We start from the raw sequence: 110,450 nt of genomic DNA on the forward strand, positions 1-110,450 counted from the left end.
GCCGTGATCTGGTCTCGGTGATCGCCTGTGACGCGGCGGCCGACGTCGCCGCCCCGCTCTGCCGCGCCGAGGACATCGCACTGATCGGCGGCGGGGGGACGGATCTGCGCTCCGGTTTCGCCCGTGCCCTCCGCTCACGGCCCCGCCCGGACGTGATCGTCGCCCTGACGGACGGCCAGACACCATGGCCCTCCGCACAGCCGCCCTGCCGTACCGTCGTCGGCCTCTTCTCCCGTCCCGCCCGGGTGAACGAGCGGAACCCGGACTACGTCCCCGACACACCGCCGGCCTGGGCACGTGTCGTCACCATCGGCTGACCCGGCCGGTGGGCGGGCCGACGCGACGGTCTACTCGACGCGCAGGACCGCCACCCCCAGCGGATCGAGGGACAAGGGCTCGCCCCGCTCGACCCGCTTGCCGGTGAGCAGGTCGGTGGCGGTGGTGTGCGCGGTCAGGTGGACCGGGGCGGCCGCGTGGTTGAGGAGGAACAGCAGACGGGTGCCGTCGGGGGCGACGCGGTTCGCGGTCTCGACGGCGGTGTGGTCGGCGTACGGGCCGATCAGGTCGTGCCGGGCGAGGACACGCCGTACGACGTGGTCGACGCCGGGCTGGTCGAGGGCGGTGGCCACGTACCAGCCCTCCCCCGCGCCGAAGGCGTTCCGGGTGACGGCGGGGGTGCCCGCGTAGAAGTCGGCGCCGTACGTGCCGACCGGCTCGGCGCCGCGCGGCTGCACGATCTCGAAGACGAGCCGTGCTTCGGTTGTGAACTCCCCCAGTTGTACGGGCTGTACGACGTCCTCCGGCCGGGCGTCCCACTCGTCGACGCGGATGCCCAGCAGCGGGGCCAGCGGTCCGGGCACGTCGGCCAGGAAGGCGCGGTCGTGTTCGTCGGAGCGGGCGGTGAGGAAGGTGGCCAGGACGCTGCCGCCGCGCCGGGCCACCGCCTCCAGACGCTCGGCGAGGTCACCCTTGACCAGATGCAGCACGGGGGCGAGGACCACGTCGTACGGGGTGAGGTCGACGGTGACCGGGACGACGTCCACGTCCGCGCCGGCCTCGCGGGCGGCCCGGTAGTAGGCGTGCACCACGTCCTGGTAGCGGACCAGCCGGGAGGGCCCGTCGGAGATCTCCAGCGCCCACCAGCTGTCCCAGTCGAAGAGCAGCGCGGTACGGGACGGGGTGCGGGCGCCGAGCGAGGCGTCGCCGAAGTCGGACAGCTCCCGTCCCAGGGCGGCGACTTCGCGGAAGACGCGGGTGTCGTCGCGGTCGGCGTGACCGATGACCGCGCCGTGGTACTTCTCGCAGGCGCCGCGTGAGGCCCGCATCTGGAAGTAGAGGGCGGCGTCGGCTCCATGGGCGACGGCCTGCCAGGTGGCGAGGCGGAGTTCGCCGGGGCGCCTGAGGGGGTTCACGTCGCGGCAGGCGGTGGTGGACGGGGTCTGCTCCATGAGCCAGAAGGGGGCGCCGTCCTTCAGGCCGCGCATCAGGTCGTGGCCGAGGGCCGGACGGGTGGGCGGGGCGTCGAGTGGCGGGTAGCTGTCCCAGGAGGCGAAGTCGAGGTGGGGCGCCCAGCGGTGGTAGTCGAGCGGGCGGTAGGCGCCCATGAAGTTGGTGGTGACGGGGGTGCCCTGGTCGTGGGCGCGGATGGCCTCCTTCTCGGCGGTGAAGCAGCCGAGCAGGGCGTCGGTCATGAAGCGCTGGTAGTCGAGGGTGATGCCCTGGAAGGCGGTGTGGTCGGGGCCGCGCCAGTGCTCGGTGAGCGCGCTCGGCGGTTCGATCTGGTCGAAGTCGGTGTAGCGGTGCGACCAGAAGGTGGTCCACCAGGCGTCGTTGAGGGCGTCCAGGGTGCCGTGCCGTTCGCGCAGCCAGCCGCGGAAGGCCTCGGCGCACAGGTCGCAGTAACAGGCGCCGCCGTACTCGTTGTTGATGTGCCAGGCGAGCAACGCCGGGTGTTCGGCGTACCGTTCGGCGAGGCGTCCGGCCAGCTCGGTGGCGAGGCGGCGGTAGGCGGGTGAGCTGGGGCAGAAGTTGTGCCGCTGGCCGTAGCGGTGGCGGCGGCCCTCGAAGTCGGTGCGGTTGACCTCGGGGTACTTCTTGGCGAGCCAGGGCGGGAGCGCGGCGGTGCCGGTGGCGAGGCAGACGCCCCGGCCCTCGGCGGCCGCGCGCTCCAGGATGCGATCCAGGACGGTGAAGTCGTAGGTGTCCTCGTCGGGTTGGGTGAGCGACCAGGAGAAGACACCGACGGTGAGGGTGTCGATGCCGGCGTCGGTGAACAGGCGGTGGTCCTCGTCCCACACCTCCTCGGGCCACTGCTCGGGGTTGTAGTCGCCGCCGTAAGAGATCTTGGGGGTCATACGGTGAAGTCCTTCTGGGTCTCGGCGATCACCGGGCGGCCGGCGTGCAGCAGGGAGAGCAGCAGCGGGGCCGCGAGCAGGGCGGGCAGGGCCTCGGTCAGCAGCGCGGTCAGGCCGCCGGTCAGGACGAGCAGGGAGGCCGCGGCGAGGGTGGCGCGGCCGTGCCGGATCAGGAAGTACCCGGCCAGGCGGGCGGTGTCACGAGTACGGAAGGCGAACAGGGAGGTGAGGACGAGCGCGTGCGCGCCCCAGAGGAGGGCGGCGAAGCCGATGGCCGCGAGGAGCACCGCCCACCAGCCCGGCAGGCCGGTGGCGGCGAAGTGGGTGAGGGTGAACGCGATGACGGTCAGCCACGCGAGGAGTGGCGTCCACAGCTTCAGGGCGGGCACGGCGTTGAGCCGCCAGCCGCGCAGGTAGACACGGGCCGGGTGGAGTTCGGTGAGGTCGCGGCTGCGGTGGTGGAGGGCGTAGACCGCGGCGGAAAGGGCCGGGCCCAGCGGCAGCAGGCAGGCCGCGGCGAGCGGCAGGTTGGCCGGGTCCGTGCCGAGGAAGAGCAGGCCGGCCAGGCCGGGGGCGGCGGTTGCCAGGAGCAGGAGCTCGGTGACGAGGAGGGTGTGCAGGAGGGCGGCGGCGCGGGAGAGGGTTCCGGTGCCGAAGTCGGTCGTACGGACGGTGCTGCTCATGACGCTGCCTCCTCCGGCCCCGGCTCGGCGCCCAGCAACCGGCGTTCGTCCCACCAGGGCGGGGTCTCGTCCTCGACCGGGGACAGCTCCACGAGGGTGATCTCGTGGCGGGCCAGGGTGAGGTGCAGGTCGGCGCGGCCGTCCTCCAGGGGGAGCCGCCGGTGGGTGCGGGCGGGCTCGGACGCCTCGTGCAGGACGGTGAGCTGGCCGGGCTTGGGTGAGCGTGGGCTGCCCATGCGGCGCCAGGCGGTGTACGCGTTGCCGTGCTCCTCGTCCACGGTGGACCGGCGCACGAAGGCCTCGCCGCGCGGCCGGGTGCCGACCGGGACGGAGAGGCGCAGGGTGTGGCGGTCCGTGGGGTCGGCGGGGTCGGCGGGCGCCCAGGCGAGGACGGTCACCCGGCCGTCGCCGTGCCGGGTGACCAGGTGGTCGCCGCCGCGGGCGAGCAGTTCGGAGCCCATCCGGGCCATGAACGCGTACAGGTGGTACGTCGGCTTGCGCACCTGCCGGTGGGTGAGCAGGCCGAAGCCGCCGTGGAAGAGGGCGGTGGGAATGCCGACCTCCTCGAACATGTCGCTGAACGTCCAGTACGAGAAGGAGTCGGCGTGCTCGGCGCCGCCCGCGACGACCGGGGCGAGGTAGGCCGCGTGGAAGGCCGTGTCGTGAACCGGGTTGTCGGGGCGGTAGGAGGAGTTGAACTCGGTGATGTGGACGGGTAGTTCGGCGAATTTCGTGCCCTTGAGCTGCCGTCTCGGCGTGGCGAACTGGTCTAGGAGGCTCTCGGCCGGTGCGAGGGTCTGGTGGACGCCGAAGGGGACGTGCTGGGCGGGCCCTGAGCTGTAGGCGTGGCGGGAGACGAAGTCGACGGGGACGTCGCGGAGTTCGGCGAACTCGGCGAAGCGGACCAGCCACTCGTCGGCGCCGGGTGAAATCGCCGGGCCGCCCACCTGGAGGCCCGCGTCCACCTCCTTCACGGCGTGCGCGGTCACCTCGTACAGCCGGTGGTACGCCGCCTCGTCCGCGCCCTGCCAGAAGTCGGGCAGGTTGGGTTCGTTCCACACCTCGATGGGCCAGGTGCGAACCTCGTCGAGGCCGTAGCGGTCGACGAGGTGGACGAGGGTGGCGCGGACGAGGGCGGCCCACTCCTTGTGGGAGCGGGGCGGGGTGACGTTGCCCCGCCACCAGAAGATCGTCTGGTCGCCGGAGGCCAACCCGTCGGGCATGAAGCCGAGTTCGAGGAAGGGGCGGATGCCGAGGCCGAGGTAGGCGTCGACGACCTGGTCGACGTAGGTGAAGGCGTGGTGGACGTGCCGGGCGCCCTCCCACTCGTAGGGGCGGTGCACGCCCATGCCGTCGCTGAGCAGGCCGTGGCCGCGGATGTGCCGGAAGCCGATCTCGCGCTGGAGCAGGGCGAGGGAGTCCTGGTAGTCGCGGCGCAGGGCGAGTTCGATGCGGCCGGTGCCGACGCAGTGGCGCCAGGCGTCGGAGAGCCGGCCGGTCGCGGCGGCGGGGACGCGGATCACCCGTTCTCCTTCTTGAACCGCTCGTACGCCTTGTTGTGCAGGTCGACGAGCTGCTGCATGTTCTTCGACTTCAACTCGGTGACGTAGGCGTCCCATTCGGAGACCGGGCGCTTGCCGAGGACGAACTTGAGCGTGTTCTGGATGGCGTAGTCCTTCAGCGGGGTGTCCCAGAGCGTCGCCTGCTCCTGCTCGAAGGACTGGAGCGGGTGGGCCGGGTCGACGGGCAGTTCCTTACGCTGGGACATGACGTCCTGGAACTTCTTCTCGTCCGGGCCGAAGGAGGAGGAGACCAGCTTCCAGCTGCCGCCGTAGGTGAAGACACCGTTGAAGAAGCCGAAGTCCTTCTGGAGGTCCTTCGGGGCGTCCGGATCGGAGCCCATCAGGCTGATGCCGGGCTTCAGTTGGTAGGTGTCACCGGACTCGGTGTACGTGACGCCCTTGACGCCCCACTTGCAGAGCTCCTGGCCCTCGTCCGAGTACCAGAGCCAGTCCACGAACTGCATCATCGCGACGAAGGTGTCGCTCTTGAGGGCCTTGCTGGAGATCATGACGCCGTTCTCCAGCCGGATTCCGCTCAGCAGGATCGGGCCGGCCGGCCCGAGGGGCACCGGGATCATCTCGATCGTGGCGCCCTTGACCTGCTTGTTCAGGTTGTAGCGGTAGTTCTGCACCAGCTCCTGCGGATTGGCACTGATCACATAGGACTTCTCGCCCAGCAGCTTCTGCACGGCCTGGTCGTCCTGCTGCGTGAAGCTCTCCGGGTCCAGCAGCTTCTCGGCGACGAGTTTCCTCATGAACTCGACCATCTGGCGGTAGCTGTCGGTCGCGGCGGTGAAGACGAACTTCTGGGCCTTGGTGTCGAAGCTGATGTTGTCGTAATTCCAGCCCGCCTTCACGCCGTACGCCTGGCCGAGGTAGCCGAACAACGCGCCGCACGGGAAGGGGGTGTTGGTGCTCCAGCGGTCGGTCCAGGGGTACTTGTCGGGGTACTCCGCCTTGAGCGCCTTGAGGACGTCGTACACCTCGTCCCAGGTGGTCGGCAGGGTAAGGCCGTGCTTGCCGAGGATGTCGGTGCGGAAGGACAGCGAGTAGCCGGACTTGGGCCTCTCGTGCAGGCCGGGCAGCAGGTAGTACTTGCCGTCGGACTGGCGGATGGAGTCGAGCTCGGGCTCCAGTCTCCATTTCTTGACCTTGGCCTGGAAGTTGGGCATCAGGTGCACGTACTCACTGACCGGGAGGATCGCGCCGGACGACACGAACGCGACCTCGGCGGGGTGGTACGTCTTGGGGATCAGGAAGGGGGCGTCACCCGCGCCGATGAGGACGCTGCGCTTCTTCTCGTAGTCCGCCAGCGGGACGTCGAGCGGCTTCAGGGTGATCCCGGTGCGCTGGGTGACCTCCTTCCAGAACAGCCAGCTGCTCTTGAGGGGGTAGACCGGGTTGTCGTTGTGGAGCATCGAGAAGGACAGCGGCTTCGCGGCCTTGAACCGCTGCCCGGCCCGGTACTCCTTCATCGCGCCGTTCTGCTTCTTCGACAGGTCCTTGCCGTCCCCGCCGTCGTCACCACTGCCGCACCCGGTGAGAGTGGCCAGGCCTATGAAGCCGGCGGCGGCCAGGATCTGACGCCGCGACAGCTCTCCCGCGTTCTTCACGGAGACTCCTTTGTTCCGTAGGTGAGATGAGGGCCGTCAGCCCTTGACCGCGCCGAGCATCACGCCCGAGACGAAGTAGCGCTGGACGAACGGGTACACGCAGAGGATCGGCAGGGCGGTGAGGACGATGGTGACCGCCTGGATGCTCGCGCCCACCTGGCTGAGCTGCTCGGTGGTGGCTCCGGCGTTGCCGCCGCCGGTGGCGCCCGCGATGAGGTTGCGCAGATAGACAGTGACCGGCATCAGGTCCGTGCTGTCCATGTAGAGGAAGGCGCTGAACCAGGAGTTCCAGAAGGACACCGAGTAGAAGAGCACCATCGTCGCGACGACCGCCTTGGACAGCGGCAGCACGATCCTGAGGAGGACGCCGTAGGTGCTCAGTCCGTCGATCTGCGCGGCCTCCTCCAGTTCGGTCGGCAGGCTTTCGAAGAAGGCCTTCATCACCAGCAGGTTGAAGACACTGATCGCGTTGGGCAGCGCGATCGCCCAGACGCTGTTCTTCAGGCCGAGGCTGGTGATCAGCACGTAGTTGGGGATCAGACCGCCGGTGAAGAACATGGTGAAGACCGCGATGCCGATGAGCGTGGTGCGGCCCCTGAGGTGCCTCTTCGACAGGACGTAGGCGTAACAGGTCGTCAGAACCATGGCCACGGCCGTCGACACGACCGTGTACAGCACGGTGTTGCCGTAGTTCCGCCAGAACATGGAGTCCTGGAACACGATCTTGTACGTGGTGAGGTTGAACCCCTTGGGCCACAGCGTCACTTCACCGGCCCGGATCTGGCGCTCACCGCTGAAGGACCGCGCGACGATGTTGAGAAAGGGGTACAGGGTCACGATGACGACGAGAGAGAGGACCACCCCGTTGACGCCCTGGAAGACCCGGTACGAACGGCTCGGCTTCACCACAGGCTGGTCCCCACTGTGCGGCGCGAGAGCTGGTTGGCGGAGGTGATCAGCACCAGCCCGATGACCGCCTCGAACAGGCCGATGGCGGCGGCGTAGCTGAAGCTGTTCGACTCCACACCGGCCCGGTAGACGTACGTCGAGATCACATCGGCGGTCGGATAGGTCAGCGGGTTGTACAGCAGCAGCACCTTCTCGAAGCCGACCGCCATGAACGTGCCGATGTTGAGGATCAGCAGCGTGATCATGGTGGGGCGGATGCCGGGCAGGGTGACGTGCCAGATCTGCTGCCAGCGGTTGGCGCCGTCGATGCGCGCGGCCTCGTACAGGTCCTCGTCGATCGTGGTGAGCGCGGCGAGGTAGAGGATCGTGCCCCAGCCGGCGGTCTGCCAGACCTCGGAACCGACGTAGATCGTGCGGAACCACTCCGGTTCCTGGATGAAGCGGATCGGATCGTGGCCGAACCAGCCGAGGGCGTGGTTGACCGGGCCGTCCGTGGCGAGTATCTGCATCGTGATGCCGGCGACGATCACGATCGACAGGAAGTGCGGCAGGTACGACACCGACTGCACGAACCGTTTCAGGGAGTGCCGGCGCACCTCGTTCAGCAGCAGCGCGAGCACGATCGGGATCGGGAAGCAGAAGACGAGCGTGAGCCCGCCGAGCCACAGGGTGTTGCGGAACACCTGCCAGAAGGTCGGGTCGCTGAGGAACATGCGCACATAGCGCAGGCCCACCCACTGCTCGCCGAACATCGAGCCGCCCGGCTCGAAGCGCCGGAAGGCGATCACGTTGCCGATCATCGGCAGATAGCGGAAGACCAGGAAGAACAGCAGCGGCAGGACGGCCAGTGAGTACAGCTGCCAGTCCCGGCGCAGAGGGCGCCGTCGGCCGCGGTGGACCGCGGGGCGGGGTTCCGGCTTCGTCCGGGGTGGACCCTGGGTGCCGGGGGGTGGAGCTGATGTGGTGGTGCTCATGCTCGGGCCTCCCGGAGGACGGATGAACCGAAACTTTCGAGCTCTTACCGGTAACTTCGCGGCAACTTAAGGGCACCCAGAAACCGCTGTCAATGGGTGTTGCGGGGATCTCTTGAGGCGCCGGTGGGGCGTTGGGATACGCAAGCGACTGGGTATGACACCCGGTGAGTTCCTTTTTCCGTCGCAAGTTTCCGCATTCCGACCGACTCCTGCGAGGTACCGTGCCCGCGTTCGACCTGCCGTTGAGGGAGCTGGAAGACCACCGGCCCGACCTCCAGGAGCCCCCGGACTTCGAGGAGTTCTGGCACGCCACCCTGAAGGAGGCCGCCCAGCCGGAGCCGTTGGTGTCGGTGCGGCCGGTGGAGAACGGCCTGCGCCTGACGGACAGTTGGGACGTCACGTTCCGCGGCTTCGCCGGTGACCCGGTGCGCGCCTGGTTCAGCCGGCCGGCCGGAGTGCGCGAGCCGCTCCCGGCGGTCGTCGAGTACGCCGGCTACGGGCGCGGCCGCGGCCTCCCGCACGAGCGGCTGACCTGGGTGAACGCCGGGTACGCGCATCTGCTGATGGACAACCGCGGTCAGGGTGACCAGTACGGCAACGGCGGCGACACCCCCGACCCGCACGCCTGCGCGCCCGGCGGACCCGGCCCGGCCGCACGGGGCCTGCTCTCCCCGCACGACCACCACTACCGGCGGCTCATCACGGACGCGGTGCGCGCGGTCGCCGCGGCCCGTGTCCTGCCCGCCGTCGACGCCTCACGCACCGCCGCCGTCGGCAACAGCCAGGGCGGCGGACTCGCCCTGGCCGTCGCCGGACTGGTCCCCGACCTGGCCGCCGCCGTCGTCACCGCCCCGCTGCTGTGCGGCATCCGGCGTGCCCTGGACCTCACCGACGCGGGCCCCTACGGCGAGATCGCCGCGTACCTCTCCGTCCACCGCGGCGCCGAACAGGCCGCCCACCGCACCCTGTCCTACCTGGAGGGCATCTCCTTCGCCCGCCGCGCCCACGCCCCGGCCCACTTCGGCGTCGGTCTGCGCGACACGGTCTGCCCGCCGAGCGGGGCGTACGCGGCCTTCAACCGCTACGGCGAACTGACCGCCACGACCCCGGGCAAGGAGATCCACGCCTACCCCTACAACGGCCACGAGGGCGGTGACGCGTTCCAGGTCCGGCGCCAACTGAGCTGGCTGCGTGAGGTGTTCGAGAGCTGAAGGCGACGCGAGAACGGAAAACGATCACGGGCCCGGTGGGCATACGACTCCTGCCCACCGGACCCGCTCCGAACGGCCGAACGGTCGAACGCGCTAACCGACCCGACAGGGCAGGCTCGTGGCCGGATCACCGCCGGAGCCGGTGACCACGTAACCGAAGGTCGTACTCTTCCCTGGATCCAACGACCCGTTCCAGCCGGCGTTGTGAACCATCACGTCCTGACCTGTGTACGTCGCGCTGCCGCTCCACAGGCTGTCGACCTTCTGGCCGCTGGGCAGCGTCCAGTTGACCATCCAGCCGAGCATCGGGACGGTGCCCGAGTTGGTGACGGTCACCTCGGACTGGTAGCCGCCGTTCCAGCTGCCGGTCGTCTTGCGGGTGGCGGTGCAGGCGCCGGGCGGAGGCTCGGTCGGGGGGTTGCCCGGGTCGTGGATCCCGGTCACCTCGCCGTTGCCGCCGTCGAAGACGATGTCGGAGCAGGAGTAGAACGTCTCCTGGCTGTCGGAGCGCTGCCACACCATGTAGATGATGTGCCGCCCCGACTTGTTCGCGGGCAGCTTGCCCGTCCAGGCGTAGTTGGCCTCGACCGTGCCCGGGCTGCCGTTGAGCGGCGGGTGGTCGACGCTCAGGAAGGGCTGGGCCTCCATGTCGTTCCAGGTGAGCGTCTTCTTGGGGTCGAAGCCGTCCTTGGTGACGTACACGTAGAACCAACCCGGGTGCGCGGCCCAGGCGTTGTACGAGAAGTCGACCGTCGCACCCGAGGTGAGGTGGGTGAGCGGCCAGTCGTCGCGGGCCGCGTTGAAGCCCGTGAAGTTGGTGTTGCCGCCACTGCACAGCTCGCCGTCCGGCACGAAGCCGCGGGTGCGGCCCCCGCCGTCCGAGCGCAGCACGGAGAACCAGTTGTAGAACGGCGTGGTCCCGCTGACCTGTTGCGCCGCTTTGCAGGCCTGGTTGACCGGCTTGATCTCGCCGGTGTCGGTGAGGGCGTCCTGCCAGCACAGGAAGGTGCGGCTGCCGGGCTTCATCGGGGTGCCGTGGGCCTCCGCCTTGCCGCCCGCCGTGACGATCAGCCCGAGGGCCGGGATCGTGGTGAGCAGGGCCAGCAGGACGAGGAGCAGGGCACCGCGGGAGCTGCGATGCGGTAATCGCGGGATTCCGGGGGGAGTTGCGGTTGTTCTTGCCATAGGCATGACAGAGATACGTCCCTTCGCTCGGCGGTCGGGAGGAACGTGCGGATGGGGGTGACGGGGAGGTGGGGGCGGTTCCCCGGCGGGTTCCGGTCCACCGTTGTGGGAGCGCTCCCACCTCACCTTCTGCGGAAGGTAGCGCTGAGCGCCGCAGTTGTAAACGGCCGGCGCACAAGGGCGTGGTCGAAGGGGCTTGAGTCGTTGTCGGTGGCGGGTCGTAGGGTGCGGGCATGACGGTGGTGTTCGACATGCACGACGGGCTGGCCAGGGCGTTGCGGGGACGGGCCGAGGCCTGGGATTTCCTGCGTGCCTTCGCCGCGCACTGGACGCGGCCGCTGGAACCGGGGGACGGCTGGAGCGCGGAGGCCGTGGCCGGGGCCGAGCGGCGGCTGGGGGTCGCTCTGCCGGCCGCGCTGCGGGAGGCGTACGTGCTGTTCGGCCGCCGTACCGACCTGACGAGCAACCACGACACCCTGCTCGGCCCGGACGAGCTGTACGTGTCCGACGGTGCGCTGGTGTACCGGGTGGAGAACCAGGGGTGCGCCTTCTGGGGCGTCGCGCTGGAGGACCTGGAGCGCGCGGACCCCGGCACACTGATACGCCCCGACCTCGCGGACAAGTCGCAGGAGCGCTGGGAGCCGTGGGAGCCCAGTCTGTCGGCCGCCTGCGTCTCGATGGTCATGTCGGAGACGGTGCTGCGGGACGACGGGCTCACCGATCACGGCGAGGTGGCGGAGGGCGAGCTCGACCTGGTGGGGATATTGCGCCGCCTGCCCGACATCGGGCCGGAGTTGCGCTGGTTCAGCGGTCCGGACGTCCTGGTGCGTGAGGTGGAGGGCGGCTTCCTCGACGTGCGGGCCCGCACCGAGGAGGCGCTGGACGCGGTGCGGGAGGCGATACCGGCGGACTGGCTGAACGGCTGAGCGGCTGAGGGGGGTTCAGTCCCGCGGCTTACCGCAGGGAGACCCTGGGGCTCCACGTCAGGGTGTCCGGGGCCTCCTCCCCCATCGTCGGCAGCTCGACCGTGAACTCCGTGCGGCCCGGCTCGCTTCGTACGTCGATGCGGCCGCCGTGCGCCGCCGTGATCGCCGCGGCGATGGCGAGGCCCAGGCCGGAGCCGTCCGGGGTGTCGTGAGAGCGGGCGCGGGAGGTGTCGGCGCGGGTGAAGCGTTCGAAGACCGTGGGGAGGAGGTCGGGCGGGATACCCGGGCCGTCGTCCCGGACGCGGATGACGCACAGGCCTCCCCCGGACTCCACGCCGACGATCACCGTCGTGCCCGGCGGTGTGTGCGTCCGCGCGTTGGCCAGCAGGTTGGCCACCACCTGGTGCAGCCGTGCCTCGTCGCCGACGACCAGCGGGGGCGTGTCGAGGGGCAGTTCGAGGCGCCAGTCGTGGTCGCCGCCCGCGACCCGCGCGTCCCACACCGCCTCGGCGACCAGCGCCGCGAGGTCCACCTCAGCCGCCGCCAAGGCCCGCCCCTCGTCGAGCCGGGCGAGCAGCAGGAGGCCCTCGACCAGGACCGTCATGCGTGCCGACTCCGCGGAGACCCGGCGCCAGGCGAGGACGGGTTCGATCAGGCCGGGGCCGCGGTTCATGAGTTCGGCGTATCCGGCGATGGAGGCGAGCGGGGTGCGCAGTTCGTGGCTGGCGTCGGCGAGGAAGCGGCGCATGCGCTCCTCGCTGCGGCGCACCCGCTCCTCGCCGCGCTGCCGTTCGGCGAGCGAGGACTCCATGTGGTCGATCATGCGGTTGAGGGCAGCTCCGACCTGACCGGCCTCGGTGCCGGGGTCGGTGTCGCGTTCGGGCACGCGGGTCAGCCCGCCGGCGGCGCCGGACAGCGGCGCGCGCGAGACCTCGACGGCGGTGGCGACGACCCGGCCGAGGGGGCGCAGTTGTCGTCGTACGACCACGGCGCACACACAGCCCGCGACGGCCAGCCCGACTCCCGCGACGGCCGCCTCGACGACCACCAGCCCCCTGACCATGTCCTGCACGTCGCCCATCGGCAGCCCGGCCAGGACGCGCACGCCGTCGTCGTCGAGCGCGGTGACCCGGTAGGTACCCAGGCCGGGCACCGTCCGGGTGTGCGGCGCGCCGTCGGTCCCGGTGCCGTCGAGCGCCGCACGCTGGGCGGTGGTCAGGTCGCGCGGCGGCGCGTCCTGGCGGACGAGGGCCGCGGCCAGGACGGCGCCGTGGCCGTCGAGGCGTGCGGCGAGCAGACCGGCCGGGTGCCCGTTGCCGTCGAGGAAGCCGAGGGCCGTCTCGTCGCCGGGGTGCAGCGCGGCCTCGCCCAGGCCGCGTCGGGCGGCCTCGGTGACCCGGCCGTCGAGGTCGCCGAGAAGATGGGCGCGCTGAACGAACACGGTGATGAGCGCCATCGCCGCGCACACGGCGACGAGGGCGGCGCCGATGAGGACGAGGAGGCGGGTGCGCAGGGTGCGGCCGCGCGGGCGAGGGGTCATCTCCCGTCCTCCACGGGCCGGGTGACGTTCCTCCAGCCACACGCGGTGTGGTTCAAGGTCATCTCCCGTCCTCCACAGGCCGGGTGACGTTCCTCCGGCCACACGCGGTGTGGTTCAAGGTCATCTCCCGTCCTCCACAGGCCGGGTGACGTTCCTCCGGCCACGCGCGGTGTGGTTCACCGGCGCCCGGCTTGTGCGGGTCCTCCGGCGCGTCCGGGCCTTGCGCAGCACCTGACGGGGGGTCGGTGAGCACGGGCTCGTCGTCGACGATCGGCACGCGGACGCCGCCGGTTCGGGACGCGGAGGTGGCGGTCATGTCTCGATACTGTCCCGGCGGGCTGGGGGAATCCTGTGTTCAACCTGAGCCGCAGCCGTGCGTTCGGCCGCCCGACCTGCGGGATCGGTCAACTTAACGGGTTGAAGCCGATATTGGCGCTGCCGGTTCGTCCGCCGCGCTGATAGCCTCCCGCAGCATGCTGGTGCGACTGCGGTGAGGGGGAGCCGTGGCTCTGAACGATGCCTTGCTGGCCATCGGCAGTGCCGGTGGGGTCGTGGCGCTGGCCTCGGCAGCCGGGGCGTACATCCGTCATCGCCGGGAAAGACGGCGGGGGGAGCAGTGGGGCCCTCCGACCAGCGGCTGGACTGCCGAAGCGGCCCCGCCTGACGATCCGCCGTCCAGCAGCACGCCTCCCGGCCCTCCGCTGGACGACGACGACTGGGACGACGGTCCCGAAGGCGACAGCAATGGAGTGGGAGCCTGACGGGAAGGCCGGTGTCTCACTGTGGGTGATATCGCCAAGGGGGTCCTCGGCGGGGCCTGGGCCTTGCTGGTCGGGTGGATCGTCCCGACCGCGCTCAACCTCTCCGTGTTCCTGTTGGTGGTCGCCCAGGGTCGGGAGAGCCTCGGCCCGATCGAACGGATCTGGCCGGGGACACGGCCGAGCATGTCGTTGGTACTGCTCGTGGGCTCCGTCCTCGCCGGTCTGGTGCTCCACGCCCTGCAGAACACCCTGTACCGGCTTCTGGAGGGCTACGTGCTGTGGCCGGCCCGGCTCGCCGCCCTCGGACGCGGGCGGCGACTGCGGGCCAAGCACGATCTGCGCGATCGCGCGGCCCTGCTGCGTCTGGAGCGACGGGAACAGGAGGGCCGCCTGCGTCCGGAAGCCGCGGCCGAGCTGGCGCGTCTGCGCGAGGATCCGCGCACGGCACGGCTCGCCCACCCGGACCGGGGGCGCACGGCGGCGCAGCGGGCCATGCTGCAGGAGAGGCTGGCCCGGTATCCCGTGAGCGACGAGCAGATCGCCCCGACCCGGCTGGGCAACGCGATCCGGAGGTTCGAGGAGTACGGATACGACCGGTTCCGGCTCGACACGCAGGTGATGTGGCACGAGTTGACGGGTGCCGCACCGGATGCGGTCGGACGCCAGGTGGAACTCGCCCGGACCCGGGTCGACTTCTTCGTCGCCCTGTTCTACGGACACGGTGTCGTCGCTCTTTCGGCCCTCGTCGGGCTCCTGGCTCCCCGTCCGCAACCGGGTCTTCAGGTGGCCTCGGCCGCCGTCCTGGTCGCCCTGATGCCGGTGTGGTACTGGTCGGCGGTGACGGCCACCGACGAATGGGCGGCGGCCGTCCGGGCTCTGGTCAACCTGGGCCGCAAGCCGCTGGCCGAGTCGCTCGGTTACAGCCTGCCTCCGGCTCTGGAGGACGAGCGCACCATGTGGACCATGGTCTGCCGACTGTCCCGGCTTCCCTACCACGAACGCGCCTCCGCGCTGGACCCGTACCGCGCCCGCCCGCCGGACGAGGCCACCCGCCCTCAGTGAACGCGCCGGGCCACCGGGCCGCTCACGGCGAAGGGCCGCACCCCCGTCACCGGGATGCGGCCCTCGACTGCCCTGCCCTACCGCTTACTTGCGGAGCAGGCTGCGCAGCACGTACTGCATGATGCCGCCGTTGCGGTAGTAGTCCGCCTCGCCGGGGGTGTCGATGCGGACGACCGCGTCGAACTCGACGCCCGTGTCGGTGGTGACCTTCACCGTGCGCGGGGTGGTGCCGTTGTTCAGTTCCTCGACGCCGGTGAAGGAGAAGGTCTCCTCGCCGGTCAGGCCGAGGGTCGCGGCGGACTGGCCCTCCGGGAACTGGAGCGGCAGGACGCCCATGCCGATGAGGTTGGAGCGGTGGATGCGCTCGTACGACTCGGCGATGACGGCCTTGACGCCGAGGAGCGCGGTGCCCTTGGCGGCCCAGTCGCGGGACGAGCCGGAGCCGTACTCCTTGCCGGCCAGGATGGCCAGCGGGATGCCCTGCTCGATGTAGTTGCGGGAGGCGTCGTAGATGAACGACACCGGACCGCCGTCCTGGGTGAAGTCGCGGGTGTAGCCGCCTTCCGTGCCCGACGCGATCTGGTTGCGCAGGCGGATGTTGGCGAACGTACCGCGGATCATGACCTCGTGGTTGCCACGGCGGGAGCCGTAGGAGTTGAAGTCACGACGCTCCACACCGTGCTCGGTGAGGTACTTGCCCGCCGGGGTGTCGGCCTTGATGGCACCGGCCGGGGAGATGTGGTCGGTGGTGACCGAGTCGCCCAGCTTGGCGAGCACGCGGGCACCGGTGATGTCGCTGACCGGGGACGGCTCGTGGGCCATGCCCTCGAAGTACGGGGGCTTGCGGACGTACGTCGACTCCGCGTCCCACTCGAAGGTGTTGCCGGTCGGGATCGGCAGCGCCTGCCACTGGGCGTCGCCCGCGAAGACGTCGGCGTAGGACTTGTTGAACATGTCCTCGCCGATGGCGTTCGCCACGACGTCGTTGACCTCGGCCTCGGAGGGCCAGATGTCGGCCAGGAAGACCGGCTTGCCGTCCTGGTCGACACCCAGGGCGTCCTTGGTGATGTCCACCTTCATGGAGCCGGCGAGGGCGTACGCGACGACCAGCGGCGGGGACGCCAGGTAGTTCATCTTGACGTCGGGGTTGATACGGCCCTCGAAGTTCCGGTTGCCGGAGAGGACCGAGGTGACCGCGAGGTCGTGGTCGTTGACGGCCTGGGAGACCTCCTCCGGCAGCGGGCCGGAGTTGCCGATGCAGGTGGTGCAGCCGTAGCCGACGAGGTTGAAGCCGACCTTGTCGAGGTACGGGGTCAGGCCCGCCTTGTCGAAGTAGTCGGTGACGACCTTCGAGCCCGGGGCGAGGGTGGTCTTGACCCACGGCTTGCGGGTCAGGCCCTTCTCCACGGCCTTCTTCGCGACGAGCGCGGCGGCGACCATGACGTACGGGTTCGAGGTGTTGGTGCAGGAGGTGATGGCCGCGACCGTCACCGCACCGTGGTCGATCTCGTACGTCGAGCCGTCGGGGGCGGTCACGGTGACCGGGTTGGACGGGGCGCCGTTCGGGATCGACGAGGGCGCGTCGGAGCTCGGGAAGGACTCCTTGCTCGCCTCGTACTCGTCGCTGACGTAGGCGCGGACGTCCTGCTTGAACTGCTCGGCGGCGTTCGCGAGGACGATGCGGTCCTGCGGGCGCTTCGGGCCGGCGATGGAGGGGACGACCGTGGACAGGTCGAGCTCGAGCTTCTCGGAGAAGTCCGGCTCCGCCGTCGGGTCCAGCCAGAGGCCCTGCTGCTTGGCGTACGCCTCGACGAGCGCGAGCTGCTGCTCGGAGCGGCCGGTCAGCTTGAGGTAGTTGATCGTTTCCGCATCGATCGGGAAGATCGCGGCGGTGGAGCCGAACTCCGGCGACATGTTGCCGATGGTGGCGCGGTTGGCGAGGGAGGTGGCGGCGACGCCCTCGCCGTAGAACTCGACGAACTTGCCGACGACGCCGTGCTTGCGGAGCATCTCGGTGATGGTCAGCACGAGGTCGGTGGCGGTGGTGCCCGGCTTCAGCTCACCGGTCAGCTTGAAGCCGACGACGCGCGGGATGAGCATGGAGACCGGCTGGCCGAGCATCGCGGCCTCGGCCTCGATGCCGCCGACGCCCCAGCCCAGCACACCGAGGCCGTTGACCATGGTGGTGTGCGAGTCGGTGCCGACGAGGGTGTCGGGGTAGGCCTGCCCATTGCGGACCATGACCGTACGCGCCAGGTGCTCGATGTTCACCTGGTGGACGATGCCGGTGCCGGGGGGTACGACCTTGAACTCGTCGAAGGCGGTCTGGCCCCAGCGCAGGAACTGGTAGCGCTCCTTGTTGCGGCCGTACTCCAGCTCGACGTTCTGCGCGAAGGCGTCGTTCGTGCCGAACTTGTCGGCGATGACGGAGTGGTCGATGACCAGCTCGGCCGGGGCCAGCGGGTTGATCTTCGCGGGGTCGCCGCCGAGCTCCTTGACGGCCTCGCGCATGGTGGCGAGGTCGACGACACAGGGAACGCCGGTGAAGTCCTGCATGATCACACGGGCCGGCGTGAACTGGATCTCCTGGCTGGGCTGGGCCTGCGAGTCCCAGCTGCCGAGGGCGCGGATGTGGTCGGCGGTGATGTTCGCGCCGTCCTCCGTGCGGAGCAGGTTCTCCAGCAGGACCTTGAGGCTGTAAGGGAGTCGGGCCGAGCCCTCCACCTTGTCCAGGCGGAAGATCTCGTACGACTCGTCGCCCACCTGCAGCGTGCTACGGGCGTCGAAGCTGTTCGCCGACACGACGGTCTCCTTCATTGATGTGCGCGTACCACCGCATCCTGCCGCCACGCAGGCTTGGCCGATCCGCTAAGGTAAGGCTAAGTTAGGTAACCCTTACCGTTCTGGCGGCTGCGGTGCGCCTCGGCAGATATCTCGATGTCGAGATAACTCTAGTACATGGGGGCGGACTGGTCATGCCCGGGCCTCGCCGAACCGTGCCCGATGCCGGAAGATCTCCCCATGAATCTCGACCCCGCACTGATCGGCCACTGGAGCAGCACCCCCTTCGACATCGGCGTGATGGAGACGTCCGGGATCGAGCTCCGCGCGGACGGAAGCGGCAGCGGGACGGTGGCCAACGCGGCCGGCGACGACACCGGGGAGTTCCACTGGGGGTGTCCGGAGGCGGGGGTCCTGGAGTTGCGCGACGGTGGTGACGTGACGCGGCACCGCTACTCCGTCGGACCCGTCGTGCCGCCGTACGCGACCGAGGTCGTGACGACGGTCACTTTCGAGGAAGTCGTGCTGTACGCCCATCAGTTCGTGAAGTGGGGGTAGCCGACCAGGGAGGGCACGTACGCCGAGCTCTTCGAAAGGAGGCACGATGCCCCTCACGTTCCGCAAGAGCTTCCGCATCCTCCCCGGGGTGCGCCTGAACATCAACAAGCGCTCCTGGTCCATCACCACCGGCGGAAAGAACGGACCGCGCCACACCCGCAGCAGCACGGGACGTCGTACGACATCGATGGATTTGCCCGGACCTTTCGGGTGGCGCCGTACGCGGACCACCAGGGGTCATTGACGTCCCGTCACCCGAATGGACCCCCCAAGAGGCGCCATCTCATATCTGAGATAACCTCAACCCCATGGCAGACGACTACCTCGTACGCATCGGCAAGCTCATCCGTGACGCCCGCCAGCATCGTGGCTGGACACAGTCCCAGTTGGCGGAGGCGCTCGGAACCAGTCAGAGCGCAGTCAACCGCATCGAGCGCGGCAACCAGAACATCAGCCTTGAGATGATCGCTCGCATCGGTGAGGCTCTGGACAGCGAGATCGTCTCTCTGGGCTACGCCGGTCCGATGCATCTGCGGGTGGTCGGCGGCCGCCGCCTCTCCGGTGCCATCGACGTCAAGACGAGCAAGAACGCCTGCGTGGCCCTGCTGTGCGCCTCGCTGCTCAACAAGGGGCGCACGGTGCTGCGCAGGGTCGCCCGCATCGAGGAGGTCTACCGCCTGCTGGAGGTCCTCGGCTCGATCGGCGTACGCGCCCGCTGGATCAACGACGGCGTCGACCTGGAGATCGTGCCGCCGGCCGAGCTGGACATGGCGGCCATCGACGCCGAGGCGGCCGTGCGCACGCGGTCCATCATCATGTTCCTCGGCCCGCTGCTGCACCGCGTGGACCGCTTCAAGCTGCCCTACGCCGGCGGCTGTGACCTCGGCACCCGCACCATCGAGCCGCACATGATCGCACTGCGCCGGTTCGGCCTGGAGGTGGCCGCCACCGAGGGCCAGTACCACGCCACGGTGAACCGTTCCGTGCGCCCGGACCGCCCGATCGTGCTGACCGAGCGCGGCGACACCGTGACCGAGAACGCGCTGCTCGCCGCCGCCCGGCACGACGGCGTCACGATCATCCGCAACGCCTCCTCCAACTACATGGTCCAGGACCTGTGCTTCTTCCTGGAGGCGCTCGGCGTCCGGGTCGAGGGCATCGGCACCACCACCCTCACCGTGCACGGCGTGCCGGACATCGACGCCGACGTGGACTACTCCCCCTCCGAGGACCCGGTCGAGGCGATGAGCCTGCTGGCCGCGGCCGTCGTCACCGAGTCGGAGCTGACGGTACGTCGGGTGCCGATCGAGTTCCTGGAGATCGAGCTCGCCGTCCTCGAGGAGATGGGGCTCGACCACGACCGCACGCCCGAGTACTTCGCCGACAACGGCCGCACCCGACTGGTGGACCTCACCGTGCGCCCCTCCAAGCTGGAGGCGCCGATCGACAAGATCCACCCCATGCCGTTCCCCGGCCTGAACATCGACAACGTCCCCTTCTTCGCGGCGATCGCCGCCTCCGCGCAGGGCAAGACCCTCATCCACGACTGGGTCTACGACAACCGCGCGATCTACCTGACCGACCTCAACCGCCTCGGCGGACGCCTGCAACTCCTCGACCCTCACCGCGTCCTCGTCGAGGGCCCCACCCGCTGGCGCGCCGCCGAGATGATGTGCCCGCCCGCCCTGCGCCCCGCCGTCGTCGTCCTCCTCGCGATGATGGCCGCCGAGGGCACGTCCGTCCTGCGCAACGTCTACGTCATCAACCGCGGCTACGAGGACCTCGCGGAACGCCTCAACACGATCGGGGCGCAGATCGAGATCTTCCGGGACATCTGAGGGTCCTCAGAAAAGGCGCCGTCACACCCCTGCTGACCTGCATAAATGCGATGCGGGAGGGGAGGTGGCGGCGCCTCTGGGACTATTCGTCGCGGTGAGACCGTTCAGGGCGGTGGGGGGGGGGGGGGGGGGGGGGGGGGGGGGGGGGGGGGGGGGGGGGGGCGGGGCGGGGGCGGGGGCGGGGGGCGGGGCCGGGGGGGGGGGGGGGGGCCGGCCCCCCCCCCCCCCCCCCCCCCCCCCCCCCCCCCCCCCCCCCCCCTTCCCTGCGGAACTGCACATGACCGGACCGCGAACGCCCCAGCGCCGAAGGCGCCGCCGCCCCCGTGTCCGCACGGGCGCGGATCGACGCGTCTGCGTACGGGCCCTGGAGCGATACGAGCAGTCCGGCGCCGAAGCGCGGCCGAGCCAGTCATGAGTGCCATCTCCGGCCGTCCGTCGTCGCCATGGCCCACCCTGAAACCCGATGGCAGGCCACTCTCTGACCGGTGCCCGAGCCCGGACTTCCGGGCCGTTCACGAGGCGGAGGCTGTCGGGCCGGACCCCTTTTCCTCAGGGCTCCGGCCCGACACGACGACCCCGTCGACGGTGACGTCGCGGTTCGTGCAGGGGGGGTCTGTGGCGGCTGGACGTCGCCGCCCGCACAGCCGACGTCGTCCCGAGGCCCGAGCCGTCAGGCGCCGGCGTCCGCGCGTGAGACGAGGTCCGCGATACGGGCCCACATCTGCGGCGGGTTGGAGTACATCGGGAAATGGGCGCAGTGCTCGATCTCGGCGAGCTCGACGCCGCCTTCGGCCAGGACGGGGAGATAGGACAGGGTGTTGTTCTGCTCCCCGTACATGAACATCTTCGGCGCGGGAAGCCCGAGGAACCGGTCGAGCAGCTTGCCGTGGTCGGAGAGGTGGACCATGGATTCGAAGACGGCCCTGACCGCTGCGGCCCGGACCTTGTGGGGAAGGCTCGACGCATACAGGGCGCCACCGTAGAAGCGGGAGCCGCCGACGCGTTCGGCGAACCGGGCCAGGAACTCGTCCGGGTCGTCGGCGGCGTGGGTGACGATCTGCCGGCTGAGGAAGCAGTCCTCGGGTGCGACGTTGCCCTCGATGTTGGTGAAGCTCGCGACCCTGCCGGGGTCGCCGTCGGCGAGCACGAGTGCGGTCAGGCCGCCCATCGAGTGCCCGACGACGTGGAACCGGTCGATCTGCCGAGCCCCCAGGACCCGTTCGGCGACGGAGACGAGGAAGGGGATGGAGACGGCGCCGAGGTCCGCGCAGGTGCTGGCGCCGCAGCCGGGCGCGTCGTAGGCCAGGACGGGCCGGTCGGCCAGCGCGGTCTGCTGGACGACATCCGCGTAGTCCTCCTTCGTCGAGCCGAAGCCGTGCAGGAAGACCAGGGGCGTGCCGGTCCCACCACGGTGAAGGCCGGACACCTCGACGCGGGTCGCGCCGACGGTAAGGGGGAGCGTGAAGCGTTCGAGCTTCCTCACCGGGCTCATCGGACCTCCTCCAGCTGTTGCGCGGCCGTCTCATGCACCGTGAATCCGAAGGCGGTCCGCACTCGCTCGATCGCGGTGACCAGCGTGTCGTCGTCGACAGCGAAGCACACGCGGATGCGTCCAGGCGCGTTGAACGCCTCGCCGGGTACGACCGCGAGATGGACCGTGTCGAGGAGCCACGCGGCGAGGTCGGCGCTGCTGGTCCAGCCGCGGTCGCGGAGCAGTCCGCTGGCGTCGGGGAAAGCGAACATGCCGCCGTCGGGCAGCGGGCAGTCGATGCCGTCGATCCCGTTCAGCGCCTCCACCAGCAGCGCGCGTCGGCGCCGGTAGTCGCGGGCGGCCTCGACAGGGGTACCGGCGTCGCCCAGGGCGGCGAGGGCGGCCCGCTGGTTGACCGTCGGGACGTGGGTGATGGTGCGGGACACGTGCCGTCGCGCCGAGGCGATGACCTCCGGCGGCGCCGCGAGCCAGCCGACGCGCCAGCCGGTCATGGCGTGTTCCTTGGACACTCCGCCGACGACGACGGTACGGCCACGCAGCCGCGGAGCCACCCGCAGGATCGACTGGTAGGCCCCCGTGTAGTCGAACGCCCGGTAGATGTCGTCACTGATGACCCAGATGCCGTGCTGCTGCGCCCAGTCGGCGATCTCCCACAGCCGGGCCTCGGGGTGGACGGCGCCGGTGGGGTTGCCCGGGCTGGAAAGAATCACCGCCCGGGTGCGCGGGCCACGGCAGCTGTCGAGTGCCTCGGCCGAGAGCCGGAACGCCTCGTCGGTGGCGACCGGGACGGCGACACCGCCGGCGGCGGTGACGACTTCGGCGTGCCCGGGCCAGCCGGGCGCGGCGACCAGGACCTCGTCACCGGCGTCGATCAGGGCCTGGGTGGCGAGGAAGAGGGCGTGCTTCGCTCCGAGGGCGATCTGCACATCGTCCGCGCTCCAGGGGAGCCCGGTGTCACCGGCGACGGTGGTGGCGACGAGCGCCCGCAGGGCGGGGTCGCCCTGGGCCGTCCCGTAGTGGTGGGTGGCGGGGTCGCGGACCGCGGCCACGGCGGCCTCCACCACCGCGGCGCTGCTGGCCGCCTGGGGCTCACCGGCGGCGAGCGTGATGACGTCCGCGCCCTGAGCCCGTAGCGCTTCCGCCTGGGCGGCCACAGCGAAGATCGGGTTGTCCGTCATCGGCGTCGTCACCGCCCGGCAGTTTCGAAGCTGTTGTACAGGTCAAGGGTGCTGCGGCCTTCCCGAAGCTGCTTCATCAGCTCGTTCTCGTGGGCCACGCGCGCGTCGGCGCGGTCGAGGATCCGCTCGGTGTCGGACGCCAAGAGCGCCACGACTCCGTCGACGTCGCCGACGACGAGGTCGCCGGTGTGGACCGTGACGCCACCGACCTTGACGGGTCGCCCGAGAACGCCGCGGAAGTCCTTGCGGGTGCCGAGGATGGAGTTGTTGCGGGAGAAGACCGGGAAGCCGAGCGCCTCTGTCTCCGCCGCGTCGCGGACGCCGCCGTCGATGAGCAGGCCCGCGATCCCGCGGTGCTGGGCGGCCACCGTGAGGATCTCACCCCAGTGGCCGAAGCGGGCGCCGCCGAGGTCGGCTACCAGGACCGACCCGGACGGGGCCTGCAGTACGGCGTGGTGCAGGGCGAGGTTGTCGCCGCCGGCGCCCTGCACGGTGAACGCCGGGCCGCACAGCCGGGCACCGGCCCACAGCGACCGGATCTCCGGGGACAGGGCCACGAGCAGTCCGGACGCCTCGGACAGGGTCGCACTGGAGTGGCCGCGGGCGAGGTCGTGCGTGCTCACGAGGGGTCCTTCCGGGTCTGGAGCGAGTGGTAGCCGTGCCGCGCACGCGCCTCGGCGAGTGTGGCGCCGTCGCGGACGGCCTCGATGATGGCCTCTTCCACGCGGTCGATACGGCGTGCGATGTCCGCGACCTCGTCCCAGCGGGCGACCGGGACGGCCACGGCGCCGTCGTCGTCGGCCACGAGGATGTCGCCGGGATGGATGAGGACGCCGTCGACGGTGACGGCCGTCTGCACCGCGGCCACCCGGACGCGGTCCTTGCCGGTGCGCATGAACCGGGAGACCGACCAGATCGGGTGGCCGGCGTCGGTCGCGATGGCGACGTCTCGGCAGGTGCCGTGGATGACGGTGCCCGCGATGCCGCGCGCGTGGGCGGTCCGGCTCATGATGCCGCCCCACACCGTGCAGTCGGTGCGTCCGGCGTTGTCGATCAGGATCACCGCGCCGGCGGGAACGTCGTCCAGGAAGTCGCCCACCGTGCCGCCGGCCTCGTCGACCGGTTCGTAGGTGACGGTGAAGACCGGTCCGACCGTCCGCTGGCCCCGGCGCAGCGCGCCGATGCCGTGGAGGGATCCGGGGAGCCCGAGTGAGTCGAGGGCGTCGGAGACCGACGCGGTGGACAGGTCGGTGACGAGGTTCGAGGTGACGGTGGGGTCGCTCATCGGACCGACTCCTTCTCTCCGGCGAGGCGGGCGTCGTGCATGGCCTGGGAGAGGGGCGCGCCCGCGCGCACCTCGTCCGCGATGGCGCGCTCCCGGGCGACGGTCGCGGTGGCGATCTCGGCCACTTCCTCGGCCCGGTCCCGCGGGACGACGACGAGACCGGTCTCGTCGGCGAGGACGACGTCGCCCGGCTCGACCGTGAGCCCGGCGACGCCGACCGGCTCACCGGTGGAGCGCTGCTGCAGCCTGCCACGCGCCGTGGCCGGGACCGCCCCCCGCGAGAACACCGGGAAGTCCAGCTCACGGGCCTCCGCCACGTCGCGGCACACACCGTCGGCGACGACGCCGCGCACACCACGAAGGGAAGCCCCCAGGCTCAGGATGCCGCCCCAGCACGACACGTCGGTGCGGCCCTGGTTGTCGACGACGATCACGCTCCGGTCGTCCGCGCTCTCGACGGCCGTGGTGGCGATGTGGGCTCCGGCCGGGCCTTCGGCGCGCGGTTCGAGCCCCACGGTGACGGCGAATCCCACCACTGCCGCGGGGCCCCACACCGGACGGATGCCACCGACTCCGGGAGGAAGCCCGAGCTGGTCGAGCGCGTCGCTGACCGCGGCGGAGTCGAGCGCCGCGAAGCGGTCCAGGAGAGGTGAGTTGCTCATGGCTTCCACTTCAACAGCCACCAGCTATATTTGGAAGGTCTGATTTCCTCTATCAGTAAGAGGCTGTGCGAATCATGGTCGAGGTCCGGCAGGCCCGCTATTTCGTCGCGGTCGCCGAAGAACTCCACTTCGGCCGCGCGGCGCAGCGGTTGCAGATGTCCCAGCCACCGCTGTCCCAGGCGATCAAGCAGCTTGAACAGCAGCTCGGCTGTCAACTGCTGCACCGTACCCAGCGGTCGGCCGCCCTCAGCCCCGCCGGAGCCGTGTTCCTGGACCACTGCCGCACCCTGATCCGGCAGGCCGAGGAAGCCGAAACCGCCGCCCGGCAGGCCGCCACCGGGCGCGGCGGACGGCTGCGCCTGGGCGCCGTCGCCTCGGCCTTCTCCTGGCCTTTGCCGCTCGTACTGGAGCGGTTCCACGAGGCCCTGCCGGACGTCGAGATCCGCACTCAGGAGATCGACACCCACGAGGCCGCGGCAGGGCTCCTCGACCGCTCGCTGGACTGGGCGATCGTGCGCCAGACCGCCCCCGTACGCGGCACTACGGCGACCTCGCTCTACGCCGACCGGTTCGTCGCCGCCCTGCCGGTCTCCCATCCAGCCGCCGAAGCCTCCGGCTCCCTGGACCTGGCGGACCTGGCGGGCGCTCCGTGGGTGTGGCTGCACCGCCATATCTCACCCGACTACCACGACGCCATGGCGGCCCTGTGCCGAGCAGCCGGCTTCAGCCCCGTCCCCAACCACTGGGCACGGTCGGTGACCTCACAGATCGCCATGGTCGAATGCGGCCTCGGCGTCACCGTCGTGCCCGCCACCGCGTCCGCGTCACACCCCGCCGTCCGGTTCAGACCACTCCGCCACGCGACGGCGACCATCGAACTCACCGCCATGACGAGATCCCACCCCGGCGCGTTGGCCGAACGCCTCACCGCCCTGGCGACACAACTGACCACAGCACAGGCACCGCCACCGCACAACTGACTGCGGACGGACCCTCGGGAGCACCCCTCCCGACAGCTCTGACGTCAACCTCAGCACCGGACTCCGCCCTCCGAGAATCGAGTCGAGGACAAGGATTCCAGCGGGCGTGAACAACGAGTCAATGCGCTGACACCCCGTCAGGATCAGCGTCAGATGAGCGTCGAAATGACTTCTCACCGTCCCCGGGAAGATCAGGCCGCGGATCCCTCATCCAACATGCCCATGCGCGGAACCGCAGGTCGAAGGCATTCGTCAGTCACCTGACAGGCTCCAGGTCATGCGCACCCGGAAACGGGTCGGTACGTACCGTCAAGGGCCGGGCACGCCAGAGAAGACGCAGGTCAGAGGCCCTTTGCCGCAGGCTCCAGGATCGCCACACACTCCACGTGATGCGTCATCGGAAAGATGTCCCGGCAGGATGAATCTCGTATAACACCAGGTCAGGGGCGTTTTCAGCTCCGCTGAAGGGCCCTTCGTGCGCACGGAGCGTCAAACGGGCGTCACGCCTTAGGGCTACGTCCTGGGGTCGGTCATTGCTGGGGATTTCAGGACCCCTGCCCGTACAGCCAGCCGCTTGGCCTCCACGGCCCAGTGGCCAGACCGCCCGATGAGCGAAGTGGTCAGCTGTCGGGTTTCTTCGAGCGCCACGGGGCGGCGGCCTGGGTGGGGCGAGCGCCGGCCTCGATCTGCAGGGCGTACACGGCGTTCGTCACGAGCTCGCGCGCGTATGCGGCGTCCAGTCGGCCAGGGCGGAAGAGGATGCGGTACATGATCGGCGCCACGACACGGTCGATCAGCAGTTCCGTCTCGGGCACCGGCTCCCCCCGCTGGACCGCACGGGCCAACACGGCGTCGATCTGATCTGCGGCATACGCCGAACACTGACCGGCATTGGTGCCGTCGGGGTCGCCGAGCAGGGCGTCCCGGATGTAGGCACGCCCGGGCGGCGAGGCCATCTCGTCGAGGAACTGTTCCGCCCACGCGTCGAGATCGGCCCGCAGGCTTCCGAGATCGGCCGGATTCGTTTCCGGGCGCAGTCGTTCGACGGCCACGTCGGACAGGAGTTCCTGCAGGTCGCCCCAACGACGGTAGATCGTGGAGGGGGTCACGCCCGCCCGAGTGGCCACCATCGGGACCGTGAGCGCGTCGCGGCCCACCTCCCCTACGAGTTCACGTACCGCCGCATGGACGGACTCCTGTACGCGTGCGCTGCGCCCGCCGGGGCGGACCATGGGCTTGGGACTCATGCGATCCACCTTAATGCGAATTTGTTGCTTCTAGGCGGTGGCCGGCGTCGGCGACCCACAGGGCTACGTATCCAAGCGCCCGAGCACGGCGGACCCCCCTGCGGCGACGCAACCGCATGCCGGCTGGATCGTCCCGCCTTCCCTCAGACAGCGAGGGGAGCAAGCCGCCCCGCGCCGGCCACCGACTCCTCGTAGACCCGGCCCACACGGAGCACCGTCGCGTCGCGGAAGGGGCGCGCCATCAGCTGCATACCGATCGGCAGTCCGGCGCGGTCGTGACCGACCGGCAGGGTGAGGGCCGGGACGCCGGTGATGTTGGCGGGGGCACAAAGGCGGACGTAGCTGTCCGACACGGCCTCGGTCGTGCCATCGGCCCACTCGACGGCTTCCTGCCCAGCCTCGGCGGCGGTCATCGGCACCGTCGGCGCGGCGAGGACGTCGATTCCGTCGAACATGCGAGCCCAGGCGTCTCGCATCATGGTGCGGGCCCGCTGGGCGCGGAGGTAGTCGCCCGCAGAGGTGAGTTCGCCGGCCTCCAGCAGGATGCGAACGTCCGCCGCGTACAGGTCGGGGGTGGCCCGCAGCGACCGCTCGTGGTACGCGGTGGCCTCGGGAACCATCAGCCCCCACTGAACGGCCTGGATGTAACGCGCCATCGGGATCTCGATGTCGACGAGCTCCGCCCCCAGCTCCGCCAGCCGCTCGATCGCGCCGCGTACGGACTCCTCGACGTCGGGCGTGACTCGGTCGAAGTAGTGGTTCCGCGGTACGCCGACCTTCAGTCCTCGCAGGTCACCTCCCGGGAAGCGGTCTGGCATGGGGCCGGACACGCTCGCCGGGTCGCGCGGGTCGTGGCCGGCGGTCGCCGACAGCACCAGCGCGACGTCCTGGACGGTGCGGGTGAGAGGGCCTACATGGTCCAGGGACCAGGACAGCGAGGTCACGCCTGTGCGTGGGACCAGGCCGTAGGTCGGCTTGAGGCCCACCACGCCGTTCAGGGCCGCGGGGACCCGGATGGAACCGCCCGTGTCCGTGCCCATGGCAAACGTCGCCCCGCCGGCGGCGACAGCTACCGCCGAGCCGCCGCTCGACCCACCCGCAACCCGGCTGTGGTCCCAGACGTTGTTCGTCTGCGGAGTGGTCAGGCCGTAGGCGAACTCGTGCGTGTGCGTCTTGCCCAGGAGGACGGCCCCGGCAGCGCCGAGCCGTTCGGCCACCCGGCTGTCGCGTTCCGCCACGTGCCCTGTCCGGACGTGCGAGCTCGCCGTGGTGGGTATCCCCTCTGCGTCGATCAGATCCTTGAGCGCCATGGGGATCCCGTGCAGCGGCCCGCGCGGTCCGCTTCCGGAGATCTCCCGTTCGGCGCGGACCGCTGCGGCCAGGGCCGCGTCGGCGGCGACGGTGACGTAGGCGCCCAGCCGTCCTTCGACGGCGGCAATTCGGGCGAGCACCGATTCGGTGAGTTCGACGGGGGACAGCTCCCGTGCGCGCACCGCACGGGAGGCTTCGATCAGCGACAGCTCAAACGGTTGCATCGGCGTTCCCCTGTCCGGCTCGGTAGGAGGACGCGGGAGGGGTCTCGCCGAAATCGAGCTCACGCAACGTGCTGATCACGGAGTGGATGTAGTTGGCCGTCATGGCCACTTCTTCATGTCGGCCGTCCCCGAGGGGGAGCCCCGCCCGCAGCGCCCCTCGGGCTGCCTCTTGGGGGGTGAGTTCGCTGGTCATGGCTTCCTTCCGAATCTGTGCGGCGCGACGGGCCGGGGCTGGTACAGGACCTCCGACCACCGTAAAAGCGAATCATTTGCTTTAGTCGATCGTAGGACCTACGGTGCCTTAAAGCAAACCAATCGCTTTTAGTACGGGAAGGACCCTCATGCAGAGCGTCCCCGCGGGCCTCGCGCCTCCCCGCACCTCCCCATCCGGACGCCTGCCGTTCGCATTGCACACCTCGATCCTGGTCGCGCTGCTCGCTGCATCCAGCGTGCCGACCCCGCTGTACCCCCACTACCAGGCTCAGTGGCAGTTGTCGGCCCTCGACATCACCGTGGTCTTCAGCACCTACGCTCTGGCGCTCCTGATCGCACTGCTGACGACCGGAACCCTTTCCGACCATGTCGGACGCCGCCCCGTGCTCCTGGGCGCGCTCACGGTCCAGGTCGCCTCCATGGCACTGTTCGCGACGGTCGGCGGCCTGACCACCCTGATCGGCGCCCGCGTGCTGCAGGGCATCGCGACTGGCGCGGCGACCAGCGCAGCAGGTGCGGCTCTCCTCGACCTGGAAGACCCCGCCCGGCCGGGTCGCCCCGCTCTGGCCAACAGCATCGCGCCGGTGACGGGCATGGCGGCCGGCGTCCTGGCAGCCACCCTCATGGTGCGCTTCGCCCCCGTTCCGACGATCACGGTGTACGCGGCCCTGATCGCCGTGTTCGCCGCGCAGGCCATCGCCCTTGTCTCGACGTCCGAGACCGTCCGCCGCCGTCCCGGAGCACTGCGCTCGACGCGGCCCCACCCGGCGCTGCCGTCGGCGGCCGCCCACGCTCTCCTGCTCAACGGCGCCGGCGTGGTCGCCGTCTGGGCACTCGGCGGCTTCTACTCGTCCCTGGGACCGGGCTTCACACGGCTCATTTCCCCCGACGGACCCGAGTACGCCGGCGGCATGGTCTTCTTCACGCTGACGGCCGTCGCCGCCCCGACGGTGTACTTCACGCGCAGGATGCGTGCCGACGTCTCCGCTCTTCTTGGGAGCTGCGCGGTGATTCCGGCGGCCGTCCTGACCCTGGGTGCCCTTTATCTCGCCGGCCCCGTACTTATCTTCGCTGGGGCGGCGCTGGCCGGGTTCGGCTTCGGAGCCGTCTCCCAGGGTGCGCTGCGCGCGGTCGTCGACTCGGTCCCGGCCCGGGAGAAGGGCGGCACGCTCGCCTCCTATTACGTACTCAGCTACCTGGCGATGAGTCTGCCCGCCATCGGCGCCGGCGCCCTCACCGCCTGCTTCGGACTGTGTGCGGCAGCACTGGCCTATGCCGGCTGCGTGGCCGTACTGGGGACCGTCGCAGTCGCGACGCTGACCGCGCCGCTGCGCAGTCGGCGCCGGACACCGTCCGCGGACGCCCACTCCCGCCCGGCAACGAGCAACTACACATCCGCCTCACCCGACACACCCGCTCCAGACATCTCCGTCCTCGCGCCCCATAACAGGTAAAGAAGGTCTTCGTGTTCACCTCATCGCAAACGACCAAGTCCACTACTCCCCCCGCCTCTTCCTGGACGGTGGGCAACCACACCGTACGACGCATCGACGAAGTGGTCCTGCCCTCCCAGACCGGTCCGTGGCTGCTGCCCGGGGCAACCACGGACCTCGTGAGCCGGACTCCCTGGCTGAGCCCCGAATTCGCCGACGAACAAGGCGTCCTGCGCCTGGCGAGTCACAGCTTCGCCGTCGAGGTGGACGGCATGCGGGTGCTGGTGGACACCGGCATCGGAAACGGGAAGCGGCGCTCCAACCCCGCCTGGCACAACCTGAACAGCGACTACGAAGCACGGCTACGGGCGGCGGGCTTCGCGCCGGAGAGCGTTGACGTCGTGGTCCTGACCCACCTCCACGCCGACCACGTGGGGTGGAACACGCGTGCCGAGGGCGACGCCTGGGTGCCCACCTTCCCGAACGCGCGCTATCTCACCTCACGCACCGAGTGGGACTACTGGGCGGGTGTCGACATGGAGGAGGCGCGTCGGCAGATGTTCCGGGACTCGGTCCATCCCGTCCGGGAAGCAGGTCTGTTCGACCTCATCGATGTCGCGGACGAGGGCACGGACGTCGCGCCGGGCATCCGTCTGCTGCCCACCCCCGGCCACACACCGGGGCAGGTAGCGGTGGAACTGAGCAGCCGTGGCGAGACCGCACTGGTCACAGGCGACAGCATCCACCACCCGGTCCAGATGGCGCATCCGGAGCTCTGCAGCTGTGTGGACGTCGCTCCCGAACTCGCGGCCAGGACCCGGAACCAGGTGCTCGGCTCACTGGCCGGTACGTCAACTCTCCTGCTGGGGAGCCACTTCCCGCCGCCGACCGCCGGACACGTGCGACGCGAGGACGGCAGGTACCGACTGGCCCCGGCTCCCGGGGTCACGCCCATCGGCGGCTGAAGCGGATCGGAGCACCCGTAACGGGCCGCGCACCGAGTCCGTGCGGGTGATGTCCTGGGCGCCCGTGACCGGACGGCCCGGGAGCGGCTATGAGACTTCTCCGGCATGCGCTCCGTCGCCACCGATGGCGGCCGGAGGAAGTTATGACCGATCACCGGCTTGCGCCCTTTGCGTAAGCCGGTGATCGGCTGTCCCTCGTGGGCGACAGTCACGCCGACGCGTCGCGAACGAGGGCAACCTGCCGGCCCCACTCGCCCCTCGCCGACCGAGCAACGCGACCCTGCTTCAGTCTCACGAATCGAGCGTCATTCGAGCGTCAAGAATGATGAATGCACATCGCCGACCTCATTCGTACGAACCCCGCCACACCCTGTAACCGCAGCTCAGGCGAGTTTGAACAAGCAGTGCGTCGGCCCGACCCGCTACACGGAGGGAAACAGGTCGAGCGACCCACCCGGAGCACAAAACCGCAGGTCAGACACCCTTGTCCGCAGGCTCCAAAATAGCCACGCACTCCACATGCGAGGTCATCGGAAAGGTGCCGGCCTGAGCGAGTGAGGGAAAAGACCAGGTCAGAGCCGCCTTCTCGGCTCATCGCGAGGCGTGCGGACGCCCAGAGCGTCAAACGAGCGTCACGACCGATTGCCCGTCCTGCCCACTCGGGCAGACCGAGCTGCTACAGGCAGCTCCCCAGCAGGCTCCGCCTCTCTCACGTCAGACACCGGCTCGCTCATCATGACCCGCGCCACTCCTCCGGCCGCCATAATGGACTCATGCCCTCCAGCTCACAGCACCCCGCACCCGCGCCGAGGGACCTCCGGGGCGCAGACGCCGAGGACCTCGCGCTCTACCGGGAGAAGTTCCGGCGTCGTCTGCCGGAGTCGCTGGATGAGTTGTCCGGCCCGGCCCAGGGGATCGTGGAGCTGCCGCTGCACATGGCCTGGTCGGGGATGACCTCGTACGACCTGACCAGGCCTCGCCAGCGCATGGGCCTGTACCGCACCGTCCTGCACGAGGGCCTGCGTGATGACCTGCCGCGGTACCTCAACCGGGACCTGCTCCTCCAGCTGTGGCCTGTGCTGCGCACCCTCGTCGGTCGCACCGTGCGCGCTGTATGGGAAGACGCCTTCCCCCAGCTCGCCTCCCGCATCCGGGCAGCCGCGTGACGGACATGTCGGAGCTGCACACGCGACTCATGACGGATGTGGTTGACGGCCGACCTGACCGGACCGAGCGCGGTCGACACTGCTCTGACAGACCATCAGAGCGAGCGTCATCCGAGCGTCAAGACGACCTGCCGCCGTGCTGGCCTGCACCGAACGAGGCGCAGCCGCCGTCCCCGTAGTGCTCGCAAAACAGCAGGTCAGTGACGCTCAGGCGCATCGGACGTGGTTCACGTCATGCATTCCGGGAAACAGATCGAGCGCACAGGTCACGCCTGAGGAATCTACAAGAACCCGCAGGTCAGAGCCCCTTCGCCGCTGGCTCCAGAATCGCCACGCACTCCACATGATGCGTCATCGGCATCATGTCAGGACGAGGTGAGGGACATGGCTCCCGGTCACCCGGAGCGGGCCCGCCCTCTCACCCTCGCCCGTCGACGACCCCGGATTCCCAGGCCCGAGCGGCGATCTCCACACGGTTGCGGGCGGAGAGCTTGATCTGGACGTTGGAGAGATGAGTCTTCACCGTGCCGACCGAGATGGTCAGTTCGGTGGCGATCTCGGCGTTGGTCAGCCCTCTGGCCACCAGGCGCACCAGGTCGTTCTCCCGCGTGGAGAGTGCGGTGTGCGGTTCCCGGGGGGCGGGCACGGCGCTGTTGAGGCGCCGCAACAGCCGGACGGTGATGGCCGGGCTCACCAGCGCCTCGCCGGAGGCGGCCGCCCTGATGGCCTCGACGAGGAGGGCGGGGCCCGAGTCCTTGATCAGGAATCCGGAGGCGCCTTCGCCCAGAGCGCGCTGGACGTACTCGTCGTCGTCGAACGTCGTCACCACGACGACCTTCGGCGGATTCACGGTGCCGGGGGGGTCAGTCTGCGCAGTGCCTCCAACCCGTCCATGCGAGGCATGCGGATGTCCATCAGCACCACGTTGGGCCGGTGGCGCTCGGCGAGTTCCACCGCGTGCACCCCGTCCGTGGCCTCCCCGACAACCTCGATGTCGTCCTCCGCGGCGAGGATCATCGCGAACCCGGCACGGACCATGGCCTGGTCGTCGGCGATCAGCACACGGATCGTCATGACGCCGCCACCTTCGCCGGGGAGGCGGCCGGGGACACGGGGAGCGTCGCCTCGACGCCCCAGCCGCCGGCCGTCACCGGGCCCGCCTGGACGTCTCCGCCGATCAGGCCCACCCGCTCGGCCAGGCCCTTCAGCCCGAAGCCGCTCTGGGAAACGTGGCGCGGCCGTCCGTCGTCGCTGACCCGCACGGTGAGCCGGTCTCCCGAGCGGTCCACACGCACCCGCACCTCGGTGCACCCGTGGGCGTGTTTGCGTACGTTGGTGAGGGCCTCCATCACCACCCGGTGCGCGGTGGTGGACACCTCGACCGGCAGGTCGTCGAAGGTCCCTTCCAGTTCGAGCCGGGCCCGGGCGCCACCGACGGCCGAGAACTCCTCGACGAGCGTACGCACTTCACCGATGCCCGCCAGCGGCGTCAGTGTCACTTCGCCGTCGGCGTCACGCAGCATCCCCACCATGTGCCGCATCGAGGTCAGTGCCTCCGAGCCCGCCTGTTCGATCCGCTGCAGCGCGGGCGGTACGAGTTCGGCCGCTGACTGCGGCAGGCGAGGCGCGGAAGCGGCACTTCCATAGGTGATGGGGATGATGCCGAGGGGCTCGGTGGTGGGCTGTTGCGAGCCGCCGGCGGGTTCGACCGTGATTCCCACGCCGACGGCCTCGGCAGGGGACCCTGTCATGACACGGGATTGGCTTTCCGCGGTGCCCGACAGAAGGCCCGCAGGCCGGAAGTCACCTGCTTCGGCGGCGTACCAGAGCTCATAGACCTTGCCCCCGGCCAGAGCGGGAAGGCCGTGGGCGGCGAATACCGCGCGTGCCTGGGCACTGGAGACGACAACTGCGGCGGTGCTTCCACCGGTCAGCTTCCCGGTGTGGACGGTGGCGTCGGGCGCGGTGAGGACATCGGTGATCGCGGCGTTTGCGGTGCGGGCCCGCTGCTCGGCCTGGGCAGTCCGGTTACGCGCGTCGTCGGCCTGACCGTGCTGCCAGACGGCGATTCCGCCGAGTGCGGCAGCCGCTGCCACGCTCGCGGCGAGTGCCAGGCGCAGCACCCGATGTCCGGATGTCCGCGGATGCCGACGTACTCCGTCCTGACGGGTGTGGGCGACGAACCGGAGGGTACGTGCGCGTGCTTGCGGCGTCACGGGGACGCTCTCCACCGCGGCGCCCAGACGTGCGGCGGTCTCCTGGAGTTCGGCGACCTCCCGGCGGCACTGGTCGCAGTCGGCGAGATGGTTCTCGAACACGGCTTCCTCAGCGGGCGGCAGGGCGTGCAGAACGTACGCGCCGACAGCCTGGTGGGGGTCCTCCTCGGTTGTCATGACCCGGCCTCCAAACAGTCCCGCAGTCGCCGTAGCCCCGCGCGCATCCGAGACTTCACCGTTCCTTCGGGGGCGGACAGCGCGTCGGCGACCTCGAGGTAGGTCAGGCCCTGGTAGTAGGCGAGCATCAGCGGCACTCGCTGCCGGCGGTCCAGCGAGGCGAGACAGCGGTAGAGGCGCCGCTGCTCGTCACGGTCCTGAACGGTCTCCGCCACCTCGTCGAAGGCCCGCTCCGGATCGAGGACGCCCGAACGCTGTTCGCGTTCCGCGCCGGCCTGGGCGGCACGCACCCGGTCCACCGCCCGTCGATGGGCGAGGGTGAGTACCCAGGCTTTCGCCGTTCCCCGCTCGCGGTCGTAGCGGCCCGCGGTGCGCCAGACCTCGATCATCACGTCCTGGGTCACCTCCTCCGCCTGCGCGGGGTCCCGCAGGACCCGACAGGCCAGTCCCATGACGGTGCCGGACAACGCGTCATAGATGCCGGTGAACGCGTCCTGGTCGCCGTCGGCCACGCGGACCAGAAGTTCCTCCACCCGGACGTTCGGCTCCAAGCCGTGCGGCACAGCCCTGCTCCCCTCGTGCCTGGTGCGGTGGCGGTACGGGCGTGCGCAGGGAAGAGACGGACATCAGGAAGCCCTTCATGTGTCCCCGGACGTGTCGTGCTCGGATCCCAGCTCAAGCAGGACGTGTACGGTCTTGCCGCCGAGAGCGGGGACCAGCCTGATCTGTCCGCCCAGCCCTTGGATGACCCCCATGCCGAAGCCTCCATGCTCGTCGCCGCCCGCGTGGCGGGAGAGATCGGGAAGCTCCTCGCTGTGGTCGGCGACCGCGATGTCCAGTTGGCCGTCGCGAACCGTGAGCGTCAGCGTGCAGGGATCGGACGTGTAGCGGACCGCGTTGGTCACCAGTTCGGATACGACGAGGACCGCCTCCGTCACGCGGTCGACCGGGTCGGTCGCCTTCAGCCATCGCTCACTGACGTGACGGGCGATGGAGGGGGCGCGCCGGTTGTGCGGCAGGGCGACGGCGTACTGCGCTGTCGTCGGCGGCGACGTGGTTATGGACATGAGCGCTCCTTGAACAGCTCGTCCGGGACGGTTTCCCTTCGCAGGGAATTCGTAGCCGCGGGGCATGCGGATGCCACAGCGCCGCCCACGAAAAGCCGCAGGTTCTCACCCGACCGGGCGAAGAGGGTATCCGTGCGCTCCATATGGATGGACTTCGGAGCTCCGCGGAATTTTCTGGCCTTCTCGTCATCTGTCCGGCCGCCGGCTTCGAATCCCTCGCGTCCGGCACAGTGAGACGAGGGCAGCAGTCACCTCGTCGAAGGTGCTCATCGCTGAACTTTCGAGGGAGATGTATCAATGATCGCATCCCTGCGAGTCCGCCGCCTGGCCGCTGGAGCCGCCGCGACGGGCCTGATGGCCGGAGGGGCCGCACTCGGCATGACCGGCGTGGCAACCGCGGCTCCCGCACCCGCGTCTGCCGCGACCGTGGTGACCAGTGACCATCACGGCAAGTGCCACTGGGAGAAGGGCCACTGGGAAAAGAAGTGGGTCAAGGGGCACTGGGAGAAGAAGCCGGTCCATCACAAGACCTGGCACAACGGCCACTGGGAGCACCACCACTCCTTCAAGTGGGTCCACGTTCCCGGCCACTGGGAGCACCACTGGGTCAAGGGGCACTGGGAGTGCCACCATCGCTGACCGCGAGCTCCTGTGAATGAGGGCCGGAATTCCGCACGGTCCGGCCCTCATCTTCGGAAATCACGCGTGGTTCTTCACACGCTCCAAGAATGCGGGAATTCCCTGCGCTCGGGTTCTCGGCTCTCCTGCCGAAAGGGTCAGGGGAGCCGAGGCGCGAGGAGGGAATTTCGAACAGCATGGAGAGGGGACCATGGCCCTCTCCAATGCTTCGAATGCGATGGCCCAACGGCGCCCCACTCCTGAGGCACCGTTCCGCCCGGGTCGCAAGCTGGGCGGCATCGCCCTGCCTTGACACGTACGACGTGCAGCGGTCGCACCAGGGCTGCAGGAGCGTGCGGTCGTGGCCGAGTCGATCTTCTGGTTTTCCGTCCGGCGGAGACGGGGAGTTATTGCAGTCAAGATTTTATTGCGAGCTTCATGCAATAAGACTGGTCTGCTGACAGTGCAGAAGGGGTGGGGATGGGGTATCGCATCGCGCTCGGCGTCGAGTCGGCCTGCGACGAGGCCGGTGCGGGAGTCGTCCGGGACGGGCGGCGGTTCGGCCATGGCTTGGCGTCGAGACCGGACGCCGTGGCCGACACACTGGCCCGCAAGGCGGTGGCGGCGGCCTGATGAGCATTCGAATCTTCAAGGGCGCCGAGCTGCTCGCTCACTCCCCCGCCCTGCGCTCCGTCTACGGCGACGCCTTCTGCGCCCCGCCCTGGAACGAGGACGAGGAGAAGGCGGTCGAGTTCGCCGGGCGGCTCCCGCTGAACGTGCGGCGTCCGGGCTTCACCGCCGCACTCGCCTTCACCGGCCCGGAGGTCATCGGCTTCGCCACCGCCTGGACCACCCTCGCCCCCTTCCCCACCGACCGCTGCTACCCCCAGGCCGCCGCCGGCCTCGGCGCCGATCGCACCGCGGACTGGTTGTGCGGAGCCCGCGAGATCGACGAGCTCGCCGTCCGCTCCTCCGCCCGCGGGACCGGCCTCGCCGCCGAACTCCTCGAAGCGGTCACCGAAGACGCCCCCGAGGGCCGTTCCTGGCTGCTGACCTCGCTTCGGGCACCCCGGGCCATGGCCTTCTACCGCCGTCAGGGCTGGACCCAGGCCACCCGCCCCTCCCTCGACGGCAAGGGCATCGTCGTCTTCCTGAGTCCCCGCCATCCGGCCCGGTCCCTGGCCGCCCTCGCCCTGTGACGGGATCGAGCTGCCGAGCTTCCTCCCGGGCACCGTGCCGTCTGCCGGGCGGCTCCCGCGTCGACTACACCTGGGAGGCGGCGAGCAACTGCAACGCCCTTTCCTTCAGTTGCGGACTGGCGTCCGCGGCGTTGCCGGAGTCGAAGGGAGGTTGGGGGTCGTATTCGACGGCGAGCTGGATCGCCTTGGCCGTGTCGTCGTCCGCGATCAGGGACGCGAGGTACAGGGCCATGTCCAGTCCTGCCGACACGCCGGCCGCGGTGATGATCTTTCCGGAGCGGACGTAGCGCTGCGGCAGGTAGGTCACGTCGAACGTGGACCGGAGGTACTCGGCAGAGGCCCAGTAGGTCGTCGCCTGCCGTCCGTCCAGCAGCCCGGCCGCGGCGAGGACGATGCTGCCGGTGCATACGGAGGTCGTCCATTGGGTGTGCCGGTGGATCTGCCGGATCCAGCGCAGGAGCGCCTCGTTGTTCATCGCCCCGACCGTGCCCCGGTCGCCGGCGCCCGGCACCACCAGGACGTCGAGACGGTCGACCTCGGCGATGGACCGCTCGGCGACCACGGCCACGTCGCCCGTGTCCGTGCGGACCGCACCGCGCTTCTCGGCGATCATCGTGACGGTCGCGTCCGGCAGCCGTGAGAGGACCTCGGCCGGGCCGGTGGGGTCCAGCAGGCTGTAGCCGTCGTAGAGCAGGATGCCGATGTTCGGCCCGGCGCCCTGCGGGACGGCGTGCGCCGCTCCGGTCGTGGCCGCGGCCGTGACCGCGAGCGCGGCGGTGGCCGCAGTCCCACGAAGTACGTTTCTGCGCGTCGTCGAATGCCTCATGCCCCGGGAGTCTTCTGTTTCGGCGCGACGCGCGCGCGTGGCATGTCCGGCATCCTGCGAATCCTGTCCCCCGTGACCCCGTAGTGGTCCAGGAACGCCTGCCGCAGCGTCTCCGCCGACCCGAACCCGCAGCGACGGGCGATCGCCGCCATGGACAGTCCACTGGACCGCACCAGATGCGCCGCCGCTTCGGCGCGGACCACTCGCACGGCCCGGGCCGGCGTCGTACCGAGGTGCGCGGTGAACAGGCGGGCCAGGTGCCTCGGGCTGACCCCCGCCCGGACCGCCAGGGCCGCAGGCGTGAGGTCCTCGGCCAGATGACCGGCGATATGCCCCATCAGGCCCCGCACCAGCCGGTCCTCGGGCGGAGGAGCGGCCAGGAACATCGAGATCTGGGCCTGGTCGGCCGGCCGGTGCAGATGGGTGACGAGTTCCCGGGCGACGGCACGGGCCAGCGTCGGCCCGTGGTCGTCCTCGATCAGGGCGAGCGTCAGGTCGAGCGCGCTGGTGACCCCGGCCGAGGTGTAGACGTCGCCGTCGCGTATGTAGAGGGGGCCCGCGTCCACGGCCACGGCGGGATGGCGCTCGGCGAGCCGTTCCCCCCACCCCCAGTGGGTCGTCACCCGTCTGTGGTCCAGCAGTCCGGCGGCGGCGAGTACGTAGGCACCGGTGCAGACGGAGGCCACGCGTCGGCTGAGTCCGGCGAGCCGACGGACCTGGCCGAGTAATCGCTCGTCCGCCGCCGCGTCCTCGCAGCCGATGCCGCCCACGACGATCAGCGTGTCCAGGCGGCCTGCCACCGCCTCCAGCCCCTGCCCCGCTCCCATCAGGATCCCCGCCGAGCTGCGGGCTGCCCGACGGCCCAGGGTCCCGAGTTCAATGGAGTAGGGCGGCTGCGCACCGTATCGGTTGGCGATGTCCAACGCGCCGCTGGGACAGGCGATGTCGAGGATCTGCGCGTCGTCGTAGGCAACGATGAGAACGCGCCGCTTGGTGTCCATGCCCCTGATACCAGCACATCCCGCACCATCGCCTGTTCACGGATCCCGGCCATGGCGGCCGAGGGGCGACACGTTGGTGCGTTGCCGTCCCCTGCGCGATCCGAATCCCGTATCCATCCGGGTCGGTCACGCCGTGGAGGGCACGGGTGACCGCCACGGAAGTGGGAGGGCGTCAGCGGACAGGGAGCGGCAGGACGCGCCGGTAGGCGGTGACGGCGACGGCCGCGACCACCACGTGCATCGCCATCAGCGCGACGACGGCCAGCGGACCACTGCCGGGCGTGTCGCCGCCGAGCAGGGCCAGGTTGGTTTCGTAGGTCGGGCACGAACGACACGACCGTGAGCGCGGGCACCAGCCACCGCAGCAGCCCCGCGGGGTTCTTGGCTACGCGACGGACGACCGCCCAGCCGGCGGCGCCGAGGACGACGCCGAACACGGTCAGCGGCGCGTACGCGGATTGGTGCAGCGGATCGAAGTCGTCCGACGCGCCCGCCGCGTGGCCGAGCAACGCGACGAGCGCGTTGCCGAGGACGGCCACGACAGCCGCCGCGACAAGCCCCGCAACCACGGTCAGGGCGCGGGAGCGCGGCGCGGACGGGGCGGACGACACGGCGTCGGGGACGGAACCGCGACGCCGGGAGGACCCGGCCGACGGACGCGGACAGCTGGCCGCGCTCACCGACGAGGGACTGGAGTTGCTGGCCGGCGCCGCCCCGGGCCATGTGGCCGCCGTCCGCCGCGTGGTGTTCGACGCACTCAGCCCCGAACAGGTGGAGCAGCTCGCCGGCATCACCGCCGCGATGGTCTCCGCCCTCAAGCAGGCCGACGAGGAGGACGCCTACCCGTCGGCCCTGCCGTGGCACCGGCGCTGACGCCACAGCCCCGGCGTCCGAGGGGGCTCCTCCTCGCGCGCACCAGGTGGAAGCAGGCGCCGCCGCGCCCCTTCGAAAGGGGCGCGGCGGCGGGCGTGGCGGAGCGGCTCAGAGCTCTGTCAGTGTGACGGCCTGCTCGTGGACCGCGTGGAACAGGGGCAGCGTGAGGCCGCCCACGGGGCGGAGTTCCACCGCCGAGGCCTCGACCTGGGCCTTGCCGGGCTTCACGGTGCCAGGTGCGGGGCGGCTCGAATTCTGCCAGCGGTGCGTGGCCCCGTCGCACACGGCGTGGCTGCCGCCGATGCCGTATCTGACGTTCGAGGAGTTCTGTGACACTGAGGAGCTGATGAGCACGGGGCCGATGCTGCCGAGGCAGCGGTAGGTGCCGGAGAGGGTGACGGTGCCGTCCGCGGCGATGGTGCCGGTCCGGTCGACGGTCACGGTCTCGGAGGGGGCCGCGGTCGCGGCAGGAGCGGGGACGGCGAGCAGGAGCACTGCGGCACCGGCGGCCGCGGCGAGAGCGGGGCGCAGGGCGAGGGCGGGGCGCAGGGACATGGGAGACCTCCTGGAATGGGGGCTTCCACTGGTACCGGGTGCAGGCGCCGATAAGTGTGATCGTCACTCTTTCGGTGGCGAGTCCGCCACGGGCGTCGTGGAACCGTCCTGGAGTTGTCCAGGTGTTGTCACGCTTGGCGCCCGGCCGTTCCGGGGGCTTCGCGACGGGAGGATGGTCTGTTCACAGGGATGGGCCACAGGGATACGGACTCCTACGGCCGTCCCCTCGACGTGGAGGTGCGCCATGTTTTCCCACCAGCCCTCGTGCCCCTCGGCCGACGCCCACGCCCCGCACGTCGTCGCCGGCCACCCCGAGCAGGGGTGGAGCCTGCTGTGCGACGGCACCATCACCTTCGACGACACCGGTGAGCTGCTGCCCGACGGCCGCGTCGTCGCACCGCACCGGACGCCGGTCGAGCAGCTGGCCGCCGCGGCCTGAGCCGAGGTCCGCTCAGTCCCCCAGCACCGCGAATCCGTCGAGTTCGACGAGGGCCTGCTCGTCCCACAGGCGTACGATCCCGACGACCGCCATCGCCGGGTAGTCCCGGCCCGCCAATCTCCGCCAGACGCCGCCGAGTTGCGGGGCGTGCGCGCGGTATGCGGCGACGTCCGTGGTGTAGACGGTGACCCGGGCGAGGTCGGACGCGGTGCCGCCGGCCGCCGTCAGCGCGGTCAGCAGGTTGGCCAGCGCCCGCTCGAACTGCTCCGGCAGGGTCTCCCCCACCACCTTGCCGTCCGCGTCGAGCGCGGTCTGGCCCGCCAGGAAGACCAGGCGGGAGCCGCTCGCCACCACCGCGTGCGAGAAGCCGGTGGGCGGCGACAACTCCGGCGGGTTGACCCGCTCGGCGGTCACAGCCCGGCCTCCAGGCTCGCGTACAGCTCCTTCGCGATGATGCCGCGCTGCACCTCGCTCGCCCCCTCGTAGATGCGTGGTGCCCGCACCTCCCGGTAGAGGTGTTCCAGGACGTGGCCTCGTTGCAGGGCCCGGGCGCCGTGGAGTTGGACGGCGGTGTCGACGACGTACTGGGCGGTCTCGGTGGCGAGGAGTTTCGCCATCGCGGAGCGTCGGGGGACGTCCGGGTCGCCCGTGTCGTACGCCGTCGCCGCCGCGTACACCATCAGCCGCGCCGCCTCCGTCCGCACCGCCATCTCGGCGACCTGGTGGGCGACCGTCTGGAGGTCCCGCAACTTGCCCTCGAAGGCGTCGCGTCGGGCGGTGTGGGCGAGGGTCGCGTCCAGTGCCGCCTGTGCCATGCCGACGGCGAAGGCGCCGACGCTGGGCCGGAAGCGGTTGAGGGTGCTCATGGCGACCCGGAAACCGCGGTCGACCTCGCCCAGCACGTCGTCCGCCGTGACCGGGACGGCGTCGAAGTCGAGGGCGCCGATCGGGTGCGGGGAGAGCATGTCGAGGCCGGTTCCGGTGAGGCCGGGGCGGCCGGCGGGGACCAGGAAGGCGGTGACGCCCCGGGCGCCTGCGCCGGGGGAGGTGCGCGCGAAGACGGTGTAGAAGTCGGCCTCGGGGGCGTTGGAGATCCAGCACTTCTCACCGCTCAGCCGCCAGCGGCGGGACCCGTCGGGTTCGGCGACGGGGGCGGTGGGCCCTGCCCCCTCGCTGTCCGCTGCCCACGACTTCGCGCTGCCCACCGCCCGCGCCGCCCCCGCGCTGTCCACCACCCCGGAGCCCTCCGCACGGCCGTCCGCCGGGTGGGCCCGCAGGCGCAGTGCTGCCGCGTCCGATCCGGCCCCCGGCTCGCTCAGTGCGAACGCGGCCACGGCCGTGCCGTCGTGGACGTGGGGCAGCCAGCGGTCCCGCTGGGCCGGGGTGCCGTGGGCGTGGACGGGGTGGGCGCCGAGGCCCTGGAGGGCGAGGGCGGTCTCCGCCTCGGTGCAGGCGTAGGCGAGGGACTCCCGCATCAGGCAGAGGTCGACGGCGCCGGAGGTGAACAGGCGGGACAGCAGGCCGAGTCGGCCCAGTTCGGCGACGAGCGGGCGGTTGACGCGGCCGGGTTCACCCTTCTCCGCGAGCGGACGCAGCCGTTCGGCCGCCAGCGTGCGCAGCTGTGCGCCCCAGGCGATCCGTTCCGGTTCGAGCGAGAATGCGGGCATCGCCGGTCCTCTCTCCCGCGGCCCAACGGCCACTCCCCGTGACGACGGTTCGTTCACCTACGGGGCACTCCGTGCCGGTGTCGAGACCGGCGCGCCCCTTCGGCTCACTCCCGGACGATATCGCGCCCCGTTGACTGCCGTCACCAACGCGATACGCTCCTTGCGCGAGCCCACCACCACACAGGGGGCGAACCGCCATGAACGTCTCGGCCCACGTCGACACCTTCGCGCGCGACCACCTCCCGCCACCCGAGCAGTGGCCCGAGCTGCGCTTCGACCTGCCGGAGTTGCGCTACCCCGAACGGCTCAACTGCGCCGCCGAACTCCTCGACCACCACACCGACCCGGACCGTGTGGCCTTCCGCACCGCCGCCACGACCTGGACGTACGGCGAGCTCCGCGCCCACGTCGACCGGCTCGCGCACCTCCTCACCGGGGACCTGGGCATCGTCCCCGGCAACCGGGTGCTGCTGCGCGGCCCCACCTCCCCCTGGCTGGCCGCCTGCTGGCTGGCGGTGCTGAAGGCGGGCGCGGTCGCCGTCACCGTACTGGCCCAGCAGCGGCCGCAGGAGCTGACGACGATGTGCGAGATCGCGCACGTGCGGCACGCGCTGTGCGACATCCGGGCCGTCGACGACCTCGCCAAGGCGGAGATCCCGGGCCTGCGGATCACGACGTACGGCGGTGACGCCCCGGACGACCTGCTGAGCCGTCCGGCGCCCGAGACGCCGTACCGGGCCGTGGACACCGCCGCCGACGACGTGGCGCTGATCGCGTTCACCTCGGGGACCACCGGGCGTCCGAAGGGGTGCATGCACTTCCACCGGGACGTGCTGGCGATCGCCGACACCTTCTCGCGGCACGTCCTGCGACCGCGCCCCGACGACGTGTTCGCGGGCAGTCCCCCGCTCGGCTTCACCTTCGGCCTCGGCGGTCTTGTCGTCTTCCCGCTGCGGGTCGGCGCCAGTGCGCTGCTGCTCGAAGAGGCGGGCCCGCGGCAGCTGTTGCCCGCGATCGCCGCGCACCGCGTCTCCGTCCTGTTCACGGCCCCGACCGCCTACCGGGCCATGCTCGACGGGCTCGACTCGCACGACCTGTCGTCGCTGCGCCGCTGTGTCTCCGCGGGCGAGAACCTGCCCGCCGCCACCTGGCGGGCCTGGCAGGAGCGCACCGGGCTGCGGATCATCAACGGCATCGGGGCCACCGAACTGCTGCACATCTTCATCTCCGCCGCCGACGAGCACATCAGACCCGGCACGACCGGGGTGCCCGTGCCGGGGTGGCACGCGCGCGTGGTCGACGAGGAGGGGCGGGAGATGCCGGACGGCGAGCCGGGGCTGCTCGCCGTCCGCGGGCCGGTCGGCTGCCGCTATCTCGCCGACCCCCGGCAGGGGGAGTACGTGCGCGGCGGCTGGAACATCACCGGTGACACCTACGTCCGTGAGGGCGACGGTTACTTCCGCCACGTCGCCCGCGCCGACGACATGATCATCTCCGCCGGGTACAACATCGCCGGACCCGAGGTCGAGGAGGCGCTGCTGCGCCATCCGGACGTGGTCGAGGCGGCGGTGGTCGGGCGGCCCGACGAGGCGCGCGGTCACGTGGTGGTGGCGTTCGCCGTCCTGAGGGAGGGCGCGGCCCGGGACGCGGAAGCGCTGCGGGCCTTCGTCAAGGGCGAGCTGGCGCCGTACAAGTGTCCGCGCGAGGTCGTCTTCCTGGACGCGCTGCCGCGCACGGCGACCGGGAAGCTCCAGCGGTTCCGTCTGCGGACCGGAGGTGACCAGCAGTGATGTCGAAGACCTAAGATGATCAACGTGTCCGACCAGCATGCTCCACGGTCTCTGATCGTCACGCTCTACGGCGCGTACGGCCGCTTCATGCCCGGCCCGGTGCCCGTCGCCGAGCTGATCCGGCTGCTCGCGGCGGTCGGCGTGGACGCGCCCTCCGTACGTTCGTCGGTGTCCCGGCTGAAGCGGCGCGGCCTGCTGCTGCCGGCCCGTACCGCGCAGGGCGCGGCCGGGTACGAACTGTCTCAGGAGGCCCGGCAGATGCTCGACGACGGGGACCGGCGCATCTACGCCACGGCCCCGTCGGAGGACGAGGGCTGGGTCCTCGCGGTGTTCTCGGTGCCGGAGTCGGAGCGGCAGAAGCGGCACGTGCTGCGCTCCCGCCTGGCCGGACTCGGCTTCGGCACGGCGGCGCCCGGCGTGTGGATCGCCCCGGCCCGCCTGCACGAGGAGACCCGGCACACCCTCCAGCGGCTGCGCCTGGACCCGTACGTCGACCTGTTCCGCGGCGAGCACCTCGGCTTCGCGCCGACCGTCGAGTCCGTCGCCCGCTGGTGGGACCTGGCCGCGATCGCCAAGGAGCACGAGGCGTTCCTCGACCGCCACGCGCGCGTGCTGCACGCCTGGGAGCGGCGGCCGGACACCCCGCCGGAGGAGGCGTACCACGACTACCTCCTCGCCCTGGACTCCTGGCGCCACCTGCCCTACGCCGACCCCGGCCTGCCCGCCCGGCTGCTCCCCGCGAACTGGCCGGGCGTGCGTTCGGCGGCGGTGTTCCTGGGGCTGCACGAGCGGCTCAGGGACGCGGGCGCGGTGTTCGTGGAAGGGTGATCGGACGGGCTCGGTGGGGCCATCAACTCCTCAGTTCCAACCGGGGCTTGGGAGCGTCCGTCCGCCCCGCCTGCGGTCGCCTGCTGCCCGCCCGGTACGGCGCCGGCCAGCCCACGCCCGGGCCCTCGTAGCCCTGCTCGGCGGCCGCGTGCAGGGTCCAGTGCGGGTCGTAGAGGTGGGGTCGGGCCAGCGCGCACAGGTCCGTACGCCCGGCGAGGATCAGCGAGTTGACGTCGTCCCAGGAGGAGATCGCGCCGACCGCGATCACCGGGATGCCCACCTCGTGCCGGATGCGGTCGGCGAACGGCGTCTGGTACGACCGCCCGAACCCCGGTCGTTCCTCGGCCACCACCTGCCCGGTCGACACGTCGATCGCGTCGGCGCCGTGCGCGGCGAAGGCGCGGGCGATCTCGACGGCCTCGTCGGCCGTGGTGCCGCCCTCGGCCCAGTCGGTGGCGGAGACGCGCACCGTCAGCGGCCGCTCCTCGGGCCACACCGTACGCACGGAGTCGAAGACCTCCAGCGGGAACCGCAGCCGCTTCTCCAGCGAGCCACCGTAGGCGTCGGTGCGCAGGTTGGTCAGTGGGGAGAGGAAGCCGGACAGTAAGTAGCCGTGGGCGCAGTGCAGTTCGAGCAGGTCGAAGCCGGCCCGTGCGGCCCGCCACGCGGCGGATGTGAACTGCTCGCGGATGTCGGTGAGTTGGGCCCGGGAGAGTTGGCGCGGCGTCTGACTGCCCGGCTTGTACGGCAGCGGGGAGGCGGCCACCAACGGCCAGTTGCCCTCGGGAAGCGGCTCGTCGATGCCCTCCCACATCAGCCTCGTCGAGCCCTTGCGGCCGGAGTGACCGAGCTGCACGCCGATCGCGGTGCCCGGCGCCTGGGCGTGCACGAAGCGGATGATGCGCCGCCACGCCTCGGCCTGACGGCCGGTGTAGAGGCCGGTGCAGCCGGGGGTGATGCGGCCCTGCTCGCTCACGCACACCATCTCGGTCATCACCAGACCGGCGCCGCCGAGCGCCCGGGCACCCAGGTGGACGAGGTGGAAGTCGCCGGGGACGCCGTCGGTGGCGGAGTACATGTCCATCGGCGAGACGACGACCCGGTTGCGCAGGGTCAGGCCGCGCAGCCGGAACGGGGTGAACATCGGGGGCGTGCCGGGCGGACAGCCGAACGCGCGCTCCACGGCGGTGGTGAAGTGGGCGTCGCGCAGCCGGAGGTTGTCGTGGGTGACGCGGCGGCTGCGGGTGAGCAGGTTGAAGGCGAACTGGCGGGGCGGCTGGCGCAGGTACAGGCCCACGTTCTCGAACCACTCCAGGCTGGCGCGAGCCGCGCGCTGGGTGGAGGCGACGACCGGCCTGCGCTCCTCCTCGTACGCCGTCAACGCCTCGGCCAGGGTGGGCTGTTCCTCCAGGCAGGCCGCCAGCGCGAGGGCGTCCTCGACGGCGAGCTTGGTGCCGGAGCCGATGGAGAAGTGGGCGGTGTGGGCGGCGTCGCCGAGGAGGACGACGTTGTCGTGCGACCAGTGCTCGTTGACGACCGTGCGGAAGGTGGTCCAGGCGGAGTTGTTGGACTTCAGGGGGCGGCCGCCGAGGGCGTCGGTGAAGATCTTGGCGCAGCGCTCGACCGACTCGCGCTCGTCCATGCCGTCGAAGCCGGCCGCCCGCCACACCTCCTCGCGCATCTCGACGATCACGGTGGAGGCGTCGGCCGCGTACGGGTAGCCGTGCAGTTGCATCACGCCGTGCTCGGTCTCGGCGATCTCGAAGCGGAAGGCGTCGAAGGCGAAGTCGGCGGCGAGCCAGATGTAGCGGCAACGGTGGGTGGTCACGTGGGGCCGGAAGGCGCCGGCAAACGCCTCGCGGGTGGCGCTGTGCACCCCGTCGGCGGCGATGACCAGGTCGTACGTCTCCGCCAGCCACGCCGGGTAGGGCGCTTCCGTGGAGAAGCGCAGCTCGACGCCGAGGGAGCGGCAGCGGGCGTGGAGGATCTCCAGGAGGCGTTGCCTGCCGAGGGCGGCGAAGCGGTGTCCTCCGGAGGTGTGGCGGGTGTTTCGGTGGGTGATGTGGATGTCGTCCCAGCGGATGAAGTCGGCCTTCAGTGCCTCGTAGACGACGGGGTCGGCGTGTTCGATGCCGCCCAGGGTCTCGTCGGAGAGGACGACTCCGAAGCCGAAGGTTGTGTCGGGGGCGTTGCGTTCCCAGACGGTTATCTCGCGGGTGGGGTCGAGGCGTTTGAGGAGGGCGGCGGTGTAGAGGCCTCCGGGGCCACCGCCGATGATTGCTGTGCGGTGGGGGTGGGTGATCTTGCCTTGCGGCTGCGGGTTGTTTGTGGTTGATCGCGCCCCGCGGCGGAGCCGCATATCGACACTGCCCCGCGCCCCTGAGGTTGGCATCCTCAACGCCCCTTCCACTTCGGGGGACGCTTTTCCTTGAACGCCGCGTGGAACTCCGCGTAGTCCTCGCCGTTCATCAGGAGTGCCTGCGTGGCGGCGTCCATTTCGACCGCTGCCGCCAGGGGCATGTCCAGCTCGGCCGTGAGCAGGGCCTTCGTCTGGGCGTAGGCGAGGGCGGGGCCCTCGGCCAGGCGGTGGGCCAGGGCCTGGGCGGCGTCGTCCGCCGCGCCCTCCTCCGTCAGTTCGCTGATCAGGCCGATGCGCTCCGCCTCGGGTGCCCGCACCGGCTCGCCCAGCATGAGCAGGCGGGTGGCGTGGCCGAGGCCGACGACCCGGGGCAGCAGATAGGCGGCGCCCATGTCGCCGCCGGAGAGGCCGACGCGGGTGAAGAGGAAGGCGAAGCGGGCGGTGGGGTCGGCGACGCGGAAGTCGGCGGCCAGGGCGAGGACGGCTCCCGCCCCGGCCGCGACCCCGTGCACGGCCGCGATCACCGGGAACGGGCATTCCCGTACGGCCCGCACGACCTGCCCGGTCATCCGGTTGAAGTCGAGGAGCTGGGCGGTGTCCAGGGACAGGGTGGCGCCGATGATCTCGTCGACGTCGCCGCCGGAGCAGAAGCCGCGCCCCTCGCCGGCCAGCACCAGGGCCCGTACCGACCGCTCGCGGGACAGCTCGGCGAGCAGGTCACGCAGGTCGGCGTAGGCGCCGAAGGTGAGCGCGTTGAGCTTGTCGGGGCGGGCCAGGGTGACGGTGGCGACGCCGTCGGCGCGCTCGACGCGCAGATGGTGCCAGTCGGAGGTGTGGGGGGCGGAGCCGACGAAGGGACTCATGATGTGCGGCCTCCTCGGACGGTGGCGCGGGCACTGCCTCACGGAGCTCTACCCCACGAAGCTATCACTCCTCTGTGACTGTCGTCACGACTGCGCGATAGCGCCGTCACGATGTGGCCGAACCCCGCCAGATCGGCGACAGGGCGGTAACAGCGGGAGCAGTCGTGCTCGGCGGATCGTTGCCGTGGGTAAGCCGCCGGTACCGGGGTCGAGTGATCCCGGGACGGCGCCGACCGAGTCACTGGGCCGGTTGCGCCGTACCATTCATAAAGTTGAAAGCAGGACAGCCTGCTCCATGAACGGACCCGCCTTGCAAGAACGCCCCTCCGCCCCCGCCTCCTGGCGCATCGCGCTGCCCCACTCCGCCGCGGCGGTGCCGGTGGCGCGCGCCCTGGTCCGTACGGCGCTGGCGGAGCTGGAGCACGGGGCCGACAGCGACACCGCGGAACTGCTCACCGCGGAACTGGTGGCGAACGCCGTGGAACACACGCCCGGCCGGTCCCCGATCGAGCTCGTGGTGGAGCTGCTGCCGACCGGCTGCCAGGTCGAGGTGCACGACCCGGACCCGGCGCCGCCCGGCGATCTCACCCGCCCGCACGGCGGACCGCCCGACCCCTGGCAGGAGCACGGGCGCGGCCTGCTGCTGATCCGCGCCCTCAGCTCGTCCTGCGGCCACCGGCCCACCGAGACGGGCAAGGCGGTGTGGTTCAGGCTGCCGGTGGTGCCGCACCAGCGGCGCCCGATGTGATCCCTCTCAGGACCCCTCAGGCGAGCGTCGCGACCAGGACCGCCTTGATGGTGTGCAGGCGGTTCTCCGCCTCGTCGAAGACGACCGAGTGCACCGACTCGAAGACCTCGTCGGTCACCTCCAGGGAGTCCAGGCCGTAGGTCTCGTGGATCTCCCGCCCGACCTTGGTGCCGAGGTCGTGGAAGGCCGGCAGGCAGTGCAGGAACCGCACGTCCGGGTTGCCGGTGGCGCGCAGGACGTCCATGGTCACGGCGTACGGCGTCAGGGCGCCGATGCGTTCGGCCCAGACCTCCTTGGGCTCACCCATGGAGACCCACACGTCGGTGGCGACGAAGTCGGCACCCAGGACACCCTCGCTCACGTCCTCGGTGAGGGTGACGCGGGCGCCGCTGCCCTCGGCGAGCTTGCGGGCGCCGGCGACGACGTCCTCGGCGGGCCAGTACTCCCGGGGGGCGACGATCCGGACGTCCATGCCGAGCAGGGCTCCGGTGACCAGGTAGGAGTTGCCCATGTTGAAGCGGGCGTCGCCGAGGTAGGCGAAGGCGATCTCCGTGAGGGGCTTGGCGCAGTGCTCGGTCATGGTGAGCACGTCGGCGAGCATCTGGGTGGGGTGCCAGTCGTCGGTGAGGCCGTTGTAGACGGGCACGCCCGCGAAGGCGGCGAGCTCCTCGACCTTGGCCTGACTGTCCCCGCGGTACTCGATCCCGTCGTACATCCGGCCGAGCACGCGCGCGGTGTCCTTCACGGACTCCTTGTGCCCGATCTGCGAGCCGGACGGGTCGAGGTAGGTCGTCGAGGCACCCTGGTCGGCGGCGGCGACCTCGAAGGCGCAGCGGGTGCGCGTCGAGGTCTTCTCGAAGATCAGCGCGATGTTCTTCCCCCGCAGGTACCGCGTCTCCGTCCCGGCCTTCTTGGCGGCCTTCAGCTCGGCGGCCAGCTCGACCAGACCGCGGAACTCCTCCCCGGAGAAGTCGAGCTCCTTGAGGAAGTGGCGGCCGGCGAGGGCGGTCGGGACTGTCGCCATGGGGGCGCTCCAGGGGTACGGGGGACAGCGTGATTTTTGGAAGTCTATACGATGGTTGGCATTTCTATTCAAGAGCCGTTTCGAGGGTGCCGCTCACACCGCGTCCCGCACCACCGGACAGCTCATACAGCGCGGCCCGCCCCTCCCCCGGCCCAGCTCGCTGCCCGGGATCTCGATCACCTCGATGCCCTGTTTGCGCAGATGCGTGTTGGTCGTGGAGTTGCGTTCATAGGCGACGACGACGCCGGGCTCGACGGCGAGGACGTTGCAGCCGTCGTCCCACTGCTCGCGCTCGGCCGCGTGCACGTCCTGGGTCGCGGTCAGCACCCGGATCTCGCTCAGCCCGAGGGCGGCGGCGATCGCGCGGTGCATGTGCTCCGGCGGATGGTCGGTGACCTTCAGCTCCTTGTCGCCGGCGCCCGGCTCGATGGTGTACGAGCGGAGCATGCCGAGCCCGGCGTACTGGGTGAAGGTGTCGCCGTCGACCATCGTCATCACGGTGTCGAGGTGCATGAAGGCGCGCGCCTTCGGCATGTCCAGCGCCACGATCGTCTGCGCGGAGCCCGCCGCGAACAGCTTGTGGGCGATCATCTCGACGGCCTGGGGCGTGGTGCGCTCGCTCATGCCGATCAGGACCGCCCCGTTGCCGATCACCAGGACGTCTCCGCCCTCGATGGTGGAGGGGTAGTCGGCCTGCCCCCGCGACCAGACGCGGAACGTTTCCTCACGGAACAGCGGATGGTGCCGGTAGATCGCCTCGAAGTGCACGGTCTCACGCTGCCGGGCCGGCCAGCGCATGGCGTTGATGGAGACACCGTCGTAGATCCAGGCGGAGGTGTCCCGGGTGAAGAGGTGGTTGGGCAGGGGAGCGAGCAGGAAGTCGTCGAGCTCCATCACATGGAACCGCACGGAGGTCGGCTCCTCGTGCGCGTCCAGGAACTCCCGCTTGGTCATCCCGCCGACGAGACCCTCGGCCAGCTCACGCGCGGGCAGGCTCTCGAAGGCGGTTCTGAGGTGGTCGGTGGCGAGCGGCCCGTACTCCTTCTCGTCGAAGATCCGGTCCAGGACGAGCGATCTCGCCTGCGGGATCTCCAGGGTCTCGGTGAGCAGGTCGCCGAAGAGGTGGACGTCCACACCGCGGTCGCGCAGCACGTCGGCGAACCCGTCGTGCTCGGCGCGCGCCCGGCGCACCCACAGCACGTCGTCGAAGAGCAGGGAGTTCTTGTTGCTGGGGGTGAGCCTCTTGAGCTCGAGATCCGGCCGGTGCAGTATGACGCGGCGCAGCCGCCCGGCCTCGGAGTCGACATGGAATCCCATGCCTCCATCCTGACCAACGGGGCGCCTCTTCACCCCCTGTCCGACGGTTTCCGGGGCAGCCCGTTTTCGTCCCATTGACGAGAATGGTCCGGGCCCGGCTGCCGGGGGCAGGCGGTGCGGATGGGGATGTGCCGGGAGCGGCTGCGGTGGGGGGCGTGACGGCGGCGGGCAGAGTGCCGAAAAGACGCTGACCGAATCCGGCGGAGCACCGTCAAGTCGTCTGTACGCTGGGGGAATTGGATCGGTTGAACGGTTCGGCGGCCGGAGAGCGGGAGACGACGTGAGCCCTGACGCGATGATCCTGCATCTCGTGGGCGCCTCGGCCCTGATCCTCGTCTTCGCCCACCTGGGCGGCTACACGGCCCGGCGGCTCGGGCAGCCCTCCATCGTCGGCCAGTTGACGGCGGGCATCGCCCTCGGCCCCTCGCTCCTCGGCAGCGTGTCGCCGACCGCCTACGAATCGCTGTTCCCCCGGGCGGTCGACCCGGCGCTCATCGGACTCGCGCAGTTCGCCCTGATGGTGTTCATGTTCGCGGCCGGGTACGAGCTGGACCTGCGCATCCTGAGCAGCCGGGCCCGTGCCTCGGTGGCCGTGGCGGCCGCGACCTTCGTCGTCCCGATGGCCGTGGGCTGCGGCTGTGCGCTGCTGTTCCGGGAGCAACTGCACTCCCTGGGCATGCCGCGGCAGCTCTCCCCCGCGATGGTGGTGTTCGCGGGTGTCGCGCTGTCGATCACCGCGGTGCCGGTGCTGACGGCGATCGTGCGGGAGAACCGGCTCGTCCACACGACGCCCGGCGTGGTGGCGGTCACCGCCGCCGGACTGCTCGACGTGGTCGGCTGGACGGTGCTGGCCGGGGCCCTGCTTCAGGCCGGCGCCGGGGAGGGGGCCCCGAGCTGGCCCTGGCGGACGGCGCTCGCCGTGGGCTTCGTCGCCCTGATGCTCCTGGTGGCCCGGCCCCTCCTGCGCAGGCTGCTCTGGAAGATCCGGATGGATCCCTCGCTCCGGCTGGCGCTGCTCATCGGATTCGCTCTCGGGTCGGCCTGGGTGACGCACTCACTCGGGCTCCACGTGGTCTTCGGAGCGCTGCTCGCGGGTGTCGTGGTGCCTCGCGAGCCGGGCGGCGAGCTCGACCCGGACCTGCTACGGCCGCTGCGCGACGTCGGCTCGCTGCTCCTGCCGTTCTTCTTCGTCGTCTCGGGGCAGTCGGTCACCCTGGGCGGCATGAACGCCGTGGGCTGGGGCGCCCTGCTCGTGGTGACCGTGCTGGCCGTCACGGTGAAGGTCGGCAGCGGCACGCCGGCGGCCCGGCTGAGCGGCCTGGACCGGGATGACGCGCGCACCGTCGGGGTCCTGATGAGCACCCGGGGTCTCACCGAGCTGATCGCGCTCGACGCAGGCCTGCAGGCGGGGCTGTTGAGCCCGCAGTTGTACACGGTGCTGGTCTTCATGGCGCTGGCCACCACGCTGTTCACACAGCCGTTGCTGGAACTGGTCCGCCGCCTGGGTCGAGGGAACCGCGGCGGTCGCATCCCGGCATCCGCCGCCCCCGCACCCGCCCGGGTGGACGTCGGCTGACATCCACCCAAGGCGGCGGCCTCACCGGCTCACAGCCGCGGGTCCACCGGCTCCGACTCCAGCGCCAGCACCCCGAACACCGCCTCGTGCACCCGCCACAGCGGCTCACCCTCGGCCAGCCGGTCCAGGGCCTCCAGACCGAGGGCGTACTCGCGGATCGCGAGGGAGCGCTTGTGGTTCAGGAAGCGCTGGCGCAGGCGGGCCAGGTTGTCGGGGCGCGTGTACTCCGGACCGTAGATGATCCGCAGGTACTCGCGGCCCCGGCACTTGATGCCGGGCTGGACCAGACGGCCCTGCTCGCTGCTGCGGACCAGCGCGCCGAGCGGCTTGACGACCATGCCCTCGCCGCCCCGGCCGGTCATCTCCAGCCACCAGTCGACACCGGCCTGGACCGACTCCGGGTCACCGGTGTCGACGTACAGGCGCCGGGTGGTCTGCAGCAGGCCGCTCGCGTCGTGCTCCACCAGCCGGTCGAGCAGGGCGAGCTGCTCGTCGTGGGGCAGCGCGGCGAGGCTGCGGCCCTGGACGGCGAGCATCTGGAACGGGGCCAGGCGGACACCGTCCAGGCCGTTGGTGGTCCAGCAGTAGCGCCGGTACGCCTCCGTGAACGCGGCCGCGTCGGAAGCCCGTTCGCGCTGGCGTGCCAGCAGGTCGGTCACCTCGACACCGCGGGCCGCCGCGCCCTCCAGCGCGGCCAGCGCACCCGGGAACACCGCTCCGGACGCGGCGCCCACCGCCGCGTACTGCGACCGCAGCAGCCCGGACGCCTTCAGCGACCACGGCATCAGCTCGGCATCGAGCAGCAGCCAGTCCGTGTCGAGGTCGTCCCAGAGGCCGGCCTCGCCGATCGCCGTCCGCAGGCGGCCGAGGATCAGCTCCGTCACCGCCTCGTCGTCGAGGAAGGGGCGGCCGGTGCGGGTGTAGAGGGAGCCCGTCGGGCCGTTCTCCACGCCGAAGCGCTTGCGCGCCGCCTCCGCGTCACGGCAGACCAGGGCGACCGCCCGCGAGCCCATGTGCTTCTCCTCGCACACGACCCGCTCGACGCCGTCCGCCTTGTACTGCGCGAACGCCTCCTCCGGGTGCTCCAGGTAGCCGTCGACACGCGAGGTGGCGGTCGGCGCCATGGTCGGCGGGAGGTACGGCAGCAGCCGGGGGTCCACCGCGAAACGGCTCATGACCTCCAGGGCCGCGGCCGCGTTCTCCTCCCGGACCGACACCCCGCCCGCGTGCCGGGTCTCGACGACACGTCGGCCGTGCACGTCCGCCAGGTCCAGTGGCCGCCCGTCCTGCCCGCCGGGTGCCTCCGCCTTCAGCGGCTTCGTCGGCTCGTACCACACCTGCTCGGCCGGTACGTCGACCAGTTCCCGCTCCGGCCAGCGCAGCGCGGTGAGCTTGCCGCCGAAGACGGCGCCGGTGTCCAGGCAGATGGTGTTGTTGAGCCAGGTGGCCTCCGGGACCGGGGTGTGGCCGTAGACGACGGCCGCCCGGCCCCGGTAGTCCTCCGCCCACGGGTAGCGCACCGGCAGGCCGAACTCGTCGGTCTCGCCGGTGGTGTCGCCGTACAGCGCGTGCGAGCGGACCCGGCCCGAGGTGCGGCCGTGGTACTTCTCCGGCAGACCGGCGTGGCAGACGACCAGGCGTCCGCCGTCGAGGACGTAGTGGCTGACGAGACCGTCGATGAACTCCCGTACCTGCTTCTTGAACTCCTCGCTCTCGCCCTCCATCTGCTCGATGGTCTCGGCGAGGCCGTGGGTGTGCTGGACCTTGCGGCCGCGCAGGTGACGCCCGTACTTGTTCTCGTGGTTGCCGGGCACGCACAGCGCGTTGCCCGACCCGACCATCGCCATCACGCGGCGCAGTACGGCGGGGCTGTCCGGGCCGCGGTCGACGAGGTCACCGACGAAGACCGCCGTACGGCCGTCCGGGTGGACACCGTCGACGTAGCCCAACTTGCCGAGCAGCGACTCCAGTTCGGCAGAGCAGCCGTGGATGTCGCCGATGATGTCGAAGGGGCCGGTGAGGTGGGTCAGGTCGTTGAAGCGCTTCTCGGTGACGACGGTGGCGTTCTCGACGTCCTCCACACCGCGCAGCACGTGCACCTTGCGGAAGCCCTCGCGTTCCAGGTGTCTGAGGGAGCGGCGGAGTTCGCGTGTGTGACGCTGGATGACCCGGCGCGGCATGTCGGCCCGGTCGCTGCGGGCCGCGTTGCGCTCGGCACACACGTCCTCCGGGACGTCGAGCACGATGGCGATGGGCAGCACGTCGTACTGCCTGGCCAGGTCGATCAGCTGACGGCGGGCGTCCTGCTGCACGCTGGTAGCGTCGACGACCGTGCGCCGGCCGGCCGCGAGGCGCTTGCCCGCGATGTAGTGCAGGACGTCGAAGGCGTCCTTGGTCGCGCTCTGGTCGTTCTCGTCGTCGGAGACGAGGCCCCGGCAGAAGTCGGAGGAGATGATCTCGGTCGGCTTGAAGTGCCGTCGGGCGAAGGTGGACTTGCCCGAGCCGGAGGCGCCGACGAGGACCACGAGGGAGAGGTCGGTGACGGGGAGGACCCGTCCCTTGGTCTGGGTCTGAGCCTGGGTCTCGGTCATGCTGCCTTCGCCTCCTTCTCGTTCACGTTCTTTATGCTGAACACGGCCATCTGGGTGGGCGGGCCCACCTCCGGGTCGTCCGGTCCGACGGGCACGAACTCCACGTCGTAGCCGTGCCGTTCGGCGACCGCACCGGCCCAGGTGCGGAACTCCTCGCGCGTCCACTCGAAACGGTGGTCGCCGTGCCGGACGTGTCCGGCCGGGAGGCTCTCCCAGCGGACGTTGTACTCGACGTTCGGCGTGGTCACGAGGACCGTGCGCGGACGGGCCGAGCCGAACACGGCGTACTCCAGGGCGGGCAGCCGCGGCAGGTCGAGGTGCTCGACGACCTCGCTGAGCACGGCCGCGTCGTAGCCCTTGAGCCGGTTGTCGGTGTAGGCGAGCGAGCCCTGCATGAGCTTCACCCGTGAGGCCTGCCGCTCACCCATCCGGTCCAGCTTCAGGCGCCGGGAGGCGATGGTGAGCGCCCGCATCGACACGTCCACGCCGACGATCTCGGTGAACCGGACGTCCTTCAGCAGCGCCTGCACCAACTGGCCCTGTCCGCAGCCCAGGTCGAGCACACGGGCGGCGCCGGACGCGTGCAGCGCGGCGACGATCGCGTCCCGGCGCTGCACGGCGAGCGGGGCCGGCTTCTCCTCGGTCTCCGCCTCGGCCTCGACCGCGTTGTCGATCTCCTCGACCTCGCTGTCGTCCGCCTCCGCGAGCCGTACCAGTTCCAGGCGCTCCATGGCCTGCCGGGTCAGCGACCAGCGGCGGGACAGATAGCGGCTGGTGATCAGCTTGTGCTCCGGGTGGTCGGGCAGCCAGCCCTCACCGACGCGCAGCAGCTTGTCGACCTCGTCGGGGGCGACCCAGTAGTGCTTGGCGTCGTCCAGGACGGGGAGCAGGACGTAGAGGTGGCGCAGGGCCTCGGCGAGGGTTCGCTCCGAGGACTCCAGGACGAGGCGTACGTAACGGGACTCGCCCCACTCCGGGAACCGGACGTCCAGCGCCACGGGCTCGACGGTGACCGCCCAGCCGAGCGGCTCGAAGAGCTTTCGTACCAGGTCGGGGCCGCCCCGGGCGGGCAGCGCGGGCACCTCGACGCGCAGCGGCAGCGGCTGCTCGGCGCGCTCGGGGCGGGCGTTGCACACGCCGCGCATCGCGCTGGAGAACACGCTGCTCAGCGCGACGGCGAGCAGCGAGGAGGCGGCGTACGGGCGGTCGTTGACGTACTGCGCGAGTGCCGCGTCGGGGGCGCCGCCCCGGCCCTTGCCCTTGCCTCGCCGGACCAGTGCCACCGCGTCCACCTCCAGCAGCAGCGCCACCGTGCAGCGCTCGGCGTCCGCCTCGGGGTAGAGGACGTGCGCCTTGCCGTAGGACGTGGAGAACGCCTGCGCGTTGTCGGGATGCTTGTGCAGCAGGAAGCCGAGGTCGGTCGCGGGGCGTTCGGGGGTGCCGGTGGTACTGATCGTCAGGAACATGCGGAGGGCCTCTCCGGCGGGTCGATGTCGTGGATGTTCTCTGGTGGCCGTGCACGCGAAAGCCCCCAGGACGGTGATCCTGGGGGCTCGGCAGGACGACTCATCCTACGATCGCACACCCCGGCCGACCGGCGCGTTCGTTTATTCGAGCCCGCTGTCGGGCCTACTCCTCCGCCTTCCAGGGCCTCACACCCAGCTGCCCCGTGGTGCCGAGGTCGAGGTGCGGGGTCACGGTCACGGGCGCAGCGCCGGGCTTCGCCACGACACGGACGTAGGGGACGTTGACCGGGGTGCCGAACTGGGTGGTGTTGCGCCACACCAGTCCGGACCGAGCGCGCTCACCGGGCTTGAGGGTCACGGGCCGGGGCGGTTCGTCCGGCCCGGCGCCGCTGGTGATCTCACCGCTGCCGTGGAGGATCTTCACGCCGTCGACCCGCTTGTGCTCCTCGTCGAGGAGGGTCAGCTCGGGATAGCCGTTGATCTTGTACGCGCCGGTCCCGCAGTTCTCCAGCCACAGCCCCACGACCCGCAGCCCCATGGCCGCGTCGCCCTCGTCGGCCGTGACGCGGATCCCGGAGGACGGGCACGCGCCCGGGTCGGCGGGAGCCTCGCCGGCGGGGACGCTGGTGACCTCGGAGACCTTCACCCGGGTCACGGCGGGTGCCGACCCCGGCAACTCCCCCATCTTGAGGTTTCCGGTCACTGTTTTGCCCGGACCGACGTCACGCACGGTCTCCCGCTGGTTCGTCACCGCCCCGCCGCCGGCCGAGAGGAAGTCGAACAGGATCGTGTACGTCAGCGCCTCGGTGCCGTCGTTGGTGACCTCGTAGGTGGCGGAGGCTCCGGAGGCAGCGCCGGGGGACGGGATGGTCATGGCGGTGATCCGGACGCCGTCCTTGCCCGGGTCGGAGACGGGGGTCTGGCCGTCGGCCCGGCCGGCACCGCCGCTCGTGCCGTTTCCGGTGTCCTGCGAACCGGCGCGTTCCGCTCCGCACCCCGCGACCAGCAGGACGGCCGCGAGGACGGGAAGTAAGGGGGTGGCTCTTCGCATCCGGCCACCTCATCAGCGCGGAACCGCTCCCACTGTGACGGAGGCCATAGTTCCGGTCACAAGCCTGTCACAGTGGGGGCGGTCCTACGACAGCCGGGTCACTACGACAGCTGCGACTGGACCTGCGCGGAGATCAGCTCCAGGTGGTCGAGGTCGTCCAGGTCGAGGATCTGGAGGTAGAAGCGCCGGGAGCCGAGCTCCGCGTACCGGCCGATCTTCTCGACGACCTCGGCGGGGGTGCCGGCCAGGCCGTTGGCCTTCAGCTCGTCGACCTCGCGGCCGATGGCGGCGGCGCGGCGGGCGACCTCCTGGTCGTCCTTGCCCACGCAGGCCACGAGCGCGTTGGAGTAGACGAGTTCGTCGCCATTGCGGCCGATCTCCTCGGCGGCCGCCCGCACCCGGCCGAACTGGCGCTCGCAGTCCTCGAGGGAACCGAAGGGCAGGTTGAACTCGTCGGCGTAGCGGGCTGCGAGCCGCGGGGTGCGGGTCGCACCGTGGCCGCCGATCAGGACCGGGATCTTCTCCTGCGCGGGCTTGGGCAGCGCGGGCGAGTCGGTGAGGTCGTAGTACGTACCGTGGAAGTCGAAGGTCTTGTCGGCCTCGGTCTTCCACAGCCCCGTGACGATCGCCAGCTGCTCTTCGAGGCGGGCGAACTTCTCCTTGGGGAACGGTATGCCGTACGCGGTGTGCTCCTCCTCGAACCAGCCCGCACCCAGGCCGAGTTCGACTCGGCCGCCGGACATCTGGTCGACCCCCGCGACCTGGATGGCGAGCACGCCGGGCAGCCGGAAGGTGGCGGCGGTCATCAGCGTGCCGAGCCGGATGCGCTTGGTCTCGCGGGCGAGGCCGGCCAGGGTGATCCAGGCGTCGGTGGAGCCGGGGAGGCCGTCCACGGAGCCCATCTTCAGGTAGTGGTCCGACCGGAAGAAGGCGTCGAAGCCGAGGTCCTCGGTGGCCTTGGCCACGGCGAGCAAGGTGTCGTAGGTGGCCCCCTGCTGGGGCTCGGTGAAGATGCGGAGATCCATGCCTTCCATCCTGCATGCCGTGTCTTCCGTCAACCTCACCGGTCCCCCTCGCCCCCGCGCTCCCCGGTCGGGTGAAAAGCGTCGACCGGCATCAGGGCGGGGTCCTGGGCCAGTGACCGGGTCCGGTGGTGATCGTTGGTCGGGCGGTGCCGGACCGCCCGGCGCTCGCGCCCGGCAGGACAGCGCCGGGGCGTGACCCGCACCGGCCTCCGCGGGGGCCAGGCCGAGGAGGCCGTTCATGTCCGAAGAGACCGTGCCACAGCAGGGCGGGGGGCCGGCGGGGCAGCCGAAGGGACTGCTCCAGCAGATGGAGGAGCTGATGGCGGCGCTGAACGCGGACCTGTCGGCGTTGGACGCGGATCTGCAGTCGGCCGGGGGACCCGGGCGGGCGCTTGCTGAAGAGGGCGAGTGAGGATCAGCCCCTCCGGCGTTTGAGGAGCGGGGGGTCCGGGGGGGCGGAGCCCCCCGTGACGGTCGGGCAACCAGCCCCAGCCTCACCGCTCCGGCAGTACCTGGTCCCGGTCCGCCAGTTTCCGCAGCATCTCCAGGACACGGTCCCTCGATTCGTCCGCCGCGTCGATCGCCTCCATGCACTGCCAGTACGTGCCCTCGTCGTCCGCCGCGCTGGCGACGCCGACGAGGGCGATGCCGACCTCGCCGAGGAGACCGCCCAGGTCGAGGAGGGCCTGGCGGGCGTCGTCGAGGGCGGTGAGCTGGGCGGCGCGTAAGTCCCCGGGATCGAGGGCCGGTGCGTCCAGCACACCGCAGCCTCTGCCCGCCAGTTCGGTCAACCCCAGCGCCTCGCCGCGCAGTTCGGGCGGGCCGGAGACCGCGAGCCGACTGCCTATCGCCTGTGCCAGGGCCTGCGCCTGCCACACCTCCGTCAAGATCTCCGGCACGGCGCCGCTGCCCGCGAGGGCGCGCCTGCTCGTGAGGATGAGCCGCACAGCTTCCATGCGCTGCCCCCGTCTGTCCCGACGCGCTTCTCGCACGTCCGCCCGAACTCCCTTGTCCACTACCCAGAGTGAAGGCGTGTGGGACGAAAAGCCAGAGGAAGACGGAAATCTGCGGACAACAAATCGGTTTCGGACCGCTTGTTGAATACGGAGCGTAATAGCGGACCGTGTGACTCCCCCGCACGGTGCCGGGGACTACGGCGCCGGGAACCTCCGCTCGTTGCGGTCGATCTTCGCGTCCAGTGCCGCCAGCGGATCGATGCCGAGCACCTCGCACAGTTGCAGCAGATAGGCGAGCACGTCCGCGACCTCGTCGGTGACGCGGTGCGCGGTGTCGGGGTCGTCCATGACGCGGGCCGACTCCTCGGGCGTCAGCCACTGGAAGATCTCGACGAGTTCGGACGCCTCCACGCTGAGCGCGGCGACGAGGTTCTTGGGGGTGTGGTACGGCTGCCAGTCGCGCGCGGCCGCGAACTCGGCCAGCCTGCGCTGCAGCTTCGCCACGTCGAGGTGTTCTGTCACGGGTCCAGGTGTACCACCGTGACGCCGTCCGCCCCGGCGGCCCAGGAGGCGTCGCTCACCGCGCCGACGAGGCGGAGGTGGCCGCGGTCGCACATCCGTGCCGCGAGCCGCAGCAGTTCGCCGCGCTGGCGTACGTCCAGGCACCGGTCGAAGCCGTCGGCAAGCACGGTGAGCGTCTGGAGGGCGGCGGGTACCTCGCCGGCCGGGTCGACCTCCAGTACGCCCGGCCCGGTCAGCAACGTCAGCGCGAGGGCGACGTAGCGCAGTTCGCCGTCGCCGAGCCGTCCGAGGGCCGTCCGCGTGCCGTCGCCCCGGTCGAGCAGCGCGTGGATCCTCCCGTCGCCCAGGGGTTCGGCGCGTACGTCGACGACCGGTCCCGTGCATCCGGCCCGTACGGCGGCGACCAGCTGGGCGTGCCGTCGGCCGCACTCGTCCCGGGTGCGCCCCAGAACGTCGGCGAGGTTGTCGCAGCCGCCGAGCAGTCGTCCGGAGCCGGTGGGGACGGGGACGCGCATGCGGCCGGGGCGTGGGTCGCAGGCGAAGACGGAGCGCAGGGCGACCACCATCTGTTCGGCGGCGGCGAGCACCCGGCGCTGTCCGCCCGTGCGGCCGGCCACGCGCAACGGCAGGAGCGCGGTGCCGAGCCGGTCGTCGGGCAGGGCCGCCCGGGTGACCGGCGACGATCCGCCCGTGTGCCAGGCGGCCTGGACGGCACGTCGGCTCGGGTCGCGCAGGGCGGTCTCCAGCAGCACCAGCCCGTCGGCCGTCAACCGCTCGCCCGCGACGCGCAGGTGGGGCTCGGCCTGCACGGCCACGTCCAGCCGGACCGGCCCCTCGGGACCGTCGGCCGTACACCCGATCCGGAACCCGCGCCGACGCTGCCCGTCGGGCCGGGCCCGGTCCGGCACACACGCGCCGGGATCCGGGAACGCCTCCCCGACCGCGGCCCCACCACCGAGCCGGGCCAGCGCCGCGAAAGCCCGCAGCGCACTCGTCTTGCCGCTGCCGCTCGGCCCGGCGAAGAGCGTGAGCGGCCCGAGCGGAAACCCGGCCCGCCGGTGCCCTGCGAAGGCGGAGAGTCTCAGCTCGGTGAGGTGGGGGCGGTCGGGGCGCCTCTCGGGCGCGGCGGGGAGCGCCGAGGGCGCCAGGGAACGGGGTGAGGGAATGGACGGCGGAGCCATGTCCGGACCGTAGGGGCTCCGCCACGGAGCGAACCGTTCCGCCCGCGCGCCGTTCCTACGAACGGGCTAACACACCGGTTGCCGCGGTGGCCCGGTAACCGGCGTGTTTGCCCGGCGGCGGAGGTCGCGCGCGTGGAGGGGCGGCGTGGGGATGCCCGGTGACCGGGCAGCCCCGCACGCGCGCCCCCGCCGCCGGGCGACCGCGCCGAAGGCCGGGACGGACCTCTCCGTTCTGCCCGCTCGCGCCCCGCGGCAGAGCGACCCGGCGCGGCCCTCGAATCCGCGGCACGCGTCGACGGGCCGGCTCACACCCCCGGCATCCCCGCCCCCTCCATCAGCCCGCTGACCTCGGTCCCCGGTGGTGTCAGCAGGAACACGTTGCGGTCGACGCGATGCATGCCGCTGGCCAGGCCGAAGACCACGCCTGTGCTGAAGTCGAGGACGCGTTTGGCGACCTCGGTTTCCGCGCTGGTGAGGTCGAGGAGGACCGGGATGCCGGCCATGAGGGTCTCGGCGACCTCGCGGGCGTCGGCGAAGACGTTGACACGGAGGACGACGAAGCGGCGGCGGGTCTCCGTCACCGCGTCCGGGAGGGCGCGATGGCCGACGGCGGACGGCCAGGCGTCCCGGCCCCGCAACGGCACGACCTGGGCGAGCCCTTCCCACTGCTCATCGGTGACGTCGTAGCGGTTCACCGGCTCCCCCCGAACTGACTCGCCTTCAATACCTGCACCAGCCAATTCTTACGCCAAGTCACCCGTTCGGCCCAACAGCGACACGGTGCGCGACCGTCACAGGGGTCGCATCATGCCACGCCTTACCGCCCTCACACCGGACTCTTCACCTCCGGTGGCAGGCCGCTCACCAGCCGCGATTACCGTCCGGTGGCGTGCAGTTGGCAGAGAAACGGGCGCGGACGCAGCCGGTGACGCCCGCCCGACGGATCCGGCCGATGCCGTCCGTCGTCCTGGAGGAACCGGCCCCCGCGCAGTGGCACCGCGTCCTGACCCTGCTCGCCGACGTCAGTCTGTTCGTCGGGACGCGTTCGGTGTGGACGCAGGCGGCCACCCACCGCCTCCCCGTGGCCGCGGTCATCTCCGTCTGCTACGCCTCGATCCTGGTGTGCGGGGTGCTCACGCTGGTGGTCCGCGGCTCCCGTTCCCTGGCGCGCCTGGACCTGTGCGTGCTGATGACGGCCATGACGCTCACACTGTGCGCGTGGATCATGCTCCACAGCGGCGGTGACGAGGCGGACCTCACCACCCAGGCGGCCAGGGAACTGGTCGCGGGCCACGCCGTCTACGGGCAGCCGTGGCCCTGGCTGTTCGACCACGGCGTCGCGCTCACCCCGACGGTGTCCGGCGGCTACGACTTCACGTACGGCTATCCCCCGCTGGCCCTCCTGCTGACCGCGCCGCTGTTGTGGCTGGGGCACGGCGGCGCCCCGGCGACCGCGCTGAGCACCGGCGCGCTCCTCACCGGCACGGTGGTGCTGTGGCGGATGCTGCCGGTGCCGTGGCGGTCGGCGGCGACCATGGCGTGCCTGGGCTTCGCCTTCCTGCCCTCGTACGGCCGTCTCGGCTATCCGGCGATCCTGGCGATGGCGCTGCTGGTGCCGGTCGTGGTGCGGTGGCCGCGGATCGGGCGGGGCGGGCGGCTCGGCGCGGCGGGCGTCGCGCGGGCGGCGTGTCTGGGGGCGGCGTGCGCGGCGCAGCAACTCCCCTGGTTCCTGGCGCCGTTCCTGCTGGCCGGGATCTACGCGGTGCGGCGCGGTGAGCTGGGACGGCGGGCGGGCGGGCTGGTGGTGCTGCGGGTCGTCGGGGTCGCCGTCACCGTATGGCTGCTGATCAACGCGTACTTCTTCGTGCACGAGCCGCGGACCTGGCTGGAGGGGATCGCGCTGCCGCTGACGCAGGGCGCGGTGCTGCACGGCCAGGGCCTGGTCGGGGTGTCCCTCTACCTGACGAACGGAGGGGACCGGCTCGACTGGTACTCCCACGCGAGCATGCTGCTGGCGGCGGGGCTGCTGGCGCTGTTCGTACTGTTCCTCCGGCGGCTCGGGCCCGCGGCGACCGTGCTGCCCTGGTGCGCGTTCTATCTGGCGACGCGGTCGCAGGACGGCTACTACCTGATGATGACGCCGCTGTGGCTGGCGGCCGCGGTCACCGCGCCGCCGGAGGAGTTCGCCGGCGCGTGGCAGCCGCGCCCGCGGCTCCTGTCGGGTCCGCGCCGCCGCCCGGCCCGGCTGGCAGCGGCGCTGCTCGTCCTGTGCCCGGCGCTGGTGAGCGCGGGGATCGCGGTGACGGGGTCGCCGCCGCTGCGGATGCAGGTCGTGGCGGTGCGCCGGGCCGGGCCGGGCGTCTCCCGGCTGGCGCTCCAGGTCACCAACACGTCAGGGCGTGCGCTCGCACCGCACTTCACCCTCACCACCGGGCAGGGCATGGACCCGTACTGGTCGATCACCAGGGGCCCGGCCACGCTTCCCGCCCACACGACGGCACGCTATGAACTGCGGCCGCCCTCGGGGAGGTTCGGCCTGCCCCGCTCGGGCGTGCGGATCCGGTTGCGCGCCTTCACGGCCGACCCGCAGACGTTGTCGAGCACGGACGCGCGCGCCGCCCTGGAACCGTCGGGGTGACGGCGCGTCAGGCCGGGACACGGGTGAAGCGGAGCCTGGTGGTGACCGCGGTCAGGCCCTTGATCATGCCGAGCTGGTTCCAGCCGAGGCCGAACTGCGCGCGGTCGACGGTGAGTTCCGCCTCCAGCGTGAGCGCGTCGGCGTCCGCCTGCGCCAGGCGGGCGACGAGGGTCTGCGGCCGGCTGATGCCGCGCACGGTCAGCTGACCGACGACCTGCACGGTGGAGTCCTGGCGGAGTTCGGCGCTGCGGACCGCGAAGGTGATCTCGGGGTGGTGGTCGGTGTCGAAGAAGTCCGCGGAGCGCAGGTGCGTGTCGCGCTTGGCGTTCTTGGTGTCGAGGGAGGAGGCGTCCAGGGTCAGGGTGCCGACGGCGGACCCGTCGGACCGGACCTCGCCCTGGCCGGCGACGCCGGTGAAGGTGCCCTTCACGGTGACCAGGCCCCACATCGTCTTGTGCTGGAGGGCGACGGTGGAGGCGCTCGCGTCGAGCTGCCACAGGCCGGTTTCCACGGCGACGGTCATGATCCTTCTCCTGCCGGAGTAGTTCAAATTTGGATGATGAAGATGAGGGACAGGCTAGCCAGTTATCCAAATCTGAACAACCCCTGTCATGCAAATTTGGACAACGGATAGACTCGAAGGCATGGCAGACCCCGATGAGCACCCCGCCGACCTGCCCGAATGCCCCACCGCAGAGGGCCGCGGACTGCTGCCGCCCGAGCTGCGCGCCTGGATGCTCATGCTGGCCATGACCGGGGCGGTGGAGCAGCGGCTGGGCTCCGCCGTGAAGGAGAGGCTGGACGTCTCGCACGACGAGTTCCTGATCCTCTGCCTGCTGGCGGAGCAGCCCGCGGACAGCCACAGCCTGCGCATGACCCGCATCGCGGAGCTCCTGGGCCGCCCCAAGACCCGGCTCACCTACCAGATCGCCTGCCTCCAGCACGCCGGCCTCGTCACCCGCAGGTCGGTGTGCGGCGACAAGCGCGGCGTCGAGGTCACCCTCACCGCCAAGGCCCGGCTCCTGCTGGAGGAGGTCTCGGGCCCCCTCGCCGAGACGGTCACCAAAGCACTGGAGAAGTTCACGGGACCGGCCCAGCGGGAGGCGGTGTCGGCGCTGCTGCCGGACCCCGCGGCGGACTGCGCGGCGCCCGCACCGCCCGTACCGGAACGCTGATTTCCGGCCGCGATCTCCGACAGCCGCAGGCGGTTCCCCGTTCCTGGCCACGGCCCACCCGAACGCCCCGGCCGGCGCCTACGCCACGGCCCCGAACGCCCGCTCCACACCCCCGACCCGCACGGCCCACACCCTGGCCCTCGCAGGAGCGGGGCTGGCGGGAGCGGCGGCGGTGGCGGGGGCGGGCCGGGTGGTGCGGCGGCGGTTGCGGGGCTGAGCGCGGCGGACGGCCCGCCGGGCCCACCGCGGTGGGAGTGAGCGGGCCGCTCTCGCCCGCCCGGGCACAGCACCGCACGGGGCCGTGAGCCGACTGCGGGGCATCTGTGGCCGGTCGCGCAGCCTCCCCGCGCCCCTGGCGGGGCGCGGGGAGGCTGCATTCAGAGCCTTGCCCGCGTCGCCTCCAGCGGCGCGTCACCGCCATAGGACAGGCAGAGGCACGGCGAGTCCGGCCCCATGCGGCAGGCGTGAACGGTCGTGCGGGCTCACCCGCGTGCGGTGGGCGTGCCGACGTAGAGCCGGGCGGCGTGTGGCGTGTGGTCAGGCGGCGGCCATCGCCTTCTGTGTGGGATGGGCGGCGGGGGCCTGGGCCGGGTGGTGGTTCTCGGCCTCCGTCAGGAGGTGTGTCAGGGTGGCCCGGGCGCGGGCCACGCGGGAGCGGACCGTGCCGATGGGGCAGCCGCCCGCCTCGGCCGCCTCCGCGTAGGGCACGCCCAGGAGCTGGGTCATGACGAACGCCTCGCGGCGCTCCTCGGGCAACGCGGCGAGCAGGTCGAGCAGGACGACCCCGTCGTCGAAGCCCGGCAGGCCGCACGGCTGGGCCCGCTCGACGGCCGCCTGCCAGTCCGGGACGTCGGCCGGGCGGGGCCGGGCGGACGCGTACCGGTAGCTGTCGATCACCGCCCGGCGGGCGATGGACAGCAGCCAGGAGCGGGCCGAGGAACGGCCCTCGAAGCGGTGCAGGCTGCCCAGTGCCCGCAGGAACGTGTCCTGGGCCAGGTCGTCCACCGCCTCGGGGTCGGCACAGAGGTGGGCGACGTAGCGCAGGACGTCGCGGTGCAGCGCCCGCACGAAGTGCTCACCGGCGATGCGGTCACCGCCGCGGGCGGCAAGGGCCCAGGCGGTTATGGAGGCGTCACGGGACCTGGCCTCATCCATCTCACCCGGCTCGGCCTTCTCGGCGTTCTCTCGGGCGGTCGGCGGGACGGTAGCGATCACCTGGGGTCCCTCTCGGGTCGTCCCGGGTGCGGACCGGCCGGTGTGAAGGCACGGCGGTCCGCTGTCCGGTGGGTGGGGAGAGAGCCGTACGACGTCCTTGGTGGGCGTACGGCCGAGACCCGAGGCGCACAGGGGCGGCCTCGGGTTGCGGGCTGTCGTCAGACGGCGACAGCGGTCCCCACCGGGGGACCCCGGGAGATGATCGAGTGGACGAGGAGGAGAAGCCGCGGGGCGTGCGCGCGGCGGCGCCGCCGGAGCAGCGGGCGCGGCCGGTGCGGAGCCACGGGCAGCGCGAGCAGCAGCCGTAGCGGCGCGGCGAGCCATCCGGCGGCCGCCCGCAGAATGCGGAACGCGGCCCGCTCCCCGTACGCCAGCCACAGACCGCACAGCAGCGCGGCCAGGAGGTGGGCGCCGAGCATGCCGAGGGACGAGGAGCCCTCACTCATGCCCGGGTCCATGGAGCCCATGTGGTCCGTGTGGTCCATGTGCCCCATGGACCACATGTCCGCGTGCCCCATGTGCGCCATGTCCAGGGAGTCCGTGGTCATCGCGCCCATGACATGGCGTACGGCACCCGTGTCGGACTGCGCCAGCGAGAACCCCGTGTGCAGTGCCGTCTGGGCGGCGACCACGACCGACACGATCAGCGCCGGCCCGCGTTCCCGCCCGGCCAGGGCCCAGCCCACGGCACCGGTCGCGCCGAACCCGGCCGCCAGTGTCCACCAGGGCACATGGACGCCGGACATCATGACGTGTCCCAGGGCGGCGAGCAGCACACAGACGGCCGCGAACACCGCGGCCCGTACTGTGCGAGCGCCCCACCCTGTCGTCATGGCGCCTCATCCTCGCATCCGGGCGTCGATTGTCGTGCCTGGGTACGGAATTCACGCCCGCCGTACTCAGCGTGAGGTCATGCGTCGGGGATGCCGGGGCCGCTGAGGGCGGGGACGGTCTGCTCGGGGCGGTCTTCAAACTCTGCGTCGCTGCGGCTCGCGGGCCACTGGCTTGGTCACGAAAAACCTCGGCGGATCGGCACGTCGGACGGCTACGACGGACAGGGGCGAAGGGCGCGTCCATTCTGACACGGCCGCTCCGCCCGGACGGGGCCCGCGGGCGCGCTCAGCGGTAGGTGAGCAGCCCGCGTCGGTCGCCGGTGAAGTGGGCGTGATCGTTGAAGGTCAGCAGGCTGGTGCCGGAGCCGCCCACGGCGAGGGTGGTGACGGAGGCGTTGACGGTGACCCGGTTGAGGGCGACGACCCCGGCGGGCGGCACGGACAGCAGGGCACCGCAGAGCGCGGCGAGGACCCCGCCCGAGGTGACGACCACGGCGTCACGGCCCTGCCCGAGCGCGCCGGACAACTCGGCGAGCGCCGCACCCGCACCGCCCACGAAGGCGGACCAGCCGTCGGCGCCGGACACGCCGTCCGGATCCTCGATCCACGCCCGCAGCGCCCGGTCCAGCAACACTTGCACGGCACGTGAATCCGCCGCCCCCTCCGGCTGCGGCTCCGCGTAGCGGGCCATCAGGGCCAGGTGGTCGTACTCGTTCCAGCGCGCGTCCTGCCACGCGGGCTGCTCGAATCCGGCGGCCTTCGCCAGAAGCTCGGCCGTGTCCCGCTGACGGAGCAGCGTCCCGGAGACGAGCCGCGGGTCCCGCAGCCCGCGCCGCGCGAGCTCCCGCCCCACGGCCGTGGCCTGTTCACGGCCCAGCTCCGACAGGACGTCGTAGTCCTGCGCGGCGAAGGACGCCTGGCCATGGCGGACGAGACAGATCAGTGGCATCGGTGCTCCCTCGTGAGGCACCCAACGTATCCCGACACGCCATCTGACTTAAACCATTCATTCTCTTGAATCATTCGTGTTTGAGGAGGTAGGTTCCATTGTCATGACTGCACCCCAGCCTCCGACCACCGCCGAGGAGCTGCGTGGTGCCGGGTTGCGGGTGACCGCGGCCCGGGTCGCGCTGCTGGAGACCGTCCGGGCCGGTGATCACCTCGGTGTCGAGGCGGTCGCCGCCGGTGTGCGCGATCGCGTGGGCCACATCTCCCTGCAAGCCGTGTACGAGGCGCTGCACGCGCTCACCACGGCGGGACTAGTGCGCCGCATAGAACCCCCCGGCAGCCCGGCCCTCTTCGAGGGACGTGTCGGGGACAACCACCACCACCTCGTGTGCCGGTCGTGCGGTTCCGTCGCCGACGTCGACTGCGCGGTCGGCCACGCGCCCTGCCTGACCGCCTCGGACGACCGCGGTTTCTCGATCGACGAGGCCGAGGTCATCTACTGGGGCCTGTGCCCCGCCTGTTCCACCGCCCGCAGTTCCTGAGCACCGTGATCGACCCAGTTCGGAAGGATTTCCATGACTGAGAACCACGACGCGATCGTCACCGACCCGAAGCCGGAGGAGACGAGCGGCGGCTGCCCGGTCGCGCACGGGCGCGCCTCCCACCCGACCCAGGGCGGTGGCAACCGCCAGTGGTGGCCTGAGCGGCTCAACCTGAAGATCCTTGCCAAGGACCCTGTCGTCGCGAACCCGCTCGGTGAGGAGTTCGACTACGCCGAGGCGTTCCAGGCCCTCGACCTCGCGGCCGTGAAACAGGACATCGCCGAGGTACTGACCACCTCGCAGGACTGGTGGCCGGCAGACTTCGGCAACTACGGCCCGCTGATGGTCCGTATGGCCTGGCACAGCGCCGGCACCTACCGCATCAGCGACGGCCGCGGCGGTGGCGGCCGCGGTCAGCAGCGCTTCGCGCCGCTGAACAGCTGGCCGGACAACGGCAACCTGGACAAGGCCCGCCGCCTGCTGTGGCCGGTCAAGAAGAAGTACGGCCAGTCCATCTCCTGGGCCGACCTCCTGATCCTCACGGGCAACGTCGCGCTGGAGACGATGGGCTTTGAGACCTTCGGCTTCGCCGGCGGCCGCGCCGACGTCTGGGAGGCCGACGAGGACGTGTACTGGGGTCCCGAGACCACCTGGCTCGACGACCAGCGCTACACCGGCGACCGTGAGCTGGAGAACCCGCTCGGCGCCGTCCAGATGGGCCTCATCTACGTCAACCCGGAGGGCCCGAACGGCAACCCGGACCCGCTGGCCGCGGCCCGCGACATCCGCGAGACGTTCCGCCGCATGGCGATGAACGACGAGGAGACCGTCGCGCTCATCGCCGGTGGCCACACCTTCGGCAAGACCCACGGCGCGGGCCCGGCCGACGCGGTCGGCGACGACCCCGAGGCCGCCTCCATCGAGCAGCAGGGCCTGGGCTGGAAGTCCACCTACGGCACCGGCAAGGGCGGCGACGCCATCACCTCCGGTCTCGAGGTCACCTGGACCACCAAGCCCACCCAGTGGAGCAACGACTTCTTCGACATCCTCTTCGGCTACGAGTGGGAGCTGACCCAGAGCCCCGCCGGCGCCAACCAGTGGGTGGCCAAGGACGCCGAGGCGATCATCCCCGACGCGCACGACCCGTCGAAGAAGCGTCTGCCCACGATGCTCACCACCGACCTCTCGCTGCGCTTCGACCCGATCTACGGTGAGATCTCGCGCCGCTTCCACGAGAACCCGGCCGAGTTCGCGGACGCCTTCGCCCGCGCCTGGTACAAGCTGACCCACCGTGACCTGGGCCCGAAGTCGCTGTACCTCGGCCCGGAGGTCCCCGAGGAGACCCTGCTCTGGCAGGACCCGCTGCCGCAGGCCGCGGGCGCGGTCATCGGCGCCGACGAGATCGCGGCCCTCAAGGCCAAGGTCCTCGACTCGGAGCTGACCGTCTCCCAGCTGGTGTCCACCGCGTGGGCGTCGGCCTCCTCCTTCCGCGGCAGCGACAAGCGCGGCGGCGCCAACGGTGCCCGCATCCGCCTGGAGCCGCAGCGCGGCTGGGAGGTCAACGAGCCCGACGAGCTGGCGCAGGTGCTGCGCGTCCTGGAAGGCATCCAGGACGAGTTCAACTCCGCCGGCGGCAAGCAGGTCTCCCTGGCCGACCTGATCATCCTCGGCGGCGCCGCGGGCGTCGAGCGGGCCGCGAAGGAGGCCGGCTTCGAGGTGGAGGTTTCCTTCACCCCGGGCCGCGTGGACGCCACGCAGGAGCAGACGGACGCCGAGTCGTTCGCCGCGCTCGAGCCGACCGCCGACGGTTTCCGCAACTACGTCGGCAAGGGCAACCGCCTCCCGGCCGAGTTCCTGCTGGTCGACAAGGCCAACCTGCTGAACCTGAGCGCCCCCGAGCTGACCGTCCTCGTCGGCGGCCTGCGCGTCCTGGGCGCCAACTACCAGCAGTCGCAGCTCGGCGTCCTCACCACGACGCCCGGCTCCCTCACCAACGACTACTTCGTCAACCTGCTCGACCTGGGCACGACGTGGAAGTCGACCTCCCAGGACCAGAACACCTTCGAGGGCCGCGACGCCGCCACCGGCGAGGTCAAGTGGGCGGGCAGCCGCGCCGACCTCGTCTTCGGCTCCAACTCCGAGCTGCGCGCCCTCGCCGAGGTCTACGCGAGCGACGACGCGAAGGAGAAGTTCGTGAACGACTTCGTCGCGGCGTGGGTCAAGGTCTCGAACCTGGACCGCTTCGACCTGGTCTGATCAGTCCGACCCCGACGTCCGGGCCGGCCCACACGGGCGGGCCCGGACGTTGTCGTACTCGCGCCACCGCCGGGATCAGGACGGCGGTGGCGATCAGGCCCCGGTCCACGAGCCATCGGCCCGCGAACGTGGCGGGGACCGCGGGGCCGGCGGTCGGCAGGCGGGCGGAGAACGTCCCGTCGTACTCGATGGTGATGTCGGCCTGCGCGAAGCCCAGCGGTCGCCGGGTGAGCGGGAACCATGCCTTGTAGACGCACTCCTTCATGCTGAACAGCAGCCTGTCCCAGTGGACTTCCGGCTCCATGCCCTGCATGTCCCCGGCCCGACGACGCTCGGACGGGAGGGCGATGGAGTCGAACACCCCCTCGGGCAGGGGCAGATGGGGCTCGGCGTCGATCCCGACGGAACGGACGCCGGGTGTGCGGGCCACGGCCGCGGCGCGGTACCCGTCACAGTGCGTCATGCTCCCCACGATGCCTTCCGGCCACCGGGGTGCACCGCGCTCACCGGTCAGCACGGGGAGGGGGCCGACACCCAGCTCCGCCAACGCCTCACGCGCACACCGGCGGACGGTGGCGAACTCGCGTCTGCGCGAGTCGACCGCTCGGCTCACGAGCTCGGCCTCCGCGCCGAGGAGCGGCGCGGGACGGGTGTCGTCGAACGCCTCGGCGACGGCCACCGGAGCCGGCAGCAACTTTTCGATCACGAGGATTCCCCCACCCGAGCGGCGCTAGTCGGTGCCGGTCTCCTGGTCCGTGAAGGCGGTCATGTAGGCATGGGCGGCAGGCTCGAACTGGAGCCCGATGTGCGTCGCCGCCGCGTTGACGTCGCGCCAGCACCGCTGGAGCGGACTGGTCACGGAATGCCCACTGGTGCCCGCGGCGGCGAAGATCCGGTTCACCGCGGTCACCGTCGTCTCGACGGCCAGCGAGCAGTCTCGGGTGTTGCGGGCCGCCTCCAGCGGCATCACCAGCGCGCCCCGGTCGGCGACGTCGGCGGCCCGGTCGAGCAGCAGCTGCGCCGCGTCGATCTCCCCGGCCGCCCGCGCCAGGGTGGTCGCGTAGAAGCCGCGGGTGAGGCCCGGACCGCCCGCTTCCCTGGGAGCGTTGCGGAACTTCGCGGTGGCGTACTCCGACCAAAGGGCCAGGGCACCGCGCGCCGCCCCCAGTGCCGGAGCGGCGAAGAACAGGCCGTTGACGGCCCCCAGCGGGACGGCATGGCACGCCGCGGTCGCGTGGTGCGCCCGCCCCTGGAAGAGGTCCTCGCCGTCGAAGGTCCGCGCTTCGGGGACGAAGACGTCGTCGACGACGAGCGTGTTGCTGCCGGTGGCGCGCATGCCGACGTTGGACCACGTGTCGTGCACCGTGTAGGTGCTCCGTGGAACCACGAAGGCCCGCAGGGCCTGGCCCCCGTCATGGGGCACCACGGCCCGCACCAGCGCCCAGTCGGAGAAGTCGACCACGCTGATGGAGGGCCACGTCCCGGACAGGCGCCAGCCCCCCGGCACCGCCTTCGCCCTGCCCAGCGGCGCGAGCGAGCCGACCACCAGGGCGTCGGGTCCGTCCTGCCAGACCTCGGCGCACCCCTGCTCGGGCAGGAAGCCCGCCATCCGGCCGAGGCCCGCGGCTATCGAGGCGCTCCAGGACGTCGCGGCACAGCTCGTGCCCACCGTGACCAGAGCCTGGCCCAGCTCGCTGAAGGTGCCCGCGGTGCCGCCGTACGCCACGGGTACGAAGTGCCGGGCGAATCCGGCGGCGAGCACGGCCTTCACCACGTCCGGGTCGAGGCGGCGCGTCTCCTCCGCACGGGCCGCGTGCTCGCCCGCCAGCACGGCGACCTCTTCGGCCGCGCTCCGCAGGGCGCCGGGAGCCTGTCGTGTCATCACTGATTCCTCCACTGTCCCGTGTCACTCATGAGGTGTAGGGCCGCTTGGCACGGGCCTCGGCAAGCGCCTGCGCCCACCAGCCGAGCTGGTCGAGCATGGTCTTGGCCGCGCCGTCGCAGCCGACCGGATCCTTCGGCCGGCCGTCCTCGTCGAACTGCTCCCAGGCACGGTGGAAGCTGACGGAGTCGCGGATCGTGACCGCGTGCAACTCGGCGAAGACGAGACGCAGTTGCTCCACCGCGCGCAGACCGCCCGAGATGCCGCCGTAGGAGACGAAGGAGACCGGCTTGGCGTACCACTCCTGCCGGTACCAGTCGATGGCGTTCTTCAACGGCGCGGGAAAGCTGTGGTTGTACTCGGGCGTCACCACCACGAAGGCGTCCGCGGCGTCGATCCGGCGGGCCAGGTCCGCCACGGCCGCCGGCCGCGCGTCGGCGGGGAGGCCCGTCGCGACCGGGAGTGCGACCGCGGTCAGGTCGATCACGTCGACGTCCGGGTAGCCGTACTCCTCGGCCAGGCCGAGAAACCAGTCCGCCACGGTGGTGCCGAACCCGACCGAGCGGGTGCACCCCACAAGGAGTGCGAGGCGAGGGGACTTTGCTGACACGGCAGTCCTTCCTTTCCTTACGGTCCTCCGGTCCCCCGGAGGATCAGCGGCGGTGACGGGCGGTCAGTTCCTCGAGGACCGGCACCAGGTCGCTGGGCGCGGGGGCCTCCCGCATCTCCTGGTGCAGCGCGTCGGCGCCCTCCCGGAACGACGGGTCCTCGAGGAGCCGGGTGAGCCCCTTGCGCAGGGCGTCCGGGGTGAACTCGTGGCTGTCGAGGGCCAGTCCGGCACCGTTGTCGGCGACGTACCGGGCGGTGGCGGCCTCGCCCCAGAACGGCATCGGCGTCACCAGCTGCGGAACTCGATGCGCCACGGCGGCCGCGAACGTGCCTCCGCCGCCGTGGTGGACGATCGCCGAGCAGGTGGACAGCAAGTGGTTGAGCGGGACGTAGTCGATCAGCCGGACGTTGTCCGGCACCGTGCCGACGGCCTCCCGCTCGGCGGCACCGACCGTGGCGACCAGCTCCACGTCGAGCCCGGCCACCGCCTCGACCACCTCGGGGAAAGAGACCCCGCTCTGCTTGAAGAGCTGACGTCCGCGCCCGCCGACACCGAGCGTCAGAACGACGCGGGGGCGGTCGGGGCGCTGGTGGACCCAGGCGGGCAGCGCCGCCGTGCCGTTGTAGGGCACGCGCCGCACCGACGTGCAGGGGAGGTCGAGCGGCAGCCGCATGCCCGGCGGCATGGGGTCGATGGTCCACTGGCCGGTGAGGAACTCCTCCTCGTACTCCAGGCCGTAGGGCGCCAGCATGCCGTCCATCAGGGACGACAGCGGGTCCTCGGACGGTCCCGCGCCGCGCGCCGCCAGCCGCTCCAGGGACCTGGCGCGCAGCCAGCCGATGTTGTCCCGCCCCCACAGGAAGCGGGCCTGGGCGGCCCCGCCGACCCGCGCCGCGACGGCGGCCGGGACGCAGAACGGGTCCCAGACGACCAGGTCGGGTTCCCAGTCGCGGACGAACTCGACGAGGTCGGGCAGAACGGGGGTGTAGACCGACAGGACGTTGCGCATCATCTCCCACTGGGTCTCCCAGCGGGAGCCGTCGTGCTCGGTGTCCAGCGACAGGCTGTCGTCGAGCGAGTCGAGCCGGTCGAGGTTGGAGTTGAACTCGATGACTCCGGCGAGCTTGTGGCGGGCGCCGAGCAGCACGGCGGCGAGGCCCGCGTCGGTCACGAGGTCCACGGCGTCGGGGTGGATGGCGACCCGGACGTCGTGGCCCGCGTTCTGCAGGGCCCAGGCGAGCGGAACGATCGGGTGGACATGGGCGACGGCGGGAAAGACTGCGAAAAGAACACGCATCAGGTTCTCCGTTGGGGGTCTCGGCTCGGGGTCATGCGGGAGACAGGGCCACAAGGCCCGAGAGCGACGTGTCCAGGTCCCGGCGCGGCTCCCAGCCGAGAAGCCGCCGGGCCCGGGAGATGTCCAGCTTCTGGCGGTCCACGGCGGTGCCGGTGGCGCCGTCCGCCGCCCGTTCGACGAGCCGGACCGGCAGCCCGCTCAGCGCGATCAGCCGCTCGACCACCTCGCCCGCGCGCACCGCACGGCCGCTGCCGATGTTGATGACGCGGCCCGAGACAGCGGCGCGGGGCGCGTGGGCGACGGCGAGCACGGCGTCGACGACGTCGCGTACGTCGACGAAGTCGCGCTCCGCCCGCAGCGGCGGGAAGGCCAGCTCGGCGTCGGTGGCCCCGGGGTCCGTTGCGTACCGCTCCAGGTGGGCCGCGACGTCGCCGAGAAGGCTGCCGGTCGGCATGCCGGGGCCGATGATGTTGGCCATGCGCAGGACGACGCCGTCGAGCGAGGCTGCGGCCAGGACACTCCGGGACGCCGCCAGCTTCCCTCGTCCGTAGGCGGTGACCGGGGCCTCGGGCCCCTCCTCATGGAGGCCGCCGCGCCGGGTGCCGGGGCCGTACTCGTGCACACTGCCCAGTTGGATCAGCCGGGGCCCGCGGGGCAGCCCGCTCAGCGCGGCGACCACCGATGCCACCAACTCGGCGTTGGCGCGCCGCATCTGCTCCTCCGTCACCTTCCATACGGCCCCGGCGGCGTTGACCACCACGTCCGGGTCGGTGTCGGCGCAGAGGTCGCGGAGCTCGCGGGGACTCGCGGCCGTCAGGTCGAGCGCGACGAAGCGTTCGTCCGGCGAACCGTCGCCGGCCGCGTCGTCGGGCAGTGCCCTGGAGACGCTGACGACGTGGGCGCCCGCCGACCGGAACGCGGCCCGCAGGTGCCTGCCGAGGAATCCGGTGCCGCCGAGCACCATCACACGCTGCTGGTCGCCTGCCGCGGTCACGCCGCCACCTCGACCCGGGTGTCGTCGCCGACGACGAGGCGGTGCCCCGGGCTCTCGTGACGGGCGGTCGCGGCGACGTGGGCCGACCGGCCGATCAGCGAACCGTTCAGGCGGCCGACGGGCTGGATCGTGGCGCCGTCGAGGACGACGGAGTCGTCGACGTGGGTGCCGCGCACCACGCAGTCCCGGCCGATCGTGGCGTGCGGGCCGATGTGGGACTCCTCCACCACCGAGCCCGCGGCAATGATCGCGGGACCCTCGATCCAGGACCGCACGACCCGGACGCCGGGCTCGACGACGACCTGGCCGGTGATGCGGCTGAGGTCGTCCACGTCTCCGTCGACCGCGGTGGACAGGCCGTCGAGCAGGGCGCGGTGTGCGTGGAGCACGTCCTCGACGCTCACGATCCGCCGCCAGTACCCGGCGTACTCGTCGGCCCGGACGTCGCTCCCGTGCGCGAGGAGCCACCGCAGGAGGGTGGTGAGCGTCGGGCCGCCGTCGCCGTCGGTTGTGAGGGCGGCGACCGCCTCGTGGACGGCGGGCGTGAAGAAGTGGACGCCGGTCGGGGCGATGTCGCCGCCCGAGCCGTCCGACACGCTCACCACCCGGCCGTCGGCGCCGAGTTCGAAGGCCGGGGAGGCGTCCGGTCGCGCAGTCCGCCGTACGACGAGCCGGGCGGCGCAACGCCGCGCGGCGAACGCGGCGGCCTGGCCCGCGACGCCTCCGGGAAGGAGGGTGTCGCCGCGGTACGCCACGAAGTCGTCGTCCGCGAGGAAGCCCCGCGCGACGGACAGGGCGTGGCCGAGTCCGCGCGGCGCGTCCTGCGGGAGGCAGGTGAGGTCGAGGCCGAGCCGGGATCCGTCGCCGAGCGCCCGCTGGATCTGTCCAGCTCCGTCCCCGTCCCCGTCCCCGACGACGACGCAGACCTCGCGTACGCCCAGGTCACGTATGCCGGCCAGGACGTGTTCCAGTACGGGCCTGCCCGCGATCGGGACCAGCTGTTGGGGCAGGGAGTGGGTGAGGGGCCGCAGGCGCGTGCCCGGTCCGCCCGGCCACACCAGAGCCTTCATCGAAGTGCCTCTTCTCGTAAGAACGGTAGGAGTGGTAGGTGCGGTGTGCCGTAGGTGCGGGAGGAACGTTCAGCGCTCGCGTCGGACCAGGCGCTCCAGGTCGCCGACGATCTGGGACGGGGCGGGCATCTCGGCCATCTCCCGGCCGAGCCCTTCGGCGGCCTTCGCGTACCGCGGCTCGGCGAGGAGTTCGGTCAGGGCCCCGGCGATCCGTGCGGGGTCGTCCTGCTCGGGGGCGGTCTCCAGGGCGAGACCGGCTCCGGCGCGCACGAGCTGGGTGGCGCATGCGAACATGTCGGCCAGCTGCGGCAGGGCGAGCTGGGGCAGTCCCGCGTAGGTGGCGCTCATCGTGGTGCCCGCTCCCCCGTGGTGGACGACGGCGTCGGCGGTGCGCAGCAGCATGTGCAGCGGTGTGGGGTCTACGAGCCGGACGTTGGCGGGCAGGGGACCCAGTTCCGCCCGGTGCTCCTGGCCGACCGTCGCGACCGCCTCGGCGCCGGGCAGGTCCTCGAACGCCCGCAGGATGCCCCTGAAGAGCGGGACGCCGTTGAGCGCCAGGGTGCTGCGCCCCAGGGAGACGATGACCCGCCGCGGGCGGTCGGCCCCGGGGTCGGCGGCGGCCGCCCAGTCGGTCCGCAGCCAGTCCGGCAGGGTGCCGTTGCCGTGCGCGTGGACGTGCCGGATCGGTGTTCCCGCCTCGGCCTCGGGGAGTTGGAGGGACGGGGGGCACGGGTCGAGCACGGTCACCGGGTCCGGCAGCCCGCTGAGGCCCATGGCCGCGCACAGGTCCCGGTGCGACTCGCGGGCCTGGATCCGGGTGGGGCCCGACAGCGGATCGACGCCCCAGCGGTGCTGCACGACGGGGATGCCGAGGACGCCGCCGAGGATCAGCGAGCTGAATTCCAGGACGTCGCCGACCAGCAGGTCCGGTCCGAACGCGCGGGCGAGGTCCAGGTAGCCGGGCAGCACGAGCTTGTTGTGGTCCGCCCAGGAGCGGGCGAAGTCCGCGGCCTGCGCCAGGTCGGAGAAGCGTCCCCAGGACTGGAGCAGCCGTTGCCCGGCGGGAAGCCGGCCGAGCAGCATCTCGTCCATACGGAAGGGCTCGCCGACGCTCGCGGCGTGCAGCCCCGCCGCGCGGGCCGTGGGCAGCACATCGGGCTGACCGGCCACCAGCACGTCGTGCCCCGCGTCATGCAGCGCCCGGGCCAGCGGTGTCAGAGGCGAGAGATGGCCCGCGACAGGCGTGACGACGAAGAGAACACGCATCTTTTTCCTTCAGTCGTGTGACGACGGTGGTACGGGGAGAAAGCGACGCGCCCCGCCCGCGCCGCCCCGGTGTCGGGGTCGGCGCGGGCAGGGCGCGTCGGGGAACGGGTCTCGCGGCGGTCGGGGGTCAGCCGCCGTGCGCCCGCTCCGGCCATGCCGCGAGGAGCCCGGCTTCCAGAGTGGCGGCCAGTGAGGGCGCCGCCCTGTCCTTGTCCGAGATCAGCGGCGGCTCGGTGAAGCCCCAGGGCAGGGCGAGTTCGGGGTCGAGCGGGTCGATGTCGATCTGGGTTCCCGGGACGTACGTGCTCGACAGCACGTAGCAGATGCAGGCGTCGTCGGTGAGCGTGAGGAAGCCGTGCCCCACGCCCTCCGGGATGTAGACGGCGCGGCCCGACTCGGCGTCGAGGACGTTGCTGTCGTACTGCCCGAAGGTCGGCGAACCCACCCGCAGGTCGACGACGAAGTCGCGGAACGCGCCGCGGACGCAGGAGACGTACTTGGCCTGCCCCGGCGGGATGGTGACGCTGTGGATCCCCCGCAGGGTGTTGCGGCGCGACACCGAGTAGTTGATCTGGCGGACCTCGAAGGGGTGCCCCACGACGCGCTCGATCTCGTCCGTGCGCAGCGACTCGAAGAACGCGCCGCGCTGGTCCTTGATCTGGCGCGGTGTGAAGACATGGACTCCCGGCACCTTCGCCTCGGCTGCCTGCACGGCGCTGCTCCCCCGTCTCTTCTCGCTCTTCTCGGACGTTGTCGTGTACGTCGTTTGTCGTGTACGCCGTTTGCCGTGTACGCCGCTTGCCGTGTACGTCGTCGTGGACGCTGTCGGCGGGCCCGCTCAGCCCGCGGTGCCCACCTGGTCCGCCGGGACGGCCGCGGGCGGCGTGACGGCGGCGGGCTTGGGCCGGGCCTTGATGAACCAGCCGCCGAGGAAGGCCGCGGCGGCGACGGCCGTGGTGGCCAGGAAGGCCCAGTGCGTGCCGTCGGCGACGGCCCGCTCATAGGCCTCACGCACCGGCTCCGGCAGCTTCACCAGGCTCTCGGCGCTCAGCTTGGTGATGTCACCGGCCATGGCACCGCTCTTGTCGCCCATGCCGTCGGTCACCTGGTCGTTGAAGATGATCCCGGCTAGGGAGACGCCGAAGGCGCCGCCGATCGTCCGGGTGAGCGTGACCGTGGAGGACGCCACGCCCAGGTCCTTCATCTCGACGCTCTCCATCGCGACGGACAGGGTCACCTGCATCAGCAGGCCGAGGCCGGCGCCGAACACCATCATGTAGACGCTGGTCTCCAGGCGTCCGGTGCCGGTGTCCATCAGGGAGAGCAGGAAGATGCCGAGGACGAGGAGCGCGCCGCCGACGATCGCGTACAGCTTGAAGTTGCCCTGCTTGGAGATGAGTTGGCCGACGAACATGTTGACGCCGACCATCGGGAGCAGCAGCGGCAGCATCAGCACGCCCGCGCTGGAGGCCGAGGCGCCCTGCACGGTCTGCTGGTAGATCGGCAGGAAGGTCAGCGCGGCGACCATCACGAAGCCGAAGAGGAAGGCGACGACGTTGGCCCAGGTGAAGTTGGCGCTGCGGAAGACGGCCAGCGGCAGCACCGGTGCGACCGCTCGGCGCTCCACGGCCGGCAGGGCGAAGGTCCCGGCCACGGCCACCACGAGCAGCCCGATGATCAGCGGCGACGTCCAGTCGTACTGCGTACCGGCCCAGGTGGAGACCAGCACCAGTGAGGTGATCACCGCGGCGAGCAGGAGGGCGCCCAGGTAGTCGATGGGGGCCTGGGAGCGCTTCTTCGGCATCTGCAGCGACACCGCGATCGTCGCGAAGGCGGCCAGACCCAGCGGCACGTTGAGGTAGAAGCAGTAACGCCAGCCGAAGTGGTCGGTGAGGAAGCCGCCGACCAGCGGGCCGCCGACCATCGCGAGGCCCATGACGGCCGAGGCCATGGCCTGGAACTTGCCGCGCTCGCGGGGCGTGACCAGCTCCCCGATGAGGGACAGCGCGCCGACCATCAGGCCGCCCGAGCCGAGGCCCTGCAGCACCCGGAAGCCGATGAGCTGCCCCATGGACTGGGCGAGGCCGGAGACCATGGAGCCGGCCAGGAAGATGCCGATCGAGGCGAGGAAGACGCCCTTGCGGCCGTACATGTCGCCGAGCTTGCCCCAGATCGGCGTGGAGGCGGCGGTCGCGAGCATGTACGCGGAGGCCACCCAGGAGAGGTGTTCGAGGCCGCCCAGCTCACCGACGATGGTCGGCATGGCGGTGCCCAGGACCAGGCTGTCCAGCGCCGCGAGCAGCATCGCCACCACGGCCGCGGTCATCACGGCGTACAAACGGCGGTTCGGCGGCGCCTGAACGGCCGCCCCGCCCGCGGTCGGGTCGTGCGACATGGTCTGCTCCCTTGGTCGGTGTCGGGTGACGTGGCCCGGCGACATGGCCCGGCGATGTGATCCAGCGGTGCGGTAGGGGGCGGCCCAGCGCCCTACTTACCAACCGCCCGGTAAGTGAATACAATGGAGAAGTTAGAGCAGTTACTTACCGGCCGTCAAGTAGAATCGCGCTCAGGGCGGCATCAGCGGCCGGAGCGGCACACACACGGGAGAACGTCATGGGCGGCACACCGCGCGTACGCAGGGTCAACACCCGCGAGACGATCCAGGCCGTCGCCCTGGACCTCTTCGTCGAGCAGGGCTACGAGAAGACCTCGATGCGCGAGATCGCAGAAGGACTCGGCATCACCAAGGCGGCCCTCTACTACCACTTCAAGGCCAAGGAAGAGATCCTCGTGGCGATTTCCCAGGGCCTCGGCGGACCGATCGACGAGTTGATCGCCTGGGGACGGACCCAGCCGAGCACCCTGGAGACCAAGCGCGAACTGCTGCGCCGCTACAGCGAAGCGCTGATGGGCGCGGCGCCCCTCTTCCGCATCATGCAGGAGAACCAGGCGGCGCTCCGCGCGCTCGGCATCGGCCAGACCCTCAACGACCGGGTGGCCGCCGTAGGGGAGCTGATGTACGAGCACGGCGCCTCGGTACGCACCCAGGTCCGCATCTCCGACGCCCTGGTGAGCGTGCACTTCGGCGCCTTCTCGCTGCCGTCCCTCGCCGGCGACCCCGAGGAGAAGCGCAAGGCGCTGCTCGAATCCGCCCTGGAGACCCTGGACTCGGCGCTCGAGGAGGGCCTCTGACCCCGCTGCGGCTCCGGCCCGCGAACCCGGCGGGCCGCCGCGCCGCCGACGGGCCTCAGCGTCCGGCGCGGCCCGCGCCGGCCAGCTCCTCCAGGTCGGCCACGACCTGGAGCGGCGCGGGCATCGCGGCCATCTCCTCGCGCAACTCCCCCGCCGCCTTGGTGTAGCCCGGCTCGCCGAGCAGCGCGGCCACGGCCTCGCGCACCGGCTCCGGCTCGTCCTGTCGCGCGGCGTCCTCGATGGTGATGCCCGCGCCCACCCGGGCGAGCGCGTCACCGTGCCAGAACTGGTCCGCCAGCTGCGGCAGGACGAGCTGCGGCAGGCCGAAGGCGCTCGCGGTCATGGCGGTGCCCGAGCCGCCGTGGTGGACGACGGCCCGGCAGGAACCGAGGAGCAGGTTCAGCGGAACGGGATCGATGAGGCGTACGTTGCCGGGGACCTCGCCGAGCGCCCCCCGGTACTCCTCCTCCACCGTCGCGAGCACCTCGGTGTCCGGCAGGCCGCCGAGCGCGCCCAGGATGTTCCGCATCAGGGGAACGCCGTGGTACGCGAGGGTGCGCCCGCCCAGCGAGACGGCCACCCGCCGGGCCGTGCCGCGCTCCCTGGAGTCGCGGCGGAGCCACTCGGGCAGCCGGCCGTTGCCGTTGAAGGGGACGTAGCGCATCGGGGTGCCCGGTGTCGTACCGGCCAGTTGCAGGCTGGGCGGGCAGGGGTCGAGCAGGACGGCCGGGCGGGGCAGGTCGGTCAGGCCGAGTTCCGCGAGGACGTCCGCGAACCAGGTCCGCCCCGTCGTGCGTGCCTGGTCCGAGATGGGGTCGACCCCCCAGCGCTGCTGCACCACGGGAACGCCGAGCTTCTCCCCCACGACCAGCGAGATGTACTCGATCGGGTCGGAGAGGATCAGGTCGGGGCCGAAGTCACGGGCCAGGTCGAGGTAATCGGGCAGGACGTCCAGGGTCTGCGGCATCCACAGGGAGCCGATGTTGGAGAGCTGGTCCAGGGCGGGCCTGCCCCACGACTGCAGCGGCCGCTTCCCGCCGAGCCGCTCGATCAGCATGTCGTCCAGCCTGAGCCGGTCACCGATGCCCACGGCGTTCAGGCCCCCCGAGGCGGCCGCGCCGAGCACGTCTTCGCGGCCGACGACCAGCACGTCGTGCCCGGCCGCCCGCAGCGCCCAGGCGAGCGGGACCAGCGGGGTGAGATGGGTCGAAACGGGGGTGTTGATCATAAGGACGCGCATCGCGGTTCGTCTCCTGCCGATCCTGCCGAGGTGAATCGTGGGGTGGGAAAGGGAGGGCAGGGCAGAGCCGCGCCCGCCGGACAAGGCCGCGCCGACCCGGCCCTGCCGGGCGGGGCGAGGCCCTGCCCGGCGGGCAGGGCCGGGGATGGTGCGGCCCGTGGGGTGGGTGTCAGACGCCGGAGGACTGGCGGACGTGGTCGCGTATCCACTCGGCCACGGCCCACGGCGGGGTGCCCGAGGAGAAGATCTCCACGACGCCCCGCTCCTTGAGCGCCGTGATGTCGGCGGTGGGAATGATGCCCCCGCCGATCACGGTGACGTGCCCGGCACCCCGCTCGGCCAGGAGGTCGAGCACGCCGCCGAACAGCGCGTCGTGCTCGCCGAGGAGGCTGGAGATGCAGATGACCTCGGCACCCTCACCGACGACGGTGGCGACCAGGCCCGCCGGGCTCTGGTCCTCGCCCGCCTGGACGACCTCGATGCCCGCCTTGCGGAAGGCGTCGACCAGGGTCGGCGGAGCGGCCGAACCCTTGCCTCCCGCCTCCGGCTTGGCCATCACCACACGGATCGGATTCGACTCACTCATGACGTGCTCTCCCGTTCTGCCTCGGTCTTGTTCTTGCTTTTGGACGCCACCAGGCGCTCCAGGACGCCCACCACCTCGGCGGGCAGCGGCAGGGCGGCGATCTCCGCGGAGAGCGCACGCGCCCGCTCGGCGTACGAGGGGTCCTCGATCAGCTCCCGGCAGGCCTTCTCCACGGCCGCCGGGGTGTTCTCGTCCACGGTGACGGCCGCTCCGAAGTCGGAGATGCGCTGCCCCGCCTCGACGAAGTTGCCGCCCTGCGGCACGATCAGCTGCGGCACACCGGCGTTCATCGCCGTCAGCGCGGTGACGCCGCCCGCGTGATGGACGACGACGTCACAGGTCGGCACCACGACGTCGAGCGGCACCCAGCCGGCCCGCACATCCGGCAGCTCGGCGCTCAGCTCGGCCGCGACCTCGTCCAGGGTCGCGACGACCATCTCCGCGTTCAGGGCGGCCATGTCGGCGACGAGGCCCCGCAGGAACCCCGTCTTCTTCGCGAACACCAGCCGGCTGCCCGAGGTGACGAGCACCCGCGGGCGATCACCCTTGGTGTACATCCACGGCTCCAGCTGCCGCTGCCCGTTCGCCGGGATCCAGCGCATCATCTGGGCCGGCGGTGCGTCGGCGGGCCGCAGGCTCGGCGGGCAGATGTCGATGAACAGGTCCGGGTCGGGCAGCCGGTCGAGCCCCAACTCCTCCAACTCCGGACGGAGTTCCTCGCTCGCCGCCGGATCCGTGCGCCATGCGTCGCCGGTGTCCCAGGCCTGTCGTACGTACGGGACGCCGAGTTCGGTGGCGATCAGCGCGGCCGCGAAGGACATCGAGCCGCCGACCACCAGGTCCGGGCGCCAGTTCTGCGCGAGCTCGCGCAGCGCGGCCATGCTGCCGGCGGCCATCCGCCCGAACCAGCGGCCGGCGAAGTCCAGTTCCTCCGCCGGCGTCTCGGGCATCCTGACCGGATTGCCCGCCCGGTCCATGGTGCTGAACCGCCGGATCGAGGACGGTGCTGTCGACAGCGCCGGAATTCCTGCCGACGCGATATAAGGAACCATGTCCTCGACGGCACCCATGAACACGGCGTGTCCGGCATTGCGCGCCGCCGTGGCGAGTGGAGCCAGGGCGAATACCGTCGCGGGGCTCCCGCTCGCGACGAAGAGAATTTTCACGGATACTCCCAGCCGCATTGTGAACTGCTGCAGGTGACTACTACGTGTAACTGCTGCCTGTAACTGCCGCGCGTACCGGTCAGTCGATGATCAGGACCGAGTTTCCGTCCGGGTCCTTCACGAAGAACCGCCGCATGTCGGAATGCCGTTCGATCTCCGTCGGACCGGCATCCCGCAACTCTTCCCTGGCGGGTTCGAGTTCCGCCCCGGTGAAGGCGATCGCCATGGTGTCGCCGCCGGTGTCACCGCCCAGGACGAGTTCGCCGCCCGCGCCGGTGTCCAGGACGATCCACCCCTCTCCCTCCTTCACCGTCGCCATTTTCAGACGATCTCGGTAAAAGGCCTTCATGGCCTCGAAGTCCTCGCACTTGATCAGAACTGCCGACAGCGACCCGAACATGAGCGTGCCTTCCCTCTCCCTGGGTACTCAGCCGAGAAGCGTGCCGCCGCTGGCGTCGATGAACGCTCCGGTGATCCAGCGGGCGTCCTCGGACGCCAGGAAGGCCACCACGTCCGCGACGGCCGCCGGTTCGGCGACCTCGCCGAAGGTGCTCAGCTGCGACAACGTCTCGCGCACCTCGGGGATCTGGAACAGCGCGCTGCCGTTGTCGGTGCTGCCGGGCGCCACGCTGTTGACGGTGATCCGGCGCGCTCCCAGATGCCGGGAGAAATGCAGCGCGATCTGCTCCAGGGCGCCCTTGGTCATTCCGTACGTGACCTGATCGGGGCTCGCGACCCGGGTGAGCCCCGAGGTGATGTTGATGATGCGGCCGCCGTCGGGAATGACGGGCAGTGCGCGCTGCACGATGAAGAAGGGCGCCTTGGCGTTGACCGCGATCATGCGGTCGAACATCTCGGGAGTGACCTCTTCGGGCGCCCCCATCGCCATGACTCCGGCGTTGTTCACGAGAACATCGAGGTCGGTCGTTCCGGTGCGCTCCTTGAGGCCGGATTCCAGGCCTTCGAAAAGAACGTCGACATCGCCGGGAACACCGAGTTCGGCCTGGACGGCGAAGGCGCGGCCGCCGTCCTTCTCGATGGCCTCGACGACCTCCGAGGCGGCGTCGGACCCGGTCGAGTAGTGCACCGCGACGAGGGCGCCCTCCCGTCCGATCCGTTCGGCGATCGCCCGCCCGATTCCGCGGCTCGATCCCGTGACCAATGCCGTCTTTCCGGTGAGGTTGCCCATGCTTGTCTCTCCTGTCGGTGATCAAAGGTGTCCCGGAAGGGCCCAGGAAAGAAAGTCAGTACGGCGGAGACTGATGACCAGCTTCTTCGGCCGCGCGCGGTGAGGCAATGCCGTTCACCGGGAATTGACTTTCAGCGCACCACGCTCTGACATGCGGGTTCGATGACCGCCGGGTCGGCGGTGCGGGCGCGCACGCGAGGGGCCGGGGCGGCCGCGTCGCGGGCCAGCAGACACTCCTCGAGGAAGGCCAGCGCCCTGAGGTGATAGGTCCGTGCCGCCCAGCCGAGGCTGATGTTGTGCCCCGCGTCGGGCTGACGGGCGACCGTCACGCGGGGCGCCGCCCGAAGACGGCGCGTCAGGTCCTGCGTCGCCTCGGGATCGTGCCGCCACCACTGCTCCTGCGCGGCGAAGGTGAAGCGGACCGGCGTACGCACCCGGGCGGCGATGGCGGGGTACATCTCGGGCCACAACGCCCCTTCCCGCGCCTCCCGTTCGGGCACCGGCGCCACCAGTGCCCGGCCGAGCTGGAACGCCCCGGGCGGGTAGAGACGCAACGCCCCCCAGTGCCGCCGCCATTCACCGGGGCTGTGCACGCCCGGCATCCGCCGAAGACCGACGGCGAAGAGGTGGCCGAGCCCGGAGATGTCGAGGCCGATGAGGGAGTCCCCGGCCGGGTCGGCCGCCGCGGCCAGGGCGAGCTTTCCGCCGTTGGAGTGCGCCACCACGAAGTAGCCGGCGCCGAGCCGGTGGTCCCGGGCGAAGCCGGCCAGCGCGCAGTGCAGGGTCGCGGACTGCTCGAACAGGGTCTGGCCCTCGGGCAGGGCGGCGGCGGACTGCCCGTAGCCGGGGCGGTCCACGGCGAGGACGGTGTAGCCGAGCGCGGCGCCGAGACGCAGCAGGGACAGGCCCGGCAGGGCCCGGCTGTCGAAATAGCCGGCCCGCATTCCCCCGCCGTGCACGGCGACCACCACGGCCCGCGGCGGTGCCCCGTCCGGCGGCTCGGCGAGGAGCCCGGAGAGGGGGATGCCGGCGGCGTCCAGGGTGATCTCACGGACGGGCGACGGGGGCGCGCCCGGCGCTCCGGCCGCCGCGGGGCCGACCCTTCTCAGGCGCGCGAGGCCGGTCATCGGGGGCTCGGCAGCGCGTGCTCGCGCAGTTCGTGCAGCAGCCTCGCCTGCCGCAGGCACACCGGGTCGGGCGCCACGGCTCCCCGTACCGCCGCGGCGAACGCCCTCACGGTGGCGGCGACCTGGTCGTCAGGGCGCAGGGTAAGTTCCTCGACGCCGCCGCGGCGCTCGACGCGGATCCGGGGCCGGTGGTCGGCGGGCGGGGTGAAGGCCCGGTCGACCGTGATCCGGCCCTGGCTGCCCCAGATCTCGTACGAGGAGCGGTAGCCGTGGTCGAGCCCGAACGACAGCTGGGCGCTGACCCCCTCGGGGGTGCGCAGCAGCGCGGCACCGGCGGTGTCCACCTCCCGGCCCGGGCCGCCTGTGAGCGTGGCGCCGAGGACTTCGAGACCGTCGCCCAGGAAGTGCAGGGCGGCGCGCAGCGGGTAGACACCGGTGTCCCACAGGGCTCCCCCGCCGAGCTCCGGGTCGTACCGGATGTCGTCGCCGGGCAGTGAGGGAATGGCGAACGCGGCGTGGAAGGCGCGCAGTTCGCCGATCGTGCCGTCCGCCAGCAGCTTCTGGACGGCGGCGTGCTGGGAGTGATGGACGAACATGACGTTCTCCATCAGGGCGAGGCCCGACTCCTCGGCCAGGGCGAGGAGTTGTTCGGTCTGCGGCAGTGACGTGGTCAGCGGCTTCTCGGCGAGGACGTGTTTGCCTGCCCGCAGCGCCGCCTCGGTCCACCGCGCGTGCAGCGCGGCGGGCAGCGGGACGTACACCGCGTCGATGTCGTCCCGCGTGAGGAGCTCGGCATAGCCGGTCACGGGCCGGGCGCCGAACTGTCCGGCCAGGTCACGTGCCTTGGCCGCGTCGCGGCTGGCGACCGCGGCGACCGCGACGCCGGGCTCGGCGGTCATGGCGGGCAGCATGCGGCGGCGTGCGATGTCCGCGCCGCCCAGGACTCCGATCCGCACGGTCTCCATCAGGTGCGCACCTCCGTAGCGTTGAGGCAGGCGAGGAGGGTGCGGGCCTGGACGTTGACGTAGTGCCCGTGCCGGACGAGGGAGGTGAGCTGGGCGGGCGTGACCCACTGGTAGCCGGCGGGCGGGGCCGGCGCCGCCTGTTCCTCGTCGGCCTCGACCAGGAGGTAGCGGCTCTCGGCGTTCAGGAAGCGGCCGCCCTCCTCCGAGTGAACGGCCTCGTACCGGATGCGGGCCGGGTCGGCGCCGAGCACCTGGTCGAGGAAGGGCGGCCGGTCCTCGCCGGTCAGGTGCCCGTAGTTGTCCGGGGTGTACTGGACGGTGGGGCCGAGCTCGATGGTGTCGAGGAAGCCACCCTCCACGCGGGCGTGCACCAGGACGTGCGGCACGCCCCCGAACCGCCGGGTCAGGAAGGCGGTGACCCCGAGGCCGAGGGGCTCGAACAGCGGCTGGGTCCAGCCGCTGACCTCGCGGCTGCCCGCCTGCACGTTGACCGCGACGACGCGGAAGTACCTGCCCTGTTCGTGGTCGATGCTCGACTTCCCGCGGACCCAGCCGGGAAGGCCGGCGAGCGGGACGCGTTCGGCGCGCACGTCGTGCCGGGAGCGCTCGGCGGTGAACCACGAGGCGAGCTCGGTGTCCGAGAGCAGGGCGCCCGCACCGTTGTCGGGGAACGGCGCACAGGCGAGGACGGTGCGCGAGTCCATGTTGACGACATTGTCGCGGTGCAGGAGTTCGCCGATCTGCCCGAGGGTCAGCCAGCAGAAGTCGTCGTCGAGCGGCACGTCGCCGACGGCCTCGACGATCATGTTTCGGTTGCTCTTGTGGAAGAACCACGACCCGTGCTCGGACTGCAGCACGTCGGCGACGACCCGGCCGCGGCCGGGCCGGGTGAAGTACTCGATGTACTTCACGTCGGCGCCCTTGTGGACCTTGGTGTAGTTGCTGCGGGTGGCCTGGACGGTCGGCGAGAGCTGCAGCAGGTTGGGGTTCCCGGGTTCCATCTTGGCCTGCATCAGGAAGTGCAGGACACCGTCGAACTCCTTGACCAGGATGCCGAGGATCCCGACTTCGGGCTGCTTGATGATGGGCTGGTACCACTCGCGGTGCGGGCCCTCGTCGCGGGTGACGTGCAGGCCCTCGACGGAGAAGAACCGGCCGCTGCGGTGCACGAGGTTCCCGGTGGATCCGTCGAACGACCAGCCGTCGAGTTCGTCGAAGGGGATCCGGTCGACCTTGAACCGGTGGGCTCTGCGGCGTCCTTCGAGCCACTGCGGGAAGTCCTCGGTGCGCAGGGTCGCGCCCGTGGTGGTGGCGGCCGAGGCGGCGATGCGCTCGGCGGCCGAGGGGTCGTGGCGCGGCCGCAGCCGGTCGGTGCCGGGCTCGGCCCTGACGAGGGAGGAAAGCATGCGGAACTCCTGTGGTGGGAGGGGCTGGTCGGGCGCGGGCGTCAGGCCATCGACGAAGCACCCTCCGACGCGAGGAACGCGTCGAGGACCTGTCGGTAGTAGTCGGCGCCGAAGTCCATCGCGGCGGTCTCGGGGACCAGGGAGCGCAGCTTGTCGATGGAGATGACGTGGTGGGCGCCCGCGTCCTCGTACTCCCGGTGGACCCGCAGGCCGAGGCGTTCCTCCAGGTGGTCGACGATGTGCTCCACGGGAACCGCCACCCCGGAGGCGACGTTGACGATCTCGCCGCGCAGCCCCTGGGAGAGCAGCCGGTCGATGACGGTGACGACGTCGCGCACGTCGATCAGGTCGCGGGCGGCGTCGCGCTGGACCCGTACGTCCCCGGCCCGCATCTGCCGGATGAGGGCGGGGATCAGCTGGTGCGCGGGCTGCCCGGGGCCGACCAGGTGCCCGAGGCGCAGGATCAGGTGGTCGGCGCCGCTGGCCCGCAGCTGCCGTTCCAGAGCGAGCTTGTGCGCGCCGTAGGGGGTGCAGGGGACGATCGGGCTGTCCTCCCGGCCCGGCCCGGCCGTCGCGCCGTACATGCCGGTGGCCGCGGTGGAGAAGAAGAGCAGGCGGCGTCCGGTGGCGCGGCACCGGTCGGCGACGTCGGCGAGCAGCGTGGCCTCGCGGGCGAAGTCTGCGTCGGAGGTGCCGCTGGCCCAGGAGACGCCGGCCGCCACGGCGACGGTGCCCGGATGCAGGTGTGCGAAGGGGCGGAGGTTTCTGGCGAGGAATCCGTTGCCCACGATCTCCATGGTCATCCGCGGGCCTCCACGAATTCCTTCACGGAGGAGACGATGTAGTCGAGCATCTCGTCGGTGAGGCCCGGGTAGACGCCGACCCAGAAGGTGTGTTCGGTGATGATGTCGCTGTTGTCGAGGTTGCCGACGACGCGGTGGGGCTGGTCGATGTAGGCGGGGTGCCGGGTGAGGTTGCCGGCGAACAGCCGCCGGGTGCCGATCTTCCGGTCCTCCAGGAAGTCGACCAGTTCCGCCCGCCGGAAGGGGGCGTCCGGGCTGACCGTGAGGACGAAGCCGAACCAGCTCGGGTCGCTGCGCGGGGTGGCCTCGGGCAGCAGCAGGTGCGGCACGCCCTCCAGGCCGTCGCGCAGTCGCCGCCAGTTGCGCTTGCGGGCGTCGACGAAGTCGTCGAGCTTGGCGAGCTGGGTGAGGCCGAGCGCTGCCTGCAGATCGGTGGCCTTCAGGTTGTAACCGACGTGCGAGAAGATGTACTTGTGGTCGTAGCCGTCGGGCAGCGTGCCCATCTGGTAGTTGAACCGCTTGAGGCACTTGTTGTTCTCGCCCGGCTCGCACCAGCAGTCCCGGCCCCAGTCGCGCAGTGACTCCACGATCCGCGCGAGGGCCAGGTTCGCGGTCAGGACGCAGCCGCCCTCGCCCATCGTGAGGTGGTGGGCCGGGTAGAAGCTGACGGTGGTCAGGTCTCCGAAGGTGCCGGTGAGCCGGCCGTCGTACGTGGAGCCGACCGCGTCGCAGTTGTCCTCGATGAGGAACAGGTCGTGTTGTTCGGCGAGTTGGGCGATCTCGGTGACTTCGAAGGGGTTGCCGAGGGCGTGCGCGATGATGATCGCCCGGGTCTTGGGGCCGATGGCCTGGGCCACGCGGTCCGCGGTCGTGTTGTAGGTGCCGAGCTCGACGTCGACGAAGACCGGTATCAGGCCGTTCTGCAGGATCGGGTTGACCGTGGTGGGGAAGCCCGCCGCCACGGTGATCACCTCGTCGCCGGGCCGCAGTCTGCGGTCTTCCAGGAGGTGCGAGGTCAGCGCCGTGGTGGCCAACAGGTTCGCCGAGGATCCGGAGTTGGTCAGGTGGGCCTTGCGCCGCTTCATCTTGCGGGCGAAGGACGACTCGAACTTGCGGGAGCTGCGGCCCGCGGCGATCCGCATCTCCAGGGCGGCCTCCACCAGGGCGACCCGGTCGTCCTCGTCGAGCACGGCCCCGGACGGCCAGATCTCGGTGACGCCCGGGACGAACACCCCGTCGCGCTGGGTGTCCTGGTGGTACTTGCGGACCCCGTCCAGCACGAGTTCCTTGTGCACACTCATGTTTTCCTCCGTCGTCGATGGCGGTACGTGCCGTCCCGCCCCGTGCCGGGCGGGCACGGAGCGGGTGGCTTTCATCCCTGCTTGTTGTGCTTGGTGCCCTTCCACCAGCTGGGGTTGTCCCCGTACCAGGCGACGGTGTCGGCGAGGCCCTGCTCGAAGGTGATGCGCGGGGCGTAGCCGAGCTCGTCGCGGATCTTCGACTCGTCGAGGGAGTAGCGCAGGTCATGGGCCTTGCGGTCGGCAACGTGGCGGACCTTGGACCAGTCCGAGTCGGTGAGTTCCAGGAGCCGTTCGGTGATGGCCCGGTTGGTCTGCTCGTTGCCGCCGCCGATGTTGTAGATCTCGCCGGCGCGGCCCTTGTTGAGGACGAGGTCGATGGCGCGGCAGTGGTCGTCGACGTGCAGCCACTCGCGGATGTTGCCGCCGTCGCCGTAGAGCGGCACCTGCTCGCCCTCCAGGAGGTTGGTCACGAACAGCGGGATGAGCTTCTCCGGGTGCTGGTACGGCCCGTAGTTGTTGGAGCACCGGGTGATGGAGAGGTCCAGGCCGTGGGTGCGCCAGTAGGACCGGGCGAGCAGGTCGGAGGCGGCCTTGGAGGCGGAGTACGGGGAGTTGGGCGCGAGCGGCCATTCCTCCGTCCAGGAGCCCTCGTCGATGGAGCCGTAGACCTCGTCGGTGGAGACGTGGACGACGCGCTTGACGCCGGTGGCGAGCACCGCGTCGAGCAGCCGCTGCGTGCCGGTCACGTTGGTGCGGACGAACTCCTCGGCGGACTCCAGGGAGCGGTCCACGTGCGACTCGGCGGCGAAGTGGACCACCGCGTCGTGCCCGGGCAGCAGCTCACGCAGCAGCGCGCTGTCGCAGATGTCACCCTGGACGAAGGTGAGGCGCGGGTGCGTCTTTGGCAGGTTGTCCCGGTTGCCCGCGTAGGTGAGCTTGTCCAGGACGGTGACGTGGGCGTCCTTCCAGTCCTCGTAGCCGTTCTCCAGCAGGGTGCGTACGTAGTGGGAGCCGATGAAGCCCGCGCCTCCGGTGATCAGGATCTTCTTCGTCTTCTTCATGCCGCTACCTCGACTCGGGTGTGGTCACCGACGACGAGCCGGTGATGACGGGGGCTCTGGTCGGACGGTCCGACCGAGGCGGAGCGTCCGATGATGGAGCTGCGCAGGCCACGGACGTGGGAGACGGTGGCGCCGTCCAGGGCGATGGAGTACTCGATGCTCGTGCCGGTCAGCACGACGTCCTTGCCGATGGAGGTGTGCGGGCCGATGTGGCTGTCCGTCACCACCGTGCCGGCGCCGATGACGGCCGGGCCCACGATGCGGGAGCCGACGACCTTGGCGCCCGCTTCGACGACGACCGTGCCGATCAGGGTGCTGGTCGCGTCGACCTCGCCCGCGGTGGACGGCTCGAGGTCGTCGAGGAGCTTGCGGTTGCACTCCAGCACGTCCTCGACGCGGCCGGTGTCCTTCCAGTAGCCCTCGTACTCGCTGGCCTTGACCTCGTCGCCGTTGGTGACGAGCCACTGGATGGCGTCGGTGATCTCCAGCTCTCCGCGCGGGCTCGGCTCGATGGCGTCGACCGCCCGGTGGATCGCCGGGGTGAAGAAGTAGACGCCGATCAGCGCGAGATCGCTCTTCGGCTCCTGCGGCTTCTCCACCAGGCGCTCGACGCGGCCGTCCGCGTCGAGCTCGGCGACCCCGAAGGCGCGCGGGTCCGACACCTTGTGGACCACCACCTGGGCGGCCGGGCGGCCGGCCGTGAACTCGTCGGCGATCTGTCCGACGCCCTCAGGGAGCATGTTGTCGCCGAGGTACATCACGAAGTCGTCGTCGCCGAGGAAGGGCCGGGCGATCGCCACGCAGTGGGCGAGGCCGAGCGGCTCCTCCTGCGGGATGTACGTGATCCGCACGCCGAGCGCGGACCCGTCACCGATGACCGCCTGGATCTGCGGAGCCCGGTCGCCGACGATGATGCCGATCTCGGTCACTCCGAGGGCCTTGATGTTCTCCAGCACGTGTTCGAGGACCGGCTTGTTGGCGATCGGGATGAGCTGCTTCGGCATCGAGTAGCTGAAGGGGCGGAGACGGGTGCCCGACCCGCCCGACAGGACCAGAGCCTTCATGTTGTTTCCTTTGCTCACGACGGATTCAAGAGGAATGGATGAGGGTGTCCGCTCGGCGGCCGTGCGCTCATGCACGCCAGCTGCGGGGAGTCGGGCGCCCCGAGGAGTGCTCGGCGCGCCGCCACCGGGCGACGGTCCGCGCCGGGTCTTCGGGCTCCTGGGACGCGCCGGCGCACCGGCCGAGGAGCACCGCGGTGAGCGCGGCCAGTTCCACGGCGTCCGGGGTCCCCTTCTCCACGCGGATGAGCGGCGCGAAGGACGTCTCCCGCGTGCTCACTGCGGGGGGTTTCCGTGCTTGCGCGAGGGCAGTTCGGCGTGCTTGGCGCGGAGCATCGCCAGGGCCCGGGTCAGCACCCTGCGGGTGTCCCGCGGGTCGATGACGTCGTCGATCAGGCCGCGCTCGGCCCCGTAGTAGGGGTGCATCAGCTCGGTCTTGTACTCCTTGATCCGCTGCCGTCGTACGGCGTCGGGATCGTCGGAGGCGTTGATCTCGCGGCGGAAGATGACGTTGGCCGCGCCCTCCGCGCCCATCACCGCGATCTCGTTGGTGGGCCAGGCGAGGGCCAGGTCGGCGCCGATGGAGCGGGAGTCCATGACGATGTAGGCACCGCCGTAGGCCTTGCGCAGCACGAGCGAGATCCGGGGCACGGTCGCGTTGCAGTACGCGTACAGGAGCTTGGCGCCGCGCCGGATGATGCCGTTGTGCTCCTGGTCGACGCCCGGCAGGAAGCCGGGGACGTCCACCAGGGTGACCAGGGGGATGTTGAAGGCGTCGCAGAACTGTACGAAGCGGGCGGCCTTCTCGGACGACTCGATGTCCAGGACACCGGCCATGACGGCGGGCTGGTTGGCGACGACGCCGACCACGTGTCCGTCGAGGCGGGCCAGCGAGCACACGATGTTGGCGCCCCAGGCCGGGTGCACCTCGAAGTGCTCGCCGTGGTCGGCGACTTCCTCGATCACCGCGCGGATGTCGTAGGACCGGCCGGGGTCCGTGGGGACCAGCCCGAGCAGGGCGTCGGTGGGCCGGTCGGCCGGGTCGCCGGCGGGCTCCACGGGCGCGAGTTCACGGTTGTTGGCGGGCAGCAGCGAGAGCAGGAAGCGGACCTCCTCCAGGCAGCTCTCCTCGTCGTCGTACGCGAAGTGCGCCACGCCGGAGGTGCCCGCGTGGACGTCTGCGCCGCCGAGACCGTTCTGGGTGATCTCCTCGCCGGTCACCGCCTTGACCACGTCGGGTCCGGTGATGAACATCTGCGAGGTCTCACGGACCATGAACACGAAGTCGGTGAGCGCGGGGCTGTAGGCGGCGCCCCCGGCGCAGGGCCCGAGCATCACGCTGATCTGCGGGATCACTCCGGATGCCTTGGTGTTGCGCTGGAAGATGCCGCCGTAGCCGGCCAGCGCGGTGACGCCCTCCTGGATGCGGGCGCCCGCGCCGTCGTTCAGGGAGACCAGCGGGGCCCCGGCCGCGAGGGCCATGTCCATGATCTTGTGGATCTTGGTGGCGTGCGCCTCGCCCAGGGCGCCGCCGAAGATCCGGAAGTCGTGCGCGTAGACGAAGACCGTGCGCCCGTGGACCGTGCCCCAGCCGGTGACGACACCGTCGGTGTACGGCCGTTTCGCCTCCAGGCCGAAACCGGTGGCCCGGTGCCTGCGCAGCGGCTCGACCTCGTTGAACGACCCTTCGTCCAGGAGCAGTTCGATGCGCTCGTACGCGGTGAGCTTGCCCTTGGCGTGCTGCCGCTCGGTGGCGGCCGGGTCCATGCCCTCGCGGGCCAGGTCCTTGAGGGACCTCAGCTCGTCGAGCCGGTCATGGATGCCCGGGACGGCCTCTTCGACGGTGGACATGCTGAATACCACTCCGTTCGGTGGTCGGGCCAGTGGTCAACTTCCGTACGGGGCCCTGGCGCGGGCAGCGCGCAGGGCGTCGCCCCACCAGCGGAGCTGGTCGAGGAGCACCTTCGCGGCCTGCGCGGGGCCGTTGTCCTTGGGCTCGCCGTCCGGGCCGAACTGCTCCCACGCCATGTGCAGGCTGACCACGTCCCGCACGGTCACCGCGTGCAGCTCGGCGAAGACCGGCCGCAGGTGCTCGACCGCGCGCAGGCCGCCCGAAAGGCCGCCGTAGGACACGAAGCCGACGGGCTTGGCCTGCCACTGCGTGTGGTGCCAGTCGATGAGGTTCTTCAGGGAGGCGGGGTAACTGTGGTTGTACTCCGGCGTCACCACCACGAAGGCGTCCGCGTCCGCGAGGCGCGGGGAGATCTTGCCCAGTTCGCCGGCGACCTCCGGCGACGGGTTCCGGGACAGCACGGTGGTCAGGTCGTGGTGCGCGAGGTCGATCACGTCGACCGTGACGTCCTCGCGCCGCTTCGCCACGCCGGCGAACCAGTCACCGACGACCTGGCCGAAGCGGGCCTCGCGGTTGCTGCCGACGATCACCGCGAGGCGGAGGGGCTCCTGCGACATGAGTGTCCTTTCAAGAAGGTGAAAGTGAGCGAAAGAGCATGAGAAAGCGGTCGGCCGCGGAGAGTTGGGCTCCGCGGCCGACCGGTCGGCGCACCGGGGGATGTGTGCGGCCGACGTTCTGTGGGAGGGCAGGGGTCAGTCGGTCGGACCGCCGCGTGCCGGGCCGCCGCCGGCGTCGAGGACGGCGCCGGTGATCCCGCCGGCGTCGGCGCCGGCGAGGAAGGCCACCATCGTGCCGACCCGGTCGCCGTCGCCCTCGGCGCCGGGCGCCACGCTGTTGACGGTGATGCCGCGCACGGCGAGCGCCGTGGCGTAGTGCCGGGCGAGGGTCTCGACGGCGCTTTTGGCCATCGCGTGCGCGACCGCCTTCGGGCCCACGGGCTCGACCGACGACCAGGGGACGTTGATGACACGGCCTTCGTCGGCGAGGTTCTTGAGCGCCCGCTGGATGACGAAGTACGGCACCTTGGCGCCCGCCGCGACCAGGTGGTCGAACTCCTCCGGCGTGGCCTTCTCGGGTGCGACGCCGGGGACGGCACCGGCGTTGTTGACCAGGATGTCGAGGTCCGCCCTGCCGGTTCGGGCCGTCAACTCCGCCTCCAGGCCGGCGAAGAGCCGCTGGACATGGGCGTACCCGCCGAGTTCCGCGCCGACCGCGAAGGCACGGCCGCCGTCCTTCTCGATCGCGGCGACGACGTCGTCGGCCGCCTCCTTCTCGGACCTTCCGGAGGTGTGGTGCACGGCGACGAGGGCGCCCTTGCGCGCGAGGCACAGGGCGCTCGCCCGCCCCGCACCACCGCCCGCGTGGGTCACGAGCGCGGTCCTGCCGGCGAGTTCGCCGCCGGCGGGTTCGCTGCCGGTGAGTTCGCCGCCGGTGAGTTCGCCGCCGGTGAGTTCGCCGCCGACGGACGGGCCGCCGGTGAGCTCCGGCTCGCCGAACCAGCGCCGCAGCACGGTCCGGAGGTCCGCCTCGCCGTCACCACCGGTGAACACGACATGACCGTCCGGGCGTACGAGGAGGGTGTCCGCGCCGCCCAACAGGGAGTCGTCATACGGGGCTTCGGCGGTGACGACGGTGACCCGTGGGTTCCATGCCCCGGCCACGTCGCGCAGCCGTGCCCCGCGGAGCGGGTCGTCCGACAGGTCGAGGAGCACGCCGCGGCCCTGGCGGAGCAGGGCGGTGGTGGTGACGGCCCCCTGCTCCCCGGTCAGTTCCGCGTGCGGAAGACGCCGCCCGAGCAGGGGACGGCCGCCCGGACCCACGTCGTAGCGGACCTCCAGGCCCGAGATCGTCCCGGCCAGATGGGCACGTACGCCGTCCTTGGCCAGGAGTTCACCGAACGCGGTCCTGATGCCCTCCACGTCGGCGCCGCCGAGCAGCAGCAGGGACTGCGCCCTGATGTTGCTCAGCGTGCGCCGTCCGACGGCGTGCCGTTCCAAGTGGTAGCTGTCCAGGAGCCCGGCCGGCCGGTGCCCGCCCACCTGCGCGGCCAGCTTCCAGCCGAGGTTCACGGCGTCCTGCAGGCCCAGGTTGAGTGCCTGGCCGCCGACCGGCATCTGCTGGTGGGCGGCGTCGCCGGCCAGCAGGATCCGGCCCTCCCGGTACCGCTGCGCCTGCCGTGACGCGTCTCCGAACGCGTTGACCCAGAGCGGTTCCCCGCCACTGATGTCCTCGCCGGTGACGCGCTTCCAGACCTCGGCGACCTCGCTGAACTCCGGTTGCACGGTGCGGTGTTCGGCCGCGCGGCCGAACTCGTGCACCATGACGCGCGTCACTCCGTCGGGACGGCGCGCGGCGATGGCCAGACCGCGTTCGAGGCGCTGGAAGCGGCGCGGCGGGATGTCGATGCCCGCCACATCGGCGCGTATGAGTTCGCGGGAGGCGTCGACGCCGGGGAAGCCGATGCCGCCGAGGCGGCGCACGGCGCTGTGCTCCCCGTCGCACCCGACCACGTACCGGGCCCGCAGCCCTGCCGGCCCGGCGGGGCCGAGCACGTCCGCCTCCACATGGTCCTCGGCGACCGTGAGACCGCGCAGCCGGTGGCCGCGCAGGACGACGGCGCCCAGGCCGGTCGCCCAGGTGTGGAGCAGTTCCTCGACGCGGGTCTGCGGGACCTTCCACTGGCCGGGGAAGGCCGAGGGAAGGGTGAGGTCGAGCGGGATCCCGCCGAAGTGGCCCATGACGTCGTTCGGCACGGGTCCCAGCTCGTCCAGCAGGCCCCGGCTGTCGAGGATCTCCATGGTGCGGGCGTGCAGGGTGGACGCCCTCGACTCCGTGGTGGGTGTGGCCAGTTGTTCGACCACCACCACCTCCGCCCCGCCGAGCCGCAGCTCGCCGGCGAGCATCAGCCCGACCGGACCCGCCCCGACCACGATCACCTGGGATTCCGTGTGGTTCGCGGGCATGGGTCAGCGCCGCTGCTGCTCGGCGTGGTCCTTGGCGAGACCCAGGGTGGCCCGGCTGTTGGTGCTCAGGGCCGTCTGGACGTGGGCCCTGGCCTCGGCGATCCCGGCGTCCTCACCGAGGAACCTGGTGATGTTCTCGGTGTTCAGCACGACGGTGTGCTGCGAGGAGGCGGCGACGCCGTCCTCGTTCTCCGTGAACGTCCAGTAGCCCGTGTGCAGGGTCATCAACGCCGGCAGGGTCACCTGCTTGTAGGCGATCCTCTGGTGCGGGAAGCACACCCGGTAGGACTTGGTCGTGTGCGTGTGGCCGTCCTTGGTACGGGTGTCCATCTCCAGGATCTGCAGCCCCGGGGAGAGCTCCTCGAGGCGTACGGACGCCACGTGCGGCAGCCGCTCCTCCCACTTCTCACCCTCGTTGATGAAGTCGTAGACGTCCTTCGCGGAGCCGTTGATCTGCACGGTGTCCTCGAAGGAGAACGTCACCTCCTCCGTGGCGCGGGCCAGCTCGACGTTGGTCTTGAGCGCGGCGAGTTCGGAGCGGGAGTTGCGGTCGACGGCCTCGTCGATCCACTTCAGCGACTCCGGGTCGTCGTCGACGGCCCGGTAGTCGTGCAGCAGCCGGATTCTGGACTCGTCCGCGGAGAGCGGCTCGATGATCCAGGTGCCGCCCATGGCGGCGACCGGCGGTGCGGACACCTCCTGGCGGAAGGTGATCCGCAGCGCCTCCGGGTCGAGGCTGCGGCGCGAGGTCCAGTTCTTGGCCGTGCCGCCCGCGGTGGCCCAGATCCGGATGCGTTCCTCGCTCCTGCCGCACGCGTCCGGTACGCCCTCCTCGACCTGGTCGACGTAGATGGTGGGCGGGAAGATGCGCGGCCAGTTCTTCACCTCGGCGATCAGGCGGTAGACCTCGGCGGCGGGGGCGTGCACGGTGACCTCGTGCTCCACCTCACGGACCGTCATGGGTGAGCTCCTTTCGGGATACGGGCGTCGGGTCTTTGCGGTTGCCGTCGGTGCTCAGAAGTTGCCGAGGCCGCCGCAGACGTTGAGCGCCTGCGAGGTGATGGAGGCGGCGGTGTCGGAGGCCAGATAGCCGACCAGGCCCGCGACCTCCTCCGGCGTGGAGTAGCGTCCGAGCGGGATCTTGGCCTGGAACTTCTCGAGGATGGCTTCCTCGGTGGCGTCGTAGGCGGCGGCGTAGCCCTGGCGCACACGCTGGGCCATGGGCGTCTCGACGTAGCCCGGGCAGACCGCGTTGACGGTGATGCCGGTCGGCGCGAGCTCGTTGCCCAGGGCCTTGGTGAAGCCGACGACGCCGTGCTTGGACGCCGAGTACGGGGCGCCCAGGACGACGCCCTGCTTGCCCGCGGTGGACGCGATGTTGATGATGCGGCCGCGGGCCTTGTCCCGCATGCCGCCCGTGGTGAGGACCTCGCGGGTCATCCGGAACACGCTGGTGAGGTTGGTCGCGATGACGTCGTCCCACAGCTCGTCCGCGATGTCCGCGGTCACGCCGCCGCCGGAGCGGCCCGCGTTGTTGACCAGGACGTCGACGGTGCCGAAGCGCTCGACCGCGGTCCGCACGAAGGCGCGTATGCCGTCGGCGGACCGGACGTCGAGGGTGGTGCCGTCGACGTCGAGTCCCTCGTCCTGCAACTGCTTGACGGTCTCCGCCACGTTCTCCGGGTTGCGCGCGCCGATGAACACCCGGTGGTTCTGGGCGGCGAGCAGCCGGGCGGCGGCGAGGCCGATCCCGCTGGTCGCTCCCGTGACCAGGGCGACGCGCTTGTCCTGCTGCGACATCTGTCGTCTTCTCCAAACGTCTGTACGAAGGGGTGGGGGCTAGGCGGCCACGGAGCCGAGCAGCAGCTCGTTGACGGCCGCCACCAGGGCGCGCGGCGTGGGGTGGTCGACGAAGACCTCGTCGTCGAGGGTGATGCCGTACTCGCGCTCGATGCGTCCCGCGGTTTCGAGGAGGGCCAGCGACTCGTAGCCGAGGCTTTCGAAGCCGGTGTCGAGGATGTCGCTGTCGAGGTCGACGTTCTCGTCGGCGCCCGCGCCTTCGAGCAGGATGCGCTTGAGGTCGGCGACGGTGAATTCGTGGTTGGACATGTCCGTCCCTTCAGGGGGTTTGGGCACAGGTGTGGCCCTGGCACAGTCGGTCAGTCGGTGCTGCGCACGACCACCGCGGAGTTGAAGCCGCCGTAGCCGCGGGCGACGACGAGCGCCGTGCGCACGAACGCCGTCCTCGGCTGCCCGGTGACCAGGTCGATGTCGTACTCCGGGGAGAGCGTGACGTTCACGGTGTGCGGAATCAGGCCCTCCCGCATGGCGAGGACGGCGGCGACGACGTCCACCGGAGCGGCTCCGGAGTACAGCCGGCCGGTCATGGTCTTCGGTGCGGTGACCGGGACCTCGGACGGACCGAAGACCGCGATGAGCGCTTCGGCCTCGGCGCGGTCGAGCTCGGGGGTGCCCGCGGCGTCCGCGAACACCACGTCGATGTCTCCGGGTTCGGCCCCGGCGTCGGCGAGGGCCAGCTCGATCGCGCGGCGCAGGCCGGGCTCGCGGCCGCTGCCGGGCCTCGGGTCGAAGGTCGATCCGTAGCCCGCGATCTCGCCGTAGACGTTCTCCGCGCCACGCTCGCGCGCGGCGTCGGCGTCCTCGAGGATGAGCAGCGCACCGCCCTCGCCCGGGACATACCCGCGGGCGTCGGCGTCGAAGGGCAGATAGGCCCGCTCCGGGTTGTCGCTGGTGCTGATGCGTCCGTTGGCCAGCTGGGCCACCCAGCCCCACGGGCAGATCGAGGCGTCGAATCCGCCGGAACAGATCAGCTTGCTGCCCTTGCGGATCTGCCGGCGCGCCTGGGCGATCGCGTCGAGCCCGCCGGCCTGGTCGCTGACGACCACGCCGCTGTGCCCGCGCATACCGTTGCGGATCGAGATCTGGCCGCTGTTGACCGCGTAGAACCAGGCGAACGACTGGTACGCGCTCACGTACTGGCTGCCCTTGCTCCACAGTGCCTGCAGCTCGTTCTGGCCGAACTCGAAGCCGCCCGCGGTGCTGGCCGTGACGACGCCCATGTCGAACTCGGCGAAGTCACCGGGCCTGACGCCGGCGTCCTCGAATGCCGAGTCGGCGGCGGCCAGGGCGAGTTGGGTCATCCGGTCGGTCTGCGGGATCAGCCGCCCGGGCAGGTGGTCGTCGGCGACGAAGCCCTGGATCTCACCGGCCAGCGTGGCCGGGTACTGCGCGGGGTCGAACCGGGTGACGGGGCCGATGGCGTTCTTGCCGACCCGGGTCGCGGACCAGTAGTCGTCCACGCCGATCCCGTTGGGGGTGGCGATGCCGATACCGGTGATGACAGCTGAGGTGGTCATGCCGCTCTCCTCTCCGGGCGGGCCAGCACCATCGCGCTCTGGAATCCGCCGAACCCGCTGCCGACCGTCAGGACCGTGTCCGTGGCGTGCTCGCGGGCGACGAGCGGGACGTAGTCGAGGTCGCACTCCGGATCCGGGGTGTGCAGGTTCGCGGTGGGCGGCACCACGTTGTTCTCCATGGCGAGGAGGGACGCCGCTATCTCGATCGAGCCGATCGCGCCGAGCGAGTGACCCACCATGGACTTGATGGAGCTGACCGGCGTGCGGTACGCGTGCTCGCCGAGGCTGACCTTGAACGCGGCCGTCTCGTGCCGGTCGTTCTGCTTGGTTCCCGAGCCGTGCGCGTTGATGTAGTCGATGGCCTCGGGGTTCACCCGCGCCTCGTCGAGCGCGATACGGATCGCCTCGGCCATCTCGCGTCCGTCGGGCCGCAGACCCGTCATGTGGAAGGCGTTGCAGCGCGAGGCGTAGCCGGCGATCTCGGCGTAGATGTGGGCGCCGCGCCGCCGGGCGGCGGTCAGCTCCTCCAGGACGAAGACCGCGCACCCCTCGCCGAGCACGAAGCCGTTGCGGGTCCCGTCGAAGGGCCGCGAGGCGTGTTCGGGGTCGTCGTTGCGGGGGGTGGTCGCCTTGATCGCGTCGAAGCAGGCCATGGTGATCGGCGAGATGGGGGCGTCCGTCGCACCGGCGATCATCACGTCGGCGGTGCCCTCGCGGATCAGCTCGACGGCGTGGCCGACCGAGTCGATTCCCGAGGTGCAGCCGGTGGAGACCACGGTGTTGGGCCCCTCGGCCCCGACGGCCCAGGCCACCTCGGCCGAGAAGGAGCTCGGCACGAAGTGGTTGTACAGATGCTGCGGGGTGTACGTGTGGTCGACGAGATCGAGCCGGCCTCCGTCGCTGACCACTCGGTACTCTTCGTCGAGCCCCGTCGTCGCGCCGACCGCGCTGCCGATGGTGACCCCGGTGCGATGCGGGTCGAACCCGGCCAGGTCGAGGCCGCTGTCCGCGAGCGCCTCGCGGGCGGTGACCACGCCGAACTGCGCGGCGCGGTCCATCCGCCGGATCTCCTGCGGGCTCAGCCCGCTCAGTTCGGCGTCGAAGTCGGCCTCGGCCGCGATCTGCGAACGGAACGAGGAGGGATCGAAGAAGGTGATCCCCCGTGTCGCGGTGCGGCCCTCACTGAGCAGGTTCCAGAAGTTCTTGGTCCCGATGCCGCCCGGCGCGAGGACTCCGATTCCGGTGACTACTACGCGGCGTCCCACGCGGGGTCACCTCCCGTCACATGGGTCGACGCCTTCACGATGAAGCCGTCCAGTCGTAGAAGCGGGTCGCCATCGCATCGGCCGGGGAGCGCCACGTCGCCGGGTCGTACGCCTCGATGAAGGGCTTCAGGTCCTGGCTGATCCCGATGAACCGCGGGTCGGTCTTGGCTTCCTCTATGAGTTCACCGCCGTTGTCCTGGTCGAAATCCTGCAGATGGAAGTACAGGCCTCGGTACGAGAAAAGCTGACGGCGCCGGGTGCCCATGCGGTGGGGCATTTCGGTGCGGTCGAACTCACCGAAGAGCCTGGCCACGTCAATACTCGACTCGGGGTCCATCCGGGCCACGATCAGTGTGCTGTGCATTCCTCTTCTCTCCTCAGGCAGCAGAAAACGAGTGGATACGAAAACCGCAGCGTGCTCCGCCGGACAGGCCCTAGACCGCGCGCCCGGCCGTGGGGCGGCCGAACCAGCGTGTGAGGGCCATGGGCAGGTCGTGATGGCTGCCCGGGGCGACCCATACGACATGGCCGTCCGGGCGGATCAGGACGGCGGACGTGCCGTGCAGCGCACTGTCCTCGGGCACCGCGTGGGGCGCCGCGGTGACGATGTCCACGCGGGCCGACCAGGCGGCGGCGCGCTCCCGCAGCCGCGCGTTGTCCGCCAGGTCGAGCAGCACGCCCCGGCCGGTGTGCAGCAGTTCGGTGCTGCTGGACTTGCTGTGCTCGCCGACCAGTTCGAGGTGCGGCATGCGCCTGCCGAGCAGCGGGTTGCTCCCGCCGCCGACGTCGTACGTGATCTCCAGGCCGCTGACCATGGCGGCGAGGTGGCGGTTGACCTCCTCGAAGCCGATCAGCTCCGCCATCACGTCGCGCAGCGGCTGCGCCTCGGGGCCGCTGAGCAGCAGCAGTCCCTGCGCGCGGGTGTTCATCAGGAGCCGCTCGCCGACCGGGTGCCGCTCGCTGTGGTAGGTGTCCAGCAGGTCGGTGCCCGCCCAGCCGTTGATGACGGCGGCCAGCTTCCAGCCGAGGTTCACCGCGTCCTGGACGCTGGTGTTCATGCCCTGGCCGCCGGCCGGCAGATGGATGTGCGCGGCGTCGCCGGCCAGCAGGACGCGGCCCCTGCGGTACTCGCTGACCTGGCGGGCGGCGTCCCCGAAGGCGCTGAGCCACACCGGTTCGCCGTGCGTGATGTCGCCGCCGGTCAGCCGCTTCCAGACGGCCGTGATCTCCTCGTACGCCGGTGGTGTCTCGCGGCGTCGGGGCGGGGTCCCGTACTCCACCGCGACGATGCGGGTGATGCCGCCGGGCAGGTTGGCGACCATGACCATGCCGCCGGGCAGGGTCTCGCCGATCATGCGGGGCTCCAGGTCGAGCCCCCTCACGTCCGCCAGGAACATCTCCCTGGTGGCCGCGGTGCCGGGGAAGTCGAATCCCGCGGCCCCGCGGACCGTGCTGCGGCCGCCGTCGCAGCCCACCAGGTAGGCGGCGCGCAGGGTCCGGGGCCCCTCTGGGCCGCGAACCTCGACCTCGACCGCGTCACCGTCCTCCCGCAGGGAGAGCAGTTCGTGGCCGCGCCGGATGTCGGCGCCCAGCTCGCGGGCCCACTCCTCCAGCCTGGTCTCCGTCACGCTCTGCGGCACGGTCTTGGCGGCCTTCCAGGCGCCCTCCAGCAGCCCGAAGTCCACGGGGATGCCGCCGAAATGCCCTTGCGCGCTGGTCTCGATGTCACCGAACCGGGGCAGCAGGCCACGCTGGTCGAACACCTCCATGGTGCGCGCGGTGAAGCCGAGCCCGCGCGACTCGCCGGTCCGTTCCGCGAGGCGCTCGAGCACGATGACGTCGACCCCCGCGAGCCGGAGTTCACCGGCAAGCATGAGTCCGGCCGGACCGGCGCCGGCGATGATCACCGCAGCGTCCATTTTCCGCTCCTTGGATAGGTCGGGAATTCCGTTGAGTCCATGAATCCGCGAAAGGAAATTTCCGTGGCGCCACAGCGGCGACGTCCGCGTCGAACCAACTGGAATTCAACACAGTTCGGCGGACGCTAACGAAAAGCTTCTTCGCCGGGATCGCCGGAGTCAACCGGCCCCCGTGCAGACTTCCGTCAAATTACGTCAGCCGCAGTGCGCAGCCACAGAACGACGACATCGCACCGTCAGGGGAGCTACAAATGGCCCGTGCGTCCTTGCTGTGCCGCGGGACCCCGAAATAGCTTCGCGGTGCTTCGGTGAAGCGAAGAATCAAGGGGGAAACACATGGGCCAGGAAGACACGCGTACGGCGGCGTCGAGCGCCTCCTGCGTGGGGAGCGACTGCCGCGGCAGGGCGGCGGCCGGCCGCTCCCGTCGGATCGCGGCGCCGGGATCACACCTGTGCGCCGTCTGCCGGGACCGTCTCGTCGCAGAGGTGCGGCAACTGCCGTACCTGTACGAGGAATGCGGCCGCCGGCTGAGCGGCACCGATCAGCCGCGCGAGCGGACCTCGGGCGGCCCGCTGCCCGGCATGCCCTTCAACGCGGCGGCCTCCGAGGCGCGTTCGGCGATCCTCGGCGCGCTGCGCTCGTGGGCGGGCCTGGTCGTCGAGGAGCGGCGCTCGGGAACCTCGCGGGACACGGTGCCGGTGCTGGCCGCCTTGCTCATGCGGCATGCGGACTGGCTGGCGGCGCACGGTGCGGCTTCCGACGTCTGCGAGGAGATCTCCGCCCTGGTGCGCAGGTCGCGGCGAGTCATCGACCCCGAGCCGCTCAGCCGGGTGGCGATCGGCACCTGCGTCGAGACCGACTGCTCCGGTGAGCTGACCGCCATGGTCCGGCCGCAGCAGTCGCATCGGCCGGCCGAGATCGTCTGCGACCGCAACCCGTCCCACCACTGGCTCGGCCACGAGTGGCTCCAGCTGAGCCGTCGCCTGGCGCAGGAGAAGACCCGCTGGCTCACCGCCCCCGACATCGCCCGGCTGTGGGGCATCGCGCCCGGTAGCGTCTACCGCCATGCCAGCGAGCGGAGCTGGCGCCGACAGAGCCGGACGGGCCGCACCTACTACCACGAGTCCGACGTCCGCGACACGCTCGACCGGCGCGCCCAGCGCGCCTGAGGACGAAGGCACCGCCCGTGGACCGGCCGCACGCACGCGGCCGGCCCGCGGGCCGTGCGCGGTCAGGCGGGCTTCACCGACAGCGCGTGCCGGAAGACGTCGTTCGGGTCATACGGACCCTTACTGGGCCGAGAAGGTCCTGAGCGGACGCACCTCCGAGCTCTCTCCCATCGGCCCGGAGAAGTTCGGCACCCTCTACTGAATCCCCAGTGAGCGCAACCCCTGCTGAGCGCGTCCCCTGCCGAGTTCGTTCCCCTCCGGTGCCGAGCTCTCCCCCGGACCCGCCGTGCGGTTCTCCCCCCGGCCCGTACGGCCTGACCACCTCGCGAGGGAAGAGGTCCTATGGCCGAGCACACCGTTCCCGCCACCGCCGACCCCGACCCGGACGACGACCTGCTCGCCGCGCAGCCCATCGGCTACTGGAGCGGCGTGGTCCACAGGGCGGTCACCCGGCGCATCCGTGACGCGACGGCGCGCATGGACGTCGCCCAGCCGCAGTGGTGGACGCTCAACCGCGTGGACGTGGGCGGCAGACCCACCCGTGAGCAAGTGGCCGCCCAGCTCAGAGACGTCACCGACGGCCCCTACGAGATCCCCCGCGTCGTCGACCAGCTCCTGCACCGCGGCTGGCTCGACGTGGACGGCGACCGACGCCTGCACGTCACGGGCGCCGGCCGCGAGGCGAAGGCTCGCATCACCGAGCTGGTGACCTCGCTGCGGGCCGAGGTCCATCGCGGCATACCCGACGAGGACTACGTCACCACGCTCAGGGTCCTGCGCACGATGATCCACAACCTCGACGGGCCGGGCCGCCCCAGCGGGTAGTGCCATCCGCTCAGGAGAGCGGCGGCAGTGCTGGGTTCACTGGCACCCGAGCCGGAATCCGACCCCGCGGACCGTGACGATCCAGCTGCTGGAGCCCAGCTTCCCGCGCAGGCTGCTGACGTGCGTGTCGATGGTGCGGCCCGGCCGGGACCAGGAGTCGCCCCACACCTGGAGCATGAGCTGCTTGCGCGAGATGACGGCCTGCGGCTGAGCGGCGAGCAGGTACAGCAGGTCGAACTCCTTGCGGGTCAGCTCGACGAGCCGGCCCTCCAGGCTGACCTCACGGGCGCCCACGTCAATGCGCAACGGCCCGCGCACGACGACCTGTTCGAGTGGCTGCTGCTGCGGCCGGACCCTGCGCATGACCGCTTCGATCCGCGCCATCAGCTCACGGAAGCCGTACGGCTTGGCCATGTAGTCGTCCGAACCCGCCTGCAGACCGAGAACCCGGTCGAGTTCGGTGTCCCGCGCCGTGACCGCTATGACGGGCGTGTCACTGACGGCCCGGATGTCGCGGCAGACCTCGAGGCCGTCCAGGTCGGGCAGGTCGAGGTCGAGCAGTATGAGATCGGCGCCCTGATGGGCCTGCAGCGCCTTGGCGCCGGTGCTCACGCTCTCGGCCATGTATCCGTGCCGGCGCAGGCCCTGCACCAGGGTCGCGGCCGCACGCGGCTCACTCTCGACGACGAGCACCCGCAGCGGCTCCCGCCCGGAGCGCGCGGGGGTCGCCGCAGGGGACTCGTACCGCCTCGGAGTGACAAAGGGGTCGCGCATCTCTGTGGCTTGCCGTGTCATCTGCTGCTCCTGCATCTGAGGCGATGGACGCGTCACAAGGGGACCGCTCACCGTGAGATTACAAACCGCCATGCCGGTTTGTCAAAGAATTAAGAGCGTCAAGTGCCTCACCAATTGGGCAATTTCGCCCCACATCTGCGCAAGGATTACGTCATGGCCAGGAGTGGACCTACCCAACAAGACCAGCATGCTGGTTTCATTGCACCCATGCTGGAGCCGCACTGTGTGAACTGGAGTCAAAGGTGAGCAGACAAGAGCGGGCCGTCCACACCCGTAACGCCCTGCTCCGTTCCGCGGCCGAGCTGTTCGATCAGCACGGCTACGCCAGGACACTCCTGAGCGAGATCAGCTCGGCTGCCGGAGTGAGCACCGGCGCGCTGCACTTCCACTTCGAGAGCAAGGCGGCCCTGGCCGAGGCGGTCGAGGACGCGGCCGCACGCACCTTGCGTGCCGCCGCGCGGTGGGCCTGCCAGGACCAGCCGAACGTGCTGCAGGCGCTGACGGACAGCGCGCACGTCTTCGCCCGGCTGCTCCACCAGGACATCATCGTCCGGGCCGGCTTCCAGCTGGCGTGCGATCCCAGCCGGCGCAGCGGACTGAACCTCCTGGAGGAGTGCCGGGGCTGGGTGCGGAACATGCTGGACCGGGCGGCGCGGCAGGGAGCGCTCGCCCCGGGCGCGTCGCCACAGGATCTGGCCGCGGCCCTGGTCGCCACGATGACCGGCCTCGAGGTGCTGAGCAGGGACAACGAGAAGTGGCTGTCACGCAGCGCCCTGACAGACGTCTGGTGCCTCGTCCTGCCTGGTGTCACCAGCCCGCGGGGCCACAAGACCGTGGATCCGGCGGGCACCGACTCCGCGGTCCGCGGGGTCGGTGCCCTGAGCGGCGGGTGTCAGCCCGCGGCGGAGCGCAGCAGCACGGGCAGCGCGCGGTAGCCGTTGACGATGAAGGACTGCAGGGGGGCGAGTTCGTCGACCGGTACGGCCAACTCGGCCTGCGGGAAACGCTCGAAGAACGCGGCGAGGGCGACCGTCGCCTCGATCCGGGCCAGCGGGGCCCCCATGCAGAAGTGCGCTCCGTGCCCGAAGCCCAGGTTGTCGCGGCGGTCGGCCCGCAGGACGTCGAACACGGCGACGTCGTCGCCGTGTTCCTCCGGGTCCAGGCTCGCGCCGGCGAAGGAGACCACAATGGGGTCCCCCTTCGCGATCACGACGCCGTCCAGCTCGATGTCCTCCACCGCGAAGCGCATGGGCGAATAGGCGCCGGGGCTATGGGTCCCCATGGTCTCGGCGATCACGTCCCCCCAGCCGGCGCGGCCCGCGCGCACGTGCGCCAGCTGGTCGGGGTGGGAGAGCAGCGCCCCGACGGCGTTGGTGATCAGGGTGTTCGTCGTCTCCTGACCTGCCGCGATCAAGAGGTTCAGGGTGCCGAGGAGTTCCTGGTCGGTGAGCCCGTCACCCTGGCCCTGCACCGCGATCAGCGCGGACGTCAGGTCGTCGCCGGGCTCGGCCCGCTTGGCGGCGACCAGTTCGGCCAGCATGCCGTAGATCGACATCTGGGCGTTCTGCATCTCCTCGGCCGACACCGAGGTGCTGAACAGCGTGTCCATCAGGGTGCACAGCGGCCCCTTGGTCTCCTGGGGGACGCCGAACAGCTCACAGATCACCCGCATCGGCAGCAGCTTGGCGAACGTCGACCGCAGGTCGACCGGCTCCCCGGCGGGCCGGGCCGCGAGGTCGTCGAGCAGTTCGGCGACGATCTCCGCTATCCGGGGCCGGAGCAGCTCGCTGCGCCGCGCGGTGAAGGCCCCCGCCACGAGCCGGCGCAGCCTCGCGTGCTTCTCGCCGTACGAGAACAGCATGTTCTCGTTCGCCACCCACGGGTAGAGGGGCCACTCCGGTGTGATCCGGCCCTCGGCGAACGCCGGCCAGTGCAGCCGGGCGTCCTTGGACACACGCGGGTCCGTGAGTAACTGTCTGACGTACCCGTGGCGTACGACCGCCCAGGCGATCACTCCTCCGGGCAGTTCCACCTGGACCGCCGGTGCCTGCGCCCGCAGTCGCGCGGCCTCACCTGCCAGATCGCTCCCCGAGACATCCAGGGCATACGGGCACAACGCCTTAACCATCCCCACACTCCGATCAGTTGGTCATGAAATGCCGTACCAGTGCTTGACGGACGTGCAGAGGATCGGTCTCCCCGCCGGTGGTCGCGCCCCGGCGGGGGGGATCCCTCAGTTGAGCTCCGGGACCTTCTCTCCCTGCTCCTGGCGCAGCTTCATTGCCGCGCCGTACGTCCGTACCGCCCGCTCCGGCGCGAAGTCCAGCCGGGCCAGCGCTCCGGGTGCCGCGAT

Annotated in this window: 104 protein-coding genes and 3 pseudogenes (2 of these 107 cut by a window edge); 29 read left to right on the plus strand and 78 right to left on the minus strand. The window is 71.1% G+C overall.

The genetic code is table 11. The annotated features are described in order from the left end of the window. Positions 1-317 carry the 3' portion of a VWA-like domain-containing protein gene (locus ACFYWX_RS28765; RefSeq protein ID WP_389427166.1) on the plus strand. 964 nt of this gene lie to the left of the window's left edge, so the window shows 317 of its 1,281 coding nt (coding positions 965-1,281); the start codon falls outside the window, past its left edge; the stop codon is at positions 315-317. Positions 318-347: 30 nt separating this feature from the next. Here ACFYWX_RS28765 and ACFYWX_RS28770 read toward each other — a convergent pair whose 3' ends face one another. The 6 genes from ACFYWX_RS28770 to ACFYWX_RS28795 are packed head-to-tail and all read right to left on the minus strand — an operon-like array spanning position 348 to position 8,095. Continuing rightward, entirely contained in the window at positions 348-2,354 is a 2,007-nt protein-coding gene (locus ACFYWX_RS28770; protein WP_389427019.1) for a beta-galactosidase, read from the minus strand. Continuing rightward, positions 2,351-3,037, minus strand: coding sequence for a hypothetical protein (locus ACFYWX_RS28775; protein ID WP_389427020.1), 687 nt, complete (start codon positions 3,035-3,037; stop codon positions 2,351-2,353). The genes ACFYWX_RS28770 and ACFYWX_RS28775 overlap by 4 nt, the downstream gene beginning before the upstream one ends. After that, the gene (locus ACFYWX_RS28780) at positions 3,034-4,560 is read right to left on the minus strand and encodes a xylan 1,4-beta-xylosidase (protein WP_389427021.1); all 1,527 of its coding nucleotides are present in this window, start codon (positions 4,558-4,560) and stop codon (positions 3,034-3,036) included. The genes ACFYWX_RS28775 and ACFYWX_RS28780 overlap by 4 nt, the downstream gene beginning before the upstream one ends. Then, positions 4,557-6,212, minus strand: coding sequence for an extracellular solute-binding protein (locus tag ACFYWX_RS28785; RefSeq protein WP_389427022.1), 1,656 nt, complete (start codon positions 6,210-6,212; stop codon positions 4,557-4,559). Before ACFYWX_RS28785 ends, ACFYWX_RS28780 begins: the two co-directional genes overlap by 4 nt. A 36-nt stretch (positions 6,213-6,248) precedes the next feature. Further along, positions 6,249-7,121, minus strand: a complete 873-nt coding sequence (locus ACFYWX_RS28790) for a carbohydrate ABC transporter permease (RefSeq protein ID WP_389427023.1) — start codon at positions 7,119-7,121, stop codon at positions 6,249-6,251. Further along, entirely contained in the window at positions 7,115-8,095 is a 981-nt protein-coding gene (locus ACFYWX_RS28795) for an ABC transporter permease (RefSeq protein ID WP_389427024.1), read from the minus strand. The genes ACFYWX_RS28790 and ACFYWX_RS28795 overlap by 7 nt, the downstream gene beginning before the upstream one ends. 221 nt (positions 8,096-8,316) lie before the next feature. On the opposite strand from ACFYWX_RS28795, the gene ACFYWX_RS28800 reads away from it, so the two are divergent. After that, positions 8,317-9,306, plus strand: coding sequence for an acetylxylan esterase (locus tag ACFYWX_RS28800; RefSeq protein WP_389427025.1), 990 nt, complete (start codon positions 8,317-8,319; stop codon positions 9,304-9,306). Between the two features lie 93 nt (positions 9,307-9,399). On the opposite strand, the gene ACFYWX_RS28805 is transcribed toward ACFYWX_RS28800, so the two are convergent. Next, positions 9,400-10,491, minus strand: coding sequence for a lytic polysaccharide monooxygenase (locus ACFYWX_RS28805; protein ID WP_389427026.1), 1,092 nt, complete (start codon positions 10,489-10,491; stop codon positions 9,400-9,402). A gap of 233 nt (positions 10,492-10,724) precedes the next feature. Between ACFYWX_RS28805 and ACFYWX_RS28810 the strand changes: the two genes are divergently transcribed. Continuing rightward, positions 10,725-11,417 carry an SMI1/KNR4 family protein gene (locus ACFYWX_RS28810; protein ID WP_389427027.1) on the plus strand — a complete coding sequence of 231 codons (693 nt, stop codon included), beginning with the start codon at positions 10,725-10,727 and terminating at the stop codon, positions 11,415-11,417. Between the two features lie 28 nt (positions 11,418-11,445). Here ACFYWX_RS28810 and ACFYWX_RS28815 read toward each other — a convergent pair whose 3' ends face one another. Then, positions 11,446-12,957, minus strand: coding sequence for an ATP-binding protein (locus ACFYWX_RS28815; RefSeq protein ID WP_389427028.1), 1,512 nt, complete (start codon positions 12,955-12,957; stop codon positions 11,446-11,448). Between the two features lie 503 nt (positions 12,958-13,460). Here ACFYWX_RS28815 and ACFYWX_RS28820 point away from each other — a divergent pair. Both ACFYWX_RS28820 and ACFYWX_RS28825 read left to right on the plus strand, forming a co-directional pair. Next, complete coding sequence (locus tag ACFYWX_RS28820) at positions 13,461-13,718, plus strand: hypothetical protein (RefSeq protein ID WP_389427029.1); 258 nt, start codon at positions 13,461-13,463, stop codon at positions 13,716-13,718. Positions 13,719-13,739: 21 nt separating this feature from the next. Continuing rightward, a complete protein-coding gene (locus ACFYWX_RS28825) occupies positions 13,740-14,780 on the plus strand; it encodes a hypothetical protein (RefSeq protein ID WP_389427030.1) in 1,041 nt (346 codons plus the stop codon). Positions 14,781-14,864: 84 nt separating this feature from the next. Here the strand turns inward: ACFYWX_RS28825 and acnA are convergent, their stop codons facing one another. Continuing rightward, positions 14,865-17,582, minus strand: a complete 2,718-nt coding sequence (acnA, locus tag ACFYWX_RS28830; RefSeq protein WP_389427031.1) for an aconitate hydratase AcnA — start codon at positions 17,580-17,582, stop codon at positions 14,865-14,867. 219 nt (positions 17,583-17,801) lie between these two features. Between acnA and ACFYWX_RS28835 the strand changes: the two genes are divergently transcribed. From ACFYWX_RS28835 to ACFYWX_RS28845, 3 genes are all read left to right on the plus strand, one after another. Beyond that, entirely contained in the window at positions 17,802-18,119 is a 318-nt protein-coding gene (locus ACFYWX_RS28835) for a hypothetical protein (protein ID WP_389427032.1), read from the plus strand. A 46-nt stretch (positions 18,120-18,165) separates the two neighbouring features. Continuing rightward, the gene (locus ACFYWX_RS28840) at positions 18,166-18,363 is read left to right on the plus strand and encodes a DUF4236 domain-containing protein (RefSeq protein WP_389427033.1); all 198 of its coding nucleotides are present in this window, start codon (positions 18,166-18,168) and stop codon (positions 18,361-18,363) included. A gap of 64 nt (positions 18,364-18,427) precedes the next feature. Next, positions 18,428-19,957, plus strand: coding sequence for a helix-turn-helix domain-containing protein (locus ACFYWX_RS28845; RefSeq protein ID WP_389427034.1), 1,530 nt, complete (start codon positions 18,428-18,430; stop codon positions 19,955-19,957). A gap of 670 nt (positions 19,958-20,627) precedes the next feature. On the opposite strand, the gene ACFYWX_RS28850 is transcribed toward ACFYWX_RS28845, so the two are convergent. Genes ACFYWX_RS28850 through ACFYWX_RS28870 form a run of 5 tightly spaced genes read right to left on the minus strand, consistent with a single transcriptional unit; the run spans position 20,628 to position 24,574 of the window. Further along, positions 20,628-21,449, minus strand: a complete 822-nt coding sequence (locus tag ACFYWX_RS28850; RefSeq protein WP_389427035.1) for an alpha/beta fold hydrolase — start codon at positions 21,447-21,449, stop codon at positions 20,628-20,630. Continuing rightward, entirely contained in the window at positions 21,446-22,627 is a 1,182-nt protein-coding gene (locus ACFYWX_RS28855) for an aminotransferase class I/II-fold pyridoxal phosphate-dependent enzyme (protein WP_389427036.1), read from the minus strand. The genes ACFYWX_RS28850 and ACFYWX_RS28855 overlap by 4 nt, the downstream gene beginning before the upstream one ends. An 8-nt stretch (positions 22,628-22,635) precedes the next feature. Then, positions 22,636-23,250: an RraA family protein gene (locus tag ACFYWX_RS28860; RefSeq protein ID WP_389427037.1), complete on the minus strand. Its 615-nt coding sequence runs from the start codon at positions 23,248-23,250 to the stop codon at positions 22,636-22,638. Continuing rightward, entirely contained in the window at positions 23,247-23,912 is a 666-nt protein-coding gene (locus ACFYWX_RS28865; protein WP_389427038.1) for an RraA family protein, read from the minus strand. Before ACFYWX_RS28865 ends, ACFYWX_RS28860 begins: the two co-directional genes overlap by 4 nt. Continuing rightward, on the minus strand, positions 23,909-24,574 hold the full coding sequence (locus tag ACFYWX_RS28870) for an RraA family protein (protein WP_389427039.1): 666 nt from the start codon (positions 24,572-24,574) through the stop codon (positions 23,909-23,911). The genes ACFYWX_RS28865 and ACFYWX_RS28870 overlap by 4 nt, the downstream gene beginning before the upstream one ends. A gap of 74 nt (positions 24,575-24,648) precedes the next feature. On the opposite strand from ACFYWX_RS28870, the gene ACFYWX_RS28875 reads away from it, so the two are divergent. Then, positions 24,649-25,554 carry a LysR substrate-binding domain-containing protein gene (locus tag ACFYWX_RS28875; RefSeq protein ID WP_389427040.1) on the plus strand — a complete coding sequence of 302 codons (906 nt, stop codon included), beginning with the start codon at positions 24,649-24,651 and terminating at the stop codon, positions 25,552-25,554. A 620-nt stretch (positions 25,555-26,174) separates the two neighbouring features. On the opposite strand, the gene ACFYWX_RS28880 is transcribed toward ACFYWX_RS28875, so the two are convergent. The 3 genes from ACFYWX_RS28880 to ACFYWX_RS28890 all read right to left on the minus strand — a co-directional run bounded on the left by ACFYWX_RS28880 (position 26,175) and on the right by ACFYWX_RS28890 (position 28,529). Then, positions 26,175-26,801 (minus strand): TetR/AcrR family transcriptional regulator, encoded by a 627-nt coding sequence (locus ACFYWX_RS28880; protein ID WP_389427041.1) that lies wholly within the window; start codon positions 26,799-26,801, stop codon positions 26,175-26,177. 143 nt (positions 26,802-26,944) lie between these two features. Then, positions 26,945-28,336, minus strand: a complete 1,392-nt coding sequence (locus ACFYWX_RS28885; RefSeq protein WP_389427042.1) for an amidase — start codon at positions 28,334-28,336, stop codon at positions 26,945-26,947. Beyond that, on the minus strand, positions 28,323-28,529 hold the full coding sequence (locus ACFYWX_RS28890; RefSeq protein ID WP_031089454.1) for a hypothetical protein: 207 nt from the start codon (positions 28,527-28,529) through the stop codon (positions 28,323-28,325). The genes ACFYWX_RS28885 and ACFYWX_RS28890 overlap by 14 nt, the downstream gene beginning before the upstream one ends. Before the next feature lie 148 nt (positions 28,530-28,677). On the opposite strand from ACFYWX_RS28890, the gene ACFYWX_RS28895 reads away from it, so the two are divergent. From ACFYWX_RS28895 to ACFYWX_RS28905, 3 genes are all read left to right on the plus strand, one after another. After that, positions 28,678-30,003, plus strand: coding sequence for an MFS transporter (locus ACFYWX_RS28895; protein ID WP_389427043.1), 1,326 nt, complete (start codon positions 28,678-28,680; stop codon positions 30,001-30,003). An 11-nt stretch (positions 30,004-30,014) separates the two neighbouring features. Beyond that, on the plus strand, positions 30,015-30,947 hold the full coding sequence (locus ACFYWX_RS28900; protein WP_389427044.1) for an MBL fold metallo-hydrolase: 933 nt from the start codon (positions 30,015-30,017) through the stop codon (positions 30,945-30,947). A 773-nt stretch (positions 30,948-31,720) separates the two neighbouring features. Then, positions 31,721-32,113 carry a hypothetical protein gene (locus ACFYWX_RS28905; RefSeq protein ID WP_389427045.1) on the plus strand — a complete coding sequence of 131 codons (393 nt, stop codon included), beginning with the start codon at positions 31,721-31,723 and terminating at the stop codon, positions 32,111-32,113. Between the two features lie 418 nt (positions 32,114-32,531). Here the strand turns inward: ACFYWX_RS28905 and ACFYWX_RS28910 are convergent. From ACFYWX_RS28910 to ACFYWX_RS28925, 4 genes and pseudogenes are all read right to left on the minus strand, one after another. After that, a pseudogene (locus ACFYWX_RS28910) lies at positions 32,532-33,187 on the minus strand (response regulator). Then, entirely contained in the window at positions 33,184-34,506 is a 1,323-nt protein-coding gene (locus ACFYWX_RS28915; RefSeq protein ID WP_389427046.1) for an anti-sigma factor domain-containing protein, read from the minus strand. Before ACFYWX_RS28915 ends, ACFYWX_RS28910 begins: the two are co-directional and overlap by 4 nt. Continuing rightward, entirely contained in the window at positions 34,503-35,069 is a 567-nt protein-coding gene (sigK, locus tag ACFYWX_RS28920; protein ID WP_389427047.1) for an ECF RNA polymerase sigma factor SigK, read from the minus strand. The genes ACFYWX_RS28915 and sigK overlap by 4 nt, the downstream gene beginning before the upstream one ends. Before the next feature lie 75 nt (positions 35,070-35,144). Further along, the gene (locus tag ACFYWX_RS28925; RefSeq protein ID WP_389427048.1) at positions 35,145-35,573 is read right to left on the minus strand and encodes an ATP-binding protein; all 429 of its coding nucleotides are present in this window, start codon (positions 35,571-35,573) and stop codon (positions 35,145-35,147) included. Positions 35,574-35,870: 297 nt separating this feature from the next. Between ACFYWX_RS28925 and ACFYWX_RS28930 the strand changes: the two genes are divergently transcribed. The 3 genes from ACFYWX_RS28930 (at position 35,871) to ACFYWX_RS28940 (ending at position 37,390) form a co-directional block, all read left to right on the plus strand. Continuing rightward, positions 35,871-36,212: a hypothetical protein gene (locus ACFYWX_RS28930; protein ID WP_389427049.1), complete on the plus strand. Its 342-nt coding sequence runs from the start codon at positions 35,871-35,873 to the stop codon at positions 36,210-36,212. A 459-nt stretch (positions 36,213-36,671) separates the two neighbouring features. Next, positions 36,672-36,824: a hypothetical protein gene (locus tag ACFYWX_RS28935; RefSeq protein ID WP_389427050.1), complete on the plus strand. Its 153-nt coding sequence runs from the start codon at positions 36,672-36,674 to the stop codon at positions 36,822-36,824. After that, on the plus strand, positions 36,824-37,390 hold the full coding sequence (locus ACFYWX_RS28940) for a GNAT family N-acetyltransferase (protein ID WP_389427051.1): 567 nt from the start codon (positions 36,824-36,826) through the stop codon (positions 37,388-37,390). Before ACFYWX_RS28935 ends, ACFYWX_RS28940 begins: the two co-directional genes overlap by 1 nt. Positions 37,391-37,454: 64 nt before the next feature. Here the strand turns inward: ACFYWX_RS28940 and ACFYWX_RS28945 are convergent, their stop codons facing one another. The 4 genes and pseudogenes from ACFYWX_RS28945 to ACFYWX_RS28960 form a co-directional block, all read right to left on the minus strand. Further along, the gene (locus ACFYWX_RS28945) at positions 37,455-38,216 is read right to left on the minus strand and encodes a DJ-1/PfpI family protein (RefSeq protein WP_389427052.1); all 762 of its coding nucleotides are present in this window, start codon (positions 38,214-38,216) and stop codon (positions 37,455-37,457) included. Continuing rightward, a complete protein-coding gene (locus tag ACFYWX_RS28950) occupies positions 38,213-39,217 on the minus strand; it encodes a GlxA family transcriptional regulator (RefSeq protein WP_389427053.1) in 1,005 nt (334 codons plus the stop codon). Before ACFYWX_RS28950 ends, ACFYWX_RS28945 begins: the two co-directional genes overlap by 4 nt. 374 nt (positions 39,218-39,591) lie before the next feature. Beyond that, positions 39,592-40,008, minus strand: a pseudogene (locus ACFYWX_RS28955) (hypothetical protein); the annotation flags it as partial. A gap of 190 nt (positions 40,009-40,198) precedes the next feature. Further along, positions 40,199-40,645, minus strand: a complete 447-nt coding sequence (locus ACFYWX_RS28960) for a DUF6299 family protein (RefSeq protein WP_389427054.1) — start codon at positions 40,643-40,645, stop codon at positions 40,199-40,201. 244 nt (positions 40,646-40,889) lie between these two features. Here ACFYWX_RS28960 and ACFYWX_RS28965 point away from each other — a divergent pair, with 244 nt between their 5' ends. Then, positions 40,890-41,084 (plus strand): DUF5999 family protein, encoded by a 195-nt coding sequence (locus ACFYWX_RS28965; protein ID WP_389427055.1) that lies wholly within the window; start codon positions 40,890-40,892, stop codon positions 41,082-41,084. A 12-nt stretch (positions 41,085-41,096) separates the two neighbouring features. Here ACFYWX_RS28965 and ACFYWX_RS28970 read toward each other — a convergent pair whose 3' ends face one another. Beyond that, entirely contained in the window at positions 41,097-41,498 is a 402-nt protein-coding gene (locus ACFYWX_RS28970) for a RidA family protein (RefSeq protein WP_389427056.1), read from the minus strand. Next, on the minus strand, positions 41,495-42,751 hold the full coding sequence (locus tag ACFYWX_RS28975) for an acyl-CoA dehydrogenase family protein (protein WP_389427057.1): 1,257 nt from the start codon (positions 42,749-42,751) through the stop codon (positions 41,495-41,497). Before ACFYWX_RS28975 ends, ACFYWX_RS28970 begins: the two co-directional genes overlap by 4 nt. 134 nt (positions 42,752-42,885) lie before the next feature. On the opposite strand from ACFYWX_RS28975, the gene ACFYWX_RS28980 reads away from it, so the two are divergent. Together ACFYWX_RS28980 and ACFYWX_RS28985 are read left to right on the plus strand one after the other, a co-directional pair. Further along, on the plus strand, positions 42,886-44,541 hold the full coding sequence (locus ACFYWX_RS28980) for an AMP-binding protein (protein WP_389427167.1): 1,656 nt from the start codon (positions 42,886-42,888) through the stop codon (positions 44,539-44,541). A gap of 15 nt (positions 44,542-44,556) precedes the next feature. Then, a complete protein-coding gene (locus ACFYWX_RS28985; RefSeq protein ID WP_389427058.1) occupies positions 44,557-45,369 on the plus strand; it encodes a PaaX family transcriptional regulator C-terminal domain-containing protein in 813 nt (270 codons plus the stop codon). Between the two features lie 22 nt (positions 45,370-45,391). Here ACFYWX_RS28985 and ACFYWX_RS28990 read toward each other — a convergent pair whose 3' ends face one another. Further along, positions 45,392-47,728 (minus strand): bifunctional salicylyl-CoA 5-hydroxylase/oxidoreductase, encoded by a 2,337-nt coding sequence (locus ACFYWX_RS28990; protein WP_389427059.1) that lies wholly within the window; start codon positions 47,726-47,728, stop codon positions 45,392-45,394. Positions 47,729-47,763: 35 nt separating this feature from the next. Continuing rightward, positions 47,764-48,591, minus strand: a complete 828-nt coding sequence (locus ACFYWX_RS28995; RefSeq protein ID WP_389427060.1) for an enoyl-CoA hydratase family protein — start codon at positions 48,589-48,591, stop codon at positions 47,764-47,766. A 295-nt stretch (positions 48,592-48,886) separates the two neighbouring features. Between ACFYWX_RS28995 and ACFYWX_RS29000 the strand changes: the two genes are divergently transcribed. Then, a complete protein-coding gene (locus ACFYWX_RS29000; RefSeq protein WP_389427061.1) occupies positions 48,887-49,339 on the plus strand; it encodes an ATP-binding protein in 453 nt (150 codons plus the stop codon). 16 nt (positions 49,340-49,355) lie between these two features. Here the strand turns inward: ACFYWX_RS29000 and argF are convergent, their stop codons facing one another. Then, complete coding sequence (argF, locus tag ACFYWX_RS29005; RefSeq protein ID WP_389427062.1) at positions 49,356-50,363, minus strand: ornithine carbamoyltransferase; 1,008 nt, start codon at positions 50,361-50,363, stop codon at positions 49,356-49,358. A 93-nt stretch (positions 50,364-50,456) separates the two neighbouring features. After that, positions 50,457-51,680, minus strand: a complete 1,224-nt coding sequence (locus tag ACFYWX_RS29010) for an arginine deiminase (protein ID WP_389427063.1) — start codon at positions 51,678-51,680, stop codon at positions 50,457-50,459. Positions 51,681-51,960: 280 nt separating this feature from the next. On the opposite strand from ACFYWX_RS29010, the gene ACFYWX_RS29015 reads away from it, so the two are divergent. Next, a complete protein-coding gene (locus tag ACFYWX_RS29015) occupies positions 51,961-53,256 on the plus strand; it encodes a cation:proton antiporter (protein WP_389427064.1) in 1,296 nt (431 codons plus the stop codon). 29 nt (positions 53,257-53,285) lie between these two features. On the opposite strand, the gene ACFYWX_RS29020 is transcribed toward ACFYWX_RS29015, so the two are convergent. The 4 genes from ACFYWX_RS29020 to ACFYWX_RS29035 all read right to left on the minus strand — a co-directional run bounded on the left by ACFYWX_RS29020 (position 53,286) and on the right by ACFYWX_RS29035 (position 59,389). Further along, on the minus strand, positions 53,286-55,847 hold the full coding sequence (locus ACFYWX_RS29020; protein ID WP_389427065.1) for a polynucleotide kinase-phosphatase: 2,562 nt from the start codon (positions 55,845-55,847) through the stop codon (positions 53,286-53,288). Beyond that, positions 55,844-57,313: a 3' terminal RNA ribose 2'-O-methyltransferase Hen1 gene (locus tag ACFYWX_RS29025; protein WP_389427066.1), complete on the minus strand. Its 1,470-nt coding sequence runs from the start codon at positions 57,311-57,313 to the stop codon at positions 55,844-55,846. Before ACFYWX_RS29025 ends, ACFYWX_RS29020 begins: the two co-directional genes overlap by 4 nt. A 163-nt stretch (positions 57,314-57,476) precedes the next feature. After that, the gene (locus ACFYWX_RS29030) at positions 57,477-58,364 is read right to left on the minus strand and encodes a DUF4232 domain-containing protein (RefSeq protein WP_389427067.1); all 888 of its coding nucleotides are present in this window, start codon (positions 58,362-58,364) and stop codon (positions 57,477-57,479) included. A gap of 101 nt (positions 58,365-58,465) precedes the next feature. Next, a complete protein-coding gene (locus ACFYWX_RS29035; RefSeq protein ID WP_389427068.1) occupies positions 58,466-59,389 on the minus strand; it encodes an LLM class F420-dependent oxidoreductase in 924 nt (307 codons plus the stop codon). Positions 59,390-59,627: 238 nt separating this feature from the next. On the opposite strand from ACFYWX_RS29035, the gene ACFYWX_RS29040 reads away from it, so the two are divergent. Continuing rightward, a complete protein-coding gene (locus ACFYWX_RS29040; protein ID WP_389427069.1) occupies positions 59,628-59,801 on the plus strand; it encodes a hypothetical protein in 174 nt (57 codons plus the stop codon). An 82-nt stretch (positions 59,802-59,883) separates the two neighbouring features. Here ACFYWX_RS29040 and ACFYWX_RS29045 read toward each other — a convergent pair whose 3' ends face one another. From ACFYWX_RS29045 to ACFYWX_RS29060, 4 genes are all read right to left on the minus strand, one after another. Then, positions 59,884-60,345, minus strand: coding sequence for a DUF6099 family protein (locus ACFYWX_RS29045; RefSeq protein ID WP_389427070.1), 462 nt, complete (start codon positions 60,343-60,345; stop codon positions 59,884-59,886). 195 nt (positions 60,346-60,540) lie between these two features. Then, entirely contained in the window at positions 60,541-60,867 is a 327-nt protein-coding gene (locus ACFYWX_RS29050) for a nucleotide pyrophosphohydrolase (protein WP_389427071.1), read from the minus strand. Beyond that, positions 60,864-62,048 (minus strand): ATP-binding protein, encoded by a 1,185-nt coding sequence (locus ACFYWX_RS29055; protein ID WP_389427072.1) that lies wholly within the window; start codon positions 62,046-62,048, stop codon positions 60,864-60,866. Before ACFYWX_RS29055 ends, ACFYWX_RS29050 begins: the two co-directional genes overlap by 4 nt. A gap of 305 nt (positions 62,049-62,353) precedes the next feature. Beyond that, positions 62,354-62,743 (minus strand): cell division protein SepF, encoded by a 390-nt coding sequence (locus tag ACFYWX_RS29060; protein ID WP_389427073.1) that lies wholly within the window; start codon positions 62,741-62,743, stop codon positions 62,354-62,356. A 257-nt stretch (positions 62,744-63,000) separates the two neighbouring features. On the opposite strand from ACFYWX_RS29060, the gene ACFYWX_RS29065 reads away from it, so the two are divergent. Continuing rightward, positions 63,001-64,686 (plus strand): hypothetical protein, encoded by a 1,686-nt coding sequence (locus ACFYWX_RS29065; RefSeq protein WP_389427168.1) that lies wholly within the window; start codon positions 63,001-63,003, stop codon positions 64,684-64,686. A gap of 7 nt (positions 64,687-64,693) precedes the next feature. Here the strand turns inward: ACFYWX_RS29065 and ACFYWX_RS29070 are convergent, their stop codons facing one another. After that, a complete protein-coding gene (locus ACFYWX_RS29070; protein ID WP_389427074.1) occupies positions 64,694-65,209 on the minus strand; it encodes a YceI family protein in 516 nt (171 codons plus the stop codon). 121 nt (positions 65,210-65,330) lie between these two features. Between ACFYWX_RS29070 and ACFYWX_RS29075 the strand changes: the two genes are divergently transcribed. Next, positions 65,331-65,861 (plus strand): MarR family winged helix-turn-helix transcriptional regulator, encoded by a 531-nt coding sequence (locus ACFYWX_RS29075; protein WP_389427075.1) that lies wholly within the window; start codon positions 65,331-65,333, stop codon positions 65,859-65,861. Positions 65,862-66,398: 537 nt separating this feature from the next. Here the strand turns inward: ACFYWX_RS29075 and ACFYWX_RS29080 are convergent. From ACFYWX_RS29080 to ACFYWX_RS29090, 3 genes are all read right to left on the minus strand, one after another. Beyond that, a complete protein-coding gene (locus ACFYWX_RS29080; RefSeq protein ID WP_389427169.1) occupies positions 66,399-67,016 on the minus strand; it encodes a sigma-70 family RNA polymerase sigma factor in 618 nt (205 codons plus the stop codon). A gap of 218 nt (positions 67,017-67,234) precedes the next feature. After that, positions 67,235-67,909, minus strand: a complete 675-nt coding sequence (locus tag ACFYWX_RS29085) for a hypothetical protein (RefSeq protein WP_389427076.1) — start codon at positions 67,907-67,909, stop codon at positions 67,235-67,237. Positions 67,910-68,195: 286 nt separating this feature from the next. Further along, positions 68,196-68,858 carry a histidine phosphatase family protein gene (locus ACFYWX_RS29090; protein ID WP_389427077.1) on the minus strand — a complete coding sequence of 221 codons (663 nt, stop codon included), beginning with the start codon at positions 68,856-68,858 and terminating at the stop codon, positions 68,196-68,198. Between the two features lie 103 nt (positions 68,859-68,961). On the opposite strand from ACFYWX_RS29090, the gene ACFYWX_RS29095 reads away from it, so the two are divergent. Then, positions 68,962-69,399 carry a Fur family transcriptional regulator gene (locus ACFYWX_RS29095; protein WP_389427078.1) on the plus strand — a complete coding sequence of 146 codons (438 nt, stop codon included), beginning with the start codon at positions 68,962-68,964 and terminating at the stop codon, positions 69,397-69,399. Between the two features lie 33 nt (positions 69,400-69,432). Further along, complete coding sequence (katG, locus tag ACFYWX_RS29100; protein ID WP_389427079.1) at positions 69,433-71,655, plus strand: catalase/peroxidase HPI; 2,223 nt, start codon at positions 69,433-69,435, stop codon at positions 71,653-71,655. Here katG and ACFYWX_RS29105 read toward each other — a convergent pair. From ACFYWX_RS29105 to ACFYWX_RS29145, 9 genes are all read right to left on the minus strand, one after another. Then, positions 71,618-72,361 (minus strand): 4'-phosphopantetheinyl transferase, encoded by a 744-nt coding sequence (locus ACFYWX_RS29105; protein WP_389427080.1) that lies wholly within the window; start codon positions 72,359-72,361, stop codon positions 71,618-71,620. The genes katG and ACFYWX_RS29105 overlap by 38 nt on opposite strands. A gap of 24 nt (positions 72,362-72,385) precedes the next feature. Further along, the gene (locus tag ACFYWX_RS29110; RefSeq protein ID WP_389427081.1) at positions 72,386-73,537 is read right to left on the minus strand and encodes an acyl-CoA dehydrogenase family protein; all 1,152 of its coding nucleotides are present in this window, start codon (positions 73,535-73,537) and stop codon (positions 72,386-72,388) included. Between the two features lie 28 nt (positions 73,538-73,565). Further along, positions 73,566-74,147 (minus strand): NADPH-dependent FMN reductase, encoded by a 582-nt coding sequence (locus tag ACFYWX_RS29115; protein WP_389427082.1) that lies wholly within the window; start codon positions 74,145-74,147, stop codon positions 73,566-73,568. A gap of 43 nt (positions 74,148-74,190) precedes the next feature. Then, a complete protein-coding gene (locus tag ACFYWX_RS29120) occupies positions 74,191-75,444 on the minus strand; it encodes an activator-dependent family glycosyltransferase (protein ID WP_389427083.1) in 1,254 nt (417 codons plus the stop codon). A 31-nt stretch (positions 75,445-75,475) separates the two neighbouring features. Then, complete coding sequence (locus ACFYWX_RS29125; protein ID WP_389427084.1) at positions 75,476-76,438, minus strand: NAD-dependent epimerase/dehydratase family protein; 963 nt, start codon at positions 76,436-76,438, stop codon at positions 75,476-75,478. Then, the gene (locus ACFYWX_RS29130; RefSeq protein WP_389427085.1) at positions 76,435-77,508 is read right to left on the minus strand and encodes a sugar phosphate nucleotidyltransferase; all 1,074 of its coding nucleotides are present in this window, start codon (positions 77,506-77,508) and stop codon (positions 76,435-76,437) included. The genes ACFYWX_RS29125 and ACFYWX_RS29130 overlap by 4 nt, the downstream gene beginning before the upstream one ends. 69 nt (positions 77,509-77,577) lie before the next feature. Beyond that, entirely contained in the window at positions 77,578-78,774 is a 1,197-nt protein-coding gene (locus ACFYWX_RS29135; RefSeq protein ID WP_389427086.1) for a nucleotide disphospho-sugar-binding domain-containing protein, read from the minus strand. 127 nt (positions 78,775-78,901) lie between these two features. Further along, positions 78,902-79,486: a dTDP-4-dehydrorhamnose 3,5-epimerase family protein gene (locus tag ACFYWX_RS29140; protein ID WP_389427087.1), complete on the minus strand. Its 585-nt coding sequence runs from the start codon at positions 79,484-79,486 to the stop codon at positions 78,902-78,904. Between the two features lie 126 nt (positions 79,487-79,612). Further along, positions 79,613-81,169 (minus strand): MDR family MFS transporter, encoded by a 1,557-nt coding sequence (locus tag ACFYWX_RS29145; protein ID WP_389427088.1) that lies wholly within the window; start codon positions 81,167-81,169, stop codon positions 79,613-79,615. Positions 81,170-81,387: 218 nt separating this feature from the next. Between ACFYWX_RS29145 and ACFYWX_RS29150 the strand changes: the two genes are divergently transcribed. Then, positions 81,388-81,966 carry a TetR/AcrR family transcriptional regulator gene (locus ACFYWX_RS29150; RefSeq protein WP_389427089.1) on the plus strand — a complete coding sequence of 193 codons (579 nt, stop codon included), beginning with the start codon at positions 81,388-81,390 and terminating at the stop codon, positions 81,964-81,966. A 55-nt stretch (positions 81,967-82,021) separates the two neighbouring features. Here ACFYWX_RS29150 and ACFYWX_RS29155 read toward each other — a convergent pair whose 3' ends face one another. From ACFYWX_RS29155 to ACFYWX_RS29265, 23 genes and pseudogenes are all read right to left on the minus strand, one after another. Further along, positions 82,022-83,206, minus strand: coding sequence for a nucleotide disphospho-sugar-binding domain-containing protein (locus ACFYWX_RS29155; protein ID WP_389427090.1), 1,185 nt, complete (start codon positions 83,204-83,206; stop codon positions 82,022-82,024). Positions 83,207-83,375: 169 nt separating this feature from the next. Continuing rightward, positions 83,376-83,792 carry a cobalamin B12-binding domain-containing protein gene (locus ACFYWX_RS29160; RefSeq protein ID WP_389427091.1) on the minus strand — a complete coding sequence of 139 codons (417 nt, stop codon included), beginning with the start codon at positions 83,790-83,792 and terminating at the stop codon, positions 83,376-83,378. Beyond that, on the minus strand, positions 83,789-84,958 hold the full coding sequence (locus ACFYWX_RS29165) for a nucleotide disphospho-sugar-binding domain-containing protein (protein WP_389427092.1): 1,170 nt from the start codon (positions 84,956-84,958) through the stop codon (positions 83,789-83,791). Before ACFYWX_RS29165 ends, ACFYWX_RS29160 begins: the two co-directional genes overlap by 4 nt. 79 nt (positions 84,959-85,037) lie before the next feature. After that, positions 85,038-85,358, minus strand: coding sequence for a VOC family protein (locus ACFYWX_RS29170; RefSeq protein WP_389427093.1), 321 nt, complete (start codon positions 85,356-85,358; stop codon positions 85,038-85,040). Between the two features lie 27 nt (positions 85,359-85,385). Next, a pseudogene (locus ACFYWX_RS29175) lies at positions 85,386-86,150 on the minus strand (SDR family oxidoreductase); the annotation flags it as partial. A 128-nt stretch (positions 86,151-86,278) separates the two neighbouring features. Continuing rightward, a complete protein-coding gene (locus ACFYWX_RS29180) occupies positions 86,279-87,274 on the minus strand; it encodes an alpha/beta hydrolase (protein WP_389427094.1) in 996 nt (331 codons plus the stop codon). Continuing rightward, entirely contained in the window at positions 87,271-88,239 is a 969-nt protein-coding gene (locus ACFYWX_RS29185) for a Gfo/Idh/MocA family protein (RefSeq protein ID WP_389427095.1), read from the minus strand. Before ACFYWX_RS29185 ends, ACFYWX_RS29180 begins: the two co-directional genes overlap by 4 nt. Further along, complete coding sequence (locus ACFYWX_RS29190; RefSeq protein WP_389427096.1) at positions 88,239-89,645, minus strand: NDP-hexose 2,3-dehydratase family protein; 1,407 nt, start codon at positions 89,643-89,645, stop codon at positions 88,239-88,241. The genes ACFYWX_RS29185 and ACFYWX_RS29190 overlap by 1 nt, the downstream gene beginning before the upstream one ends. A gap of 41 nt (positions 89,646-89,686) precedes the next feature. After that, positions 89,687-90,448: an NAD-dependent epimerase/dehydratase family protein gene (locus ACFYWX_RS29195; RefSeq protein ID WP_389427097.1), complete on the minus strand. Its 762-nt coding sequence runs from the start codon at positions 90,446-90,448 to the stop codon at positions 89,687-89,689. After that, positions 90,445-91,749, minus strand: coding sequence for a lipopolysaccharide biosynthesis protein RfbH (gene rfbH, locus ACFYWX_RS29200; protein WP_389427098.1), 1,305 nt, complete (start codon positions 91,747-91,749; stop codon positions 90,445-90,447). The genes ACFYWX_RS29195 and rfbH overlap by 4 nt, the downstream gene beginning before the upstream one ends. Positions 91,750-91,820: 71 nt before the next feature. Then, on the minus strand, positions 91,821-92,810 hold the full coding sequence (gene rfbB, locus ACFYWX_RS29205; RefSeq protein WP_389427099.1) for a dTDP-glucose 4,6-dehydratase: 990 nt from the start codon (positions 92,808-92,810) through the stop codon (positions 91,821-91,823). Beyond that, on the minus strand, positions 92,807-93,874 hold the full coding sequence (locus ACFYWX_RS29210) for a glucose-1-phosphate thymidylyltransferase (RefSeq protein ID WP_389427100.1): 1,068 nt from the start codon (positions 93,872-93,874) through the stop codon (positions 92,807-92,809). Before ACFYWX_RS29210 ends, rfbB begins: the two co-directional genes overlap by 4 nt. Positions 93,875-93,941: 67 nt before the next feature. Next, positions 93,942-94,151 carry an acyl-CoA carboxylase subunit epsilon gene (locus ACFYWX_RS29215; protein ID WP_389427101.1) on the minus strand — a complete coding sequence of 70 codons (210 nt, stop codon included), beginning with the start codon at positions 94,149-94,151 and terminating at the stop codon, positions 93,942-93,944. Then, complete coding sequence (locus tag ACFYWX_RS29220) at positions 94,148-95,722, minus strand: acyl-CoA carboxylase subunit beta (protein ID WP_389427102.1); 1,575 nt, start codon at positions 95,720-95,722, stop codon at positions 94,148-94,150. Before ACFYWX_RS29220 ends, ACFYWX_RS29215 begins: the two co-directional genes overlap by 4 nt. Before the next feature lie 36 nt (positions 95,723-95,758). Then, a complete protein-coding gene (locus tag ACFYWX_RS29225) occupies positions 95,759-96,340 on the minus strand; it encodes an NADPH-dependent FMN reductase (RefSeq protein WP_389427103.1) in 582 nt (193 codons plus the stop codon). A gap of 135 nt (positions 96,341-96,475) precedes the next feature. Further along, positions 96,476-98,746, minus strand: a complete 2,271-nt coding sequence (locus tag ACFYWX_RS29230; RefSeq protein WP_389427104.1) for an SDR family NAD(P)-dependent oxidoreductase — start codon at positions 98,744-98,746, stop codon at positions 96,476-96,478. Between the two features lie 3 nt (positions 98,747-98,749). Next, positions 98,750-99,706 (minus strand): aromatase/cyclase, encoded by a 957-nt coding sequence (locus ACFYWX_RS29235; RefSeq protein WP_389427105.1) that lies wholly within the window; start codon positions 99,704-99,706, stop codon positions 98,750-98,752. A 54-nt stretch (positions 99,707-99,760) separates the two neighbouring features. Next, positions 99,761-100,546 carry a 3-oxoacyl-ACP reductase FabG gene (gene fabG / locus ACFYWX_RS29240; RefSeq protein ID WP_389427106.1) on the minus strand — a complete coding sequence of 262 codons (786 nt, stop codon included), beginning with the start codon at positions 100,544-100,546 and terminating at the stop codon, positions 99,761-99,763. 39 nt (positions 100,547-100,585) lie between these two features. Further along, on the minus strand, positions 100,586-100,855 hold the full coding sequence (locus ACFYWX_RS29245) for an acyl carrier protein (RefSeq protein ID WP_389427107.1): 270 nt from the start codon (positions 100,853-100,855) through the stop codon (positions 100,586-100,588). Between the two features lie 50 nt (positions 100,856-100,905). After that, entirely contained in the window at positions 100,906-102,123 is a 1,218-nt protein-coding gene (locus ACFYWX_RS29250) for a ketosynthase chain-length factor (RefSeq protein WP_389427108.1), read from the minus strand. Further along, entirely contained in the window at positions 102,120-103,388 is a 1,269-nt protein-coding gene (locus tag ACFYWX_RS29255) for a beta-ketoacyl-[acyl-carrier-protein] synthase family protein (RefSeq protein WP_389427109.1), read from the minus strand. The genes ACFYWX_RS29250 and ACFYWX_RS29255 overlap by 4 nt, the downstream gene beginning before the upstream one ends. Positions 103,389-103,422: 34 nt before the next feature. Continuing rightward, entirely contained in the window at positions 103,423-103,752 is a 330-nt protein-coding gene (locus tag ACFYWX_RS29260; protein WP_389427110.1) for a TcmI family type II polyketide cyclase, read from the minus strand. Between the two features lie 70 nt (positions 103,753-103,822). After that, the gene (locus ACFYWX_RS29265) at positions 103,823-105,307 is read right to left on the minus strand and encodes an FAD-dependent monooxygenase (RefSeq protein ID WP_389427111.1); all 1,485 of its coding nucleotides are present in this window, start codon (positions 105,305-105,307) and stop codon (positions 103,823-103,825) included. Between the two features lie 336 nt (positions 105,308-105,643). On the opposite strand from ACFYWX_RS29265, the gene ACFYWX_RS29270 reads away from it, so the two are divergent. Continuing rightward, the gene (locus tag ACFYWX_RS29270) at positions 105,644-106,477 is read left to right on the plus strand and encodes a hypothetical protein (RefSeq protein WP_389427112.1); all 834 of its coding nucleotides are present in this window, start codon (positions 105,644-105,646) and stop codon (positions 106,475-106,477) included. Between the two features lie 342 nt (positions 106,478-106,819). After that, positions 106,820-107,302: a MarR family winged helix-turn-helix transcriptional regulator gene (locus tag ACFYWX_RS29275; protein WP_389427113.1), complete on the plus strand. Its 483-nt coding sequence runs from the start codon at positions 106,820-106,822 to the stop codon at positions 107,300-107,302. Between the two features lie 36 nt (positions 107,303-107,338). Here the strand turns inward: ACFYWX_RS29275 and ACFYWX_RS29280 are convergent, their stop codons facing one another. Beyond that, complete coding sequence (locus tag ACFYWX_RS29280; RefSeq protein ID WP_389427114.1) at positions 107,339-108,097, minus strand: response regulator transcription factor; 759 nt, start codon at positions 108,095-108,097, stop codon at positions 107,339-107,341. 242 nt (positions 108,098-108,339) lie between these two features. Between ACFYWX_RS29280 and ACFYWX_RS29285 the strand changes: the two genes are divergently transcribed. Then, positions 108,340-109,032, plus strand: coding sequence for a ScbR family autoregulator-binding transcription factor (locus ACFYWX_RS29285; protein WP_389427115.1), 693 nt, complete (start codon positions 108,340-108,342; stop codon positions 109,030-109,032). On the opposite strand, the gene ACFYWX_RS29290 is transcribed toward ACFYWX_RS29285, so the two are convergent. Both ACFYWX_RS29290 and ACFYWX_RS29295 read right to left on the minus strand, forming a co-directional pair. Continuing rightward, entirely contained in the window at positions 108,990-110,225 is a 1,236-nt protein-coding gene (locus ACFYWX_RS29290; protein WP_389427116.1) for a cytochrome P450, read from the minus strand. The two genes, ACFYWX_RS29285 and ACFYWX_RS29290, sit on opposite strands and share 43 nt — an antisense overlap. A 105-nt stretch (positions 110,226-110,330) precedes the next feature. Beyond that, positions 110,331-110,450: the 3' portion of a ScbR family autoregulator-binding transcription factor gene (locus ACFYWX_RS29295; protein WP_389427117.1), read on the minus strand. Its footprint extends 573 nt past the window's final position; 120 of the gene's 693 nt are visible here — the last part of the coding sequence; the start codon falls outside the window, past its right edge; its stop codon occupies positions 110,331-110,333.

Source organism: Streptomyces sp. NPDC002888 (genome assembly GCF_042888465.1).
In the GTDB taxonomy this organism is placed as follows: domain Bacteria; phylum Actinomycetota; class Actinomycetes; order Streptomycetales; family Streptomycetaceae; genus Streptomyces.

What these genes read in the sequence shown, in the direction of transcription:
- ACFYWX_RS28770 (WP_389427019.1), bottom strand. Translation starts at nt 2,354, where the DNA reads ATGACCCCCAAGATCTCTTACGGCGGCGACTACAACCCCGAGCAGTGG.
- ACFYWX_RS28775 (WP_389427020.1), bottom strand. Translation starts at nt 3,037, where the DNA reads ATGAGCAGCACCGTCCGTACGACCGACTTCGGCACCGGAACCCTCTCC.
- ACFYWX_RS28795 (WP_389427024.1), bottom strand. Translation starts at nt 8,095, where the DNA reads ATGAGCACCACCACATCAGCTCCACCCCCCGGCACCCAGGGTCCACCC.
- ACFYWX_RS28805 (WP_389427026.1), bottom strand. Translation starts at nt 10,491, where the DNA reads ATGGCAAGAACAACCGCAACTCCCCCCGGAATCCCGCGATTACCGCAT.
- ACFYWX_RS28810 (WP_389427027.1), top strand. Translation starts at nt 10,725, where the DNA reads ATGACGGTGGTGTTCGACATGCACGACGGGCTGGCCAGGGCGTTGCGG.
- ACFYWX_RS28815 (WP_389427028.1), bottom strand. Translation starts at nt 12,957, where the DNA reads ATGACCCCTCGCCCGCGCGGCCGCACCCTGCGCACCCGCCTCCTCGTC.
- ACFYWX_RS28835 (WP_389427032.1), top strand. Translation starts at nt 17,802, where the DNA reads ATGAATCTCGACCCCGCACTGATCGGCCACTGGAGCAGCACCCCCTTC.
- ACFYWX_RS28840 (WP_389427033.1), top strand. Translation starts at nt 18,166, where the DNA reads ATGCCCCTCACGTTCCGCAAGAGCTTCCGCATCCTCCCCGGGGTGCGC.
- ACFYWX_RS28845 (WP_389427034.1), top strand. Translation starts at nt 18,428, where the DNA reads ATGGCAGACGACTACCTCGTACGCATCGGCAAGCTCATCCGTGACGCC.
- ACFYWX_RS28850 (WP_389427035.1), bottom strand. Translation starts at nt 21,449, where the DNA reads ATGAGCCCGGTGAGGAAGCTCGAACGCTTCACGCTCCCCCTTACCGTC.
- ACFYWX_RS28855 (WP_389427036.1), bottom strand. Translation starts at nt 22,627, where the DNA reads ATGACGGACAACCCGATCTTCGCTGTGGCCGCCCAGGCGGAAGCGCTA.
- ACFYWX_RS28865 (WP_389427038.1), bottom strand. Translation starts at nt 23,912, where the DNA reads ATGAGCGACCCCACCGTCACCTCGAACCTCGTCACCGACCTGTCCACC.
- ACFYWX_RS28870 (WP_389427039.1), bottom strand. Translation starts at nt 24,574, where the DNA reads ATGAGCAACTCACCTCTCCTGGACCGCTTCGCGGCGCTCGACTCCGCC.
- ACFYWX_RS28875 (WP_389427040.1), top strand. Translation starts at nt 24,649, where the DNA reads ATGGTCGAGGTCCGGCAGGCCCGCTATTTCGTCGCGGTCGCCGAAGAA.
- ACFYWX_RS28880 (WP_389427041.1), bottom strand. Translation starts at nt 26,801, where the DNA reads ATGAGTCCCAAGCCCATGGTCCGCCCCGGCGGGCGCAGCGCACGCGTA.
- ACFYWX_RS28885 (WP_389427042.1), bottom strand. Translation starts at nt 28,336, where the DNA reads ATGCAACCGTTTGAGCTGTCGCTGATCGAAGCCTCCCGTGCGGTGCGC.
- ACFYWX_RS28890 (WP_031089454.1), bottom strand. Translation starts at nt 28,529, where the DNA reads ATGACCAGCGAACTCACCCCCCAAGAGGCAGCCCGAGGGGCGCTGCGG.
- ACFYWX_RS28895 (WP_389427043.1), top strand. Translation starts at nt 28,678, where the DNA reads ATGCAGAGCGTCCCCGCGGGCCTCGCGCCTCCCCGCACCTCCCCATCC.
- ACFYWX_RS28905 (WP_389427045.1), top strand. Translation starts at nt 31,721, where the DNA reads ATGCCCTCCAGCTCACAGCACCCCGCACCCGCGCCGAGGGACCTCCGG.
- ACFYWX_RS28915 (WP_389427046.1), bottom strand. Translation starts at nt 34,506, where the DNA reads ATGACAACCGAGGAGGACCCCCACCAGGCTGTCGGCGCGTACGTTCTG.
- ACFYWX_RS28925 (WP_389427048.1), bottom strand. Translation starts at nt 35,573, where the DNA reads ATGTCCATAACCACGTCGCCGCCGACGACAGCGCAGTACGCCGTCGCC.
- ACFYWX_RS28930 (WP_389427049.1), top strand. Translation starts at nt 35,871, where the DNA reads ATGATCGCATCCCTGCGAGTCCGCCGCCTGGCCGCTGGAGCCGCCGCG.
- ACFYWX_RS28935 (WP_389427050.1), top strand. Translation starts at nt 36,672, where the DNA reads ATGGGGTATCGCATCGCGCTCGGCGTCGAGTCGGCCTGCGACGAGGCC.
- ACFYWX_RS28940 (WP_389427051.1), top strand. Translation starts at nt 36,824, where the DNA reads ATGAGCATTCGAATCTTCAAGGGCGCCGAGCTGCTCGCTCACTCCCCC.
- ACFYWX_RS28945 (WP_389427052.1), bottom strand. Translation starts at nt 38,216, where the DNA reads ATGAGGCATTCGACGACGCGCAGAAACGTACTTCGTGGGACTGCGGCC.
- ACFYWX_RS28950 (WP_389427053.1), bottom strand. Translation starts at nt 39,217, where the DNA reads ATGGACACCAAGCGGCGCGTTCTCATCGTTGCCTACGACGACGCGCAG.
- ACFYWX_RS28960 (WP_389427054.1), bottom strand. Translation starts at nt 40,645, where the DNA reads ATGTCCCTGCGCCCCGCCCTCGCCCTGCGCCCCGCTCTCGCCGCGGCC.
- ACFYWX_RS28965 (WP_389427055.1), top strand. Translation starts at nt 40,890, where the DNA reads ATGTTTTCCCACCAGCCCTCGTGCCCCTCGGCCGACGCCCACGCCCCG.
- ACFYWX_RS28975 (WP_389427057.1), bottom strand. Translation starts at nt 42,751, where the DNA reads ATGCCCGCATTCTCGCTCGAACCGGAACGGATCGCCTGGGGCGCACAG.
- ACFYWX_RS28985 (WP_389427058.1), top strand. Translation starts at nt 44,557, where the DNA reads ATGATCAACGTGTCCGACCAGCATGCTCCACGGTCTCTGATCGTCACG.
- ACFYWX_RS28990 (WP_389427059.1), bottom strand. Translation starts at nt 47,728, where the DNA reads ATGCGGCTCCGCCGCGGGGCGCGATCAACCACAAACAACCCGCAGCCG.
- ACFYWX_RS28995 (WP_389427060.1), bottom strand. Translation starts at nt 48,591, where the DNA reads ATGAGTCCCTTCGTCGGCTCCGCCCCCCACACCTCCGACTGGCACCAT.
- ACFYWX_RS29000 (WP_389427061.1), top strand. Translation starts at nt 48,887, where the DNA reads ATGAACGGACCCGCCTTGCAAGAACGCCCCTCCGCCCCCGCCTCCTGG.
- argF (WP_389427062.1), bottom strand. Translation starts at nt 50,363, where the DNA reads ATGGCGACAGTCCCGACCGCCCTCGCCGGCCGCCACTTCCTCAAGGAG.
- ACFYWX_RS29010 (WP_389427063.1), bottom strand. Translation starts at nt 51,680, where the DNA reads ATGGGATTCCATGTCGACTCCGAGGCCGGGCGGCTGCGCCGCGTCATA.
- ACFYWX_RS29020 (WP_389427065.1), bottom strand. Translation starts at nt 55,847, where the DNA reads ATGACCGAGACCCAGGCTCAGACCCAGACCAAGGGACGGGTCCTCCCC.
- ACFYWX_RS29025 (WP_389427066.1), bottom strand. Translation starts at nt 57,313, where the DNA reads ATGTTCCTGACGATCAGTACCACCGGCACCCCCGAACGCCCCGCGACC.
- ACFYWX_RS29030 (WP_389427067.1), bottom strand. Translation starts at nt 58,364, where the DNA reads ATGCGAAGAGCCACCCCCTTACTTCCCGTCCTCGCGGCCGTCCTGCTG.
- ACFYWX_RS29035 (WP_389427068.1), bottom strand. Translation starts at nt 59,389, where the DNA reads ATGGATCTCCGCATCTTCACCGAGCCCCAGCAGGGGGCCACCTACGAC.
- ACFYWX_RS29040 (WP_389427069.1), top strand. Translation starts at nt 59,628, where the DNA reads ATGTCCGAAGAGACCGTGCCACAGCAGGGCGGGGGGCCGGCGGGGCAG.
- ACFYWX_RS29045 (WP_389427070.1), bottom strand. Translation starts at nt 60,345, where the DNA reads ATGGAAGCTGTGCGGCTCATCCTCACGAGCAGGCGCGCCCTCGCGGGC.
- ACFYWX_RS29055 (WP_389427072.1), bottom strand. Translation starts at nt 62,048, where the DNA reads ATGGCTCCGCCGTCCATTCCCTCACCCCGTTCCCTGGCGCCCTCGGCG.
- ACFYWX_RS29065 (WP_389427168.1), top strand. Translation starts at nt 63,001, where the DNA reads ATGCCGTCCGTCGTCCTGGAGGAACCGGCCCCCGCGCAGTGGCACCGC.
- ACFYWX_RS29070 (WP_389427074.1), bottom strand. Translation starts at nt 65,209, where the DNA reads ATGACCGTCGCCGTGGAAACCGGCCTGTGGCAGCTCGACGCGAGCGCC.
- ACFYWX_RS29075 (WP_389427075.1), top strand. Translation starts at nt 65,331, where the DNA reads ATGGCAGACCCCGATGAGCACCCCGCCGACCTGCCCGAATGCCCCACC.
- ACFYWX_RS29080 (WP_389427169.1), bottom strand. Translation starts at nt 67,016, where the DNA reads ATGGATGAGGCCAGGTCCCGTGACGCCTCCATAACCGCCTGGGCCCTT.
- ACFYWX_RS29085 (WP_389427076.1), bottom strand. Translation starts at nt 67,909, where the DNA reads ATGACGACAGGGTGGGGCGCTCGCACAGTACGGGCCGCGGTGTTCGCG.
- ACFYWX_RS29090 (WP_389427077.1), bottom strand. Translation starts at nt 68,858, where the DNA reads ATGCCACTGATCTGTCTCGTCCGCCATGGCCAGGCGTCCTTCGCCGCG.
- ACFYWX_RS29095 (WP_389427078.1), top strand. Translation starts at nt 68,962, where the DNA reads ATGACTGCACCCCAGCCTCCGACCACCGCCGAGGAGCTGCGTGGTGCC.
- katG (WP_389427079.1), top strand. Translation starts at nt 69,433, where the DNA reads ATGACTGAGAACCACGACGCGATCGTCACCGACCCGAAGCCGGAGGAG.
- ACFYWX_RS29110 (WP_389427081.1), bottom strand. Translation starts at nt 73,537, where the DNA reads ATGACACGACAGGCTCCCGGCGCCCTGCGGAGCGCGGCCGAAGAGGTC.
- ACFYWX_RS29120 (WP_389427083.1), bottom strand. Translation starts at nt 75,444, where the DNA reads ATGCGTGTTCTTTTCGCAGTCTTTCCCGCCGTCGCCCATGTCCACCCG.
- ACFYWX_RS29130 (WP_389427085.1), bottom strand. Translation starts at nt 77,508, where the DNA reads ATGAAGGCTCTGGTGTGGCCGGGCGGACCGGGCACGCGCCTGCGGCCC.
- ACFYWX_RS29135 (WP_389427086.1), bottom strand. Translation starts at nt 78,774, where the DNA reads ATGCGTGTTCTCTTCGTCGTCACGCCTGTCGCGGGCCATCTCTCGCCT.
- ACFYWX_RS29145 (WP_389427088.1), bottom strand. Translation starts at nt 81,169, where the DNA reads ATGTCGCACGACCCGACCGCGGGCGGGGCGGCCGTTCAGGCGCCGCCG.
- ACFYWX_RS29150 (WP_389427089.1), top strand. Translation starts at nt 81,388, where the DNA reads ATGGGCGGCACACCGCGCGTACGCAGGGTCAACACCCGCGAGACGATC.
- ACFYWX_RS29155 (WP_389427090.1), bottom strand. Translation starts at nt 83,206, where the DNA reads ATGCGCGTCCTTATGATCAACACCCCCGTTTCGACCCATCTCACCCCG.
- ACFYWX_RS29160 (WP_389427091.1), bottom strand. Translation starts at nt 83,792, where the DNA reads ATGAGTGAGTCGAATCCGATCCGTGTGGTGATGGCCAAGCCGGAGGCG.
- ACFYWX_RS29170 (WP_389427093.1), bottom strand. Translation starts at nt 85,358, where the DNA reads ATGTTCGGGTCGCTGTCGGCAGTTCTGATCAAGTGCGAGGACTTCGAG.
- ACFYWX_RS29180 (WP_389427094.1), bottom strand. Translation starts at nt 87,274, where the DNA reads ATGACCGGCCTCGCGCGCCTGAGAAGGGTCGGCCCCGCGGCGGCCGGA.
- ACFYWX_RS29185 (WP_389427095.1), bottom strand. Translation starts at nt 88,239, where the DNA reads ATGGAGACCGTGCGGATCGGAGTCCTGGGCGGCGCGGACATCGCACGC.
- ACFYWX_RS29190 (WP_389427096.1), bottom strand. Translation starts at nt 89,645, where the DNA reads ATGCTTTCCTCCCTCGTCAGGGCCGAGCCCGGCACCGACCGGCTGCGG.
- ACFYWX_RS29195 (WP_389427097.1), bottom strand. Translation starts at nt 90,448, where the DNA reads ATGACCATGGAGATCGTGGGCAACGGATTCCTCGCCAGAAACCTCCGC.
- rfbH (WP_389427098.1), bottom strand. Translation starts at nt 91,749, where the DNA reads ATGAGTGTGCACAAGGAACTCGTGCTGGACGGGGTCCGCAAGTACCAC.
- rfbB (WP_389427099.1), bottom strand. Translation starts at nt 92,810, where the DNA reads ATGAAGAAGACGAAGAAGATCCTGATCACCGGAGGCGCGGGCTTCATC.
- ACFYWX_RS29210 (WP_389427100.1), bottom strand. Translation starts at nt 93,874, where the DNA reads ATGAAGGCTCTGGTCCTGTCGGGCGGGTCGGGCACCCGTCTCCGCCCC.
- ACFYWX_RS29220 (WP_389427102.1), bottom strand. Translation starts at nt 95,722, where the DNA reads ATGTCCACCGTCGAAGAGGCCGTCCCGGGCATCCATGACCGGCTCGAC.
- ACFYWX_RS29225 (WP_389427103.1), bottom strand. Translation starts at nt 96,340, where the DNA reads ATGTCGCAGGAGCCCCTCCGCCTCGCGGTGATCGTCGGCAGCAACCGC.
- ACFYWX_RS29230 (WP_389427104.1), bottom strand. Translation starts at nt 98,746, where the DNA reads ATGCCCGCGAACCACACGGAATCCCAGGTGATCGTGGTCGGGGCGGGT.
- ACFYWX_RS29235 (WP_389427105.1), bottom strand. Translation starts at nt 99,706, where the DNA reads ATGACGGTCCGTGAGGTGGAGCACGAGGTCACCGTGCACGCCCCCGCC.
- fabG (WP_389427106.1), bottom strand. Translation starts at nt 100,546, where the DNA reads ATGTCGCAGCAGGACAAGCGCGTCGCCCTGGTCACGGGAGCGACCAGC.
- ACFYWX_RS29245 (WP_389427107.1), bottom strand. Translation starts at nt 100,855, where the DNA reads ATGTCCAACCACGAATTCACCGTCGCCGACCTCAAGCGCATCCTGCTC.
- ACFYWX_RS29250 (WP_389427108.1), bottom strand. Translation starts at nt 102,123, where the DNA reads ATGACCACCTCAGCTGTCATCACCGGTATCGGCATCGCCACCCCCAAC.
- ACFYWX_RS29260 (WP_389427110.1), bottom strand. Translation starts at nt 103,752, where the DNA reads ATGCACAGCACACTGATCGTGGCCCGGATGGACCCCGAGTCGAGTATT.
- ACFYWX_RS29265 (WP_389427111.1), bottom strand. Translation starts at nt 105,307, where the DNA reads ATGGACGCTGCGGTGATCATCGCCGGCGCCGGTCCGGCCGGACTCATG.
- ACFYWX_RS29270 (WP_389427112.1), top strand. Translation starts at nt 105,644, where the DNA reads ATGGGCCAGGAAGACACGCGTACGGCGGCGTCGAGCGCCTCCTGCGTG.
- ACFYWX_RS29275 (WP_389427113.1), top strand. Translation starts at nt 106,820, where the DNA reads ATGGCCGAGCACACCGTTCCCGCCACCGCCGACCCCGACCCGGACGAC.
- ACFYWX_RS29280 (WP_389427114.1), bottom strand. Translation starts at nt 108,097, where the DNA reads ATGACACGGCAAGCCACAGAGATGCGCGACCCCTTTGTCACTCCGAGG.
- ACFYWX_RS29290 (WP_389427116.1), bottom strand. Translation starts at nt 110,225, where the DNA reads ATGGTTAAGGCGTTGTGCCCGTATGCCCTGGATGTCTCGGGGAGCGAT.